Raw genomic sequence first — 114091 nt, 5'->3', positions numbered from 1 at the left:
TAATCTGTCTCACCGTAATCTGCCGCTCTCGTTTTACCGCTTTGATTTATTCTGGTTGCGTAGATAACCCTGCCCATAGAGCAAAAGACCTCTTCATTTAGTTCTCTCTCAGAACAACCCACCGGACAAGCCGGTTAAGGGTCATGATACCATCCCATGGCAGGGTAAAGTCATGCATGGTGCCGGGGATGACAATCCGGTCTGCACCCCGTGAAGTGACCTGCCGGGCAAATGACTCCCTCTTTGCTGGATCAGGGATCCCGATTGAGATCGCCTGGATCTTATGGTTCACGAGAGGGATAATCTCGTCCACCGAATTGATCTCTTTTGTAAAAATGCATTTTCCCTGGATCGGCTCTTCGAGACGGATCTCCTGATTGAGAAGAATGGTCCAGCCCAGGTCCTTTGGGGAAATGCAGTTTGCATTGTCCGAAAGGAGATACGTGGCCCGGGCATTGATGATCATTGCAGACAGGCCGGTCGGGATCTCCTGGACGCGGAGCGCTGGAGGCAATCGTTCGAATGCTTCGCCCAGCCATGATGCGATCTCCTCCACCGGATACCGGCTTTTCTCCAGGAACAGGACGTGTGGGGAAGAACAGGCCATCTGGTTGAACACAGCCACATCCCGGACGAACAGGTCGAGGGATTTCCTAAAGCCCTCCGATTCGATGTACTCCCGGTCGAATACGGCAAAAGAATATTTCGGGCCAAAGATAATAGTCTCGCAGTGATCCCGTGAGGGCAGCCTCGCTATCGCGCGGACTGCCTCGCTTCCCCCAAAGATGATCCGGCAGTCTGCAGTAAGGGAGAACTTTTCACTTGCATCCGCTGATTTGCCCTCGAAGGTCACAAGGGCGATTGCCCCGAGGATGCTTTTTCCCGTATAGGTCCTGCCCTCGTAGTCCACGGAAATTGCGGGCAGTTCATTGAGGAGAGAAAGGATCAGCGGGACATATTCTTTGGGCATCTTCGCTATGCTGCCGTTCTTTGAAAGGACTGCCTGGGTGATGGAAAAGAATCCCAGCGTCGGCATATTTGCCGCGATCCAGTGGCACACGATCCCCCGGGGCTGTGCCATCATCTGGAAATGGGATCCGGTTGCGCAGAACCCGTCCAGATACCTCTTATCGGTATAGTTAACCTGGCAGATCCGGTCGAGATTCTCGCGGCGCAGCCACAACGAAATATAGCTGACCCCGGGAATAGTGTTGATCTCAGGATTTTTCAGGATGTTTTTCCCCAGATGATCGAGAATTTTTATGATCGCATCAATCGGCAGCGCAGCCAGGGTCTCCCTGCCTTTGGTGACATCCTGTACGATCTCATCAAAATCCTTACAGGATCGTGTCTCAAATTTGCCGCCGGCAAGGTAAGAGGTGATCATTTCAGCGCGACTCCCGGAACGTATCGCCGCACCCGCGCACCTCGGCTTTCTCCACCCGTGAGACAAACCGGAAATATCTGCCTTTGCGCCCGCACGGGCAGTCGTCTACCCCGACAAGCATGCCGAGATCCTCGGTCAGGACCGCCTGATCGTAATAACTGTCTGCAAGAATACTCATTACCTCGATCAGCCCGGTGTTTCCGGGACTGCAGGGTTCAAGCGTGAACGGATCCCGGATGATGACCTGCGAAAATGCGGGCACATGCTTGTTGCCGCACGCGCAATCGACAAAAATGATGCCGGTCTGCTCGGCCATCCCGTAAAAATCCAGGATATTTTCCGTTTCGGTACCAAATAGTTCCGCAATCGTCCCGGAAAATGTTTCCTTTGAGACGGCGAGGTCTTTCATTTTCTTCCACCCGCCCCCGTGGAACAGCGTGAACTTGTCAAAGGAGAACCGGATCCCCTCTTTTTTGAGCTGCTCGTAAAAAACAGTCCAGATAATATACGTGAACCCGAACGCATACACCTCTTTATGCGAATAATTCTCGATAATATCCCGGATGACCGGCATGTTCAGGGTCAGCCGCCCCTCTTCTTCCCTGAGCAGGTAAAAGGTTTTTTTCGCATAGATACTCAGGCCCCGGACCCCGGCAGTGCGTGCTGAAAAGGCCATCTCCGGCTTGTTGATCCCTTCGTGATCGACGACAAGGAAGATCTTCCGGTTTTTCCCCAGGTAGTCCGAGAGGATGGCCTTGAGGGCCTTTATCTGGTTTAAGGTGGTGGATTTGTCCAGCGGGATCCTGCTGGGAGAAGCGCCGGTTGTTCCGCTGGACTGGAGGACTTTTGCGACTGCGTTTTCCGGGCAGGTCCGGAGATCGAAATGCTTGAACATCTGGACCGGGATAAAAGGCACGTCTTCCGGTTGCCGGAGAGCATCGATATCGATCTGCAATTTTGAAAAATAATGTTCAATGTGCCGGTTATTGCCCCGGGCGTCCTTCAGCTGCTCCCTGAATATCGGCATGAGATCCTCGTTTTTCTGCCGGTCATCCAGGGTGTACGGATCAAGGGCGAGGAGCGCATCCCTTGCCCCGGTCTCCTGAGGCCCGGCATGGCAGCAGTTTTCACTCATTTCTCATGTGCTCCTTTTAGTTCCTGCCGTTCAGAACGCAGGGATGCGGCAATGGCCTGTTTATCCACTTTATCGGATGCATTGAGCGGGAATTCCTTTATAAAGTATAGTGATCTTGGGACCTTGTACGACGGAAGGTGCTGCCTGCACTGCGTGAGAATCTTTTCTTTTAATGACACTTCCGGGACATCGCCCGGCTGGACAACGGCAACTACAGCCTCACCCATGATGTCGTCCGGCAGGCCCAGTACCACGCAGCCGCTGACGCAGTCGAGGGAGCAGATGAACTCTTCGATCTCGTTGGGGGATATGCGGTACCCTCCGGATTTAATGATGTTCTTTGCCCGGCCGATGATAAAGATATACCCGTCGTCATCCACTGTGGCGAGGTCCCCGGTAAAGAGCCTGCCGTCTTTTATAACGCCCTGTGTCCCTTCAGGATCCCCGTAGTACCCTTTCATGATATTGCTGCCGCGTGCGGTGATCTCGCCGGTCTCTCCGGGTTTTACCGGGTCTCCATTTTCGTTGAACACTTCGAGAATAACGCCGGGAATGCCCTTTCCGATGGAGCCCAGCCTGGCAAGCACCAGCGCCGGCGGGAGGTAGGACATCCGGGCCGTTGCCTCCGTCGCCCCGTACATCACAAAGAACTGTTTCTCCGGGAACGCTTCTGCAATCTGTCGGATGTACTTGTTGGGCAGCTGCCCGCCAGCCTGCTGCATATAACGGAGGGTCGGGAGTTTCTCCCTGAGAAACGGGGTCTTATTGACCAGGATCTGGTAGGTACTGGGGACTCCGGCAAAACCGGTGCAGGAAAAAGTGTTGATGTCCCGGAGAGCCCCTGCGAGAAAAATATTGGTGGAGAGGACAATGCTCCCGCTGGCCCGGAGATGGGTATGCAGCAGGGATGCCCCGTAGCAGTAAAAGAACGGGAGGGTGGCGCAGATCCGGTCCTCCTTCGTGAGGCCGAGGTACTGTACGATCGATTCCGTATTGGCGCACAGGTTCCGGTGGGTCAGCATGACCCCTTTCTTTGCCCCGGTGCTCCCGGAGGTGAAGATGACAACGGCAACATCATCGTCATTGACCGCAGGACTTTCGTATTTTTTTGCCGGGGTGGGAGCCGGGAGGTGATCCTTGGTGAAGACTGAACCGGCGTCCGGGATCTTTGACCGGTATTTTTTCTGGACAAACACTGCCCCGATACGGCACTCGCGAAAGATGGATGCCAGCTGTTCGTCCGCGATCTGCGTCTCAACCAGCAGGGCCGTATTCCCGCTCTTTATGATGGCAAGATAAGCGATGATGAAAAAAGGGGTGTTCTCAGAGAGTAAAAGACACTCTTTTCCCCGGCCCAGGGATTCCGCCAGATCACCGGCGAGAGCATCAACCTGTGAGATGAGATCCCTGTAGGTGAGGGCGCCATCCCGGGACAGGATAGACTCTTTATCCTGATCCTGAAGGTTTTCAAAGAGATAATCGACGAAATTCATAACCGGTTACGTGAGATATTTATGAAGAATTTCCCTGACCTTCCCGTAATTTTCCATTGCGATGATATCGTCCATGTCGATCTCGATGCCAAATCTCTCCTCAAACATGGCCACCATCTGGAGATGTTTTAAGGAGTCCCACTGCGCGCAGGAGTTATACGCCAGCGTATCGGTAACTTCCTCCACCGGGATTCCCAGAACCTCGCAAAAAATATTTTTTATTGTATTCTCATCGAACGATGCCATGTCAAGCCTCTCGTATAATGACGCAAAATGCCAGTGCCATTCCTGAACTGTGCGACAAACTAAGAGTTATACGCAATTTTTCGCTGCAATCGGTATTAATCCTGACGCAGGGGACACCACGTTCGTTGTTTATAATCTCGATCGCCGGGTAGAAGATATGGGTGATATTCAGGCTGGAGAGAGCTTTTATCACGGCCTCTTTTCCTGCGAACCGTGCGGCGAGATGCGGTGCCGGGGCATCTTTTGACAGGCAGTACTGCAGCTCTTCTCGCGTGAAATTCTTTTCAAGAAATGCAGTCAGTGCCCGGTCACGGTGGTTTTCGAACCGCCGGACCTCTTCTAAATCTGTTCCAATGCCAATGTCCTGCATGGATTTCCTGACCTCAGATTCCCGTATCCGGATAAGGAGCGAATCCTGCTTTTTTGAAAAAATGCGGCATTAATGTCACATCCCCCGGATTACCTTCCTGAACCGTTTCCGATCAATTGCATAATTATCTTTGACGACTTTATTGTCCTCCATATCCCGGGTGACCTTGGATCCGATGGTAATATAGCTGTTGTTCCCGATTCCGATCTGATGGTCAAGGGTAACATTCGGGCCTAGCCATGTGTCGTTACCGACAAGAACGCATTCTCCTATGGTTACTCCGGCGCATATCAGGCACCGTTTTCCGATCGTGGTTCCCTGTCCGATAGCGTTGAGATTGTCCAGTTTTGCCTGTTCCCCGATCTCGGTGTACCCCTTGAAGATCGCGCGGTCGATCCGGTTGTTTGCATGAATGTCCACTTCGCGATGAAGGCGCACTCCTCCAGAAGGGCGAATCACGGGAAAATTCATCGCACCACGGGGTGGTAAAGGGAAGCTTCCGATGATGCTGTTGGATCGTACGATGGATCCTTCATCGATAATGGTCTGTTCACTGATGACCACATTTTTTTCGATCACAACATCTCTTCCAAGAGAGACACTGTGCACAGAAATGACTGCGCTTGGATGGATTTTTGCCGAAGGGGATATCTGGTTGGGAAATGGCTGGAGGACGAATTCAGGATACTGCACCAGTACAGACTGGAGAGCGTAAAATGCATTTCGGGGATCCGGATCCGACGCAGTACTGACATTTTGAGGGATCTTAGAAACCAATTCCGGTATCGTAATTACACAGGAAATGGAAGGATTGTCCACAATTTTTTTTATATCGGCCTCCCGGGTTGCATATACTAACTGCTGCGGGTAATGCGAGAACAGGCTTCCCAGCGATGAAAACTGGCCATCACGGATAATTCTCGTTGTTTCCGGCAGGAAATCTGCAAATCTCATAAGAATTCACCAGTCATCATAGCTCTCACGAAATTTTTCCGAAGTGAAGAATCTAAAAAAAAAAAGATCCTCTTACGGCCCTTTTAGCTCGCGGGTTACGATTGTGTAATCCGGAATAACCATGCCATCAGACAGCGATATGCCATCGCTTATGGAACAGCGCCTTCCAATCTTTACGCGATCACCAATCTTTGTATAACCTCCGATCATCGTTTCATCCATTACCGTCACATCACGCCCGATTTTTATTCCATGACCTACCTGGACTGCAGTCATGATATCGGATGAATCACCTATTTCGGTATATTCCGAAAAAGAGCTTTTATCGACACAGGCACGGGGGCCGATACGAACATTGTCGTGAATGATAACCCCGCCCAGGTGGGCAACCGGAATGATCTCCCCTGCAAGCCTTCTTAATTCAAATCCTTCAGATCCGATAACAGCTCCCTCACCGATAGTTACATGGTTCCCGATAATGGTATTTTTTTCAACGACCACCTTTTTTTCAATAACGCACGAGTCGCCGATAATTACCCGGTCATAGTCAATTATTGCAGTCGGGTGAATCACATTTCCCGTTCCAAGGGATCCGGCCTTTACCCGTTGACACAGACGGGTTTTTGGGGCAAGGTAATTAAAAAATTTCAAGCCGGTTTTCATAGTGTATTGCATGACTGAGGTATGCATGAGCCAGGAATCTGCCACGTCGGCACTTTTTAATTTATAGAAAATTTTTTGCAGGATCATGAGAATAATACCGTTGTTGTCTTCGTGTTCAGCCTGATATCGATATAACCTTTTCCCGGGTTTGATTCTGTATTTACTGTTATTTGTCTGTTGTCAGGATTGTGCATCCTCAATGTTAATGGAGGCAAAGAACCGTCAGGAATACTATCAGTAGAAATAGTGAGCCTGTCGTTCTCATTTTTACAGGTTATCCTGATCTCTCTCCGGGCCCGGAACCACCCCGCCACCTCCCCCGCAATCGTCACCCACGCGCCGTCAGCCTTCGCGCGTTTCACCAGCGCCGCGTACATCCCGGACCAGTCCCGGGGCGGCGTCAGGTTCTCGTAGTGCCAGAGAATCGTCACCGCCCCGCCATATTTTCGGGCATAATCAAAGATGCGGTCGCAGTACATGCGTGCTGTATGTTCATCGAGGTGCAGGCACGGCGTTTTTATCCAGCCGCTGTCCGTGGGTGCCCAGCAGAATTTCCCAAAGAGTCCGAGGTCCTGAATGTGGAGGGGAAGTTCCAGCAGGTTCTCTGCCTCACGCGGCCGGTAAACCTGCAGTGTCCCGGCCCGGAACCCGGCATCGTCATTGTACCCGAATGTCGTGTCGTAAGAATATCCCGCTTCATCAAGCTTTTTCCAGCTGTTCTCGTCAAAGAGAAGCCAGTGCGTCCGGTTGCCGGGCATCTTACCCTCAAGGTCAAGTGCCGCTATTTCCAGTTTCCCGAGTTCGGCATCCGTCCAGTTGTCGATGCCGTGGACGCCCGTTTCCCAACCGTCCTTTTTCAGGTCGTGAATCAGATCCGCCTTTTCCTTGATGTCATACCCGACTGCCCGGTACGGGTGCGCCCGCATGCCCGGGTCGTCTTTCTTCGGGATAAAGAAGAACGTGGAGCGCACACCCAGCTGATCTTCAAAAGTTTTCCAGCGGCCAAAGAGCGACCAGGGATCGTTTCCAACCCCGATGCGGGCAAGCCCGAGCCGGAATCCTTCAGGAACATCGCCATGCGCCACGCACTGGTATGCGGCGTATCCTGCGGTGACCCACCGGCATTCTTTCACTGAAGTGAGATCCACATCATGGGTGAGGGCCACCATGTAGGAATACCCCCACGGGACGGGCGGGATCTCCACGAGCACGGTATATTTTTTCAGTTCCTGCCGGAGCGCGTCGATCTGGATATCGCATAATGGTTCATGCAGGTGCGTCTGGCCGGTATTAAGCACATCGCTGATTTTTTTGAAAAAATCATTGGACGTAAGATCGATGAGATTACCGGTCCATTCCCGTACATCGGCTTTTCGCGCAATGACCACATCGTACTGCCGGCCCGGCTCGTACCACTCCCACGGCACCTTGAGGAGCTGGAAGGTCTCCTCCACAGCATAGCGGTCAGGATAGCGGACACCGATGCTCATGGCGCTCCTAGATTACTCCCATCTCGGATAACCGGGCCGGCAAATACTTCTTTGTCACAAAGTCGAGCCCCCGCGCCGCAAACGCCTGCTGTTCCGACTTGAGCCCCAGTTCGAGCTGCAGGTTGATCTGCTTCTTCCAGTACCCGGTCGCAAACCGGGGGTCGGTCAGCTCGGCATTCAGCGCTTCGACATCCTTATCAGACAGTTTGTCCGAAGGCAGGTTGTAGTCCCGGATATCGCTGGGCTGCAACCCGAGGAACTGCGCCTTCGGGGTCGCGAGCAACTCGGACATATGCGCGCTCTTTATCGCCCCGTAGGCAACGGACGCGTAGATCCGGTACGACCACGGGTCGCCATCGGTAAAGACGAGGATCGGCAGGTTCCAGGTAAAGCTTATCCGGTTGAGCAGCCTGCGCGTCGACCGGGCCGGCTGGCCCTTGAGGTGGAGGAGGATCGCGTTATGCTCCTCGTCAAACCCGTTCTCAATAAGCCGGTCGTACATACCGCCCGTTTCCATGGCGATGACAAATTTCGCATCGTGATCGACCAGCTCAAGGTTCTCAACATTGTTCGGGATAGAATACCCGGCAGATCCCACGTCGTCCTGGCAATGGATCAGCTTGAGGCCCCGCCGGGTCGGCTCCCGGATCCGCATCGGGCCATAGATGCTCGCACCGTTTTCTTCGGGCCGGAGATGGAAGCCTTCGCGCGGCACATCGGAGATGATCTCGAGATCCTCGACAAGGAAGTTGCTCTCGTCCTGCGCGCCAAATTTCGCGCGTTTCCATCCTTCAGAGATGTAATACATTTCTCTCAACGTTGAGGAACGGTTCTCGTTGAGCTGCTGCTTGACAAAACCGATCACGTAGGCCATCTTTAAGAGATGCGTCGCGCTCTTTGCCGTCGCGGCAGTACGCAGGCTCTCCTTGTCCCCGTACTTCCAGACTTCACTCGCATCGTCGTACTCGATGTTGTACTTTGTACGGGTGGGAAGCGAGATCGACGGGATATCCCCGGCCTTCATCTGGTCGTACCAGGCTGACGCAATCATCATGAGCGCCTTCATCGACCGTGCATCGAGTTCCTCTTTAGACATCGAGATCCACCACCATCTTCTTGTTGTCCTCTATCCCCCGGATATCAAGCATGCCGCCTCCTTTGCCGGTATAGGTGACACGCCACACGGTCTGCTTTTTGATCGCCATCTTCCAGACTTTCGTAAACTGCCCGTCCATCTCGGTCGAGAATGCGGGAGGCATATCGGCATCGGCCGCGTTGTCCGCAGAAATGTCGTAGACCGAGATCTCGACATCGCTCCCGGTGTAGTTGTTCGCTTCGATCGTGACCTTACCGTCCCGGGTCCATTTCTTTGCGATCAGCTTGCGCATCAGCCGGCCCTCTATTGGTGAGGTATCGACAACCGGCTTTTCCACGATCTCGCTCACCTTTGCCGCAATCTCGGGTATGACCGCGCATACCGCCCGCGCCCGGTCCTCGGCAAGCTTATTCCGGTCCCGGCGCGAGAGGAAGGTCTTGAGCTCGCGGCCGAGCTCTTGCAGGGCGAGCACGATCTCTTTTTCTATCTCCGGGATGCTCGCAATTGCATCCTTGCTCTCGCTCGTGAATGGTACGTTCGTGGACGCGACGTGGACAAGGATCAACACCGGCCCCAGCGGGAGGCCCTGCTGTGAGATGTTGTACGACTTCCAGTTGACGTTTGCCACGCACTCGGTGACCGCGCAGGCGCCCTGCTGGTACATGAGCGGGACGCGGTTCGCGAACCTGAGAATCGTTGCGTTTCCCTCGGGCGCAAGCCTGCCGCCGTACCCGATCGCCGCCTCGACCACGAACGGGTGGCCGGAGTACACCGAGCTCGGTCGTGTCCGTGCCGCAACAAAATCCATCTGGAACTCCTTGTCGAGCCCGCGCCGGATCAGGTCTTCACCGATGGGCGAGAGGCACTGGGTGGTCGGCGGGGCGGGCACGGCCACCGCCTGCATCGCGGCGAGCAGGTTTTTGAGTTCCTCCGCAGAGAGCCCTTTTACTTTTGCGGTCTGCTTAAGACCGGATTTATCGCACATCTCCTGTGCGGTCTTTTTCCCGACCCGGGAGAAACCGTTCACCAGAAAATCAACCAGTTTCTCATCGCTTGCCGCGGCCATCCGTTTGAGCTGCCCGAACTCGATGCCATGCGGGTGCGGCTGGATCGCTACCGGGCAGGCGATCACTTCCTGGCTCACACGCTCGAACGTGAACGCCTCGTCGTCCAGCTCGACCCGGAACCGGGCGTGGGGATTGACCACCGAGGTGTACCTGAGGTATTCGAGCAGCTTCTTCTTTGCCGACATCGTGCTCTTAAACTCGATCTGGACCCGGGTGCCGTGGATCCGGTCCCATTCGAAAGGCTGCCGGGAGATGATATCGGGCTCGTTTGTCTCAATCTTGATCTGGATCTCGAACTTGTGCGCCGGTTCCTTTGCCCCGGTGCGCGAGATGACGACCGTGGGAAGGCCGCTGGTCAGCTGCGCGTAGAGTACCGCGGCTGAGATCCCGATCCCCTGCTGGCCCCGGGTCTGGCGGATCTGGTGGAACCGGGAGCCGTACAACAGCTTCCCGAAGACAAAGGGGACCTGCGCGGGGACGATACCGGGGCCGTTGTCCTCGACAATGATCCGGAATATCTCGGGACCGGTCTTCCTGATGCTGATGTAAATGTCGGGAAGCACCTGCGCTTCCTCGCAGGCGTCAAGGGCGTTGTCCACGGCCTCCTTGATCGTAGTGATAACGCCCCGGGTCGGGGAATCGAATCCCAGCAGGTGTTTGTTCTTCTCGAAAAATTCCGCGACACTGATGCTGCGCTGCTGCTTGGCGAGTTCCTCAGCGAGCACCATACGCTTTCACCTCAGCGATCGCTGCGGCCGGGACAAGTGCTTTCTGTTCGCCCGAGTGAAGGTTCTTGAGCGTGACCTGTCCGGCATCGGCCTCTCGTTTGCCGATCACGACTGCAAAGTCCGCAGACTTTGACGCGTGTGCCATCTGCGCCCCAAGCCCGCGTTCCATGAGGTCCATCTCCGCCCGGATCCCTTCGGCACGGAATGCACGGGCTACGGCGAGCGCGAAGCTGCGTCCCTCGTTTGTGTATACAATCCCCGCGATGGTATCTTTTGCCGGCTGCACATCGCCAAGCGAGACCATGACACGGTCAAAACCGATGGCAAACCCACAGGAAGCGACATCGTCGCCACCGAACAGGTGCGCGAGCCGGTACGCTCCCCCTCCCACGATCTGGTTTTCCGCGCCAAGGTTCTGGGCAAAGCCTTCAAAGACCATGCCGGTGTAGTAGTCAAGCCCCCGCGCGATGCCGAAGTTGAGGGAATATAAGACGCCGGACTCGTCGAGGATACCGGTCATCTGCTCTACGCGTTCTTTTTCCGGTATTGTCCCGGCGATCTCAAATGCCTCGCCAGGCGTACGGCATTCCGCGAGCGCAGAGAGCGACCCCGCGAGATCCTCTTTTCCCATATCCGCAAGAGTGGTTTCGAGACCTTCGAAATCCTTCTTGTCAAGGTGCGCCATCACCCGGCGCTGAGCGACCATTTCGAGATCCTTTAAGAGATTTTTCATGAATGCGAGATGGCCCACCCTGAGGTCCCATGTGACGCCCGTTGCGTTGAGTGCATCGGCGGCAAGCATGATCACCTCGGCATCGGCAATCGCGGTATCGGCACCGATCAGTTCGGCGCCGAACTGCCAGAACTGCCGGTACCGCCCTTTCTGGGGGCGCTCGTACCGGAAGCAGTCAGCAAAGTAGCACCAGCGCAGGGGTTTTGGCGCGACTTTTGCCTCGTTGATGTACATCCGGATCACGGCCGCCGTGATCTCCGGGCGCAGGGCCATGCTCCGGCCGCCTTTGTCCTCAAAAACGTACATCTCCTGCATGATACCTTCACCCGACCGGAGCGTGAAGAGCTCAGTGTCTTCAAATTCAGGTGTGCATACTTCCCGGTATCCAAAGCGACGCCCGGCCTCGCGCATCTTTGCCTCGACGCTGCGCCGCGCTTCCATCTCATCGGGAAGGAAATCCCGTGTTCCGCGTGGTTTCTGGATCATGCCTGGTAAAATCCCTTATCTTGTATTCCCTGCATCAGGCATTATTTTTTGTTCGTCTGCGGGCGTTTTGCGCTGCCTGTCAGCCGCGTAAGTATGCTTTCTGATCCCGTCCAGATCTTCTCCCGCTTCATGCGTCCCTGCAGGTACAGTGCGGCAAGGATCAGGCCGAGCCCCAGCAGTTCAAACGTGTCGCCGGCGATTGTGCAGAGCAGCCCGAATGTGCCGAGGGCTCCGTACAACACGCCCCAGTACGCCGCTTTCCGGTACCCTGAAAGACCGGTTAAAAAAAAGATCCGCGCATCGCGCAGCCAGAGAAAGATCACGGCCGCCGCGCCAAAATATCCGACATAGAGCAGGTACGACATGGCAATGAACTAACTTATAATACGCCTCCCCATATCTGTATTATCACATTATGCGTGTAAACCCGGTGCTATCAGTACTCCTTGAACGGTACAAAAACGGCGAGATCGCTCTCGACGATGCCGCACAGGAAATTGAAGGACTCCGCCTGGAGCGGGTCGGGGACTTTGCCTGCCTCGATCTCGGGCGGGCCGTGCGGTGCGGGATGCCGGAGGTGGTCCTTGCCGAGGGAAAGGACCCGGAACATCTTGCGGAGATCGCCGTCCGGCACGCGGAGACGGCCGGCCGCTGCGTCGTCACGCGCGTGACCCCGGAGCAGGCGGCAGCGGTGCAGGCCCTGTGCACAGGAAAAGGAGTTAAGATGGAGTACCGTACGCAGGCTAAGGTGCTCGTTCTTTCAACCAGCGCCGCACCGGAACCAACCGGCGGAGTTATTGCAGTCATCACCGCAGGGACTTCGGATATACGCGTCGCGGAGGAAGCAAAAGTCATCGCTGAAGAGATGGGCTGCGTAGTCAGGACCGCGTATGACGTGGGAGCGGCCGGCATCCACCGCCTGTTCCCGGCGCTCAGGCCGCTTCTCGATGCCGATGTCTTTGTTGTCTGCGCGGGACGCGAGGGCACGCTGCCTGCCGTGGTCGCCGGTCTCGTGGACAAACCGGTTCTCGGCGTTCCGGTCAGCACTGGTTATGGATATATGGGGGAGGGGCGGGCGGCCCTTGCAAGCATGCTCCAGTCGTGCTCGGTCATTGCCGTCGTCAATATCGATGCAGGATTTACGGCCGGGGCCTTTGCCGCCCGGATCGCTAACTCGGGGGGAAAATCGTGAAACGGGGTTTTTATGTCGGCAGGTTCCAGCCATACCACAACGGGCACCAGGCCGTCCTTGAAGAGCTTTCACAGACGTGCGACGAGATCATCATTGGTGTCGGGAGCGCGCAGCTCTCCCATGCGACCGAGAACCCGTATACTGCGGGCGAGCGCGTGCTGATGATCACCCGGGCACTCACTTCCCTCCGGTGTCCGTATTATGTAATCCCCATCGAGGATGTTCAGCGCAATGCACTCTGGGCGGCGCATGTGATGTCGATGACGCCGCCGTTTGACACCTGCTACTCGTCGAACCCGCTCGTGGTCCGGCTGTTCCATGAAGCCGGGATGGAGGTGCAGTCCCCTGCCATGTACGAGCGCGACCGGCACAGCGGCACGGAGATCCGGCGCCGCATGCTTGGCGGCGATCCATGGGAACACCTTGTCCCGCCTGCTGTCGTGACCGTGATCCGCGAGATTGACGGGGTAGAGAGGCTTCGCCAGATCGCCCGCGATGACCAGTGATAATGAACTCTTCGATCATGACCCGATGATTAAGATGCATGCTATTCCTGCAATTCTGTAGTTCCGGAGTGCTCCATGCTGAAATTTTTAAAATCGCTTCTGGGCCCTGCGCCCGACAAAAAGATAACCCTGACCTTTGAGGAGGTTCCCTCATGGCTGGATGAGCAGGAGAAGGCGGCGCGCGAAACCCTCCATGATGAGGTGGAGGAACCGATGGGGGATATCCGGAATGCAACTGCGAACCTCCAGCTGATGGTCAATAACCTCAAAGATGCCGATCAGGATCCCGATACTCACCCGAAGATCAAAAGCATAGCAAAAAATTCCCTGCCCCTCTTCATCAGGGCAATGAATGCATCGCTTGCAAAGGAACTCCCCGGCGAGCCGGAAGCGTTTTACACCGTTGCGGTCGAATGCGTCAAAGGCTGCCTGAATGCAATCCGCGGCCAGGGGCGTTACCTGATGGTCGCCTTCCCGGAGGAGATGAAGGTAACGAAGACCGGCATCGACGAGATCGGCCGCGAGATCAACGTGATGACAAAGGCTATCGGCCGGTTCAAGGAAAAATCCGCCCGTACCGGGGCAGCACGCACTGCATATACCGCGCTGAGCGACGCCCGCAGGGATCTGGAACGATCGGTCGGAAAAGAGGAACGGATCAAAGCGCGTATCGCGGAGATCACCGGGCGCCTGGACATCATCTCCGCGGAGACTGCCCGCCTCTCGGCAGATCCGTCCTTACAACTGCTCGATGCAGAGCGTGGCCGGTGTGCAGACCTGATCCGGCAGCGGGACGATCACCTGCGGCACTATGCGTCTCTTTCCATGACAGCTTCCCATGTCTTCAGGAAAGCAGAAAAGATCGCCACCCGCAAACACCTGTCAAAAGAACTGCATATCCTCAAAGATGCCATGGATATCCTGTCCGATCATGAAGTTGCCAGTGCAGAACCGGTTGCCTGCGCACTTGGTGCAGCGTGTCCCGTGGTGGAGAAAATGATCGACGAGGGCGACATTACCCTCAAAAACAAGGAAGAGCGTGCGGTCTTTTCCGACAGCCGGAAATTCTGTGACGAGGTGAGTGGGGTATGTCGCCGGCACCGCGAGCTTGAAGTCAGGTGCCGCGAAGCGGAGGAAGGACTCGTGAGCCATCCGGTCCTTTCACAGCTGCGATCGCTGGAGCGCGAGAAAGAGCAGCTGAAGACCATGCAGGTTCATGAAGAAGAGGAACACCGGGAACTCATGGCCTGGAGAACAAAAATCCTGGCGTCGGCTCCGCTCTTACAAGAGGAACTGGCAAAAAAAATAAAAGAGATGACAGGGGAGACGGTGCAACTACAGATGGAAGAACCGGTGCGAGGGTAAAGCGCCGGTATGATCCTCTGCGATTGTTCGTTTTTCTCTTTTTATGTGAACAAGTCTTCGACATCCTCAATGATGGATTCAGGAAGTCCTCTTAATGTCATCGCCGATCTTCCAACGTGGGTTGCCGACACCCGATGGATGCTGGACCGGTGTCCAGCTCTCGTGGCGGGAAATCCCGACATTTTCCCTCACTTAAAATCCTCCGTTTCGGCAAAATCCCCAAGTTCGCACTGGTTGGGCGGGAAGGCGTCCGACCATCCATAGCATTCGTGGAGCATTTGTGCGATGACATCGCTGAAGGTCATGTTGCCACGCTTGAGCGCGAGCAAAGCCTCATACACCTCGGGATCAATCCGTATAGATCGCCCCTCGCCTGCACGAGGCATAATTACCACTCTGTGGTAACCCCATATAAATTTATCCTAAAAATCGCAGCCTGATTTTTTCAAATAATCTTTAGAAAATGCTAAAAAAACCAGTGTTCTGGTCGCACAACGGGGCCCGCGCCAAATTATCCGGCATATCTCCAGGGAATTATGGGGTGTCAACGCACCGGGTTTCAGCGGCAACCCGGAGATAGGTGAAGGTTGTGCGATCAGCATAGGCAAATTCCGGCATCTTTCCATGACAGCCGCCCAGCCTGAAAAGTGTCGGCATATCCAGCGGAATGCGTGCCACTTCGATCTCCTCTCCGGGAAACAGGATGTCCTTCTCCCGTACAAACCGGAGGGCGTGCTCCCGGATCCCATCCATGGTTTTACGGCAGCAGATATGGGTATGCTGGTGCCCGCAGACCATATGGGCAAGGCCGCGTTTTTCGAGTGCGTCAAACGCCATCGGTGCAGTGTAATGGTACCCGGTAAAGGAGTCGCCTGCAGTATGGGACAGCCGCTGCCAGCACTTGAGACGGAGTGTCTGGGTGCCGAGATCGAGCGGTCCCCCGTGGACGAAGAGCACCGGGCCATCCACCCACTCCATCGGCATATCAGAAAAAATGTCAAGAAGCGGAGAACCGCGCAGCTGTTCGTGCCGGTAGGTACTCATCTCGTCACTTCCCGAGACCGGGACACTGTTGAGGAATGCATGATCGTGATTGCCGACTACAGATACCAGCCGGAACTCCTTTGCAAGATCATGGATGAGCGCAAGAGTTGGTTGTGGACAGTTGCCCCGGTGCAGGAGATCCCCGAGGTTGACGAGGGTATCAACCGGGCCGAAGCGGGTGGGAAATAACGGGTTACGGATATACGCTGCGAGGAGGCCGAGGGCGTCAGCATCGGCGTGAACATCGGAAAAAATGACAGTGCCCATAATTCAGTGAATGGATATTGATCGTTTATTCTCATATAAACCCGTGATGCCCCGGGTTAGATCCATGTGCATTTGGGAAAAAGTCAGAAGGATATGTTCATGTCCGATTTCCGCACATGTACTATTCATCAGATTAAAGCCCACCGGTGCGCCTCGCGCATACCTGTTCCAAGGAGATACCCATGGAGAAATTCCTCAAAGATTACATTGAACGGATGAGGCCGGTCTTTGGCCGGTTACCGGAAAAGACCGCACACGTTATTGCATCGGCATTTTTCTCGTTCAAGTTCGAGTTATACCCGAAAACCACCCGTGAATGTTCGACGGCCCTGTCGCAATTACCGGAGGGTAACGGGAACGATGCCCTGAAAAAAGCGCTTACGATTGCAGATGCTTATGCAAAGGCGTTTGAGAACGCGCAGGTCAGGCCGGACGTGGTGCCCGCGTTTACCGACGCCGAGCAGGCATTCCTTGCCGTAAATCTCTCTCCTGAACTGAATGAAGACCCCTCCACGCTCGAACTTGACAACTCCCTTCTCCTGCTCTATGCGGTAGCGGTGATCGCTTCTCCTGATGATGAACAGGCGCTGGATGAACACCGGAAGTATGTCATAAAAATGCTTGACACCTATAAGCGGGCGCTGGGTATTCCATAAATATGATGGAGGGATGTCCCCGCGGCGGATCAATGATCCCTTCATCAGTGCGAAAAAATTTTCTTGCCCCCCGTGCCCCGGAGGAACCCTGAGGCGAATGAACCCCTCACACTTTTTTACCGGTTTTCAGAAATCCGGTGTGAAATCAGCCGGATTATCAGTTCTTCCCAAGAAACCCAAAATAAAAAAAGGGTAAAGTGCCAATCTGGCCCCTAACCTCTGGTTCTGACAATCGTCCGCCCCCCCTTCGCGCCAGCCCTGCCCCCGTGGGGGGCGGGGGCGCATGCGATTCCTCTGTATTACCTAAAATCCGGTCCAGGTAATACCGTACTATCGCAACCGGGGCGCCATAGCGGCGGGGCGAAGCCCCTGGAGCGTCAGTGTTTTCCGGTCATTGACAGATGTACTTTTTCACCTTACATTTCAGGCCTGCAGATTTTCTTATTTTTTCCATCGTAAATCCATCCTGGATTCAGGGGCTCAAAATAGTACATTACCCTAGAAAAAATAGTTACGATCCTATAGACTTACGGTGCAGGGAAAATTGCGTTATGAGCCTGATATATCCCGTAAGCACCAGGCATAATTCTCAATTACATCTCTCAAATGAAAAAAAGTTACAGGCTGTCCAGGCTGACCGCATTGAAATCCTGCGCCACATCCCTGATATCCTTGACGCCAAACGCTGTCTGCACGGTGGCGAGCTCAAGATCGTTTGCCGCATCGCAGACATAATCGAGGATATCGATTGAAAGTTCCTTTTTGATCTTGCTCTTTTTGAGCTGGTCAAGCAGGGATGCCATCTTTTCCGGGGGCTCCATGCGGAGCTTCGCAAGGCTCATGACGCACATGTAGATGCGTGTCAGGTTCCTGTCGGTTCCGGTAATGGTGTCGAAGAAGTTCCGGATCACCTGTGCCTGGTATATTTCTCCACCCATGGATTCACCTCCTGTACCTGCTTGTGGGTATTTTCCCTATACACAGCGTCATATTATAAGGTTTGTGGTAAAAGGGGCCGAATCTGGGCCAAAATTGCGAAAAAAGGATGATTTACGGGCAGGAGCGGCGCCAACGTCTGACAGGGGGATGACGGGCGTCACACAACGCCCTCCCATGCTGCCTACTTCGCCGCACTTACGATCTTGATAATGTCCCCATTCTTAAGGACATGGTTTTCCTTGATCCGCATCTTGGTGCGGGCATCGATGGCATACAGGAACCCCTTGCCGATATCGGTGTGCACCTGGAACGCAAGATCGTGCGGGGTCGAGCCCTGCTTCATCAGGAATGCATCCGGCAGCACATCGCCCTGCTTGTTGCAGAACTTGTTCTCGTCTTCCACCGGGTACACGACAATCCGGTCGAGCAGTTCGAAGACCGCACGGTTTATGGCGTCCTGGACGCCGGTCCCGTTGTTCTTTTTCATGACCTCTGCAATTTTTACAAGACCTGCTTTCTGGGGCGCTGAAAGCGTGACCCCGTCAGCGACTTTGAACTCCTTGTCGCCCGGCAGGTATGTTATCACTTTCGCGGCCGCGGCATTCCTCAACGCAAGTTCCGATGCAGCGCTGGCAAACGCAACGTTCTGTGCGGCAAGTTTCTCCCGCAGGGCTTCAGGAGTCTCGTCGATCTTGTTCCCGACAACAAGCATCGGCTTTGAGATCTTTACTATTTCGGCACAGAACGGCACAAGGTCTTCCATCGGGGCATGGACGAGATCGAGTTTGAGCAGCAACTCCACCTCACGCACTTCATCAGGTGTTATCCCGAGGCCCGTGAAGACCTCGGCGATTCCCTGGTGGATGGAGAACGACTTAACCGATGCCTGGCGGGAGAGGCGGGACCAGTGCTTGTCGAGGATCCCGTAGACCCACATTGTCATTTCGTAGGTAAGGAACTTCACATCCTCTGCCGGGTCGTGGTTTCCTGCCCCTACAGGGTTGCCTTCGCTGTCAGTTCCGCCACTTGCATCGACTACGTGGAGAATGGCGTCAGCCTGCCGGAGGTTGTCAAGGAACTGGTTCCCGAGGCCCTTGCCCTTGTGTGCATCGGGAACAAGCCCTGCTACATCGATGAGGTTGACAGCAACGAACCGGACCCCGTCAACGCAGTGGCCGCAGGTGAGATTAAGGCCGTGGCAGGGGCAGGTCGTCCGCACGTAAGCGACGCCGAAATTGGGGTTGACAGTCGTAAATGGGTAGTTGGCGATCTCTGCATTCGCCATGGTGGCCGCCTTGAAAAAGGTCGACTTTCCGCAGTTTGGTTTACCTGCAAGCGCGAGGGTGATCATGGTATTTTCCTCATTTTTTGATTTTTTGGTATCTGCGGATGGCTGTACCGGATCCGTCAGGTTGATCTGAAATTGTCGTAACTAAAATCTGACAAAGTTTTTCATGGCTGCTTATTAAAAGGTACTTATGTCCTTTATCGCAAAAACCTGCTACTATTTCGATAAACCGGGCCCGGTAAACACAAAGGATGCAGCACACTTCGCCATCGAACGGGCGAAGGAACTCCGGCTCAAGACTATCATTGTCGCAAGCAGTTCGGGGGGGACCGCGCAGGTCTTCTTTGACGCAATGAAGGGTACCGGCCTCTCCCTTGTGGTCGTTACCCACGTGATGGGATTTGCAAAAGCCGGCGAGTGGGAGTTTTCGGAGCAAACTGCACAGGTCCTCCGGAACCAGGGCGCGAAGATCGTAACCGGTACCCATGCGCTCTCCGGTCTCGAACGTGCCCTTTCAAAATCCCCGAAAGTAGGCGGAGCATCCCGGACCGAGGCGATTGCCGAAGCACTCCGCCGCGTAATCGCGGTCGGCCTCAAGGTCGCGGTTGAATGCGTGCTTATCGCCGCCGACCAGGGCGCAGTCGGGATTGACGAAGAGGTTATTGCGGTCGGCGGGACGGCGAGCGGTGCAGATACCGTCTGCGTTATCCGCCCGGCCTACACGGCCAGCTTCTTTGATCTCCAGGTACGGGAAATCGTAGCCATGCCCCGGGTCAGGTGATCATGGTCCTTAAGGAATTGCAGGAAGCTCTCCGCGCCATCGGGCAGGTACCGGTACTCTGGATTCCCGGTATTGTCGCGGGGGCGCTTTGCGCGGTACTCTGGATCCTGTTAAACCTCACCGGTTCCTTCTTTACCGGCCGGCTCGTGCTTATCTCCGGTCTCGTGATGGTACTCTTTGTTGCCGGCACATTCGGTCTCATAAGGAAAAACGAGACCGGCGCTGTCACGATGGTGCGCGAGGGGGTGCATTACTACTTCCGGGTGCTGCTTCCCTGGCTTGTGATCCTCTTCGTGTTCGTGCTCGTCTTTGTTACGATCACGATCATAACAATGCTTTCCACAGGAGGTTCTTTTGACTACGAGGCCATGGGACTGCTTGCCGTTGTTGTCATGATCCCCACATTGTTTTTGACATTTTTCTGCGATACGGCCGCAGTCTTCGAGGACCTCCGGGTCTTTGTATCCCTCCGTCGCAGCATTGCTGTTGTTTCCGGCCATGCACGGGAGGTGCTGGGCTTTTTTGTTGTCTGCTTCGTGCTCTCCTTTGCCGACCTGTTCGTGTTCGCCCTCATCTGGGAGGGTCTTCTCTTTGACAAACTCGCGCCGCTTGCCAGCTACAACCAGACCCAGTTTGCTGCCATTACCCCGCAGCAGCTGGTAACCCTTATCGGCCCGGACGGGATGTGGGTTACTGCCGGGGTCATCTTTCTCGGGGTCGTACTTCTCGTGCCGCTCCTGCTTGCATACAAGGCCTGTTTCTACCGGGGCCTGATCGGGAGACCGGCAGCGACTATCCAGCAGATGGCCGGGGAGTTCGACAGCAAGGGTCGCTGGTATAAGTACTGATGCAGGAACTGCGGGGGAGCCCGGGCACCGGGGGGAGTTTTTCGTATCCGCGGAACCCTTAGGGGAAAGACTGTAAATAGCTTGGGATGGATATCGTCCCCTGAACGAAGTATCCGGTCAATAGTTTTCCCCTTGGCCAGACCGGCGGATGACGATTATGGCAGTGCGAAAATTTTTCAGATTTCCCGGCGTTTGTACAGGAACTACCAGATACCGGGTAGTACCGGTTTTTGGCCTTTTTTTCCTGATCCTCCTTCTTGTTCCTGCTGTTGTGGCCACCCCGCCAACCTTCACCGGCATAGTACCGGCATCCGGTTCCACGGCCGGAGGCACCAGTGTGATCATCACCGGGACAGCCTTTACCGGCGCAACCGGAGTAACCTTTGGTGGCATCCCGGCAGCCGATGTCACGGTTGTCGATGATACTTCAATTGCTGCGACCACCCCGGCATATGCATCGGCCGGACGCGTTAACGTCGTCATCACGACACCCAACGGTACGGTCACCGCGTTTGGAGCATACGCCATCTACCCGGCCCCGGCCGCACCGCTCCCGGCAAACAACCCGGGTATCGTGGCGCCGATCGCATCGCGGAGCTACACGATGGGCTTTCCGGGCCTTTCCTATAATGTTACCGGGAATAACACGCTCGTTATTAACAAAAGCGCTGCACAGGCAGCCGGTGCAACCGTAACAATGTACCCGGACCGCGTTGAAGTCTACCAGCACAACCCGTCAGGAATACTCATCACCTTCTGGGGCAACGATTTCACGGGCGATGAGGGAAATCTCACCGGCCCGGTCTCACATGCCGTGTTCCTGACCGACCCGCTGAATGCCACACTGGCGTCCGGCAATGTTACCGGGTCAGTTCAGGCAACCCTGCCTGCTCTCACCCGGCCGGTCTCTATCGGCGTTGCCATCCCGGGAAACCTGAGCACGGATACTCTTTACCGGTTCGAAAAGATTTTTGCCAGTAACTATCTCCAGATAAACGGTGTTGCCTATACAATCAGCGTGAAAAAAGTCAATCTTGCCAACGCCCCGGCGAACATAACCTTCACCATCCCTGCATCCTGGGTGGACCAGCGCGGCGGGAACGAGGCAGTGAGGATCACCCGCATCAGCGATGAGACCGGTATGCCGGAAATGATTAACACGACGTATGAAGGTCTTGACGCCCAGGGAAATATGATCTTTTGCGGGGACTCGCCCGGCGGCACGTCACTGTTCGGCCTGCTCACGTTGATTCACCCCTTTGCGGTAAATGCCCATCACCACTTTTTCTCGTACCGTTTCTGACAAGCACACTATGTTCTCTCCCCGGGCCGCCGCAGAACGTTCAAGGGTTTGGCAAAAACATGCCCTTTGGGAAAGAACGAGTCATGATATCGGGTAATTTCAACAGACCCCGACCGGGTGAGATATAGTTGGATGTTGAAGTGAAAGAAAACCCTGTTTTGGGGATATTTCCTGATAACGGACTCACGTATGTGCGACGGGGGCGGCGGTATCCGGCGATGCACCAGAGAGAATGTCCGAATAAAATAAGGAATACGAGCAGAGCCGGTTGTTGCATCACTGCTGTCCGGCTTTTCAAGGTATGCTGCAGGTGCTTTCCATCGGTGTCCTGACGATCCTGCGATCCGTTTTTCAGGTCCGTCTTGTGAAAAACTGTTCCCGTCCTGCCACACTACCACACCACGCCGTGTACCATAAACGCCCAGTACAGCGCGACTGCAAAGACCCCTCCTCCCAGCGTCGCAAGGAAATTAGTTCCCGCGTTGCCCAGGAATCCTTTGTTCTCCAGAAGCGCGCCGACAAGACTGTCGAGGTTGGTGCCGACAAATCCCGTGATCGTGCAGATGACCAGCATCCACGGCGAAATGACCTGTAACCCCAGTGCGACAAGCGACACGACAAAACTTCCGCCCAGAGCCACCAGTTCGCCTGTCATCGTGACACCGCCGTTCGTCCCTATCGGCACTTTGCGCAGCGTCGTGATCATGTAGGGAATTCCGCCGGTCACGCCGATCTCGCTTGCCATCGTATCGGCAGCCGCTGTGGCTACGCACCCGACATACATCACGATAAAGACCGGCTGGACAAACACGCCATAGAGGATTGCTGCCGCGCACGCGACAATCCCGTTCGCAAAGACATTCCTGTACCCCCGCGCCCCGCTTTTTCCCTGCTCGACGCCGATCCGTTTCTTGTACTCGAACTTGTAGCGGGTGCAGACCGAGCCGAGGATAAAGAACGCAAGCATGACCAGGAACCACGTGGCATCGGCAAAGACAAGGAGGATGATACCGACAAGCGCCGTCGAGAAGAGTCCCGAGAGATCGGCGGTCTTGAACCGGTATGCGAAATACCCGAAGACAAAGGCGATGAAGACCGCGATGATAACAATCTCGATATTCGCGGTATAATTGAGTTCCTTTATCAGGTACATCGTCATTGCGATACCGATCCCTTCTAGAACCAGCGAATCCTCGAATTTCAGGAGGATTACTTTCAGGAGCACCGCGGCGATGATACCAAAGATCACCATCAGGAGCGCGTGTTCATGGAGGTACACCATGACAAGCATCCCCGCCCATGCCGTCGAGATGACGTAGTAAAAGTAGGTGTTGAGATCATCGGTTCCCGACTGGAAGACCAGCTCGCCAAGGGACATCATTGCGAGTGTCGCTGCAAGGACCACGAACGGGAGGAGATTGACGGCATAGAGGGCAGAAAGGATGCAGAATACGTAAGCCAGGTACTTCGTGTCGAAGAAACGCCAGAGGATAAGGGAGAACAGGATAATGACAAGCGCCATCAGCCATTGGGGCTGTATATACGGGCCGGCAAGGATGGCACCCCCGGCGAGCGCTGCTACGTACCCCAGTCCCCGCTGTTTTGCCATTATTCAGACATTTGTTTTCAGATGTCAAGAGTCTTGTCGTTTTTTTCGTTTGCGTCGTCCCGGTTTTTCCCGGGCTGTTTTCGAATCCGGGACGATCACTATATTTTATAAAACGACCTATCCCGTACGGAATGGTTTCCTCTGACAAGCTGCCTAAAAACTATGATTTTGCCGAGGTGGAGGAGCGCTGGCGGAAGAGCTGGCGCGACGAGGACCACTATTTTGATCACAACTCGGAAAAACCGCAGTTCGTGATCGATACGCCCCCTCCTTATCCCACGGGAAATTTCCATATCGGTAACGCACTGAACTGGTGTTATATCGACTTCTTTGCACGCTATAAGCGGATGAAAGGCTACAACGTAATGTTCCCGCAGGGCTGGGACTGCCATGGCCTTCCCACCGAAGTAAAAGTCGAGGAACTCAACCATATCACCAAAAACGATGTCTCGCGCGAGGAGTTCCGGCGGATGTGCCGCGAGCTCACGGAGAAGAACATCGAACAGATGCGCCTGACGCTTCGTCGCATGGCCTTCTCCACTGACTGGTCAAACGAGTACATTACGATGACGCCGAAGTACTACGCAAAGACCCAGCTCTCGTTTCTGAGGATGCTTGCGTCCGGCTATATCTACCAGGACGAGCACCCGGTAAATTACTGTACCCGGTGCGAGACGGCGATTGCGTTTGCGGAGGTTTCCTATGAAGACCGTGAGACGCAGCTGAACTATTTTGATTTCGATGGCGTCGAAATTGCGACCACCCGCCCCGAGCTCCTTGCGGCCTGTGTCGCGGTGGCGGTGCACCCGGCCGATGACCGGTACCATCGCCTCAAAGGAAAGACCCTCTCTGTTCCGCTCTTTGGCCACCAGGTCTCGGTCGTACAGGATGAGGCAGTCGACCCGAAGTTCGGGTCCGGCGCGGTCATGATCTGTACGTTCGGGGACAAGCAGGATGTCCACTGGTGGAAGCAGCACAACCTCCCGCTCAGGAAGGCCATTGACCGCCGGGGAATGATGACAGGTATTTCCGGAAAGTATACCGGGCTTTCCACATCCGAATGCAGGAAGGCGATCCTTGCCGATATGCAGGCGGCCGGTATCCTCAAAAAACAGGAAAAACTCGAACAGCGCGTTGGCACCTGCTGGCGGTGCAAGACGCCGATCGAGATCCTTTCCGGCCGGCAGTGGTTCATCCGGATCAAACAGAAGGAGATCCGGGATGCCGCCCACCAGATCACGTGGTACCCGGAGCACATGCTCCTGCGGATGGAGAACTGGATCGACCAGATGGAGTGGGACTGGTGCATCTCCCGGCAGCGGATCTTTGCGACCCCGATCCCGGTCTGGTTCTGCAAAAAGTGCGGCGGGATGGTGGTGCCGGACGAAAAGGACCTTCCCTGCGATCCCACCCTTACGCAGCCGAAACATCCCTGCCCCAAATGCGGGGACCATGAATTTACCGGTGAAGAGGACGTGCTCGATACCTGGATGGACTCGTCCATCTCGGTCTTAAACGTGACCGGCTGGGACGGTTCAGGAAAGCCGAAGATCTTCCCGGCGCAGATACGCCCCCAGGGCCACGATATTATCCGGACCTGGGCGTTCTACTCGATCCTGCGCTCGGTCGCACTGACGGGAAGCAAGCCCTGGGACCAGATCCTCGTGAACGGCATGGTGCTCGGCGAGGACGGCTTCAAGATGAGCAAGAGCCGGGGCAATGTTATCGTGCCCGAAGAACTGGTGGGACGGTACGGCGCAGATGCGCTCCGGCAGTGGGCAGCAACCGGTGCGGCCCTTGGTTCCGATATCATGTTCTCCTGGAACGACGTGATTGCCGCGTCCCGGTTCCAGACCAAGCTGTGGAACATCGCCAAGTTCGCGCTCATCCAGCTCGAAAAGGAGGGCATCGGTGAGAACGCACCGGTGACGGCACTTGCCGACCGGTGGCTGCTCGCCCGGCTCTCCGACACGGTAGAAACCGTCAGCGCGAGGATGGAGAACTACGAGTTCGATGAAGCCTTAAAAGCCATCCGGGAATTTGCCTGGGACGTGCTTGCCGACAACTACATCGAGCTCGCGAAGGGCCGGCTCTATACCGAAGGCGCGTCGAGAAAGAGCGCCTGCCGCGTGCTCTATGCCGCGTACGATGCGCTCTGCCGGATGCTCGCGCCGTTTATCCCGTACTTTGCCGAGGAGTGCTACTCGTATCTCGACAAGGGGAGCGTCCACAAGCAGCCCTGGGTCTCGTTTACCTTTGACGACCCGGCAGCCCGGACCGAAGGCGACCTGCTCGTTAAGGTCGTCGCCGAAGTGCGAAAGTACAAGCACGACAACGGTCTTGCCTTAAATGCCCCGCTCGGGAAGGTCACGGTCTATGCCCCGCATACCGCAAATGACGAAGGGGACACGGCCCGGACCCTGAACGCGGACGTCCACTGGCGGACCGACAAGGCCCATCTCGACAAGGTTGTCTCCGGCATCGACTTCAACCGCTCCGTTGTCGGCCCGACATTCAGGAAAGATGCGGGCACGTTCATGGAAGCGGTAAAAGCGCTCCCGGCCGAAGAACTGGCGCACCCGCTAAAAACGATCAAGGTGAACGGGAAGGATCTCGCTATTCCCGAAAATGCGTTTGCGCCGAAGTACTCCTATGTGGAAGAGGGTGCGAAGGTCGATGTGATCACGATCGGCGATGTGATCGTGACGATTGCGACAAAGGAATAACTTTTTTTTTAAAAGAATTCGTTGCTGATTGTTAGAATTGTAAAATAAAATTTGGGTGTAATTTCCTTATCCGCACACCTATACTCAGGGTTCAAGTCTCAAATCTCATTTTTCAAAGAGTGCGAGCCAAAGATATTCTCCAAGACAGCATTTTATGTCGAAATCCCCGCTGGGACGTCACACTTTTCAAGTCCAAATCATTTACAAATGAGATTCTTCCAATTTCTGGTTGGAACGTATGTCTAATTGATCATTTATTCTAATTCGTGAATCCCGCCCAAAATTAATTTCATCCAACGTAGACTTAATAGCGCAATTTTTTAAATTTTCGATGCCATCATCGATTGCCGTGTCCAGTATTTGTTTAAATTCGTCATCAATTTTAGTTAAATCTAGTATGTATTCAGCAAACAGTTCTGCAAACGATTCATAAAAATCACCACGATCATTGGTAAATTTTTTTGTTGAGTAATTTGATTCTAAAGGAGCCATCGCTTTTTCAGAGGTACAATAGTCAATAAAATGACCATACTCATGAAGGATTGTTTTCATTATTTCAGTCTTGGAAGCCATTGTGTAATGTGCGTATACAAAAACAGCATATCTACCATTTATTTGCCGCTGATATGGCCAATGGCATCCAATTGATGTGTAGTCCTCTCCATCTTTGTAACTAATTTTACTTCGAACGAGGAATGGCAGCCCTTTCTTTTTCACTATTGCTTCTGTTTTCTTTTCAATCGATCTAATACGAGCATTTTTTCGAAAATCTGGAGTGAAAAAAGAAACAAATCTCCAAAATGTGAATTTTGGGTACTTGCGCACATTTTGAAGGTATAAACTTAATTCACTAATCATTTGAGGTAATTTAAACTTTTTATAAAACATAGTCTTTTCGCAACCGTTCTATCCCATCGTACACATTTATCCAAAATTGTTTTGTTACATCACCTTCAGGGCAGATATCATCAGGATCCAACGCCGTATTAAGGTTCAGGAATGAGTTTTCATCTTCACGAGACCACCACAACGATTCCATCGATTTACGATACATCCCCCTCATCGCTTTCTCTCGGAGTCACTCGGGCGCCCCTTCGGGGATGGCGGGATTTTTTCGGGGCTGCTGTCCCTATCATATCCTCGGTTTTTTTCTGTTTCTTTACGAGTCAATTTGTTCTGTCATCTATCCGGATTGTGAGGTAAAAAGGAGAGATTAATCGACGATTAAAAATAACCCCTCGTCATTATATGAAACGGAACATTTTTCAAAATGATACCCATTTAGTTGATTATTCAGTTTGCGAAGTGTTTTAGGTGAATTAGGTTGATCTCTTGATCTGTTCATTGATTCGCCGGGATTTAGTAGGGGAAACTGAATAGCTAAACCTTCATTTGTATCAAATGGAGGACCATTTGTATTTTGAGAATAAGAATAGGTAATGTCGATATTTTGGAGTGTACTATTCCCATTATTTGAAACAACGAAAGTCACATTTACATAAGATTCATTAATGGGTTGAATAGTCTTTGTCACATTGAAAACAGAAGTATCACAAGTCTCTGTCTTACTCAAACACCCCATAACGGCAATAGACACTATGAGAACCAAAATAATTACAATCCACATGAACTTGGCTCTGTGCTCCATAACGCAATGATAAATTCGTAGCCATTAATCCTTTCTTATATGCTACAGAGATGCTTTTTACTCCGATAAGGTTTTAATTTAATCTCTGAATCTTGGAATCTAGGGGTCGATCTCATTATCTTCAAGTTACAGATGGTCTGCAACTACTTGCAACGGGCAAGTCCTCCCCGCCTCAGGGCCACTCGCGGGGCAAGTGAGTATCTGGGCACATCCCTGATCTGCCTCGGGGGCGCCCAGTCGGGGGCGGCGGAACTCCTCATTCATGGGGTGGGGGTATGGGCATCAGCCCCCTTCATCATAATCAGCCGCTGGAAACTGATCGACTAAATTCGGCCTGTTCATAAGAGTGGTGATGGTATGCGGGGTCGGTGGGTGGGAATGACGTGAGTAAGATTATCAATAATGTGATCTAGCGGGTGTTGATCGCACTTTTTACAGCCCTCATGTACATTACCAAATCACCCTACACATTATTTTTTATGGAGGTATTTATTGTCGTAATTAGTTTGATTTTTTTTGCAATTGTGTTGTTAGAATCAATTTTGAGTACTACATCACATAAACGTTGGATTTCATCATATTCTTCACTTTGATTTAAAATCCAACATAAATTCAATATACTGTCTATTTTTTTGGGATTCTGCGAAATAATCCTATTAAAAATTACTTTTGCTTCGGTGATTTCTCCAAGTTGACCTAGTACAACTCCTTTGTTGTTCCATGCATTTTCATCGCTTGTGAAAAATATTAACCCATCATTGATTACCTTAATGGCTTCATGATGATAGCCTAAAAATTCATAATTAAATCCACTATCAAAATAATTTTTTGCAATAATACTACCCTCTTTTTGATCATCAGTCAATAGTTGTTGAAGTGATTGATACCGCTTAAGGTCAGAGCGCAACAAGGAAGTAAAATTCCATTTAATAATATTGTTTTGTTTTGGGTTGGATAGGTCTCCCTGATACGTAAGGCCATCTCCGATATTAGTTGCGGACTTTAATACTGCTTGGGCTCTCTCTAGTGGAGTTAATTGAGGAAGATCTTTTTTTGTAACCTTATTACTTTTCATTAACAGTTCTTCAATTAAATTTGAAGTTTTTATTAATGAAATTGATTTTTCCAAAACCAAATTTTTGTATTTTTTAACATCTTGGTTATTGGGATCAATTTTTAATGCATTATCAAAAGATTTAACGCCCTCATCAAAATTTAATAGTAAAACCAATGATTTTCCTCGTAAATACCAAGTATCGGCATTTTGGGGATTGAGTGCGAGTGCATTTTCAAATGCTATTACAGCATTTTCAAAATTATTAGTGTGGTAAAACTCTTTACCTTTGTTGTTCCATGCATTGACATGCCTTGGGTTTATCTCAAGAGCTTTATCGAAGCATTCAATTGCTTCTTGAGACCTGCCAAGTGTGCTGAGAGTTATTCCTTTATTGTACCATATCGATGCATTTGCATTATTTGGGTCGATTGACAACGCTTTATTAAACGCATCCAGAGAATCCTGAATTAGGCCAAGTTTGCTGAGGGCGATTCCTTTATTGTACCATACCGATGCATTATTTGGGTCAATTGATAACGCTTTGTCAAAAGCTTGCAGTGCTTCCTGATTTTTACCCAGATTGCTGAAGTCAACGCCTCTATTAAACCAAATTTCGGCGGTTGTCAAAACAAGTCCCCATCTTTTTTGTGTCTCATTTTTCAATACTCGGTTATACCAAATAAGTTTGTTCCTTCTTTCGGAAAAGTCCGGCAATGTAACTAAGGATTTCAAAAAAATGTTATGTTCCGAGCTGAGGATTCCGGGAAAAGATCGGCATCAGTAACTGATGCTCTCCAGAAAAAACCGGATCTGTTGCCGGGCATTCGCTCAAAAGTGTGGTGCAGGTACTGAGTATTCCAGAAAAACGAGCTGCTTGCCTTGAGTATTTTAAAGAGTCCGTCCGGCCCGGATCCGAAAAGGTGGGCACCCGCTCCTTTCACTTCACAATCCCATCAACCGAATACGATTGAGCATTCGGATCCCGGTAAGTGCGTAGCGCAAAACCCGACGAGGCGTTTTGCGCGTAGAGCATCGCATCGTTTCAGCGGCCTGGGAAAACTTCTGTGAAATGATTTCTTTCTTATTTTAAAATTGATTTGTTTGTTTATCCAGTCGCGTACAGCAGATTATTTTTTCTCGCCTCCCCCTAGGAAATCTCCCCCAGGAAAGGCAAATCCCCGGCACTTATCAGTTTTCGCCATCCAAATGCTGCTAATTGTTACCTCACGATCTCCGACGGAAAAATACCATAAATGACCTGAATTATTACCGCGTTTTGGGGAATTATTACCTTCCGATCCGAGAAAACAGGGAATCGGAGCCCGTACAGGGCGTATTTTTGAAGTACTTATCCATCCAAAAAACTGGTGTCTGGCGAATGCCGTTCAAAGCGGCATTTGTTCCCGTAAGGGAACAGGAGTTTACAGCTGGGGGTGACCGCTCCGGCATCCTCTGTTCTCATGATCAGACTTGAGTTAATCCGGGCTCAGAATAAGCCCGGATTGCCCATTCTAGGATCCAATCGGAGCCCGATACGGGCTCCGTTTTAAAATAAGCCTAAATCAGCCTTATTTTTGCAATCGGACGAATTAAAAAGTTCGCATAAACGCGTTTTACGGGCCGATCTCATGCTAAACGGGTGTTTGATGGATCCCGGAAAAAGAGGCCGAAAAAAGGCCGTTATAGCCCGCTTATGGGCATTATATGGGCCTCAATTTGGGCGTATTTTGGCAAATAAATCGACATATGGGCTCTTTTTCATTTCCGGTGGTATCAGACGGTTTTACGGGCGTATTTTTGGGGGATATCAGGATCTTTTCCGGTTCTCCCGTTTTTTCTTTGTATCCGTGCCCGGGTCCTGGGCTGTAGTATCTTCCAGAATTTTCCGGATCCCTCGCTTTAATACCGGTAAATCCTGCAGTATGGTCTCATACACCGCTTCGTAATCCACGCCAAAATAGTGGTGGATGATTTTGTCACGCATGCCAGCCGTTGCTTTCCACGGAATATCCGGGGCATCTTTACGCAACTGCGGCGAGACATTTTTTGCAGCCTCACCAATAATGGAGAGCATCCGTTCAATCCCCGCGCGTTCGAGCGGATGGTTTTTGAGATCCTCGGCAGAAGAGATTTTTTTTGCAAACTCTTCGATATGGGAAATTGCATCAAGGATATGGTGGAGGTACGCCGGATCTTCTGGTCTCATCCATAGATCACCACTTCGTCCCGGTGGATTGAGGAGGAAAGGTATGGACTGATCGATTTTTCCGTGACGAGATCGACCGGCACCTTGACGGCTTTTGCTATTTCATCCTCGATCTGGATAAGCTGGATAAGGCTTTTTGGCCGGGCAAACCGGACAAGGATATCGATATCGCTTTTTTTGCCGGCTTCTCCCCGGGCGTATGAACCAAAGATGGCGATCCGCTCAGCACCGTACTTTTTCAGTATCGTAACGATGCGATCCCGGATTTCTTTTTTAATCCCGCATGCCGCCATACATTGAACCCTGCCTTTTTGGTTATGTGTAATTGTTTTAGTATTATTATCGGCCCATCATCAGTCTTTTGCCAGCCCCTCTTGATCTGTTGACAGGTCACCCCTCATCCATCACCATGATCGATCACCCCGACCTCAAAAAAATTTTGTCGTCCCTCCTCCCCCACTTCACGCTCCGCAAAAAATCGATCGGACTGATCAATTTCAAAATTGGTCGGGGCGACCCGGTTACCGGACACTTCCAATAGAGATCGAGTCACGATCCGATGGGTGAAGAATCAAGTTCCTCCCCGAGTGTCTCCCTGACTCTGGTCTAGTTTTGCAAATCCCGGATAATTTTCGTAAGGGCGGTTTGCAGCGGGGGAAGATCCTGTTCGACAGTGGTCCACAACCGCTGGATATGCACATCAAAATAGGCATGAATTAACTTATCACGGGTTCCGGCGATTGTTCGCCATGGGACCCCGGGATATTCTTTCTGGACAGATTCCGGGACATGTTTTGCCGCTTCTCCAAGGATTTCAAGTGCACGGATGACGGCAAATATTTTTTCTTCGTTGTTCACGAAGTCCGCGGGGTCCATTCCCTGAGTGAATGACCGGGCTTTTTCCACGGCATGGAGCATATCCTGAAGGTATACAAGGGGGTCCCGGGGGGCAGTCATAACGGGACCGCCTCGCTCAGGATCCGCTGCCGCAGGGCAGGCTTGACCGCGCTTTTCTCGACAAGGTCAATGGGAATGCCCAGGTAGTCCGATAGCTCCTGTTCGAGAGTGACAAAATCAAAGAGCGAGACCTTTCGGGACGAGTCGAACTCAACCAGGATGTCCAGATCGCTCAGTACGGTCTGTTCACCACGGACCCATGAACCGAACACCTCTATCGACACGACACCGTATGCGCGCTGGATCTCCGGCAATTTCCTGCGAAGATGCTTCTTTACCTCCTCAAGTGATCGCTTCATTCGTGGTGGATGAATGTTTTTTGTCATGATGGTTTTTCCCTTTCCGGGCGCACCTTGGTATCAGTCCTGCAGGATTTCCGGCAGGGATCCCCCTTTTTGCTCAGATTCCCTGTACTTAAGATAGTCAGGGGATCTTATAAACACGAGGTGACTATGGACTTGTCGATTACCTTGTTGCAGGGTGCCCGATACATCTCTATTAATCTCTATTCAGTGCTTTTTTCATTCAGGAGTTTTTGGCAATTGCAGGAATCCTCAAAAGAACCTTTTTTGCTCCCGATACTTTTCCCCTCTTTTCTTTTTCATCTATGAAAAAAGTTTTAAAAGCGATGAAATGATTGCCCGGTTGCCCCAGTTACAAGTCCCTTGCCCGAGCAGAGGCCCCGACGAGGCGCCCGAGCGACCCCCGAAGGGGTGGGTGCACTCGCCGATCAATAAGATGTAAAAGAAAAAATCTTGGGTATGTCCCAACTCCGGCTATTTCCTCTTCTGTTTCCTTCCGTGTGCCACCATCTGCCGGATCGCATCGGCAACAAACCCGGCCAGTTCCTCTTTTTCCATTAAAGCATCGACCACAACAAACCGGCCCGGTTCGGCACGGGCAAATGCGAGATACCTGTCCTGGACTTTTTCAAGGATTTCGCGCCGCTCGAAGTGTTCCCGCCCGCTCTTTTCCGCAAGCCGCTCAAGGGCGTCATCCACCGGGATAGCAAGGAGGAATGTCTTGTCCGGTACAATCGACCAGCCGTTGTGCATCGCCCGGAGCCATCCCTCCGGTTCCGGGATGACGCCTTCGAGCGTGACTGACTGGTAGGCGAACCGGCTGTCCGAGTACCTGTCGGAGATTACCAGTTTATTGTCCCTGAGCGCCGGGCGCACAACGGTCGCAAGGTGGGCGGCGTGGTCGGCGACAAAGAGCGTTGCTTCCGTGATGGGATCGATCTGCTCGGCGATTGCCCGCCGTACCGATTCACCCACCCACGTTGCCCCGGGCTCCCGGGTGAAGACCGGCTCGAGGTCGGCCAGTTTTTCTCTGAGCGCCATAAGCAGCGTGCTCTTTCCTGTCCCGTCGATGCCTTCCAGTGTTACGAGCAACAGTATCCCCTCCGGATCCATTCGACCGGCACGGCACCTTTGTGGAGTGCCGTCGCGATGATGGCGCCATCGAACCCGGCATCCTTAAGGGTTTCGAGATCCGCAACAGATGCAACACCCCCGCCGTAGAGCAGCCGCCCGTCGTAGGCGGCCCGCCACGCTTCGAGCGAGCCTGACCCTGACCCGATCCCCTCAAGGGTTCCCACAAATCCAAGGTTGAGGAGGATGCATCCGTCAAAATCCCATTCACCGGCAGAACGGAGAACGGCCTCGGGGTTGGCTCCCGAGGGGATCACCTTTCCGTGTATCACGTCAACGCTCAGGTACCCCCCGTGGTACCGGGAGAGATCGTCCCCCCCGGTCTCGGTTCCTATGATGTTTTCGATATGCAGCCCGGCAAGCATATCGGTCGGAGACCGTATTCCCCGGTCGACATAGCAGCGCTCCACGAGGCCGGCGCAGGTCCGGATAATCGCATCGTGGGAACCGGTGCCTTCGATACGGTCGAGGTCTGCGATGTAGATATATTTTGGTGCAATGGCCTGGATAAAACCGACCGGTTCTGCCGTCGGAGAAATCCCCCAGTCGAGCGGCTTGTAGGTTTCCCGCAGCCCGGATTTTCCGTGTACGACCATATTGCGCCGCAAATCCAACGCAAGCACCAGTTCCATCGGTAACGCAACCACTATTAGGATAAAAGATCATTAAAGTTTATGCAATTGTTGGTCAGCCCCAGCTCTATTTCCGAGGCTCAGTGCTCCGTTGCTGCCGATATCATTGACGTTAAAAAACCGTCCGAGGGTTCGCTTGGTGCCAATTTTCCCTGGGTGATCCGGGAGATTAAGGCATTTGCGAAAAAACCCGTGAGCGCAGCGATCGGGGACTTCCCGTACAAGCCGGGCGGCGCCGCCCTTGCTGCATACGGGGCTGCCTGTGCCGGGGCTGATTATATCAAGATCGGACTTGCCTTTCCCGGGAAAGACCATGCCCGCGAAGTGATCGCCGCAGTCACAAAGGCAGTCAAGGACGAATTCCCCGGGAAGTTTGTCGTCATTGCCGGGTACTCTGATTACGAGCGGATGGGTTCGATCTCCCCTTTCGACATCTCTCCCGTTGCTGCCGCATGCGGGGCTGACTACGCGATGGTCGATACGGGGATTAAGGACGGGCGGAGTACGTTCTCCTTCATGGACGAGGCAGCCCTTGCACAGTTCACCGCTGGCAACCGGAAACTCGGTCTTGGCACGGCCCTTGCCGGCTCGCTCAAATTCGACGACATCGATGCATTGAAACGCATCAACCCGGAGATTATCGGGGTCCGCGGGATGGTCTGCGGGGGCGACCGTAACGCAACTATCCGTGAGGATCTCGTAAAGACCGCACTTGCCAGAATCCGGTAAGAGATCAGGTAAATTATCAGGTGTGCTATGTATCTCAAAAAACTGGATGTTCCCCTCTCTCTCACGTTTGACGACGTGCTGCTGGAACCGCAGGAATCCTGGATCGAGCCAGCCGAGACCGATACCCGGACCCGGTTCACCAAAAACATCGGGCTCAATATTCCCCTTGTTTCGTCCGCGATGGACACGGTCACCGAGTCCATGATGGCGATCGCCCTTGCGCGCGAAGGCGGGATCGGTGTGATCCACCGGAACATGACAGCCGAACACGAGCTCCAGGAGGTCAATTTCGTCAAGCAGGCAGAGGAGCTCATCGAGCGCGACGTCCTGTATGTCGAGGACACGGCCACGGTTTCCGATGCCGAGAAACTGATGAACCAGTACAGTATCGGTGGCGTGCCTGTGGTCGGGAAGGGTAAAATTATCGGGATCGTTTCCCGGCGCGACGTGCGGGCCATCGTCTCCCGGCGTGGTGAGGAAAGCATCAAGGCCATCATGACAAAAAAGCCGATCACGGCCGATGAGGACATCACGCCCGAAAAGGCGCTCGAAGTCATGTACACCAACAAGGTCGAACGCCTGCCGGTGGCTGATAAATGCGGGAGGCTGATCGGTATCATTACGATGCAGGATATCCTTGAAAAGCGCCAGTACCCGCGTGCGACCCGGGACTGGAAAGGCAACCTGCAGGTGGCGGCAGCAGTCGGGCCATTCGACTTTACCCGGGCGACCCTCCTCGATGAGCGTGGCGTTGACGCACTGGTTGTCGACTGTGCCCACGGCCACAATATGAAGGTGGTCGAGGCAGTTAAAAACATCAAGGGCTGCGTAAAAGCGGACGTGATCGCCGGAAACATTGCGACCAGGAAAGCGGCAGAGGCCCTCGTGGATGCAAATGTGGATGGCATCAAGGTGGGCATCGGCCCGGGCTCCATCTGCACGACCCGGATTGTCGCGGGTACGGGCGTCCCGCAGATCACCGCGATTGCGCAGGTCGCCGATATTGCATCCCGGGCAGATATTCCGATCATTGCCGATGGCGGTGTCCGGTACTCAGGTGACGTCGCAAAGGCGATCGCCGCCGGTGCCGACACCGTGATGATGGGGAGCATGTTTGCCGGGACCGATGAGGCGCCGGGAAAGGTGATCACGATCAAGGGCCGGCGCTACAAGCAGTACCGGGGCATGGGGTCGCTTGGTGTCATGAGCTCGGGCCAGTCCAGCGACCGGTACTTCCAGAAGAAGGGGATCGGGAGCACGAAGTTTGTGCCGGAGGGCGTGGAAGGAGTCACACCGTATGTCGGGCACGTGGGCGAGGTGATCTACCAGCTCGTGGGCGGCCTGAAGTCAGCGATGGGCTACACGGGTGCCCCCACGATCGCGGATATGCACAAGAAGGCCCGGTTTGTCCGGATTACAAACGCCGGCATGACCGAAAGCCACCCGCACAATATCCTGATCACCGATGAAGCGCCGAACTACCGGCTCTTTGAATAAGTCTTTTCTTTTTTGCCATCCGGGACCTGGTGAACCGGGACGAGGTGAACAAACCGTTCATCACGTACCTGAAAAATAACCGTCACAAACCCGTTTTTTTATACGGGTCCGGGCGTTTTTTGCCAACAAAAAAAAGGTCTTACAGGATTTCTTATGCGACCAGCTGTTTTGCCCGGAACCGGTTCCGGACCTTTTCGGAAAAGTATTTCCCGACCGCGCTTGAACTCATGAGATCAGCGTAAACTTTTGAAGGGACACCCGAGTACTGGTAAACAAGTCCTGAATGAAATTCGATCTCCAGATTTTTCATGGCGTCATCATATCCTACGGAGCGAAGAATACAGGATTTAACGGACTGTCTTTCCAAAAGTATCACCGTTATCTTATAGGTGCTCCGGACGGTTAATGGTTTTTATAAAACAAGGAAAATGCGATATTGCAGAGGATGTTAAAATCGGCCAGCGGGAGTGGTCCCGGTGACACGGCGGCCGGCAACCGGTTTTCTCCTTAATAGAAATTTCCCGTAAGACAAAAGGGTGGAATGGGAATGATCCCCCTCACGTCATTGTTTCAGGAGGGAGTCTGCCCCCATTCTATCAGGTTATCCGATCTTTCCTCAAAGTCCGGATCAAAATCCGCGAACTATATGTGGAACCTCTCATATTCCTCATTGTATGAAACCCGGACTTCCCTTCCACCTCTGCCTGATCCTTCTCTTCGCCATCGGCACCTGCGGGTGCATGTCGTCATCCCCGCAGAGCAGCCCTGCCGGTACTGCCGTCACCGCTTCACCCGTTCCCGGCGTCGCGGGCAGTACCGCGACGGGAATCCCGGTGGGCCGGGGCCAGTTCGTCTTTAACGATTCGCTCGGGAACGCAGACCGCCCGATCACCGTGTATACTTACCGCCCGGCCTCCTGGACGCAGTCAGGGCCGATCCTGATCGTGATGCCGGGCGCAGGCCGGACCGGTGAGTCTCCCCGGGACACCTGGATCCCGTACGCTGACGAGTACTCCAGCATTGTTCTCGTTCCCGAATTCTCGCAGCAGTACTATCCCGGGGACATGTGGTACCCGCTGGGGTACACCTACGGCGACACGAACTGGGAGCCCAGGGCAAACTGGACGTTTACGGCCATCGAGCACCTTTTCGATTATGTCCGCACCGGGACCGGGGCCACCCGGCAGTCCTATCTTCTTGACGGGCACAGCGCCGGCGGCCAGTTTGTCCACCGGCTGGCGACCTTCCTCCCCAACGCGCGGTACAGCCGGGCAGTCGCCGCAAACGCCGGGGTGTACGTGATGCCGGACTATTCGATCCCGTACCCGTTCGGGCTCAAAGACTCCCCGCTCCCGCAGAGCGAGCTCGCGACAGTGTTTTCCCGGAAACTCATTATCATGTCGGGCGGCAGCGATACCAACCCCAACGATACCAGCCTTGCCAGTTTCCCTCTCGCCGAGGCAGAGGGCAGCACCCGGTTTGCCCGGGCACAGGCTTACTATGCACGTGCACAGGCACAGGCAGCTGCACTCGGCGTCCCGCTCAATTGGGAGTACCATGTCGTCCCGGGCATCGGGCACGATGAGGCTGGCATGGCCGGGCCCTCCGCCGCGCTGCTCTTCAATGCGAGCTGAGGGGAGTCCGGGCAGTCACGTATGAATTTCAGGTTCCGGGTGGTCTTAGTGACTTCGCGTCTTCGGAGTGATGCGGCCGGGCATGAGAAAAAATCAAAACACTGACCCGGTAATCCCCAGTTTGTAAAGCAGGTATACGATAACAATGAGAAGCAACCCGAAACAGATGATGAAAATGTCCCTGTTTCGTTGCGATGTAGTGTCCAGCCACCGTACAATCCAGACCATAATTTCTCTCATGCGATCAATTCAAATTTTAATTAAATAACTCTTGCTCTGCATCGCCTTCCACCCGCCACGTCCCACCAGGTACGCGCCCGGTTGATCACCTGCGAAACGTATCAGGATCCAAAAAACATTTTTTTTTATTTTTTGTTTAATACATAATATCCCGCAACGAGAAAGACCAGCGAAATCAACCAGTACATGGGCAGATATTCCGAATGCGCGATTGAATTTATCATGGATATTGTCGATGGCGACAGCGACCCCAGACTTATCAAAGAGGCCATTAACGATATTGCAATAAGAGCCACCCCGATAAGAAAAATAAGAGATCCGCCGATCAGATTTCGTTTTCTGGACCCCTTCTTTTTTTCCCAAGATTCTTCCCTTTCTTCGACCCGTTTTATAATAGACATATGACAGTGCCTTCTCTACCGGTGATATCATAAGTCTGGCGATTTTATTCTCTCCATCTCTGAAAGGAGGTTAGATCATCTATTTTGTTGGTGTTGTCGGCACGATTGAAACATGTATAATAGAAACGTAATAAGGAAAAGATGATTGACCCACGGGTGCGGTATAGGGCATGCTCACGGTAAATCCGGTTGTACCGGATGCCGGTACGATTATCGAATCATAGAGCGAAGAACCCTCGGTATCGACGTCGATACTTACGTTTAGGTTGTATTCCGACCTTGAATCAACGTTTCCAAAAATATGTAATGTTCCGGTTTTGTATTGGTTGGAGTAATTACCATCCACTCCCTGATAAGCAGGAACATCATTCATCGAATCAGCGACAAAATTTGAACCCGTACCTGAGATTTTCAAGAAAGTTGCCAGCGTTGTTTCGTCCGGCTGGTCGATTGTCGGTGTTGCGGTGACTGTCGGTACCGGTATCGCTTCTGTTACAGGAGGCTGGAGCGACACTGTTGGCGCCGTTGTGGAGTTTTTCTGATGTACCGCGTTATACATCCGGCATTGAGGACTGCCCCGAGACACATAACCAGAACAAAGAACGACCACCTTAACGACATTGTTTACACTACAATTCGTATTGAAATTTTATTATAATATATTGTTCCTAAAAAAAAGTCCCCGCCACGTATCACTCTTTGAAAAGTCCCGAAGGCCCGCCATCCTGTCAGAACCTCCCTGCAGGCCCTGGTGCATATGCGGGAGATCGCGTATGTTGCGGCTGGTGATATATGCCGGCTGGCAAACTACAGGAGAGAGAAAACCGGTATTAACAACATTTATCCTCTCGCTCTTCAAATTGCCCACTATGAAATCCCTGTTCCTTATTCTGCTCATAATACTGGTCATTGCATGCACGGGGTGCCTGCAAACAACAACGCCAGCATCAGAACTAACAGCCGTTCCCCCCGTCACCACACCGATGACCCCGGTAATGACGCCCAACTCCACCACACAGATGCAGATCAATATGAGCGCATGGCAGACCGGGCCAAATGTGTACGTACAGTACAATGGCGGGGCAAATGCCGCGGATCTGACCTCCCTCAATATCCGCATCATCAGCTATAGCGGAAATGTGGAAAGCCGGACGATCAATGCACCGGTACCCAACACCACCTGGCAGTTTACTTATGCCACCAGCAATTCTGCAAACCGGGTGAATATCGTAGGTACATTTTCAAACGGAAGACAACAAACCGTACTCTTCAAGTACTTGTGATCGTGAGGAAAGGATTTTGTTAAGGGAAAACACCAGATGTTGAACCGGTACCATGAATAGTGATCCGGACGGTTGAACGGGACGTTCAAGGAGAGGACAAAAGTGGTGCGGAGCCTTGATAGTGGACTTGGCGCGGCAGGAATGCAGACGTATTACTACATCCGACCTCATAAGGGAATCGGCGAAATGGTTCCGGCACAGATGGCAAACGTTCCATTGGATTTTACTGATAATCGCTGGATGACGATGATCGGGATGGCCAGTTCAAAATAAATTATTTAAAAATAATCATACCTTTTTTTAATCCATGTTTTATATATCGCTCCCTCTCTAAAATAGGAACAATGTACGAAGCAAGAGAGCGATATTGAATATTCTCGTTAATCCACCCACCAAGACTTCCCGGGGGAACATCACGTCTATTACATCTGGATGTTCCAATTTTCACCGTTTTTCCTTTAAAATGAGATAATAACCGCTCGTACTGAGCTTTTGTAACATACGATTCATGACCATTGCCATAATAAATGTGCGTTCCCTCCGATACAGATCCCTCAAATTCAAATTCGCTCCGTCCTGCGGAGGTAGATAACCGGATTCTCATAATATATGCTCCCCAGAAATCTATTATACAAATATTAATAAAAACCATCCTATGCCAGAAACCGAAATGGATTATCTCGGGACGGGTTTTAAAATCATAAATTTTCCTACATGGGCTATCAGAAATTCTGATGGTGTTGAAGAACCTCAAATAACTGAGGAAGCGTCAGCATATGTTCAAGAGCGTATGAATTTTTTAAGATTCGAACGCGGGAAATTTATTTCTGGATGTACTGAAATTGACAATGTATTAGGTGAAGCAATATCAGCTTTTTTCTTTAGAGAACATAGGGATGAATATAAGAGAGGACAGTTTCACGATTTTATTATTGATACTACAATTTTTTCATTCTCTCAAAGAAAAAATGTTATTCAGCAAATTATGAAAAAATACCCCCGTGAATTCCCGTTATTGGATAGTCATATTCGACAGATAATGTTTGAACAAATAGATTACGTTATTAAAATGCGGAATGCCTTTGCACACGGGAAAATTATTATTAATTATAGAGAGCGAACAAATACACTTTCATATTTTAATTCATCGAAGAATCGAATTGAGGAGTTACCTCTTAATTCAGAATTATTTTCGACCTTATCGACAATCACTGATGATCTATCTTCTCAGATTATTGAAAACTGTATATTTGGTGAAGTTGTTTAATAAAAGTCACTAAGACGCACCAGAACCCCCTAGCACAAATGGCAAATATCCCTCTGGATCTAACCGGTAATCGATGAATGACAATGATTGGGTTGGCGAGTGCGGGAAAATAATATTTTAAATTTGATCAATCGGTTCCCAGATCCTTAATATCCCCTCACTAATACCCGCTGATATGAATAATGCAATTAAATAAGCAATTAAAAATGAGATAAAAGCAGGAATAGAAGTATTTGGGGAAATAAGGGCAATAAACGATTCGAAAGTTTTTGGAGATTCATTCCATAGGTAAAAAACATACCTCATGAAAAAATAAAATAATGTAGCTTCGATTAACGCAAAATAAAACGATAACATTCTCTCCTTTATTGTGTTATATGCTGCTTTTTTGGCTTCTGGTGTTACATAAAAGAGGTCTATGGACTTAAATTTGAGCAGTCCGTGTTTAGTGGGATTCGATATAATTCTCAAAGAGACCAGAAAGGAGATGATCATAGGTAGAGATATTATGAAAGCTCCCGTTAATTGTTCAGGAGTTGGTTCCAGAATATAAATTACCGAGATATAGACAGGTAATGTGAGCTTAAGGTAACACCAATATACTTTTAAAAATCTCTCGCGTTGGGTTTCCCCAAAAACAGGGTCGTCTTTTTTATTTTTATGATATACACCTAATCGTGTAATGTTTTCAGATACAAAAAATAATGAGTTGTAGAACAAATATGATAATAACAAGGCTATTAAAACAAATGCCAAATACCAAAAAAAGACATACGAAGTAAAATTATATATCTCGATAATAATGTTGGCGATATAAGCTGCTGATAGCGAAATAATTGCATACGCTAAAATGATATTTACTATAAATTGAATTGGTAACGACAAAAACAAAATTGCCGTAATTATTGTATGGATAGTTTGGAACATGCCTACCACCCATTTGTAGTATTACTTATAAATCTAGTTTCATAAAAACCAAGAGTGTTATCACTACACCAATGAAGGAATGAGCTAATGCAAAGTAGATTCCTGTTGGTACTAAGGCAATTTGAATAATTATTCTGATTAGAGGTATTTTTGATTTTAGCCATGTTGCACCTGAGGGAGTTGGTTGTTCGGAAGTCATCACCCACGCTCCCTGAGAGCGGACAGTTCCCTTCAACGCACCAGAACCCCCCTACCGGATTTCTTTATATCGTAAGCACTAACATTAAGTAAATATGGAGGATCTCGCAGAGATAGCCCGGCTCCTGGATATCCTCGGGAACCGGAACCGCCGGCGAATCATTGGCCTGCTCCGGCAGAAACCGTGCTTTGTCACCGAGATATCGGAGACGCTGATGATCTCGCCGAAAGCCGTCATCGAGCATCTCCAGCTCATGGAGCGGGAGGAGATCCTGTCCTGCCAGATGGATGACCGCCGGCGCAAGTACTACTACCTCGCAAACGATATCCTCGTGGACGTCAGCCTGAGAAGCCTGCAGAGCGCCATAACCGGGCAGGAAGATGCGGCGGCAGGGAATGCGGCCGGGGAGCGGACCCGGCAGGCAGTCGTCATGCTCGCAAAGATGGTCCAGGCCCACGACCAGCTGGTCGCGCACCTCGAACAGCTCAACCATGATATCGAGACGAAACTTGCCGATCTTGCCCGTAACCATAATGATTTATTCAGGAGCGAGCGAGAGTTATCTGTAGCAATTGCCCTGTCCCACGAACCGCTGACCCCCGCCGAACTCGCGGAGGCAACCGGGTGCCCTGAGGAAGAACTCGGGCCGATCCTGGCAACGTTCGAGAAAAAGGGGATTGTGTCGAGAACAAAGAACCGGATCACACTCAGAGGAGTCCATGCAGACGAATCCCAACAACCCCTACGATGAAGTGTTTGGCAACCTCTCAAAGATAGTCGAGGAGATCGTGCGGAACATGCCTGAGGCCGAGCACGCCCGCATTATCGGGTACACCATCGTGACCCGGCATGCATCCGGCGAACCCGGGATCTACCCCGGCGGGGCGAACAGCGGGGACGACGACCTCCCGTACGAGGTGCAGGAGACCGATACCCAGATCTTCATCACCGCCGCGATCCCGCCCGAGGCAGAGCACGCCCCCTACGCGGATATCCAGACAAACGTCGTCCGGATCTGTGTTGACGATCATTTCACCACCATCATGCTCGACAAGCCCATCGATATCATCCACAGCACGTACCGGGTGCACCGCGGCGTCATGGACATCACGCTCAGGAAAATCCCCGACTATAAATAATTCCCAGATCTTTTTTTTAGTCCTTTTTTCTTATCGCACCTGCCCTGCGGTCGGCCTGAGAAGCCGGGGGCAAAAAGAATGCAGGGGTCCTGGGGAAACGAACCTGAAACGGTTACATTTCAGCAACCAGAAAAACCGGTAAAAATATGCGAGGTCCCACCCCATCAGGCACCTCCGGGGCATAACAGGGCAGTGTTTTTTTGTTTTTTTGTCACTGATCCGCCGCGGGGGCGTCCCTTCGGGGGCGGCGGCACTCATCGTAGCTGGTAAAAAATGTAGCGATCTCCTCCTCGTATCTGGATGATCTTTTTAATAAACGGACCGTTATCCGAGAACTGGAATGATACAGACAGGAACGCAAAAAGCAGGCAGCCCGGAGAAGTCCCGGGAGAGATTATATGAGGATTTCTCCTGAACCCGGTTTATGCCTTTGCCGGGATATCGCCGGGCACCCACGCGCTGATCGATTTTTTGTCGGCACGGTACTCGCGGAACTGCCGGAGCGAAACCGTGAGGTCCCGGGTGAACGCGAAGTACCCGATCTGCGTGTTCCGGCAGAGGTTCATCGCCATGTCCATGAGACCCCGGGGATCGGGCCGGGCCTCTCCCAGCCATATGTGGAAGATGTTCCCGCCATCCACGATCGGGAAGAAGACGTGCTCGATCTCCATGCGCCTGGTGAGCGGGACATCCGCGCCCGGTGCGACGTGCGTGCCGTTCGTGTAGTAGATCGGGAGATCGCGGGTCTTTCCCAGGTTTTCGAGCGCGTAGTCGAGGTCTCCCTTGATCACTTTTGCGGCAAAATCATGGTAGCGTTTATCGATGAGGTCGGCGACCGCGAAGCGCTGCCCGGTCGTCTCTGCCGGGGTGCGGGCGAGCGCGATGGTCATGTTGTTCTTTTCCGAGAGTGTCCGGGCATAGAGTTCCATCTCGGTCATTGCCCGGATGGCAAGCCTGAACGCGGCCTTCGACTCGTGCGTCTGCTGGCCGGTGTGGTGCTGGACCATTTCGTTGACACCCACCACGCCGATCGTGTACACGAGGCCTTCGAGATCGACTGCAATTGCCCCGCGTTCGCCGGTGTTCGGGTCCTTTGGCCGCTGCATCGCAAACGGCATACGCCCGCTTGCCCGGATATTGTCCATCCACCGGCGCTTGATCCTGAAGAGCTCGACTGCCACGTCCATGAGCGACCGGAGTTCGGCAAAGAGCCGCTCGTCGCTCCCCTCTGCCTTGTAGGCCGCACGCGGGCAGTTGACCGAGACCACCTGCCACGAACCCATCGAGAAGTGCCTGCCTTCATCGAAGACCAGTTTTTTGTCAAACTCCGAGTCCTTGTCGGCGACTGCGGAGAACTGGTAGGCGCAGCACTGGTAGCAGGAGATGCCCTTGCCGGCGCCCCGGTAAGCGGGGAGCTGGTTGTCGTAGTATGGCGTCCCGAACTTGGAGGCAAGCTCGAAGGTCATGAGGTACAGGTCGCGGAAGGTCGGGAGGTCCGGGTGGGCCCGGTTGAACTCCTCGCGCTCCTGCATGAAGTCCGGCTCGATGCTGATCTCGGGTTTCGGGAAGTTGAACGGCTTGCCCCAGTAATCGCCCTCGATCATCACGTCCATGAGCGCCTTGAAGAGCAGCCGGACCTCGCGCTCGAACTCGCCGTACGTCCGGCGCGGGGCCTGCGTCCCGTCCCAGACTTTCCCTTTATAGACGCAGGGCTTGTCCTGCCAGAGCGCCGGGACACCGGGGGAGAGCTGGACCGAGGAGAAGACGAGCTGGCCGCCCCGTGCGACCATCATCTGCGTCATCTCGTAGACAAACATCTGCATGTTCTGCTTGATCTCGTCGTAGTTCATGCCCTCCATATACGGCGCAAGAAACGTGAGGAAGTTGTAGTACCCCTGCCCGCCGGCAAAATTTGTCTGGGCACTCCCGAGGGCTTTTACCGCGTGGAGGATGGCGACTTCCGCCCGTTTTGCCGGGCCGGCGACCGATGCCTTCGTCCCGTTCCCGTCCGGCATAAGACCATAGTAGAAGAAGTACCGGAGGTCCCAGTCCTGGCAGAAGGGACGCGTCCCGAAATATTCGAGGTCGTGGATATGCATTTCGCCAAAGAGGTGGTGGTCGGCGAGCTCCGGGGGAAGCTGGAGCAGGTACTGCTCTTTTGAGATCTTGTCCGCCTTTTTCTTGTGGCTTGTCTCGGCATTCTCCTGCAGGTTGGCGTTGTCGTGCGCCTCGAAGCCCTTCCCCACATCGATCTGGTGCGCATCGTAGACCGGCGTCCCGACCCGGGTGCAGACGTTCCGGTACTGCACCATGCCCTTTTCGAGGAGCGTGATGTTCATGATCTCCCGGATGAGCGGGCCCGAGAGCGATTTTAACCCGAGGGAAAGGATGCGCTGCTCGACCTGCCGTGCGATCTCCTGGGCTGTCGCGTCGTCTGCCGCCTCGTACCCGTAGAACGTCTCAACGAGTTTCGTCTCTTTTTTTATCTGTTCGGCAATACGGTTCCGGTCCCACTCGATAATGTGGCCGTCGGTAGTCCGGACAAAGGGAAGCGCAGGGGAAAAACTGCCGTCAAATGTCAGTTGCCGGGTTTCCTGCCGCGCCACCATCAGTCACCCGCGAGTATCGACGTGAGTTTTTTCTCGTCCAGCATGCCGCCCGGGAACAGGTCCTGCGTCGTGTAGAAATCCTCGCCCCGCTGGAGGACAGGCGCCTCATTGACAAAGACGCCGTTCACCCTGAGTTCGGTGAGGGCCTCCGCAGTCGACAGGTCGCGCTCGGAAAATGCATATCCGCCTTTTTTTAAGGAATTCTTGAGCATTACGCAATGCGGACAGGTTTCCAGGGTATATACGATCAACTGAACGGATTCCGGCATAAAAAGCACCCTCTGCTATCTAGCACTACGCATTTTGGGGATAAAAAAATCGTGGTTTAGTACTTCTGCATAGCGTCTGTACCGGGCACTTTTAGAGCGATCACCATTTGTAGGTGAATGGACAATGAGTACCCTGATGGTCAGGGCTTTTGTGGCATTCGAATTATCCCCTGAAATGAGGCAGCAGCTGGCAGCGGCGCAGGCAGTGCTGCGCGGATGTTCGGCCCGGCTCACTTTTGTCGATCCCGCGATAATCCACATCACGGTAAAGTTCCTCGGAGAAATCGACGAAAAGAAGATTCCGCAGGTTGTTGCAGCGCTCAAATCCGTAACCGCTGCGCCGTTTCCGGTGACGGGGGGAAGTATCACCGTGAACAACCCCCGGAGCCCACGCACGGTCTGGTGCGCAATCGAGGACGCCGGGAAGGGCCGTGACGTGTTTAGTGCAGTGGAAACCGTGCTTGCGCCGCTCGGGTTTCCCCGCGAGACGAGGAGTTTTACCTCCCACGCGACGCTTGCCCGGGTAAAGGAAGCCGATCCCTCGCTCTTCCGGTGCCTTGAGGAATTAAAAAATACGCCCTGCGGCAGCTGCACGGTTTCGGGCCTCAAACTCAAGAAGAGCACGCTTACGCCCCGGGGGCCGGTGTACGAGGACCTTTGCGAGGTGAAATGGTGAGCGGGACAAGCGAAGGAACCGGCAGGCCGGCGCTTGAGGAAAAAATCCTCGCCGAACAGCTCAGGCCGTCTTCTGAGGAGCGAAAGTATATCCACGGTGTGGCCGAACGGCTTCTTGCCGCGATTGCGGAGAGCGGGAAGGCGGAAGGGATGGTGGTCGGTTCCATAGCACGGGACACATGGGTGAAAGGCGACCGCGACCTCGATGTCTTCATGCTCTTTTCTCCCGACCTGCCCCGGGAGGTACTCGAAGCCGAGGGCCTGGCGCTTGCCCGTTCAGTCGCGCGAAAGTTCACGGATACTTTCTGCGAGAAGTATGCCGAGCACCCGTATATCAACGCAACCATTGAATCGATAGATGTGGACCTGGTGCCCTGCTACAACGTCGCAAGCGCCGCAAGTATCCAGAGTGCTGTCGACCGGACGCCGTTTCACACCCGGTACATCACGGAGAAGATCAACGGTCTTGTGGATGACGTTCTCCTGGCAAAGCAGTTCGCAAAAGCCGGGGGAATCTACGGTTCCGACCAGATGACCGAGGGGTTCTCCGGCTATCTCTGCGAACTTCTGGTGCTCCACTACGGCGGGTTTACCCCGCTCCTTCGTGCCGCGTCCGCATGGGGCCCGCACCTGAAGATCGATATCGAACACCATGCGGCAAAGGAGTTTGACGAGCCGCTGATCGTCATCGACCCGGTCGACCCCCGGCGGAACGTGGCGGCAGCGGTCTCCCTCGACCGGATGGCAGAGTTTGTCGAGCTGGCCCGCGGCTACCTTGATACGCCGTCGGAAGCGTTTTTTGTACAGCCACCGTTGCGGGGTATCAGCAGGGACGAGCTCGCGGCAATCCTTTCCCGGCGCGGCACCGCCCTCTGCGCGGTCACGTTTGCCACCCCGCCGTTCATTGAGGAGATCGTCGTGCCCCAGCTCAAGCGGAGCACGGGCGCGATCTGCGACCTGCTCGGGCGCAACGGTTTTGTCGTCCACCACGCCCACTACCGGATGGACACGGAGCGCTGCATGCTGCTCTTCGAACTGCTTACCGATGATCTCCCGCCCATCCGGCGCCACGAAGGCCCCCCGGTCTGGAACCGGACGAACGCCGAAAAATTCCTGGAGAAATACCAGGGCGCCCTCCTGCCCGGGCCGTTTATCGAGAACGGGCGGTACGTAATGGAGGTTCCCCGGGAATTCGGACATGCGGCCGACCTCCTCTCATCCCCCGCGCTCCTGAACGTGGGTGTCGGACGGCATATACGGATATCTCTTGGGAAAGACTGGTGCGTGTTTGAGGGGGCCGACTGCTGGCAGGAAGAGTTTGCAGCATTTATTGCCGGGTTCTTTTCCCGTTGTTCGCCGCTGGTGAGGATCAGGCGGGGACGGCAGGGGCAGTAATTTTTTTTGCTCTTTGGTAAATCTATTGAGCTGATCGTACGAACGCTCTTTTAGGTCTCCGGCATTTTTTCCTTCGCCCCCGCACGCGTGTGGCATCCCGCTTCGCGAAAGCACTGTATTACCCGTACTCAGGCATGCCCCCATGACAGGGAATACGAAAAGCATCGCATGTGCGCCCCGTCCCCCCGGGACGCATTGGCGCGAAGAGGGGGGCTCGCACAAATTAAAACGGGTTTTCTGCAGAGCAATTTTTTTAGTTTTCCGGTAGATTGACAGAAAAATTGCGGTAAATATTTTTGTTTACAAAAACCCGGTACCGCACCGGATCAGGCAGGATCAAAAGGAATTATAAGAGAACCTCTTTGTGGAGACTTTTTCGGGAGTGCACTATGAGGGGCTGGAACCCCCGCAGTGCCGGCATCCCGGTCATACCCCCCTGGTCGGAACCAGGAAAAACGCCCGTAAAACCGCCCGATTGCGATCCCCGAAAATCCGACCGTTTAAACGCCCCTGTTTGCCAAAACAAACTAAAATTGAGCCCCATATAATGCCCTTTACTGCCCTTTATCCGCGTTTTGGCGGCCTCTTTTTTTCGGATCGTGCAAGTGGCAATTTCACCTGCGATCTGCCAAAAGAACCGCATTAGCAGGTCCTTTTTAATTTGTCCGTTTTCAAAAATAAGCCCTATTTGAGGTTATTTTTAAACGGAGCCCGATACGGGCTTCTTTTCAGTTGGGTTGAGGGCAATCGGAGCTTAAATTGAGCCCGGATTGGGGGGTGGTGTAATAGTACGATATTGGCCGGGGTTTTTAGATCCCTATGGATCCCCGTTCCCCGGTCCTGACCCGGATCGCGTCCTCGACCGGGAGCACGAAGATCAGGCCGTCGCCAATCTTACCGGTATACGCAGCCTTCCTGATGATCTCGATCACTTTCTCCGCCACATCGTCGGCAACGACAATCTCCAGTTCGCGCTTGGGGATCAGGTCGACGATGTATTCGGCGCCGCGGTACTGCTGCTTGATGCCCTTCTGGACTCCTCTTCCCTCGACATCGAATATCGTCATCGCTCCGAATCCTGCTGCATCCAGTGCGCCCTTGATGTCCTCGAACTTCTCGGGCCGTATCATTGCCTTGATCATTTTCATGGTATTCACATCTTGTCCCGGATCGCAAAAAGGCAGTGCTGCGCGTGTCGTTCCGGGAAATTTCTGGTAATATAGTATGAGGAAGGCCTCATTTAAAAACAATTCTTGAAAAATACCAGGTACAGGGGAGATCCGGTATTATATGACGGGAAGCGTTGGAAAAAGGTTTTACCGGAAATTTTTCCCGATCTTGCCCGTGGCCAGTTTCTCGATTGCAGGAATATCCACGCGTTTTTCGGTCACCAGTTTGTGGTTGCGGATGGCGCTTTCGATAAATCCTTTGCCGGTATCGTTCCTGATGATAAGCGTGGTAAATCCCGAAGGGCTTCCGACCGCACCGGCAGAAAAATCCGCACGGAGCGATGAGAAGTCCGTGCAGATCCGGCAGCCCGGCCGGATGGTGTCCTCAAGATCGGCAAGCGGAACGGAGAGGTGGGTCTCGTCCTGCTTTAAGATATCCAGCTTGCCTTTCACGTCGAGTTTTTTTATCTCGTGCGGTGCGATCCTGTACTTCTTCTCCAGCTTGCCATGTACGAGCGCAGCATAATCGAAGGTCTCCGTACAGAAGAGGCCGACCACGAGCCGGATCGCCTTTGCGTACGGGCGCAGGAGATCATTATCGCTTGAACGGATACGGGCGGCAGCCTGCACGGCGCAGGGCACGCCAATCACCGCGATCTTCGTGTACTTTCGCGTGATCGCGGCATCCTTGAGCGCTGCAAGGAGCGGCACCCACCAGCTGTACCGGCTGCCGGCCTCCCGGATAAGGACATCGGATTTTGTTATGACCGCCGATGTCGGTTTCAGGGTCCAGGGATCCTCGGTAACGGTAACCACGGCATCGATGAGGCCCTCGTCAAGGGCATTTGCAAGGATTGCCGTAACCGCCCCGCCGCTCTGGCGGTGCGGGATCTCAAAGGCCGCTTTTGCCGAGAGGAGTTCGAGATATGTGCCGAGCGTCTCTTTCGGCTGGTCGCCGGTCCGGGGACAGACCGCATAGCACGCGCCGCAGGGGACACCGTCGGTCGCCTGCTTGCAGTAGCCGTTGCTTCCCGGGCTTACCACCATCTCCCCTTCCGCAAAGGAGAGGGCATCGGCAGGGCAGACCGCGACACACGCGCCGCATCCCGAGCATTTCTTTGTGTCCCAGACCTCGCTTTTCAAATCGAGATAACTTTTTTCTGCCATCGCCATCACTCCGGTGTATACTTGCTTGCAAACGGCCGTGCGCTCGCTGCCGCGATCCGGGAGTATTTTGCCGAGAGGAGCGGGGTCGGATCGATCCCGAACGCTTTTGCAAAGTCCTCGATGATGGGTTTTACCATCGCCATCTGTTCGGCAGTCGCCGGCAGCTGCTTTGCGCCGACCCCGAGGTTTTTATTTTCCACTTCCCCGCGGACAAAGATCTCCCCGCCGTGGATGCCGCTCCCGACACCGCGCTCGGCAACTGGAACCTGGCCGTTCATGCCAAGGACGATGAGGAGGCCCCCTGCCATGTACTCGCCGAGAAATGCACGGGCGGAACCGCCGACCACAAGGATCGGGCGTTTCTCCATGTACTGTTTCATGTGGATGCCGCCCCGGTACCCGATGTTGTCCCTGACATAGACCCGGCCGCCCCGCATGCTGTGGGCGGTCGCGTCCCCGGCGCTCCCGAAAATAATCACTTTCCCCTGGTTCATCGTGTTGCCCGGCGCATGGTCGGCGTTCCCGTGGACGATGAGCGTCGGGCCGCTCATGAACATCGCCAGATCGCCGCCCGGGACGCCGTTGACCGTAATCGTCACGTCATCCCCCCTGAGCCCGTCCCCGATGAACCGCTGGCCGAGCACGTTGTCGATTACGATCTCTTTTGCGCCGTCACCGATGGCTTTCCTGATCTGCTGGTTGAGCGGGGTATAGTGCAGGTCTTTTGCATCGATTCGAACTGCTGCCATCTTCACGCCCCCACGGTCTTGACGTCCAGCACACGGAGCAGGCCTTCGTCCAGCATGTAACCCCGGAGCCGGTCGCGGTTGCCCCGCAGGCTTTCGATGCTGTTGATGCCGGCCGCCCCCATGAGCTCTGCGATCTCGTCGGTCCACGCATGAATCAGGTTTGCGACCTGCACGGCATTTGTCTCAGGGTCGAGCCTTTTGGTGAGTTCCGGTTTCTGGGTCGCAATCCCCCACGCGCAGGTACCCCGGTTGCAGGTGCCGCAGACCCGGCAACCCATTGCAACAAGGGCGGACGTCCCGATGTAGACCGCGTCGGCGCCGAGGCAGATGATCTTTGCGATATCGGCACTCTGCCGGATCCCGCCGCTTGCGATGATCGAGACTTCGTTTCGTATGCCCTGCTTGCGGAGCTTTTCATCGACACTTGCGACTGCTGCTTCGACCGGGATGCCCACGTGGTCGCGGAAGACCCGGGGTGCAGCCCCCGTGCCGCCACGGAACCCGTCAATGACCACAGCGTCTGCGCCCGAGCGTGCGATGCCGGCCGCGATTGCGGCTGAGTTGTGCACCGCGGCGATCTTCACAAAAACCGGTTTCTTCCACTCGGTCGCTTCTTTCAGGCTGTGCACGAGCTGCTTTAAGTCCTCGATACTGTAGATATCGTGGTGCGGCGCCGGACTGATCGCATCGCTGCCCTCGGGGATCATCCGGGTGCAGGATACGTCTGCGCAGACTTTCTCGCCCGGCAAATGTCCGCCGATCCCGGGTTTTGCGCCCTGCCCGATCTTGATCTCGATTGCGGCCCCGCGTTCAAGGTAATTGATGTCGACCCCGAACCGGCCCGATGCGACCTGTACTATCATGTGGCTCTGGTAGGGATAGAGCGACTCGTGGAGCCCGCCTTCTCCCGTGCCCATGAACGTCCCCATCTTTGTGGCGGCCTTTGCGAGGGCGGTCTGGGCATTGAGGCTGATCGCACCATAACTCATGTGGCCGATCATGATCGGTGTCTCGAGCTTGAGGTTCGGGGCGAGTTTTGTGAGAAGCTCGGTGTCGCCGTCGGGGTGCTCCCGGACAGAAAGTGCCGCAGGCTTTTTCCCGATATAGGTCCGCAGCTCCATGGGCTCGCGGAGCGGGTCGATCGAGGGGTTCGTGACCTGGCAGGCGTCAAGGACGAGCCGGTCGAAGATCATCGGGTAGGGGAGGACGTTTCCCATCCCGGCAACAATGATCTTGCCGGTTTTTGCCTGGTTAAAAACCGCCTCGCGGATCTCGCGGGTCCAGACCGGGTGGCTCCGGTAGTCCGTGGGTTTCTCATAAATGCTGATCGCGTCGCGGGGACAGAATGCAACGCAGCGGTGGCAGGCCACGCAGTTCCGTGAGTTGACAACGATCCTGTCTCCCTCTTTCCTGAACACGCCGTACGAACAGTTCTCGACACAACGGCCGCAGTTCATGCACCGCTCGGTATCGAGTTCCACCTTGAACCTGAGCGGGGTGCTGCCGATGCTCATGCGACGACCCTCCCGATCACGGGCTCACCGGCCTTGGGCATGCAGACCCCTTCGATCTCCGGTTCGATGCGCCGGATCGCCGCCTCTTCGCTCGAGAGGTAGAGCCTGTCCCCGTATTCACCGGTCACAAGCGGGCGCAGTTTGATCCGGTCGGTGAATCCCATGAGCATATCGGGAGTTGCGACACAGATCGCAAACGGGCCGTTCATGAGCGCCGGGCCGTAGGTGAGCCGGAGCGCCCGGTTGAGTTCCTGCTCTTTTTCGGGCATCGCGTCGATCTCGTCCCAGAACGGCGGGGCAAGGGCACGCACCGCCATCTTCTCCGAGAGGCCGTGCCTGCGGACCAGCAGGTCGATGAGGTACGCCACGACTTCTGTATCGGTGAACATCGTGCATTCGTACCCGTAGCTCTCGATATAGCGCCGGTTGGTCCCGTACGACGTGATCTCCCCGTTGTGGACGACACTCCAGTCGAGGAGGTTGAAGGGGTGCGCCCCGCCCCACCAGCCGGATGTATTCGTAGGGTACCGGTTGTGGGCGAGCCAGAGGTATCCTTTGTAGTCCTGGATCCGGTACAGGTTGGCGACCTGCTCAGGCCATCCCGAAGCCTTAAAGACGCCCATGTTTTTTCCCGAAGAGATGATGAGGCTGCCGTTGCGTGAGGTATTTACCCGCATGACAAGATCGGTGATCATATCATCGGCGGTTGTGCGGGGTTCCTGTGCCTGGCTGACATCCGGCGTATAAAAAAATCTCCAGGGTGTGTGGACTTTTTTTATGCCGGCTTCGTAGGTGGGTATTGGTTCATCGTGGAGGATCGTGCCATGCGATTCAAGTTCTTTTACGAGCACCGGTTTGTTTTCCTGAACGTTATCAAAGAAAACATGGAGGGCATAGGCGTCCCTGAATTCCGGGTAAATACCGTAGGCGGCATAACCGGCGCCTTCGCCATTTCCCCGCTCGTCCATCATCGCGAGTGATTCGCGTATCCTGCTGCCGTCCATGCACTGGCGGCGTTTGTCAATGACACCAATAATTCCGCACATTTTTTATCACAATCGGGATGCCTGCTTAGGTTTTGTTTGTCTGTCCCCGGCCAGCCGGGCGCCAGCGGGAAATTGAAACGTATAGTACTGACACGTTCACTGCATTGAATGTAAGCATTCTCCTCATGAGGTTAGTTCAGAAGATATAAATGTAATTGGTTGGAAACCTAGTTCCATTATGTCAGCAGACGTGGCAAAGTTGCTCAAGAAGATTGAGGCTGATAACGTAAAGTTTATCCGGCTCCAGTTCACCGACGTGCCCGGGATGCCCAAGAATGCCGCGATCCCGGCTGCCCAGGCTGAGAAATCCTTGACCGAAGGTACCTGGTTCGATGGATCCTCCATTGAAGGGTTTACCCGGATCGAAGAGTCGGATATGCTCCTGAAGGCAGACCCGGCATCGTATACGATCCTGCCCTGGCGGCCCCAGGAAGGGAAGGTTGCACGGTTTATGAGCGATGTGTACACCTACGGGAACAAGCCCTTTGAAGGTGACCCCCGGTACGTGTTAAAGAAGGTCATGGCCGAAGCGGCAAAGATGGGATATACCTTCAACACCGGCCCCGAACTCGAATTTTTCCTGTTCAACCTCGTTGACGGCAAGCCGACCACGCAATTCGTGGACCAGGGCTGTTATTTCGATCTGGCACCCCAGGACAGGGCAGAAGACGTGCGCCGTGAGATTGTGCTCTCTCTTGCCAGTATGGGTTTTGAGATCGAGATGTCCCACCACGAGGTGGCTGCAAGCCAGCACGAGATCGATTTCAAGTACGCAGATGCGGTCACGACCGCAGACAGGGTCATGACGTTCAAGTTTGCGACAAAAGCCATTGCGCTCAAGTACGGCCTGCACGCATCGTTCATGGCAAAGCCGCTCGCCGGTATCAACGGGAGCGGCATGCACACGCACGGGTCGCTCGCAAAGAACGGCAAGAACGCATTTTTCGATGCAAATGCTCCCGACGGCCTTTCCGACGTTGCACTCTACTATATCGGCGGTCTCTTGAAGCATGCAAAAGCAATTACCCGGGTCGCGAACCCGACGATCAACTCCTACAAGCGTCTCGTCCCCGGTTACGAGGCTCCCTGCTACATCTCGTGGAGCACCACGAACCGGTCCGCCCTGATCCGGGTGCCGGCTGCCCGCGGGAACAGCACCCGTGCCGAGTTCCGCAGCCCGGACCCGATGTGCAACCCGTATCTTACGTTCGCCTGCATGCTTGCCGCAGGTCTTGACGGTGTGAAAAACAAGATCATGCCACCTGATGCGACCAATGCAAACATCTACCACCTGAGCGCAAAAGAGCGCAAGAAGATGAAGATCGATATGCTGCCCGGCAGCCTTGCCGAGTCCCATCAGTACCTGCTCAAAGACCAGGTGCTCTGCGATGCGCTTGGTCCGCACATTGTCGAAACATTATCTACCATCGCAGAAGCGGAGACCGATGCATTCCGTCTTGCGGTTCACCCGTGGGAACTGGACCGGTACCTCGCTACCTATTAATCTTAAAAATTTTTCCCGCGTGTCGGGACAGGCTGGACTTTTTATCCGGTAACTGCCCGTCGGTCGTCTGGATTAAGGAAAGGTACAGGAAGGGAGCGGCAGGGCCTGCACGCCACGTGCGGTACCGGAACTGTTGCATGCCGGGATCCGTATATGTGAGCCCGGCACAGACTCAAACCCGTCTTTTTTTGGATCCGGTCGGCCCCCATTCAGTTTAGAGGAGATAATCATGGTTCTGGATACCGGTGTTACAACATGGCTCATGGTCTCGGCACTTCTTGTCATGCTGATGACCCCGGGCGTTGGGTTTTTCTATGGCGGACTTGTACGGAAGAAGAATTTCATTTCGATGATTGCACTCTCGTTTCTGGTGCTCGCGCTCACGAGCATCCAGTGGATCCTGGTCGGGTACTCGCTTGCCTTTGGATCTGATATCGGGGGATTTATCGGCAGCCTCCAGTACCTGGGGCTTGCAGGGGTGAGTGCCAGTGCAACGGGCACGGCAGCCTACCCCCCGCTGATTTACGTGGCCTTCCAGCTCTTCTTTGCCTCAGTTACGCTTACTATCGTGACGTCTGCAGTCGCCGAGAGGGTCAAGCTGACGTCGTTTATCGTGTTTGCACTCATCTGGCTGACGGTCGTCTACTGCCCCCTTGCCCACTGGGCGTGGGGTGGCGGCTGGGCGCAGCAGATGGGCCTCATTGACTTTGCCGGCGGGACGGTTGTCGAGATCTGCTCGGGCTTTGCCGCACTTGCGCTGGCGCTTGTGATCGGGAAACGGGCCGGCTTTGGTGAATACTCTTTGGAGCCGCATAATATCCCGATTGCCCTTCTTGGTGCGGCCCTGCTCTGGTTTGGCTGGTTCGGGTTCAACGCGGGGAGTGCTCTCGCAGTGAACGCGAGCGCTGTGACTGCATTTATCAATACAAATACTGCCGCTGCTGCCGGTGCCCTTGCATGGATGTTTGCCAGTTGGTACAAGGGAAAGCCCAGTTCACTGGGTATGGTGAGTGGGGCGATCGCCGGGATGGTGGCAATCACGCCGGCCGCCGGTTTTGTAACGCCGATGGTGGCTATTCTTATCGGAGCGGTCGCCGGTGTACTCTGCTTTGGCATGATGCTCCTGCGGATCAGCAAACAGCTCGATGAGAGCCTGGACGCGTGGGCAATCCACGGCATGGGAGGGGTCTGGGGGACGCTTGCCACCGGTCTTTTTGCTGCGGCAGCGGTTGCCGGGTTCTCCGGGTTTTTCGAAGGCAATGTCCACCAGCTGGTGGCAAATACCGTAGGTGCCCTTGCGGCAGTGATCTATGCCTTTGTCGCGACGTACATTCTTGCGGTTATTATCGATCGCACCATCAGCCTGCGGGTTACGCCCGATGAAGAATATGTCGGGCTCGACATTTGCCACCACGGTGAGCGGGCATAAAGTATCCGGCTATCATAACTTTTTTATTCGTTTTTTTGACTGGAATTGTTCTGTGGTTCCCCCTTTCATGGGGAATGCAATCAAATTTTGGGAGAAGGATTACCCCCCCTTTGATTTTTTCCTGACTGATTTTGATTGCCCTCCTGTTTTTCATTCTCCCCGATATTGATAAAATAGTAATATTTATAAGTGTAGGAATAGAATTTCCTTCCTACAATTTCAATGAACTATTGATCGCTTCAGGATCTGAAATGCCGATGATGCAGAAATGCCAGCTTACAAAACGAGGGGCCGGACTTTCTATCCGGAATTGCCTTCCGGCCTTTGTGCATTTTTCGGAGATCCGGATGAATGATCCCAGCCCCCGCCTGTATAACTAACGTATTATACAGGTCTCGGCATAAAAACAGCATTGATCAGAACAGGTGAATTGAATGGTTATGGATTCTGGTGCTATTGCATGGGTTCTCGCCTCAACGGCCCTCGTCATGATTATGACGCCGGGAGTCGGGTTCTTCTATGGCGGTCTTGTACGGAAGAAAAACTTCATCGACATGATCACGTTGTCATTCGTGGCCTTTGCGCTCGTGAGCATCCAATGGGTGCTGATAGGATATTCTCTTGCATTCGGCCCGGATGTCGGCGGATTTATCGGCAACCTGAGCAACCTGGGCTTAACCGGTGTGAGTATGAGCGATCCCGGCCCGTACAGCACACTTATTCCGGGAATGTTGTACATGGTGTTCCAGCTCGTGTTTGCAACCGTTACCATGGCAATCGTCACGTCCGGTTTTGCAGAGCGTATCAAGTTCAGTGCATACCTCGTCTTCGCACTGCTCTGGACCACGATTGTCTATGACCCCCTCGCGCACTGGGTGTGGGGCGGCGGCTGGACATCGCAGTTCGGCTCGATCGATTTTGCGGGTGGCACAGTCGTGCACATCAGTTCGGGGTTTGCAGCTCTTGCGCTGGCGCTCGTGATCGGCAAACGTGTCGGGTACGGTAAGTACGCGATGGAACCGGCCAACATCCCGTGGTCGATCCTTGGTGCCGTACTTCTCTGGTTCGGCTGGTTCGGGTTCAATGCAGGAAGTGCAGTCGCAGCAAACGGTCTTGCAGTCAACGCCTTTGTCACGACGAATACAGCAACCGCCGTGGCGGCAATGGCATGGCTCCTTGTTTCGTGGGCACACGGCGGTAAGCCAAGCTCGCTTGGGTTTATCAGTGGTGCAGTAGCGGGACTTGTTGCCATCACTCCAGCTGCCGGGTATGTGACCCCGATGGCATCGATTGCGATCGGTGCAGTGGCCGGTGTTATGTGCTACGGTATTATGCTCTGGAGGCAGGGCAGGGGCATTGATGAAAGTCTCGATGCATGGGCAGTCCACGGTATGGGCGGTCTCTGGGGAGCGCTTGCCACGGGTATCTTTGCATCCGCGGCGGTCAACGGCGCCTCAGGCCTGATTGAGGGGAACGTCCACCAGTTCATTGCCCAGATTGTCGGGGCAGGATCGGCGGTTATCTACGCGTTCGTGGTTACCTATGTCCTGGCCATCATCGTGGACAAAACCATGGGGCTGCGCGTGACCGAGGAAGAGGAATATGTTGGGCTCGATATCTCCCAGCACGGGGAGCGGGCATCAGGATAATTGAGGTGATTACCATGAAAATGATAGTTGCAGTCATCAAACCCGAACGATTCGAATTCGTAAAAAAAGCGCTTGAAGACAAAGGGTATGTGAGCATGACGATTTCCGAGGTCAAAGGCCGGGGCGAGCAGAAGGGCATATCCCTTGAGTACCGCGGCGGCAAGATGACCGTTGACCTCCTGCCCAAAGTTAAACTCGAGATCGTTGTCCGCGATAAGGATGTCGATGATGTGATTGCGACCCTGACCGGGGCTGCACGGACAGGAAAAATCGGCGATGGAAAGATTTTCATCCTGCCGGTCGAGAAATCCATACGGATCAGGACCGGTGATGTGGAGTCATAAAAAAGCAACCGCAAACCTACCGTCAAAAAGATGCAGCAATCTCAGTTCAGGCTGGCGGGATCCCCTCCGCATCCTGTTTTAAAAAAAAAAAATTCAATCAGCTGCACCTCGTCCGGCCAATAATTTTTGGCCGGATTTTTTTTATTCTGCGTCCAGAAGTGCACGCAGTTTCTTTTCGATGTGCGGCGAGATATGAAAATGACCGGGCAGGGTAAAAGTACCTGTGTCGTATTTTAACGCATCCTCCATGTCCTCTTCCGATATTCCGTACTTCTGGTGATCGACGATTTCGTGGAAAAAGATCCTTCCTCCGCCGGGAATGATCCTGCACAGGCAGGGCTCTTCCGCCGGTCTGGCCTGGATATAAAAGAACGATGAACCTATCATCGATTTACGGTAGTTCTGGATCTGTTCAAGGATCGCCCCGTATTCCGGCTCGGATCCATCCGGCATGGCATACCGCGGCAGCGGTTTCCGGTCGCTCTTTGCGCTTTCTGGTGTCATCGATTTTTACCCCCTCCTCTTTTCTCCTGGTCATAACGAACCGGAGATATGGTGGAAATATATTTCTTTCATATTTATACTTAGTTCAGCCTCGAATATGATGGGGTCCATCGTTGTGCCCCATGCAGATTGTTATTTACCCTGTCGCTGAAAACTTTAATAAGACATCATGATCCCGTGGCTGAATTCCAATTTTAAAAATTTTAAACCCACGGCAGCCATAGCGCTCAACGCTACGCGGCATATGAATACAATCGAGCGTAAAAAATTGTTTTCTCCCGATATCGAGCCCATGCGGACTGCCGAGGGCCGCTGGTTCGAGGCGATCGTGTACGAAATGTTTCTGGAGATCTCGCAGAAATCCGACTGCATCAGGTACATCGCGCGCAAGGGAGCCGATGCACCGCGTGCCGGTGCGCAGGCGCACCTGGGCCAGAACGGAATTTTTTATTCGAAGTACGGGGACATCACCTTCCGCGGGAACGGGCAGGACCTTGCAGAGTTTGACCTTATCCTTGTGGACGCACAGGATCATGTCGTATTCGGCGAAGTGGTGACGTCCCCGGCCGACTTAAAGGAATTTGAGGTCGAGATTGCGTTCAAGAAAAGGCTGCTCGGGTACCTGTACGGACAGGAGCATGTCTCCTTCCTTCTCATCTCCTCCTTTGATATCTCCAACTATTCTGTCGTAAAAAGGCTCGCAAAGGACCCGGATAATGCGATCATCCACACCAGTTCCTGTGAGCAGATCAAGGCGCTTGTCAAGCATTACCGTCCCCGTATCCTGTACACAAAACCCACGAATCATCCAAAACTTATCCGTGCTACCGATATCCCGCTCAAGCACCCGGTTGACTACCGGAACTATCATGACGAATTCAGGAACCGGATCTTTTCCGACATTACCCATGGCCGGGGCAGAAAGAACATGGTGCCTGCAACCGACACGGAAGCGCTCGTAAAAAAGATCCTTTTCGGGGCGCTCTATCCCCATGCGATTAAAGCAGTCTGCGAACAGTATGGCCTCGTGGTCAAGGGGAAACGTGTCGAATACGCTGAATTTTTTCGGTATTTTTCAAAGGCGATTATCGCGACCGATCTCCCCGGCTTCGAGCTGATCATTTACCTCAGGTCACGGGAGAAAAAGGAATATCTCAAGATGGTGCAGACAAAGGAGGGTCACTTCCGGTTCGAGCGTCCGACACCGTCCCGGGTGGGATTTTTTTTATGGATTGAGTCGCTCCAGCCAACGCTCGGGACAAAGATCTCTCTTGAGATCCTCAGGACGTTCACGGTCAGGGAACCGGCAAAAAAATAATGTCACCCTGGGGCGCCCGGTATTTTTTCCCTGCGCGTCCTTCAGGGTGGTACAGGCATTTACAGGAGGTCAGTCCAGCAGTGTGGCCATCGCCTCGTCGTACCTGGCTTCCATGACATACGGGATGCCAGAGATATCAGATGCTTCCCGTGTGAGTGCCATCAGGTCGCCGCGTGACAGGGACGGGAGCCGGAAGTTGCGGCTGCCGGCCATGAGCTGCTGGAGACCGGTCCTGAATTTCTGCGTGTACGTATAGATGCCCACGGCCCCCAGGGGGATCTCCTTTATCCGCGAGCCGTATTTTTCCTTAAGTTCCTCGTAACAGACAAAAATCTCATCAACCGTGCTGCCATATTTGGAGACGGACTTGGGCAGGTCGCCGGCCTGCAGCCATTTTTCGATGTTTTTCCCTACCATGCCGGGGATCATAAGGCCCCTGCCCATGCAGACAGCCTTGAAGTACGGGCTCCCCATCGCAAGCGCCTTGAAGACAACGGGCTCATCGGAGAACCCGCCGGCCATGGCGAGGTCAGGCACCCGCATCCCTTTCTTTTCCAGTTTCCGGGCGAAATCACAGGCAAGCGACTGGAGATAAAATGTCGGTATGCCCCATTCGTTCATCATCGGCCACGGACTCATGCCGGTCCCGCCGGGAGCGCCGTCAATGGTGAGGAGGTCTATTTTGGCCTCGGAACCGTAGCGAAGCGCCATCGCAAGCTCGACCATGGAGTACGCGCCCGTCTTTAAGGTGATGCGCGAAAACCCGATGTCACGGAGCCGGTCGATCTCTTCCATGAATCCTTCCTTTGTGACAAAGCCGAGGCGCGAATGGCGTTCAAACTCTTTTAACGCCCCGGCCTTAAATGCATCCTGGCTCTTCTTCTGTTCAGGATCGGGAAGCACGATATAGCCCCGCTTTTTTAATTCGATGGCCCGTTCGGGCGAGGTGACTTTGATCTCGCCCCCGATACATTTTGCTCCCTGGCCCCACTTGAGCTCGATGGTGTCCAAGTTGTGTTTGGAAGAAACATACTCCGCAGTCCCCAGCCGCGTGTCCTCGACATTCATCTGGACGAGGATTTCCCCGTAGCCCTCGTTGAATTTACGGTAAATCGCTATCCGCCAATCCATCTCGGGGGATTCACTGATCTTACCTTTGGCATCCAGTTTCAGCCCCGGGTCGACGCCGCAGACGTTCTCCCCGCAGACGAGCGTGATGCCGGAGATGGCCGCACCGATCGCAAAGTGCTCCCAGTTGACCCGCGCGATCTCCGTTGAGCCGAGGGCACCGGTAAAGATCGGGAGGCGCATCTTCACTTTCCTGTCCCAGCCGTACCCGGTTTCGGTATCCACGGATGAAAAGACAGCTGTATCCGGATTGGCATCGGTTCCCTCGGGCAACCCTTTTGCGCCGACAGCATATCCCTGTATGTTGAGATGGGAATAGTCAACAGGATAATTCTTGTCGGCTCCCGCAGTAATTCCACCAAACGGGCCGGGATAAAGGACTTCCCTGCCCCTGAATGACGAAAGCCAGATCTCGCAACTGCCTTTACATCCGTCCAGGCAGCGGGTACAGATGCCGGAACACGGAACAACACTCCGCGACCGGTTGGCGGTACCTGTTGCTTCATTTGCATTGGGTTGTCTCAGATTCATGTATACCACACGTCCACGTGCAGAAGATATTGTTTTTGAGGATTTGCGTGCGCCAAAGAGGATACAGGAACTCCCGGCCCCGTGCATTGTGAAAGATTGTATCTCAGACAAAGGAGGATTTTCTACGGTAAGTTATAAAAGGTTGCATATCCGTAAGCGGATCCCGCATATCTGAAAAATATGGTTCAGTAGTAATCCTCAATGGGATTTGTAAGAACGCTCTTTTAGATCTCTGTCAATTTTTCCCTTCGCCCCCGCCGCTCAGGTACCCCCCCATGAGCGATAGTGCTGTATTACCGGTTCCCAGAAATGGAGAGATTTTCTATGCGGGTAATACCCTGGCATAACTACTAGCGCCCCGTCCCCCCTTTGGGGACTGGTGGCGCAAGAGGGGGGGGCCTTGTTTTTCAAAAAGGTTTTCTACAGAGCCGTTAATTTTAAAAGATCATTGCGCACGTGTTTCCAGCTGGCCCTTGGTCCGGGCGATCCGGCGTTATTTTTTAGAGAACCGGTGCACCGGTCGCAAAATACAACACCAGCAGGATCAACGGCTGGTGGATGAGGTAGATAACGAGCGAGTGCCTGCCTAAAAATGACAAGGGAGCGTTTATCAGATCAGGGAGTTTTGGGCGTGTCCACCGCCGCACTCCCGCGGGATAGGCAAACTCCCCGAATGCAAGCCCGATCAGCACAAGCCCCATCCACGGGAAGATTGGGGTGTAATCGACGCTTTGGAACGTGAGCGGGTGGATGCCAAAGACCAAAAAGGCCATCGGGCCTGGGATGGTGGCAAGGATCCACCCGATGACAATAAAGACGATCCCGATCACCGCGTTCCATATTCGGAACCGGAAAAAGAGCGGCGACAGCATTACCGCAACTCCGATGAGGTGAAGGATGCCGAAGATGACATACCCTTCCTGCAGGTACCACCAGGTCCCGACCGTAACCAAAAGACCGCAGCAGAAGATCCCGGCGCCCCGGAACAGGAATTTCTGTACCATTGCCCGCCCTTGGAGACGGGATGAGGCGCGGGCATGGCTGATCGAGAGCGATATCCCGACAATAAGAAGGAAGAGCGAGGCTGTGGCGTAGGCAAAAAACCTCCAGAAGCCGTTCTCGACATCGAACGGCATAATCCGGAAAAAGGTGAGATCGAAGATGGTATGAAAAAGGATCATCATCAGGATGGCAATACCCCTGAGGATATCGATCTCGGGGTACCGTGCCGTGCCGCTCATGAGTACTGGTACAATCGATGCCGGGCTCTGATATGTGTTTGGAAAGATCGAAGTGTAAGGGTTAAAGCATGAAAAGAGTGCGAGGGATGGGATTCGAACCCAAGAACTCCTGCGAGACCAGACCCTGAACCTGGCGCCGTTGACCTGGCTTGGCTACCCTCGCACCACTTATGAGTTCTGCGCGTGGTGCTTTAAGTGGGATACACAATCAATTTCGTTCAGCCCTCCCTGTTTCCTCATATTCGGTTAGAGAGTGGTCATATCCCAGGTGTTCAAGTTCCTTGCGGATATCGATATAGAGTGGTACTGTATCTCGCTTTTGCAATTTCCTAATACCTATTAGAGCCTTATGAAATGCAAATTTTTCATAGAATCCGACAGCCTCGGGCTTCGCATCAACAGTAATTATCCGACAACCAATATAATGAGAAAATTCTATCCAAATTGTGTAAATTTTTTTGAGCATACTGCGGCCAATATGCCGGTTTTCATAATCTTGATGTGTGGCCAGACGGGCAATTTTGAGGGCAGGATAGTTTGAATATTGGAAGGTGGGTTCCCCATCTCCATCAACAATTTCTTTCTTCTTGATAACATCCGTTACAAGCGTGAAATATCCAACGAGTCTTCCATTATATATGACCAACCGTGTGCTGGCAGTTTTATCCCTTTGACTATCCAAGGCATTTTCGATTAAAAAGCCCCGTAGTTCGTTGTTTTTGCATTTAAACGTAGGAAGAAGAGATCGGTGTTCGTCTGTTAACACTAAAAATTGAAGCTCCTCAATGCCAATCGGCGTCATTCAAACGCGTGGTTTCTTGGCAATTTCAGCTGCTTCTCTAATCAGTTGTCGACCCGCGGTTGTGTATTGCGGGTTGTCTATATATTTTTGAAATCGGATGGACTCAGCGCGGTTCAACTCTAGTCCGAGCTCTATAGGTTTTGCCATAATTTCCCCCCCCTCCCCTTGGAAACGATTCAACTTTTTCCGGACTGCACAGACATTATAGCAAATGAGACCACTGGGCCAAAGTAAAATGTGACAATCTATTAGGATCCTCACTGTGTCTCATGATTATATGCAATTTCTCCATATATTACAATAAAAATCTTTCTAAATTACCAAATGAAGTTTCGTGTTTCTGTCTCTAAAAATGCGAGGGATGGGATTCGAACCCAAGAACTCCTGCGAGACCAGGCCCTGAACCTGGCGCCGTTGACCTGGCTTGGCTACCCTCGCGCCTGTATAGATTATGTTCCCGGTTTAATAAAGGTGAGGGGGAATGGCAAGGGGGGTTATGCCTTCTTCCCGTTGCTGGTCTCGTTCTGGTACTTCTTCATTTCGTGTTCACGCAGTTCGTTTCTCCGGATTTTACCGGAAATGGTCTTGGGCAGCGAGTCCACGAACTCAATGGCACGCGGGTACTTGTACGGTGCGGTGACCTTTTTTACATGGTTCTGGATCTCCCGTACGAGCGCTTCAGACGGGGCAAAACCCGGTTTCAGGATGATAAAGGCCTTGACAATAAGCCCGCGGATCTCGTCGGGAGAGCCGACCACCGCGGCTTCCTGCACCGCCGGGTGCTCGATTAAAGCGCTTTCCACTTCAAAGGGCCCGATCCGGTACCCTGATGCCTTGATAACATCGTCGTCACGGCCGATGAACCAGAGATAACCGTCCTCGTCGCGGTATGCCTTGTCGCCGGTATAGTACCAGTCGCCGATAAAGGACTTCCTGTTTTCCTCGGGGTTGTTCAGGTATTCACGGAACATTCCGACCGGCCGCGGGTTGACCCTGATTGCGATCTTTCCTTCCTGATGGACACCGACTTCCTTCCCGTTGTCATCATGCAGCTCGATGTGCCACCCGGGGGAGGGTTTCCCCATGGACCCGAACTTGGGGGTCATGCCGGGAAACGTGCCCACGCAGAGCACGGTCTCGGTCTGGCCGTACCCCTCGTAGATGGTCAGGCCGGTTGCGTCTTTCCATGCCTTGATCACTTCGGGATTGAGTGGTTCTCCCGCACTCACGCAGTGCCGGAGCTCGGTAAAGTCGAACTTGTCGAGGTCGGCAAGGATCAGCATCCGGTAGATGGTTGGCGGGCAGCAGAATGTGGTGATGCCGTACTTCTCGATCAGCGGGAGGAGCTCGGTTGCATTGAATTTCCCGCGGATATCATAGACAAAGATCGCGGCCCCCTCGATCCACTGTCCGTAGAACTTGCCCCATGCGCTCTTGGCCCACCCAGTGTCGGAGTTCGTGAAGTGAAGGTCGTTTGAATGGACATCGTGCCAGAACCGGACCGTGACGATATGCCCAAGTGGGTAACTCTGGTCATGGAGTACCATCTTGGGCTCCCCGGTGGTACCGGAAGTAAAGAAGATCACGAGCGGGTCGGTGCTCCGGGTCTTTTTCGCCCCCGGTATCTTTACGATCTTTGCAGAGACCGGCGCCGGGTAGTCCATCTCAACCGGGTAACTGATCCAGCCGTCGCGTTTGCCGTCGATCAGCATCTTGCAGGAGAGCGAGGGGCAATCCTTTGCGATTGCATCGATCTTGTCGGCATGCTCCATGCTCGTGATCACCATCTTGATATCGGCGAGGTTGATCCGGTATTTCAGGTCTTTTGGGGTGAGCATGGTGGGGGCCGGGCAGTATACTGCACCACGCTTGATCAGGGCAATAGTAAACGTCCACCATTCCGGCACCCGCGGGAGCATGATCAGGACCCGCTCCCCCTTGTTGAGCCCGTACTTGATCAACATGTTCACGATCTGGTTGGACATCCGCTTCAGGTCCCAGAACGTGAATTTCTTCTCCTCGCCTTTTTGGTTCACCCAGATCATTGCGAGTTTGTTCCGGTCGTGGTCCGCCCATACATCGATCACATCAAACCCGAAATTAAAGTATTCCGGGACATCGATCCGGAAATTGTGGATGGTTTCTTCGTAATCGCCGACATTGTGGTGGCCGGGGGGATATACCGGGCTGACGAACGGGAGAATCGGCGTACCTGCCAAAGGTGCACCACCGGTACCGGCACCTGACACTGCACTGGTACCCGCGATCCGGTCTGAACAGGCTTCGCCGATCCAGTCCGAACGCGAGATCTTTCGTTGTTCGCATGCCTTGTCGATACGGGTAGTCAGGGCATCGTCCATGGATATTGAATACCGCACCATGCCCGATCTGTTTGTTGGTGCACTTTATCAGGTTTTTGTTTTTTTAGTGCACCAAATATGTTTGACACATGATGGGAAACGGGAATTTCAGCCCCTTCCTATCTCCTGAATGTAGTGAGAATATAGTGGTGCACCACCAGGTAACTGACCCTCCCCCCCTTCTCCGGACAAAAGACCATCGGGGCAACTATCCATTCCACAGGAAATCAACAGGAATTCTGCAACGGCCCGGATAAATGCCTGTAAATTTTTCAAGAGGGAAATTTTCCTGAGCGAATGTATCATGGCCCGGGAATTGTCGGCAGATCAGGGCAGGATCCAGGTAATGCCTAGGGTTTCCGGCATGGTTCCTTTAAAAGACCTGTTATTACCTGAACAGGTCGTCGTCTTCGTGAAGTCACGCTCTTTTTCTGTGGTTAAGCAGGGCCAGAAAGACAATCACGGCAAAAATCGCAATAACCGGTACTATCACGGGAAGGGAAGCCCCCGTGGCCGGTGTTTTCACCGGTCCACCGACCGGGGATAGCGCCGGTGTCGCAATCGGCGTTGAATTAGCCACCGGCACTGTAGTTATCGTCACTGTTGTCATCGGCACAGAGAGGACACCGGGCCTGGGGGACGTTGCTATCGGTGTCGGAACCCGGGTCGGTACACCCAGCGCAACACTGACTTCCTGGCCGGGCGCCGCCGGGTTCTGGGCCGCAACAGAGAATGACCGTGCTGCCGTGGCCTGTGATGTCCGGAATGCGACAATGCCAATACCGTTCGAATCCGTTGTTACCTGGGCATAGTAACTGGTATTCGGGACAGTGGAGGAAGATGGGGCGACATCGTCAAGGATCGTGCGCCCGCCGCCACCGTAGTACTGATAGGATCCGATAGCATAAGGCCCGCCAGGCGGATCCTGTACGATATTTAACTGGTTGGATTCGATAACCGGCGGCTGGTCTCCCGGCTCCCCACTAAAGGAAAACGTCCCTTTCAGCCAGACATAGTAGGCGGTGTACGGTGTTCCTGCGATCGTGACTGTGAATGTCTGGCTCCGGGTAATGGTGCCCTGGCTCTGGGCACCTGCCAGCGGCATGAAAACGGGAATGAGAAGTACGATAAGGAGAATCAATCCTGTACAGGCATATTTTCCTGACATACGGAGCCCTCGAAAGTGAGCTGTACTCAGGGGAGAGTAAAGCCGGTTCTGGATAAAAGCCTATGCCCCCTCATATCGTGAGGTGAAGAGGTGTTGCAAAGAACCCGGTCTGGCTTTAATCCGACACAATTTTGTGGAGCGGTAAGGCTGACTGCATGGCAGGACCCCGATCCGGAAATTGTTTCCCTTGCGTTGGAGATGAATTGTTATCTCAACTTCATTGGCTATCATGGAAAACACACGCGCAGGAGAACAGAACGTGCGAAGGAGCATTCCCATCCTTCTGCCAAGGCTGCCCCCCGTCCTGCCCATTTTATCCGGAATTACCCGAACTCCCGGTATTTCCGCAATTCCCGCTCGCGCAGCTCGGCTCTCCGGATTTTGCCGGAATGCGTTTTGGGCAGTTCAGGAACAAATTCAATAGCACGGGGGTATTTGTATGGCGCTGTGGTGCGCTTCACGTAGGACTTGATCTCTTTTACCAGCATCTCTGAAGGTTCGAATCCCACGTTTAAGACCACAAACGCCTTGACAATCAGGCCCCTGATGCGATCCGGTACGCCCACAACAGCAGCTTCCTGCACAGCCGGGTGCTCGAGCAGTGCGCTTTCCACCTCAAAGGGCCCGATCCGGTAGCCGGACGACTTGATCACATCATCGTCCCGGCCCACGAACCAGAAGAACCCCTCTTCATCCCGGTATACCTTGTCTCCCGTATAGTACCATCCGTTCACAAACGACTTTTTATTCTCCTCCGGGTTGTCGAGATATTCTACGAAAAGGCCCGGGGGTGGCGGGGTGCAGGAGATTGCGATCCTGCCCTCCTCGCGGACACCGACCGGCCGACCAGCCTCATCATGGATCTCCACGTTCCAGCCGGGCGAGGGTTTTCCCATGGAACCGGGCCTTACCTCAAGGCACGGGAACTCGGCCACGCAGCAGCAGGTCTCGCTCTGGCCGTACCCCTCCCGGATGGCGAGGCCGGTCCCTTCCTTCCAGACCCGGATCACCTCGGGATTGAGCGGCTCTCCGGCACTCGTGCAATGCCGGAGGGACGAGAGATCAAACTTGTCGAGATCGGCAAGGATCAGCATGCGATAAATCGTCGGCGGAGCGCAGAACGTCGTAATCTGGTACTTCTCCAGCAGGGGCAGGATCTCTGTTGCGTTGAACTTCCCGGTAAAGTTATAGACGAAGATACAGGCACCTTCGATCCACTGGCCGAAGATCTTGCCCCACCCGCACTTGGCCCAGCCGGTATCTGTGACCGTGAAGTGGAGGTCGTTGTGCCGGAGGTCCTGCCAGAAGCGGGCGGTGACAATCTGGCCGAGCGGGTGGCCGTGGTTGTGGAGCACCATCTTAGGCTCTCCCACGGTGCCGGAGGTGAAATAGATCAGCATCGGGTCGGTGCTTTTTGCCCTCTGGTCATCAGGGATGCTTGGGGTATGGCGCGAGACCGGTGCCGGGTACAGGAGCTCGTAAGGCCAGCTTGCCCAACCCTTGCGCTCGCCATCGACAAGGAACCGGCAGGCGAGGGTGGGGCATTCGTTGCAGATCTCCTCGACTTTCCCCGCATTTTCGAGATCGGTGATCACCATGCGGAACTTCCCTTTGTTCACCCGGTATTTGATATCCCGTGGGGTGAGCATGGTTGGGCAGGGGCAGACGACCGCACCCAGCTTGATGAGCGCAACAACAAAGATCCACCATTCCGGGATCCTTGGGACCATGATCAGGACCCGGTCGCCCTTGTTGATCCAGTATTTTAAGAGGACGTTTGCGGCCTGGTTGGAGAGACTGGACATATCGAGAAAACTAAACTTCTTCTCGTTGCCGTTCTGGTCAGCCCAGATCATCGCGAGCTTGTTCCGGTCCTTCTTTGCCCAGGCATCGACTACATCAAAACCGAAATTAAAGTACTCGGGAACATCGATTGAGAATGCCGCTTTTGCCCGGTCGTAATCTTCCATGTTGTGCTGGTCTTCGCCCATAAAATCAGCCTGAATACCTCCTGAATATTGATGGTATTTCCATTTCAATCTGTCTTTTATCCCTTCATCGCCTCTTTTTACGATAAAACCGGTTTTACCGTTCCTGCAGATGTTCTTCCGTCAGAAGTTGGGGAAGGGACATAAAGATTCTCCATTAGTATTATGATTCGACACACTGCATAGTATACAGGATGGCTGACAAACGGTACGATTCATTGAAAATTGAGAATGTCGTGGCTTCAGGAGTCATCGCCGAGTCCATAGATCTCAACATGGTATCCAGCAAGATCAAAAGCTGCGAACTCAACACCAAGAGGTTCCCGGGTGCGGTGTACCGTATCGAGAACCCGAAGATTGCATCCCTGATTTTTTCTTCGGGCAAAGTTGTGCTCACCGGTATCCGGGACGACAAGGCGTTAAAAGACGGCCTTGCGATCATCATCAAGTCCCTCAAAGAGGCCGGTGTCGAAACGCTGGACAAACCCCGGGTCGCAATCACCAACATCGTCTGCTCTTACGATATCGGCAAGTACATCAATCTCAACAAGGTCGTTGTCACCCTCAACCTCGAAAATATCGAGTACGAACCCGAGCAGTTCCCTGGTCTCGTGTACCGGATCAAGGACCCGAAGATTGTCGCACTCCTCTTCTCTTCCGGAAAGATCATCCTGACCGGCGGGAAAAACCTTGAAGATATCAAGAAAGGCCTCGACTTCCTCGAACAGAAACTCGAAAGCATTATGTAAATACCGGTGCCGGTATCGTACCTGCACAACGATCTTTTTTCACGGATCTTTTTTTAAAACTCCCTTACCGGCGGCAATAAAAAATTCGTTATACCTGTCAACCGTTTGCGGGACGCTTTTTTTGTGCCTCTCAAAAAGAGCCGGATCTTTTGCCTCACTCCGATACATGCACCCCTCAGGAAGAGACCCTGAAGAAAACCGACTGCGTAATCCCATCTTACCGGCATACCATTTCCTGTCAGGATGAGGGTAGCCTGATTGACTCATTCCACGGATCCATTCTCCGACGGTAAGTTTCCGGGCCGGATCCGGGTCCGGGAAGTTCCCGTGGAAATGGCGCCAATCCTCTCCATGATTATTGTTTTAATCCGATATTTTTTGAAACGGACCGTTTTAACCGGGAAAAAACCGTGCACTTTAGCGGCTTTCCTTTGAACGTGAAAAAATGAGAGTCCAGCAGGTCATCCGGCACATCGGGTATGCCCAAAAGGGCAGTATGGCCAAAAAATAAAGGGGGTTCCTGAACGGGAAAAAACGGCCGGTTTTTTTCCTGAAAATGCATGGGATCTGCCACCATTTTGCTGCCTGCAGGTCATGAGGAGCATCCGGATAGCGGGATGAGGTGGTTTTGATGGTTTTTCCCATTCGGTGGGAAGTCAGGATTCCCTGCGGGTGATGTTTTACCGGGACGGTTATTCGTTTTTCACCTTACCGGATCCCTTTTCCCGTCCGGTGTCCTCCGGTTCTTGCCCTTTTCCTGCACCCTATCCCGGTACGTGGGTAGGATTGTCCTACGCCCAGTACCGGTGTGTCTGGATGAAGTTCCGTTCTGCCTTGAGGATCTCGCGGTAAAAGGCATCGCCGTCCGCGAGCGTCGCGAGGATACGGGAGGCATTCTCGGGTCCCACCCCCCGGGCGGAGAGCGCAATAACGGCTTTTTTCCCGCTGGAAAGAACGATGTTGGCATTCCTGAGGAGACGCTGCTCGACAGCCCGCTCCTCTTCATTTTTCTTCTTCTTTGAAACGATTGCGTACGCCTCTGCCTCATACGGTTTGAGCGCGGCGATGAGACGGGCACCGCACTTCGGGCACTGGGGGGAGTCCGGTACCCGCGAGACGACCGTGTGGCTCTTCCAGTCCCGGCAGTTCATGCAGGCAAGCACGACATCGTCCTGTTCAAGCCGGCGTTTGAGCGTGGCAAGGACGGCCTGGTCTGCGGTCGGTGGCGGGATCTGGTCGCGGGAGGAAAGGATACCGTCCGCGCCGATGATCGAGTGGGGGCCGATGGCGACCCCGATGATGCCCTCTTTTACCTCGCTGACCACCTGCGCGGCAGCGTCCACGTCCATGTAACCGGACAACAGCTCGCGGTACGCCTCCTGCTGGACAACCGTGTTGTCGAAATAGTCGAGCAGGCGATGGATGCTGATCTTCTCGTAGTCCGCATCCGGATCGATCGCCCCGAATTTTTTTGCAATCTGCACCAGTTTCCATTTGAAAAGCGCCGTACGCTTGAGAGCGAGCCTGAGGATACCGGGCATGTGGGTGGGCTCCAGCGAGAGGAGAAAGTCGCGGACGTCTGCAGCCCGGATTGCCGAGGGCAGGCGCAGCAGGATCCGGTATGCGTCCAGCTCAATCCCCACAGTCGTCCCGTATCGCGCGGATATCAGGATCGAGAGCACGCGGCCCAGTGCCTCGTTTGCCTTGTGGCCGGCGCAGACATTGCAGACAACGCCATCATCGATGTTCTCGAGCGTGATGAGCCGGTCGGTCGGGATTTTGCACCGGTTCTTCTCCATCTCCGAGAGAATATGGGCAGCAAACGCGATGCTCTCTTTTTCTTTTGTATACTGCCCGGTGGTGCGCTCGCGCCGGATCGCCCCTGCTTCCCGTGCGACGGCAAACGGGACCGGGATCTGTTCGCCTTCCCATGATGGCAGTTCGCCGATCGCTTTTTTCGCCGGTTCGACCGTGAGCCGGCCTTCGTTTATCTCCAGTACCCGCCAGAGCTGGCCCTTGGTGATGAAGACCGCGCCGGTATGCACCCAGCCGACCACGAACGATTCGTCCAGCGTACCCACGGTCCGGCGCGAAACCATATCGAAGATCGGGATCTTGCGCTCGTCATGGATCATCGAGAGGTTGCCTGAAAGGTAGCGGCGTGCACGGGCTGTCGTGACGATCCGGCTGCCATCGATCCGGATAAGCCGATGCTCCTCGAGCTGGGCGCAGACCTCGTCAAGGAGCGTACCGCACCCGGCGAAGATAGCGGATCTCGTTACAATCTCCCGGATCCGGGAGCGTTCGATCTCGCCGTACTCCACGGCGATAGCGGCGATCTGGTTGGCGAGCACGTCACCGGCATTCGTTTCCGGCACTACCGGCTCGATCTCGTTTGCCTGCGCCCTTCTGGCGATCACGAGGGACTCCAGCAGGTCGTCAAAGCCGGTGGCAAGGATCGTGCCGCGCGAAATGGTGTTGAGCTGGTGGCCGGCGCGGCCGACCCGCTGCACCAGCCGGGCGACCTCGCGGGGGGAGCCGAACTGGATGACGTGGTCCACCCTGCCGATATCGATCCCAAGTTCCATGGACGAGGTGCAGATGAGAGTGCGGATCTCGCCTTTCTTGAACCGCTCCTCGGCATCGATCCGGATCTCCTTTGAGAGCGAACCGTGGTGTACCTCCACGTCTCCCCGGTGGAACAGGGCATGGCCGAGCGCTTCAGCTGTCACCCGGGTATTGACAAAAACGAGCGTTGAGCCCTCCGTATTGAGCGCCCCTTCGAGCGCGTGGACCTGGTGCTTAAAGTCGTCCCCGACAAAATTGACCGTGATGTCCAGCTGTTTTGCCACCGGTACCTGAACAATTTCGCATGGTCGCTCGCCGCAGAGGAACCGGGCTATCGTCTCCGGGTTCCCGACCGTGGCAGAAAGACCGATGCGCTGGAATTCACCGGCATAGGCGACAATTCGTTCGAGAGCGACCGTGAGCTGCGCCCCCCTCTTGCTTGCGGCCATCTCGTGGATCTCGTCGACGATCACGAACCGCACATGTTCGAGGTGCTTTTTTAGGCGCTTTCCCATGAAGAGCGCCTGCAGGGTTTCGGGCGTCGTGATAAGCAGGTCGGGCGGGTGGAGCGCCTGTTTCCTGCGCTCTCCCATCGGAGTGTCCCCGTGCCGGACGCCGACCGTAAGGCCCAGCTCCCGGCACCACCACTCCATCCTTGCAAGGATGTCCCGGTTAAGGGAGCGTAAGGGAGTAACGTAAATTGCCCTGAATCCTCCCCCGGCAGGCATCTTCAGGAGCGCATCGAAGACCGGGAACATTGCGCTCTCGGTCTTGCCGGTCCCGGTGGGGGCGATCAGGACGAGGTTTTTCTTTTCCAGGATGAGGGGGATCGCCTGCTCCTGTGCGGGCGAAAGCCGGGTAAAACCCCGCTTCCTGATGCACTCCCTGACATGGTTATCGAGCAGCTCAAGCACCATGGAGATATGCCCCCGGGTCCTCGTCTGCATCTTCGTCGAGCAGCATCGAAAGCGGGCCGATATACGTCCCGTCGGCAAGTATGATCTCCGCATCGTCCTGCTTCATGCACCGCGAGATCGGCGAGAACGGGTCGCGGGCGATCTTTACGATATCGTAACCGGCGATCTCGTTAAACGCGGGCACGAAAAGGGCCCGGGCAGGGGCCGTACCGGCATTCATGAGGCCGAGCGCTTTTACATCGATTGTCGCCCGCAGGTAGGCCGGCGACTGGAGGGAACAGCCCACCTCGTCGTGCAGGCTGACCTGCGGGTGGTGGTGACCGGTCACAATAAGGTGACCGCCAAGGTCAGGCGCCGGGTACGTGTGGCCGTGGAGGTACGCGACGCCATCGATGACCTCTCCCTCCTTTGGCCGGATCTCGGCCTCCTCAAGGAACCGTTCGATGCCGATGTCGTGGTTTCCCGGGAAGACAAGGATCGGGATGCGGCGCCGGATCGTATCGAGGACACCCGGGATCTCTCTCCACTCCTGCCGGGTGAGCGACGGGATGCTGTGCTTGACGTCACCCAGGAGGATAAGCCGGTCCGGATCTGTCGCATCGATGGTCTTCATGAGCCGGTCGAGGCGTTCGGTGCTGTGGCTTTTGAAATGCATTCCATGCGCGGCGAGATCGGCCTCGATCCCGAAATGGAGGTCGGCAACGATGAGCAGGCGCTCGGTGTTCTCGATGACAAGCGCCGGGCCGTCCCTGATAAACTCCAGTTTCATAATGGTTTTACGTATCCTTTCTGGGGCTGGTAACAATCGTCGTTTGTCACCAGGGTCCCGATCGCGGCAAGCACCGCATCCTTGGTAAATCCCCCCGCTTCCCCGGCATCGATTACGTCCTGCACGGCCACGCCCCGCGGGCCGCTTTTTGCGCGGATAATCTCCATGACGATTGCGCTGATGTCCTCCTCGGCGACCGGGGGTGCCGCAGGAGCAGTTCGGGCACTGTCAAGCGCACCTCCGACCATTGAAACCATCTCGCGGAGCCGTTCCCGGGTGAGCCCATAGTGCCGGATGGTACGGTCCGCCCGCGCATCGCCGGTGCATTCTTCGAGCGAGGCAAGCAGCAGTTCAAGCCGGGCGAGCGTCATATCCGCAGTCAAAGCGATCCACCGGTCGCGGACAGCCCTGTCGATCACGTGGATATATTCAGGCCTGACCGAGACCGCCCGGCTCCCGTTCTTTGTATACAGCTGCGCAGTTCCTGTGACCGCTATAAAAGAGGGTACCGGGATCGCACGGATCTGTTCCGCGACAGCTCCCATTCGGCCTCCTGCCACGATATCGAATGCACCGGTCGGGTCGGCAAGCCGGCAGTGCAGCACATCGGCGATCTCGGTAACTTCGGTGAGAGCCCCGCAAAGGTACAGCAACCGGCACCACGCCCCGCCCGGGGTCACGATCCAGCCCGGGCTTCCTGGATCGTCCGCTGGCACGGTAAGCGTCGCGCCGGAAAAATCTCCGGCAAAAACACGGGTTGCACCTTCCATGATCGTGATCAGTACTTACAAAAGAGAGGTATTCAAGGTATAGGCGTTGATAAACGGCCGGGGACAGAGAGGGCGGGCACGCAGGTGGAAGGGAAATTGTTGACAAAAAAAGATCTCAAAAACGGATTGGATCAGGGATGTTTCAGATTCGGGTTCAGTGCCGATGCGTTTGCATACGCCGCATCCGCTTCCGCGTTTTGTCCCAGTGCCTTCAGGGCATTTGCCTTGTTGTACCAGGCAATGGATCGCAGGGTCGTCAGGTTCCCGGGTGCGTCGATCGCGACGTCCGCTGCTGCAATCGCGTCATTGTACCGGCCCAGTTCCACAAGGATTCCCGCGCGGTTCGACTGGATGACGGGTATCAGCGAACTCACATTTTGTGCGAGGGCGAGATCGGCGTCCTGGAGTGCCTCGTTATAGTTCCCGGCATATGCGAGATCAACGCTCATGCAATAATACGCACCCGCGGATGTAAAGGAATTCGAGGTATTCCTGACTGGTGCAGGAGAAAGAGGCCCCTGTTTCATGAGGACGAGACCGGCAGCAGCTGCGACAATGCAGACGACAATTACAACACCGATCGCAATAACGGTTTTTCGCGAAACCCTCTTTTTCTCCGGTCCAATTTTCCGGCCTTTGGTTTTGTTCTGACTCATCTGTTAAAAAAGGGAGAGTTGGATGATTAATACTTCCGCCTTATCACGGCTACGAGCGCCGCGATACCAATGCCCAGGAAGATAATTTCAGGAGGCAATGGGGAAAAGGTTGTCTTTTTCGGGATGATGGTTGCCGTCGGCTGCCCGGTCGCCTGCTGTGTCGGGCTTGTCGTTCCTGTCGTCGCGGTCATGGTCGCGGCCGGCGCGGTTCCCGATTGCAGCACGGTCGGGGAGGAAGTGATTACATCAGCAATAAACGTGACCGTTTTGTCCCCGCTGGTAACGTTTCCGATGGCCGTGGCATCGCTGTAACTGCTCATCATGCCGTTGAGGTCCTGCGTAGCCACAAAAGTATAGGTCCCGGTCGAATAGACTCTGCCGCCATCCGTGCTTATCGCATACCGGTCCCATGAAGGACCGTCCTGCCAGATGTAGGGGGATGACCTGATTATCGGAGCATTGTTAAACGCGATGATCCGGGTGGCTGGATCCCCCACGTTCCCCGTGAAGATCTGGGGAATGTTCATCCCGGAGGGGGATGTGAGGGTCACCGCAAAAAACCCGTCTGTCGGGTTGTAATTGGGGCGCAGTGTATAATTGAGCGCAGTATACACGTTTGTATCGATCCGGTAGGTAATGTTCGCGGACATCGGGACCGATTGGCCGGTGATATCGGTATTCGTGTCCACATCCCAGATCGAGAGCTTGATCTGGGGTTGGTACAGGACAAAGACCGGAATATCCGGTTTGGCGTCGTGGGTATACCAGGTGCCGGTATACCCGGAAAAAACAGCGGGATCCAGATAAAATGACCTTCCATTCCCGGGAACCGTCACCGATATTGATGGATCGCCGCTCATATCTGCACCTGGCGGCCACCAGGCAATAACCGTATGCCCGTTCAGGCCCAGTGAGATGTCCAGATTTTGTTCTCCGATGAAAACCGGTGCGCCCGCAGCGACTTTGGCCAGGCTTGCATGGGCAGGGATCAGGATAAGAAACATAAGCAAGAGAAAAACAAGAGGAATCCGGCGCGCTAACATGAAAAGTAATTTCAAAACTCTTATGATAAAGATTATGACATTCTAGTGATTGCAAAAAGGATTTCCGGGCCCGGGGACCGTACCCGGGTATATCAGATCTTTTGGGCAGGAAAAAACAACATAGTCCAAGGACAATCTAGTCAGTACAAGCAGGATGATTGCGCATGGATGAGACCCACACTATCTGGATCGAGAAATACCGGCCGACAAGACTGGCAGATATTGTCGGGCAGGACGAGATAGTCGAGCGGCTCTCTTCTTACGTAAAGTCCGGCAACCTCCCCCATCTCCTTTTCACGGGAAGTGCCGGTGTGGGAAAGACAACCGCCGCTGTCACCCTCGCCCGGGAGTTCTTTGGCGAATCATGGCGGATGAACTTCCGGGAGCTCAATGCATCCGACGAGCGCGGGATCGACGTGGTGCGCAACCAGATCAAGGAGTTTGCCCGGACCCGGCCCGCCGGGGAGGAAGCGTTCAAAATCCTGTTCCTTGACGAAGCCGATGCACTCACGACCGATGCGCAGGCCGCGCTGCGCCGGACGATGGAGAGCTATGCAAAGACCTGCCGGTTCATCCTCTCGTGCAATTATTCCTCGAAGATCATTGACCCCATCCAGAGCCGGTGCGCGATCTACCGGTTCCGGCCGCTCGCGGCACAGGCTGTAAAAGAGGAGATTGGCCGGATCGCGGAAAAGGAGGGCCTGACCATTACTCCCGCTGCTATGGATGCGATGGTCTATATCGCGCAGGGGGACATGCGCAAGGCGATCAATGCCCTGCAGGGTGCCGCGATCATCAGCACCACAATCGAAGCCCCGATGGTCTATGCGATCACTTCAAACGCCCGGCCCGACGAGATCGAGGATCTCCTTAAACTGGCGCTTGCCGGTGATTTTGACGGTGCCGAATCCCTGCTTGCGCACCTGCTCCACGAGCGGGGGATCGCCCCGAACGAATTGATCAACCAGTGTTACCGGGCGCTCGTAAAGCGCGGGATGGACCGGACGCTTAAGGTGGAACTGATCGATGCCCTCGGCGAGACCGATTTCCGGCTCTCTGAGGGTGCCAGCAGCGACATCCAGATGGAGGCGCTGATTGCCCGGTTCGTGCTTGCGAGCACGAAGAATCGGTGAGGCAGAAATGGAGAAGGTACCCGAACTGCACCAGGGAGACCGTACCGAGGACTGGGGCCGTTTCCTCAAAAGCCGGTACAAGAAAGAGCTCGGCGAGATCTCGCGCCTGTACCCGCACAAGCGCTCGTTGTTTGTCGACTACCGGCAGATCGAGCGCTTCGGGAAGGCAGGTATCACCCTTGCCGACGAACTGCTGGAGAACCCCGGCAAGGTGCTCGAGGATGTCTGGGACGCGATCAAAAACAACCAGCTGATCCGGACCAAGGACGGCAAAGAGCCAAAGGGCGTCAATATCCGGTTCACGAACCTCCCCAAAAAAACCGCCATCCGCGAGATCCGTTCCGACGACATCAACATGTTCGTCTCGGTCGAGGGTATCCTGCGGAAAACCACCGAGGTGCGCCCCCGGATCGTGGAGGCGGTCTTCAAGTGCCCGGCCGGCCACTTCACCAGAAAGATCCAGAAATACGGCAAATTCATTGAGCCCGAGGGCTGCGCAACGGATGGCTGCACGTTCAAAAAACTGGAGCTGGTGCCAAAGCGCTCCACTTTTGTCGATTCCCAGAAACTCAGGGTCCAGGAATCCCCCGAGGGGCTGCGGGGCGGCGAACAACCGCAGACGCTCGATATCGATGTGACCGATGACCTCTCGGGCATGGTCGCACCGGGAGACCGCGTCGTAATCAACGGCATCCTCCGCTCCATGCAGCGGGTTGTCAAGGGTGAAAAGCACACGGTCTTCGATATCTTTCTGGAGTGCAACTCGATCGAGATCGCGGAAAAGGAGTTCGAGGAGGTCGAGATCGACGAGAAGGCGGAGGATGAGATCAAAAAACTGTCCTGTGATCCGATGATCTACCGGATGGTCACCCACTCGATCGCCCCTACGATCTACGGGAACGAGGATGTCAAGGAGGCGATCACTCTCCAGCTTTTCGGGGGGATCGCAAAGGAGATGCCGGACGGGACTCATCTGCGGGGCGACATCCATGTGCTCCTGATCGGCGATCCCGGTATCGCAAAAAGCCAGCTGCTGCGCTATGTCGTGAAGTGCTCGCCGCGTGCGATCTATACGAGCGGCCAGTCATCGACCTCTGCCGGTCTCACGGCGACAGCCGTCAAGGATGAGTTCGGGGAAGGGCGCTGGACGCTTGAGGCGGGAGCCCTCGTGCTCGCTGACATGGGTGTCGCAGCAGTCGATGAGATGGACAAGATGCAGAAAGAGGATCGTTCGGCCCTGCACGAGGCGATGGAGCAGCAGTCCATCAGCGTCGCAAAGGCCGGCATCACCGCGACGCTCAAGTCCCGGTGCGCCCTTCTCGGGGCTGCAAACCCGAAGTACGGGCGCTTCGACATGTATGGCGATATTGCCGACCAGATCAACATGCCCCCGTCGCTTCTCTCGCGTTTTGATCTTATCTTTATCATGACCGACCAGCCGGAGCAGAAACGGGATCTCGCGATAGCAGAGCACATCCTCAAGGCGCACGGTATCGGGGAGTTGATCGCCCAGCACAGGAAGACCCCGATTCCCGGTGTAACACAGGAGTTCATCGACCAGCAGCTCAAGCCGGTTATGCCGGATATCGAGCCCGGGCTTTTCCGGAAGTACGTCGCATACTCCAAGCGCACCTGCTTCCCCATCCTGTCAGCGGAGGCAAAGGAGGCGCTTGTCGGTTACTACCTCAAGCTCCGGGGGATCGCGGAGCCCAATAAGCCGGTGCCGGTGACTGCCCGGCAACTGGAAGCACTTGTCAGGCTTGCCGAGGCGAGCGCCCGGATCCGGCTTTCGGATAAGATCGAAGCGGGTGATGCGGAGCGTGTGATCCATATCGTGGATGCCTGCCTGCGCCAGATCGCCTATGATGCAAAGACCGGCAACTTCGATATCGACAAGGTGGCGACCGGAATCTCCAAGGAGAAGCGCGATATCGTCCGGGTGATCAAGGACGCGATCCGGGACATTGGCGGTGAGGGGCGGCGGGCGGCCATCGAGCAGGTGATCGAGGCAGCCGCCTCGAAGGGATTTGCGCACGATAAGGTGCGGGAAGGTATCGACATGCTCCTGCGGCATGGCGAGGCCATGGAACCAAAGCAGGGGATCATCCAGCTGATCTGAAAGGTGAACAGGATGAAACCGGGGAACACATTCAGAGAGGAAAGCGATCGCGAACGGGCCATTTTCGAGGCCGGGATCAAACTCGGGGCGCTCTATCACCAGTGGGTCGGGACCCCGGTTTCGCAGGAATCGGCAGCGAGCGTGGAAACGGCCATCGAGAAAGCCGTGATCCTCCAGCCCTTTGTCGAGGAAATTACGGTGAGGCTCGACCGTTTTGCAATGAAAAAGAATGTATTCGGGTACAGCGAACTCTCCGGTCTGATGTTTGATGCGGAGATCGTGACAAGGGTAGGGTTCTCGTACTGCCGGGCCGCCCTTGCACCTGATAACGGGTACCCGCTCATGAGGATTCTGGAGTGCCATGAGATCGCGTCTCTTTCCGATCACTGACGATCATATCCATTTCGATCCGGTGAACGGGCGCGGGGTAGAAGCGGCAAAGGATTTCCTGCATGCGGGCGGGACCCATATCTTCCTTGTTGCAAAACCTTCGTGGTCGCTTGGGATCGCACCGGTCTGTGGCGCCGACTATGCGAAGGTCTTTGACGAGACCCTCCGTATTGCCGGGCTGATCCGGGAGACCGGTCTTGTCGTATTTCCCATTCTCGGGGTACACCCTGCCGAGATAAGCCGGCTCGCCGAACGTATGTCCCTTGCCGAGGCCACCGAAGTGATGAAAGGCGGGCTTGACTGCGCGGTGGGCTACATACGGGACGGCCGTGCCATCGCGCTCAAGAGCGGGCGGCCGCATTACGAAGCAAGTCCCGAGGTTCTGGCAGCATCGAACGACGTGCTTTCCCATGCGCTCGAACTTGCTGCCGGGTACCGGTGCGCCCTCCAGATCCACGCGGAGAGCGGGCCGTGCGCCGATGTCGTCGACATGGCCGAAGCGGCAGGCATGCCGGTCGGGCGCGTGGTAAAGCACTACGGTTCTCCCGATACCCCGCTCCACCCCTCGCTCGTCGCCCGGCACGAAGCGGTGCCGGTCCTTGCGCATGAGCGCCGGCCGTTTACCATGGAAAGCGATTTCATGGACGAGAACTCGCGGCCCGGTGCGGTGACCGGCCCCAAATCCGTTCCGCGGATCACCAAAAAACTCATTGAATCCGGTACGATCACTGAAGAGGACTGCTACCGGATCCATGGCGAAACCGTCGAAAAGGTCTACGGTGTCCGTATCACGCTTTAGACCTTGTGGATCCTTCCTATCTTTTATCTGGTGGCCCCGCGAAAGATCTGATCAATGTTTCTTAAAGTCCACCGTTCACCGTCAATTGGTGACGTGGTCGCGGTCTGCGACCGCGAACTGCTTAACACTACCATTATTCACGGCGACCTCAAAGTCGCCATATCCGAAGGATTCTATGGTACCACTCTCGTGGACGAGACAGCGGTCATGGAAGCCCTGCGTGCCGGTGGCAATATCAACCTCATGGGGGAGCGGAGTGTCGCCGTGGCTGTCAGGATGGGACTTATCTCCCGTGCGGACTGCATCATGATCGGCACCGTACCCCATGCCCAGATCTACCAGTTATGACGACGATTAAGGACCGGTTCTGCCCGAAATGCGGCAGGCCTTCGGATACGGACGGGCTCTGCAACAGCTGCCGGGCGGCCGATACGCCATGGGCCGTGTGCGATACGCGGGTGACAAGCACCCATTGCCCCGGCTGCGGCGCAACCAAGCTGGTGAACACATGGACGGATACGAACCGCGAACGGGCCGAACTTGCGCCGGACCTGGCCCGGAGCGCGGTACATTTTCATCCTGACGTGAAGAAGCGTTCGATTGCCGTGGACGTACGCGACATCAGCCCCAACCGGTCCCGGGCCCGCCTTTCGATCACCGGTTCTCTCTACGGTCTTCCCGTAGAGAAGACCTGTACGGTAGAACTGGCCTGGCACAAGGAGCAGTGCGACCGGTGCAACCGGCTCACCGGCAGCTATTACGAGGGGATAGTACAGGTACGTGCGGATGAGCGCGACCTGAGCCCGTTCGAGATGCAGAGAGCTGCAGCCATTGCGACCCAGATCGAGGACACTCTCCAGGCCGGCGGCGAACGCCTCTCGTTCATATCAGACATGACCGAAAACCGGGACGGCCTCGACATCACGGTCGGCTCCCAGCATATCGGCCTTCTGATCGTGCAGGGCATCACGGCGCAGCTGGGTGGGCGGTACACGACCCACCCGAAGCTTGTCGGGGAAAAGAACGGCAGGCAGCTCTTCAGGATTACCTATCTTGTCCGGCTGCCGCGGTACCAGCGGCATGATGTGGTAAAACTCGGCCGGACCTACGCGGAGATAGAGCAGGTCGACTCGCGGCATGTCCGGGTCTTCGACTTGTCCGAAGGACGGAGCAGGGCGGTAAATGAAGAAGAGATCGTACGGTGGATCGGCAATGCGCGGAATGCAGAAACGGCGCTTGTCGCATATGTCTCGGGCGGGATGATGGGGCTGCTCGATCCGGAGACCGGCGCAACAAAAGAAATGCAGAAAAAACCGTGGCAGGCAGCAAACGCCGGAGAGAACGTACAGGTACTCCGCGACGGGGATACCCTTGTCGTGATGAGATAACGGGATACCATGCGGGCGCGGGCAGTACCAACGGATCAGCTGGCAGCGGTCCGCGATGCAGACTGGGTGGATCCGGCCCGGCATCCCTGGGTTGAAGGGGAGACTGCATGGGTGCCGGTGAAGGAGGGATTTCCCTGCGAGCGCGAGCTCCCGGACCGGCACCTGTATGCCGGGAGGGGTTTTTTTATGCTTGGCGATGTGGCCGTCATCCACGGAACCCGGCCCGCTGCACACGAGGTTGACGCGATCGTCAGCTTCCGGCACCCGCGCGGCGTGCTCTGGATCGAATCGCTCACTGAGGTGACCCGGACGCCGGTAACGGAGATCCTTTTTGGGGATGCTGGCGTGGTCTGCCACCGGGAGAACGGGTATACCTACCACCTCGACCCGCAAAAGGTGATGTTTGCGCAGGGCAACCGTCTGGAGAAGCAGCGGATGGCCCGCCTTATCCGCGATGGCCCGAAAGAAGCGCGGGTGGCAGACATGTTCGCCGGTATCGGCTATTTTACGGTGCCTATGGCAGGCAGCGGGGCACGGGTCCACGCGATGGAGATCAACCCGGTTGCCTTCGAGTACCTGAAACAGAATATCAAAGAGAACGGGCTGTGTGCCCGGGTCGGGGCAGCCTGCGGGGATTGCCGTACCCTGCTCACCGGCACCTACGACCGGGTCGTGATGGGGCATTTCGATGCATTAAATTTCCTGCCCGCGGTCTTCCCCCACGTACAGGCAGGGAGCGTCGTCCACGTCCATAGTGTCGGTGATGTAGCGGAGGCGATCCGGGGCTGCGCGGAAGGGGCAGGTTTTTCTGCCTCCATCCAGGTACATAAGGTAAAGAAATTCCGCCCGCACACGTGGCATGTGGTGCAGGATGTGATACTCGCATGACCGTACAGACCCTTGCCGGAAAAGAGATCGCGATAGGAGTGACCGGCAGCATTGCAGCGGTCGAGACGGTCAGGCTGATCCACGCGCTGCGCAGGAAAGGCGCCCGTGTCCAGCCGGTCATGAGCACCGCAGCACAGGGAATCATCCACCCTGACGCGCTCACCTACGCGAGCGGGAGACAGGCCATCACCCGGATCTCGGGTTTTGTTGAACACGTGACCTACTGCGGCGACGGCGGGAGCGCGTCGCTCCTGCTTATTGCACCCTGCACGGCAAACACAATAGGAAAGATTGCGTGCGGGATCGACGACACCCCGGTCACGACTTTTGCGACAACTGCTCTCGGGAGCGGGATGCCGGTACTTATTGTGCCTGCGATGCACCACAGCATGTTCCGTCATCCGGCAGTTGTCCGGAATATCAGGACCCTCGAATCGTGGGGGGTCGGGTTTGCCGGCCCGAGGATTGAGGAGGGGAAAGCAAAGTTCGCCGATATCGACGAGATCGTCCTCCGCTGCGAACGTGCGGTTCTTAATAAACCGCTCGCCGGAAAAAGGGTGCTTGTCACGAGCGGGGCCTGCCGCGAACCGGTAGACGACGTGCGGGTGCTCACCACCCGTTCGAGCGGGAGGATGGGTGGCGAACTGGCACTTGAAGCATACCGGCTCGGCGCCGATGTCACGGTTGTCCACAACGATATCCTGCCTTGCGTGCAGAATGTGCCGGTCGAGACCGCGGGCGGGATGCTTGATGCGGTCAGGAAGTACCTGAAAAAAGGGAGCCCCGACCTGTATATCAGCGCGGCTGCCATCTCGGATTTTGCCCCAAAAAAGGTTCGCGGGAAGATTGCAAGCGGGAAACCGGTCACAATTGATCTTTCCCCGCTTCCGAAACTGATCGATCATGTCCTTGAGCATTCCAAAACCCGGGTCATAGCTTTTAAAATCGGGAGAACGCCCCTGCCGGGGGCTGAGGCGCTGCTCGCCCGCGGCGCATGGATGGTGGTGACCAACACCCCGGAGAGTATGGGTACGGCCACCGGCTCCTACCGCATCCTGACCAGGAGAACAAAGACCGGCAGACCCGTTACCGGGACAAAAGAGGAAATTGCTGCCCGTATCTGGCAGGAGATCCTTTCGGATATGAACAAAACCGGAGGCTCCTGACCGGTATCACCGCCGCATACTCCCGTGAGCACAACTCCTAAAAAAGCCGGACTCCAACAGTATATATCCAGTTCCAGACTCCCATGAAACCTGCATCCGTGACAGCATTCTGTCCCGGCCACATCTCCGGGTATTTCCGGAGGGTCGACGGGCGCAATCCGGCAACAACAGGGAGCATCGGCGCCGGTATCGTGATAAGCGAAGGGGTGACTGCAACCGTGAGACCTGCCGGCCAGTCCTCGGTGACAATACAGGTGCTGTCACCGGCAGGGGGGCCTGCGGAAACCTTCCCTGCTGCCCCGCCCCTTTCTTCTGCGCTTGACAGGCTGGGTGTCACCGTCTCTGTAGAAACAGTCTGCCGGCTCCCCATCAGTGCCGGATTCGGCCTCTCGGCAGCGGCGCTGCTTGCCACGCTTACCGCCGCGAACCGGCTTCTCGATCTTGGACTACCGGCCGACGAGATCGCCGGGCTTGCGCACGAGACCGAAGTGATCTTCCGCACCGGCCTTGGGGATGTCGCCGCGTGCCAGGGTGGCGGCCGTGTCCTGAGGACCGGCCCCGGCATCCACGGCACGATCCTCCGCAGGTTCGACCTTGGTGCGCCGGTCTGTGCCATCAGTTTCGGCCCGATCCATACCCCGGACGTGCTCGGCTCTCCCGCGCAGATGGCGCGGGTGGCAGCGGCATTTCCCGCACGGCAACCGGAAACATACGCAGACTTTTTTGCCTGCTGCCGGGAATTCTCGGCTGCAAGCGGGCTTGAGACCCCTGCGGTGCAGCGGGTGCTTGCCGAATGCGACCGGCAGGGTGTTCCCGCGGCCATGACGATGCTTGGCGAAGGTGTATTTGCTTATGGCGACCGTGCCTGTGAGGTGCTCCGTCCGTTTGGTCAGGTATACGAGATGGGTGTGGCTGATGCCGGCGTACGCATCGTGGGGGTTTTTGCATGATCCCGACGGATCACCCCCGGTACCGGTCGCTCGTCACCCGCGAGCACCTCGCAGACTGCGCACGAAAGGGAATCGTCTCCTGGGAAGGCCTGATCTCCAACGGGCGCGGCGAGGCGTTCGATTACCTTCTCGGGGAAAAGACCAGCGAGAGCGCCCGTCGGGCCGGGAGGACTGCCGCCGCACTGCTCCGCACCGCCCGCCGCCCGGTCATATCGGTGAACGGCAACACTGCCGCGCTTGCAGCGCGTGAGATCGCGCTCCTCCAGAAGACGAGCGGTGCGCTTGTCGAGGTCAATCTCTTCCACCGGACTCCTGAACGCGTGCGGCAGATCGAGACCCTGCTTTGCGATGCGGGGGCTGATGTTTTCTCGGGCGAAGCCGAGCGCCTGCTCCCGCTCTCCCACGACCGGGCCTTCTGCCGGCGCGAGGGGATGTATGCGGCAGACGTGGTGCTCGTCCCGCTCGAAGACGGCGACCGGTGCGGGGTGCTTGTCGGTATGGGGAAAAAAGTGATCGCGATCGATCTCAATCCTCTCTCCCGCACCGCAAAGACGGCGACCCTGACGGTCGTGGATGAAGTGACCCGGGCCCTGCCGGTGATCGCCGGCGCATGTACATCGCTCACTGATGAAGAGTGCCGCGATCTCGTCGCGGCGCTGGATAACCCTGCGTTCCTTAAGGAAGCACGGGATGAGATTGCAGCGAGGCTCTGTCATGCTCTGGACTGAACGCTACCGCCCTGTGCGGCTTGAGGATATCAGGGGGCAGGACCGGGTTACCGGGCTCCTTCTTTCCTGCGCGGCCTCCGGCATGAGTCCTCACCTGATGCTCGCCGGCCCGCACGGTACCGGCAAGAGCGCGGCCATCCGGTGTTTTGCAGAGCGGCTGTATGGCGGGAACTGGGAGGCGAACACATCGATCTTCCAGACCGCCGACCTTTTTTCGCAGGGAAAAAAACTGCTCGAGGAGGATGAGCGGTATACCCACCTGTACCAGAAGGGCCAGAGCCTGATCGTGAATTTCAAGTACATCCTGAAATGGTACGCCTCGATGCGCCCCCTCGATGCGGATTTCAAGCTGATGGTTTTTGAGGATGCGCATGCCCTCACCCGCGAGGCGCAGCAGGGATTGCGCAGGATCATGGAACAGTACAGCAGTACCTGCCGTTTTGTTTTCTCTACGACGAACCAGAGCACGATCATTCCCGCGATCAGCTCGCGCTGTCTTCCGCTTTTCTTTGGGCCGATTCGATCCGATGTGCTGATCGCGCAGCTCAGGATGATCCGTGAACGGGAACAGCAGGACGCGCGTTTCAGCTGCACAAACGATGACCTGGAACTGATCGCCGAGGCTGCGCAGGGAGACATGCGCAGGGCCATCCTGATGCTCCAGGTTGCGTTCCAGGCAGGTTCATGCAGCAACCTCGCCGAGTTGTCGGAATCGGAGACCGGCACGGTCGCCGCCTCGGCGATCGGCCTGATCAAGTCGGGCGACCTGCGGGGGGGAATCCGCCAGCTTGAGTCGCTGATGATCGATTACGGGCTCTCGGGCCGGGATGTCCTCTCGGAGATCCGGACTATCGCCCACCGTGAGTACAATCATCCGCTGCTTGCGACAGCACTTGCAGAGGCAGATGCCCGCCTCGGCCACGCAAACAGCGAGTATATCCAGATCGACGCCTTCGCGACCTGTATCAGGGAGATATTTTCATGAGCACGGTAAAGCAGAAGAAGATCCAGCAGCACTACGATGAAATTGCCGGTATGTACGATCTTCACTACGATCATCCCCGGGGCAGGTGTTATCATACCCATCTCAGCCGCCACGTGATGGAATCTCTTCCCCGGGGAGGGGATCTCCTCGATATCGGCTGCGGCACCGGGCTCTTTGTCGAAAAATACCTCCGCAATGGAGGGGCCGCCGTGGGTCTTGATCTGAGCCGGAATATGATCAAGCGTGCACGCCGCCGGTGTGCGTGCTGTGATTTCACCCTGGGGACCGGCGAATCCATCCCGTTTCGTGATAACTCATTCGACGCGATCTCCAGCATCCTTGTCTTCAGTTACCTGCGGGACCCCGGGGCCATGCTCCGCGAAGCATACCGGGTGCTGCGTCCGGGAGGGGCTATCTCGATCTGCACGCTGGGGAAAAAACTGCTCACCTCCGGCATCCCGGCCATCTACCAGATCAGCGAGAAGATCCGGGTCAGGCATGTCGTGATGAAGGATTTCGGCGAGCATTATTACGATGAAGAGGAGATGTATACCCTCTTTGGTGATGCCGGTTTTTGTGATGTCCGGGTCAGCTGGTGTTCGTTTGCGCATATCGATATGATCGACCCGCTCTTCCATCTCGCGCAAAGGGTGGAACCCTTTGTCGAGCGCCGGCTTCCCCAGCTGGCGTATAACATCTGCGTGGATGCAAGGAAACCTCAGGTGTGATGGCATTTTTTGTGAGGAAGGCGGAGCATGCCGTCCCCAACATTTATCAGTCGCACGGCAGAATTAGATAAGGAGTTTTAACATATGGGTAAGACAGGTACAACCCTCTGGTCACAGGTCAAAGGCGTCAAGGGCCAGATCCGGCTCGTTCCGAAAAAAGAAGGCGAACGCAAGAGCCCGGGACCCAACCAGAGATTCAGGTCCAGCGTCAACTTAAAGAAAATCGATCAGGCCGCAGCCGAAGAGCAGCGCGGTGGCCGGGGTGGCGCACGGCGCGGTGGAAGCCGGGGCCGTGGCGGAAGACGCGGTGGCGACCGGTCCGGCGGCTCGGGCCTGAACGAATCTACCGCAAGCCCGCTCATCCGCAGGCGCATGCGCCGCGCGAAAGTCTCCATGCTTGGCGCGAAGGCAAAGGCAGCCCGGTAATCCAGACGGCTGACGTGTGATCAGTGAATAGTAACCGGGGCAGTCGTCCTGCCCCGCAGGCAATTTTTTGACCCGTTTTCCGGAGCACATGCTGCGAACCGTTTTCTCATTCTGCCCGTTTCAATCATAATTATCATTTATCTCCAGCGACTATGGTGTGTATGGATCTTCCAACCGCAGTGAAAAGTTACCAGTTCGGTGAACGGGCCAAGTCCGAACTGATCGTTGTCTCCCAGCTCTGCCAGGCCCTGACCGGTTTTGCCGACACCCAGAAGAGCGGCGGCAAAAAAATGCTTCTCCTCCTCATGGAGCAGGTCAGGAGTGAAGTGGCCTTTGCTGTACAGAGCACAGGAGATAAGGAGTTCGAGAGGGCAATAAATTCCTTAAACGAAGCGATCTCCCTCGTGGAGAGCGATCAGCCCGAGCAGGCTGTAATGAATCTTTCCGCGGCCATCAGCGCATCTACCACCCCTGCGCAGAATGCATGGCAGGTACTCTCGGATCATGGACTTCTCTGATTTTCTGGAATTTCTCTCGCGCCGGTCATCGGTGCGGGAGTACGAGGAAACACCGCTTGCGGACCCGGAGATCGAGTACATCATCTCCTGTGCCAGCACGGCACCGAGCGCCGGCAACCTCGAGGCATGGGATGTTGTTGTCGTGACCGATGCCGACACCCGGCTTGCACTTGCCGATGCGTCGTTCGGGCAGCCGCATGTCGGGAAAGCGCCGGCCCTGTTTGTAGTCTGTGCCAACTATGTGCGCTCCATGTCGCAGTACGGCGAACGGGGCATCCTCTACGCGGTGCAGGATGCGACAATCGCCTGCACCTATATGATGCTTGCCGCCCATGCCCATGATCTCTCCACCTGCTGGACCGGGGCATTTGACGAGGATGAGGTGCGGGAAATCCTCGGGCTGCCCCCGCACATTCGGCCGCTTGCCATCCTCGCGGCAGGGCACGGCCATCCGCAGCTCCGTCTCGCGGAGCGCATGAATACCGGTGAGCATGTCCACCGCGACGAATGGTAAACCGGGCGGGAACTCTGCAAGGGAGATGAAAATATGCCGGACTATCTGGTGACACTGGAATCAGCGTGGTACATCAAGGAAGCAAAGTCGCTTGACGATGCAATCGGGATCGCGATCAGCGAAGCGGGAAAACGGCTCAACCCCTCGGCAAAATTTGTCGAAGTCGAGGCGGGCATGCTCGCCTGCCCGTTCTGCGACCAGTCGCTTTCAAGCGCTATTGTTGTCGCGGACACCGCGCTTGTCGGTCTCGTGCTCGAGATGAAAGTATTCAGGGCCGAGTCAAAGGAGCATGCCGGCCGGATCGCAAAATCGGTGATAGGAAAAGCCCTCCGGGAGATCCCCTTGAAACTGCTGGATGTGCAGGAACTATGATCCATGTCGTCGGGCATACGGCGGTGGATCACATCTCCCGCGTGCATCATCTCCCTCAAAAAAACCACTCGACCCATATCACCGACCGACAGGTCTTTTTTGGCGGGGGAGCGGCCAATATTGCAGCAGGGATTGCGGCTCTGGGTGAGACGGTTACGCTCCATTCCTGTGTTGGCGACGACTTTGCCGGCAGCGATTATGAGTGCTGGATGGACAAATTAGGCATCCGGCGGCAGTTTTTCGTGGTGCCGGGCACCCATACGCCGACTGCATTCATGTTTACGGAAGACGCCGGCGACCAGATGACCTTCTTTGAATGGGGCGCTTCAAAAGCGTTCGCGACGGCAGCGGCCCCGGCGCTGCCTCTCGTCCACATGGCGACGGCCGATCCCGACTTCAACTGCCGGGTGGCGGAAAAAAGCGAGTTCGTCTCCTTTGACCCGGGGCAGGACGTGTTCTGGTACACAAAAGAACAGCTCGAATCCATCATATCCCATACCGACATCCTGTTCGCAAACCAGCACGAGGTGCAGCAGATGTGTACGACCCTCGGGGTGACACGGGAGGCGCTCACGAAAGAGGTCACAATGGCGATCTTCACGATGAGCGGCGACGGGAGTACGTTGTATATGAACGGCAACGAGCATTTTATTCCGGCGGTGCCGGTCACGCTCTGCGATCCGACCGGCGCCGGTGACGCATACCGGGCCGGTTTCCTCTCCGCGTACGTCCGGGGCTACGCGCCACTCGCCTGCTGCCGGATCGGGACGGTCACGGCCTCGTTCGTCGTGGAGCATGCCGGCTGCCAGACGCACCTGCCCGGATGGGCGCAGATGCTCGAACGGTACCGTGCAAATTTCGGCACACTCGAACCGCTGCCGTCGAGGGGGTAACACGATGAGCTGGGCAGGGGCCGACCGGTACGAACTGATCCTCGGGGGTTTTGCCTGATGGCGATCGCGGGCGACGTCAAGCTTGGGCAGCTCACCAGGTATCTCTTCACCGCGCCCTCGTGGCCGGTCTCGCTCCTGATCCTCATTGTTCTCGGCCTCGTCATCGATGGTGCGAGCGCCCGGGCCTGGGTGTACCTCCCGTTTTCGGGCACGCTGGCTTTCACTATCCCGGCGATTGCCGGGTTCCTCTTCACCAAACCGATCATCGAGTACTCCGGCAAGACGATGACCTGGAACCGTTCGGCGCTCCTTGCCCTTGCCTGCACGGTCTTTGCCGTTATTATCACGTTCGCTTCGCTCGCCGGGGGAATCAGGTATCTCCCGCTCTTTTACGGGATCTCGCTTGGTTTTGTGTTTGGCCTGCGTCTTTTCGTGCTCGTTGCGATCTCGGATTATCGCCTGCCCCGGATGATCCTGCCGGCCGTTACCCAGAGCGGTGTTGGCGTCATTGCCGGGTTTTTCCTCTTCTCTCCGGGATGGGCGGTCTTTGCTGTCGTTCTCCATGTCGTTTTCGGCGTCGGCTTTGCGATCCTCATCTGGCTCATCGAGCGCCCGCTCTACCGTGCGTTCCATATCCGGGGGCTCGCGTTTGTCAATGCATTTATCGCTAACATGACTGACGGTTCAAAGGGTATGGAGAACTTCTTCCGCGAGATCGGCGAGGAGATCTTTGTCCCTCAGGTCTGTCTCTTTTTTTTGCGGGCTTCAGGAAAACCTGTGCTCTTTACCGTCCCCAACCTCCACCCCGGCCCGATGGGCGAGATCGGGGGCGGCAACCTGCCCCGGGTCATCCATGACCACATGGCGGAGGAGACGATGGTGCCCCACGGGTGCGCCTCGCACGACTTCAACCTGGTTTCCGAGAGCGAGATCGAAAAAGTGATCGATGCGATCGAGCGTTCGAAAAAGGATCGCACCTATGCCCCGGGTGCAACCCGTTCCGCCCGGCTCTCGTGCGGTTCCGTGCTGATCCTCTACCAGCGCTTTGGCGATGCCGTCCTGATGGTGACGACCCGGTCGCCGCAGATGACCGAGGACCTCGATTACTCGATCGGCATGGCGATCATGGCAGAAGGCCACCGCTGGTTCCCGCATGTAGCGTTTATCGATGCCCATAACTGCATGACCGATCTCTCGTCCGCTGTGCTCCCGGCGACCCTGACGGCGACCGAGTACCAGCGCGGCGCGATCCAGGCAATGCAGTCCTGTCACACCGCCGACCTCCACCCGTTCTCGGTCGGCTATGCCCGGCAGCACCTGCCCTACTCCCGCGAGCAGGGCTTTGGCGATCTGGGCGTGCAGGTGATGGTTGTGGAAACCGCCGGCCAGAAAACCGCCTACGTGCTGTTCGATGGTAACAATATGGCCGCGGGTGTCCGCGAGATCCTGCTTGGGAAGATCCTTGCCCTTGTCGATGCGGCAGAAGTGATGACCACCGACTCGCATGTGGTCAACACGATCACCGGGAAGAACCCGGTCGGCATGGAAACCCCGGTCGAAGCATTCCTTCCCGCGGTCCTGCAAACCGTGCAGGCAGCGATCGACGATCTCGAACCGGCGGAGTGCGCGGCGACCACTGCGCAGTGCGAGCACGTGGTGGTTTTTGGCTCCAACCGGATTTCCCAGCTCGCAAGCACCGTGAACGCGATGCTGATCTTTGTCGCGCCGCTCTCGCTTGCGATGCTGCTTTTGGCGTTTTTGCTCTCGCTTCTGGCGTATCTTTTGATGGTGTGAGGGAGGAGACCGGGATTTCCCTATCCTATCAGGGGTATCCCTGATCGTGAGATGGGGGGGGGCGACATCCCCAATCCACCTGATCCGGACTACGCTCATCCGGGCCCGAATTGAGCCCGGAATCGCCATTTCGGGATCCAATCGGAGCCCAATACGGGTTCCGTTTTAAAATAAGCCCAAATAGGCCTTATTTTGGCAATCGGGCGAATTAAAAAGTTCGCATAAACGCCTTTTACAGGTCGATCTCCTGCTAAACAGGCATTTGATGGATCCCGGAAAAAGAGGCCAAAAAAAGGCCGTTATAGCCCAATTATGGGCATTATATGGGCCTCAATTTGGGCGTATTTTGGCAAATAAAGCGATATATTTGACCGGATTTATTTTGTGTGGAATCGGACAGTTTTACGGGCGTATTTTGAGGAGCAATCTTAAGATATATTATATAGCAAGTCCCCCCCGCATCAGGGCCTCTCGCGGGGTACGGCAGGTCAAGTGCGGTTTTTGTAGCGCGTTATCGTCATTGATCCGCCGGGGGGCATCAGCCCCCCTCATCAGAATCTGCCAAAGCCAAAAGCAACTTGCCCGGCTAACTGGCTGAGGATTTTGGAAAAAAAACGACCGGGTTGCCGGACTTTTTGAAAAAAATCCGGAGACGTTGTTGAACATTTCAAAAAAAATCCGACAAGGTTGGCGAACTTTCCGGAAAAAATCCGGTAAGGTTATCGAGCTTTTGCAAAAAAGTCCGGCAAGGTTGGTGAACTTTCCAAAAAAAGTCCGGTGAAGTTGACGGATTTTTCTTGAAAAAACCGGTGTCCGGATGTGCATTGTATCGTCTGAACTCCTTGGAGACCCTGCCGGACTTTTCAAAAAATGGCCGGCAAGGTTGGCGAACTTTCCGGAAAAAATCCGGTAAGGTTATCGAGTTTTTGCAAAAAAGTCCGGCAAGGTTAGTGAACTTTCCGAAAAATGCCTGGTGAGGTTATCGAACTTTTATAAAAAAATCCGGCAGGTTTAGTGACAATTCCGGAAAAAGTTCAGCTCAGCAGCTGACCATTTACAAAAAAGATCGGGTCATGAGCTGGCAATTCCGGAAAAAATCCCGTTCGTGGAGGTACCCACCATGATAAACAGGCAGGAGCCGGTCCCAGAAACTCTCCCAAAATATTCCCTCTATACATAATCCCGCACGATTAATCATCGCTTTTCCCAATCCGGGTCGTTCTACCGCAAGATATAAAGGAACGGGATGCATAATTACGAATATAGAGAGGAGGAGCAAAAATCGGAGAAACAATAACCGTGTAAAGGCAGTTTGTACCGCAGGCGAACGAGGGTAGGAAAAGGTGATCAAAGTTCATCCATCCGTACACATACCTGCCCGCTGGATTGGTGTTGATCTCAACACGACCGGCCACGCGGCAGTCGCCGCCGACCCGGGCAGCGGGAAAATCCTGAAACTGGGGAAAAACACGCACTATGTCCGCAGCAACTCCACCAAAAACTGCACCAGACTCTACAAGGAAGGAAAACTCTGGAAACTAAAAAAAAGCAAGAGCCGTGAGCGCAGGGCGTTCAAGGCAGCCATACATAAAATCTCCCGGCAGATCGTATCCTTCGCGGAATCGCTCGGCTCGGGCATCAAGTTTGAAAAGCTCTTCTCCAGCCGTTACTCGCATTCCCACGATGCTGCGGGTTTTATCGAGTTCTCGTTCGGGAACGGATCGTTCTTCTCGCTCCAGCGGCTGGTGGAGAAACTGGCATTCAAGCGGGGCATCCCCGTCATCTACGTCAACCCGGCCTACACCTCCAAACGGTGCAGCCGGTGCGGGAGTATCGGGAGGAGGAGCCGGAAACGGTTCGAGTGCCCGCACTGCGGTTTTGTCGCACACGCCGACGTGAATGCCGCGTTCAACATCGCGCTTGCGTCCCACCGGTCTGCCACCATGAATTTCTGCGAGGAAGAACGTGCAGAACGGGTCCGTCTCTCAAAAAAAGAGATGCGCCGTCGCGCACGCGAAGAGCTGTTTATCCCGCATCCCGGCGTCCCGGGTATCGCGGCACAGGTCACGTGCGGGAATTTGCTTGCCGTGCTGGAATGAGCGTGGCGAAAAACAACTCCCCCGAATCTCTTTTTTTTGGGAATTTCCGGGGATCATGCGCCAGACCGGCGATTCAGGCAATCCACCGGCATATGGCGGTTCCCCCCAAAGAATGTGAACGGGATCCGGAAAATCTCAATCGTCCTTTCATATCAATCCCGGCAATCAGGAAAAAATCGTTATCGTACCTGCCGATCTCCTGAGAATTGATCCGGTGTCCTTTTCATGATATAAAATAATTCTGTTTAAACAATACATGGACGATCCCCTATTTTGAGATGTGAAAATTAATACGGGATCTTCACGGTAGCAATACAAAAATCAGACAGAAGATATATATATATTTTGACATAAACTTTAAAAGTTTATTCACAGGCAAGAATTGAAAACTATTTGTTCTGGTGTTCGCGGGAGATCCCGGTGGGAAAGACAGGATGTACTCGATTCTTTATGTCGACGATGACCAGAATTTACTGGCAGTAAATAAAATATTGCTGGAAAAAACCGGGGCATTTTCCGTTACCACCCTCCCCTCGGCAAAAGAATCCCTTGATCGGATATCTTCAGAACGTTTTGACGCAATTCTCTCCGATTACCAGATGCCGGAGATGGATGGCATTGCATTTTTAAAATGCGTTCGTGCACGGCACGGCAGCCTGCCGTTTATCCTCTTTACCGGAAAAGGTCGCGAGGAGATCGCGATTGAAGCGCTCAACAACGGGGCCGATTTTTACATCCAGAAGGGCCCGGATATGAAGGGAATGCTTGCGGAGCTCAAGCACAAACTCTGCCACGCCATCGAACGCCGGCAAACCGAGACCGCCTTAAGGGAATCCCGGCAGAACCAGAACGATATCATCAATTTTCTCCCGGATGCGACCTTTGTTATTGACACCAGCGGCAAGATTGTTGCCTGGAACAAAGCCATAGAGGAGATGACAGGCACCTCAGGGGCCGACATGATCGGTAAAGGGGATTATCAGTACGCGCTCCCGTTTTTTGGCGAGCGACGGCCGCTTCTCATTGATTTTGTCCATGAGGAGCAGCTTCCGACAGGATCTGATTATCTCTACATCGAACGACGTGGAAGAAATCTTCATGCAGAAGTCATTGCCCGACGCCTGGATGGGTGTGAGGGTGCCTATCTCTGGCTTACTGCCGGGCCTCTCTATGATCTTGAAGGACATCTGACCGGGGCCATTGAATCGATCCGTGATATGTCTGAAATCCTGAAAATACGTCATGACCTGGCAAGATCCCGGGAAATGAATCAGGAATTTGCCAACATGATGCCGGTTGCCGTCTATGAAATGGATCTTTCGGGGAACCTGACATTTACCAATTCCGTTGCTTTGGAATGGTTTGGAGTCACCCGGGAAGATTTCGAGAAGAAAATCTGCATCTATGACTATATCGTCCCACATGACAGGGAACGGGCAGCACGGGATATTCACCGGGTTCTTGGCGGGGTAAAAAGTGTCGGTCAGGAATACCTGCTCCAGAGAAAAGACCGGAGCACGTACCTTGGGCTTATCTATGCATCAGGAATCATGGACCCTGAAAGCGGGAAGTGTCTCGGCCTGCGGGGGGTTATCATCGATATGACCGAGAGGAAAAAGATTGCGCAGGCGCTTCATGAAAGTGAAGAGCGCCTGGCGCTTGCGGTGAAAGCGGGGGATATCGGGACATGGGATATTAACCTTCCCTGCCCGAGGATCGTGGGACTGGAGGACTGGTATTCCCGCATGCTCGGGTACGACACAGGCTCTGCTTCGTTAACCCTTGAATCCGGATCGAGTCTCCTGCATAAAGATGATCTTTCTCTTGTCCACGCGGCGTTCCGGGAACACGTTAACCGCAAAACACCACTTTTTGAGACGGAAGCTCGCGTGCTCTGCAGGGACAAAACCTGGAAATGGGTCCTTGTCCGGGGCAAAGTGATCGAATGGGATGCCGGGGGCAACCCGGCCCGCATCACCGGGACGGTCAACGACATCACCGGTGTCAGGAACGCCCGGAACTTCCTTTAATCGCCAGTGCATGCGGTAATTATAATCCGGGTACACCGTGAGTCAGCGGTCGACCGGGAGGCCTATTTGCAGGAATGAGAAAGCATTTCCTCTCTCCATGTAAAAAATGTCACCATATGACCGAACACAAGGGCCTGCTCTACAAATTTGCCTTATTCAAGCAGCGGTACACCCGGGGAACCTCGTGGACCCAGATCCTCCTCAATTTTGGTATCATCACGGCAAACGCCAAGCTCTTCGAGGACTTCTTTTACATCCATTTCGGCCTGACCCTCCCCATGGTTCTGGCCCTCGCGGTTCCCTGTTATATTCTCATCTGCTATATCATCGGTCACTATGATGAGAAGGTCGGGTTCTGGCAGATAGAAAACAACCTCAGCTACCGGTTCACCCCGTATTCCGAGGAGATGCTCAACAATATCCGGGAGATAAAGAAAAAACTGGACAAGGAACCATAATCGCAATTCCGCCTGCCCTGCCCGTGGGTAAACAGGTTTTACCGGAAACGCTCTCACCCGGAAAAGGCAGCCCTTTCCGGTAAAACCCCGCCGTGCTGCTCCCGCGGGAAACCATTATCGACCGGACAACCGCTCCCGCTCCCCCCTCATGAACGAATGTTAACAAACCCGGGAGGAACCGGCCGATCCTCTTATAGGCCGGGTATTTCATACAGTTCAGGGAGACGTTTGCAAACATCGGGCAGGCATACCCGGGCATCCGGGCGAAAGGGACATCATTGCCTGCTGCCCGTACTCACTGTTCAGGCACCGCAGCTCCATGAATAAATTCCCGGAAACCTAAACGAGGCAGATGATGCAGCTGACCGATGCAATCCTTAAAAAAATTGCCGTGTTCCAGAGAAACGAGATCACCGAGCACTACATCTATACCAGGATCGCCGGGGTGACCGCGGATCCCCACAACCGGGAGGTTCTCTATAGGATCGCAGCCGAGGAGCTGACGCACTATACTATCTGGAAACAGTACACGGCAAAAGAGATCGGGCCCAGCATGCTTCGGGTCTGGTTCTATTACCTTATTGCCCGTCTTCTCGGGATGACCTTTGCCATAAAACTGATGGAAGGCGTGGAACAGGGTGCACAGGCCGGCGATGAGGCACTCCTTGCGGCGGTTCCCGAGATGCCGGCCATGCTTGCAAACGAAGCAAAGCACGAGTGGGAACTTATCGCCCTTATCGATGAAGAACGGCTGAAGTATGTCGGTTCCGTGGTACTCGGCCTCAACGACGCCCTCGTAGAGTTCACCGGCACCCTTGCCGGCCTGACCTTCGCGATCCAGAACTCGCAGATCATTGCTGTGGCCGGCCTGATCACCGGGGTTGCCGCATCGCTCTCGATGGCCGCATCCGAGTACCTCTCGCAGCGGTCCGAGGAGACGAATGGCACGAGCCCCAAAAAGGCCGCACTGTATACCGGAGCCACGTATATTGTGACCGTTGCCCTGCTCATACTGCCGTTTCTTATCCTCAGAAACCCGTACCTTGCACTTGTTTTTACCCTTATCGGCGCGGTTCTGGTCATCTTTGTCTTTACGTTCTATATTTCCGTCGCAAAGGATCTTCCCTTCTGGAAACGGTTTGCCGAGATGGCAGCCATCAGTCTGGGTATAGCGGCCGTATCCTTTGTGATAGGGCTTTTGATCCGCGTAATGCTGAATGTAAACGTATGAAGGTTCAATACCTGATTTTTTAGCCTTTTTATATATCGGCCAATGACGTTTTTTTAAAAATCCCCGTGTTCCGGTATCGGCGTGGTGCGGCAGGACTTGTTCCGGGAGCCCGCAGTAAAAAAGAGATGCACTTTTTACCGATCACGACATTTATGAGAATATCCCGGCGTATGCCAGCGGTATCCCCCATGAACCTCCCCGCCTGTCCCAGAATTGCGCTCACCGTCAGGGTGAAGATCCTCGTTCTCTTCCTGGCCCTGTCCCTTGCCGCCCTTGCAATCACCGGTTATTTTGCGTTTTCCGCGATCACCGATGTGGGATCCTATGCACAGGGGAGCAGCCAGGCGCTGGGTGCAGGAGTGGTCAATGACAGTTCCACTGCCCTGCTCTCCCTTGGGGAGCAGTACCTTGTCCGCGTCGCATCCGACCAGGCAAATTTCACGGATGTGCTTTTTGAGGATACCGATACCGAGATGAACATTCTTGCAGCCCAGACTGCCCAGTTCCAGCGCAATGCCCCGGTCATCTCTTCCACTCCGGCCTATCCGGAGAACGACCCGCCGCCAAATCCCCTGTCAGGTGCGGTGCTCTATTTTGCGCCCGGATCGACGGCGACATCCGATTCACAAGAGGCACGTACCCTTACCGGCCTCGCTGGTGCCCTTAAGGCCGTGTACACTTCGGATGATGATATGACAAGCATTTATATCGCCACCGATTCCGGGATGTTCCTGATCTACCCGGGAAAGGGAACCCTTCCCCGGGATTACGATCCACGGACACGCCAATGGTATGTGCAGGCAGCAGCGCAGGAAACCCAGGTCTGGTCGGATGCACCGTACGTCGATGCGGACAACAACGGGCTGATCATGACCTGCTCGCAGGCTGTTTTGAGCCCGGCCTATGGTCACTGGGTGATCGGGTCCGATGTGTCGACAAAAACGATTAACGAGGATTTCATCGGCCAGGCGCTCGGCGGAGAGGGATATGCGGTTCTTCTTAACCAGAACGGCAACGTCATCAGCGATCCCGGGATGTCTGCGGGAAACGTGCGGTGGAACGAACCGTTCGGCCCGGAGAATGCTTTTTCGAGCAAAGATCCGGGCCTCATTGCCGTAGCGACAAATATGACTGCCGGCAGGACCGGTATAGAAACGGTCCGGTTTAACGGGACTGAGACATACGTTGCCTATGCGCCGGTCAGTTCGATGAACTGGAGCCTTGCAATATCATTACCGGTCAGCGAGATCAACGGGCCGGTTGAAAAATTTACCGGCAAGATTGCGGACGCTACACAGGACACCGGGATACATATCACTGCCCAGACCGACCGGCTAAAGACGGTATTCTCTGTCCTTTTTGTTGCAATCCTCCTGTTCGTGCTCCTGGTGTCCGTTCTTCTCAGCCGCGTGATCACTCGTCCGGTTGCGACTCTTAAAGAGGGGGCGATGGCCCTGGGTGACGGGAACCTGGATTACCGGGTGGAGATCCGGTCGGGAGACGAGTTCGAGGATCTTGCCCGTTCGTTTAATACCATGGCAGGGGCCCTCAGGGAAAATATTGAGAATCTCAAAAGGACGACTGCTGAAAAAGAACGGTACGCAAAGGAACTGGAGATCGCCCGGAGCATCCAGACCAGTTTCCTGCCCGAAAAAATGCCGGAGATCCCCGGCTTTGATATCTCGGCAGTGATGATTCCGGCAATGGAAGTCGGCGGGGATTTTTACGATTTTGTCCCGGTGCGTGACGGCAGGTGGGCTTTTGTGATCGCAGATGTTTCCGGTAAGGGGGTGAGCGCGGCACTGTTCATGGCGATGTCGCGGACGCTGATACGGGCAGGTCTCGAGAGTGCAACTGACATATCGGCAGCACTCAGCACGGCAAATCTCATGATTGCCCGGAATTCTCCATCCAGCATGTTTGTCACGGTGTTTTCTGCGGTTCTAGATCCCGTGAGCCTTACTCTTGCCTGTACAAATGCCGGCCACAACCCACCCTTCGTAGTGCGGGGGGACAGCGGTGAGGCAGTATTTCTGCAGGAGCACGGGATCGCGATGGGTATCATCCCGGACATGAAGGGTACCCCGGAATACGTGCAGCTGAAACCCGGCGACCTGTTCATCATGTACACAGACGGGGTAACGGAAGCCTTCGACGCCCGGTACACTGCATTCGGGGAAGACCGGCTGGTGCAGGCCGCCAAAAAATCCCGTGCCCTGTCAGCCGGCGAGGTCCGGGATCGGATCATTGCCGAAATCCGGGAGTTTACCGGCCCCGTTCCCCAGTCGGATGATATTACGCTCGTGGTGATCCGGGTGCTGCCCCGGACCTGATCCGGATCGACGCGGGCATACCGGGGCCCTGTTGATACGGATACGCCCGGCAGGAAGGAACGTTGTTATCAGGGTTGGAAGAGAAATCCGGCAACTCCCGATAATGGCCCAAAAATGGTAAAAAGGCAGATTCCCACGTATTCCTGTTGCCCGGAGCACAGGGAAGGACTTCCTCCCGGCGATTGCACAGGCACGTGGGATAGTTCTGGCTTACTCTTCTGGTGCAGGAGTTTCTTCTTCCTCTTCAGTGGGTGGCGTGGTCCAGACCTTCCAGCAGAACGCGGCAATACACCCGAAGACAAAGACCGCCAGCAGAATGGCACTGATGATATTTTCGGCAAAATCCAATCTGACCGGTATATTCATGCCCATCAGGTTGTTGAACATCCCGATAAACAGTGCCACTATTAAAAACAGGATGAATCCAACAATGAGTCCAAGGAATACTGCAGCCGCAAGCCGTAAAACACTGGGCGTAGTGGTTTTTCCGTTCATAAAATGCATGGTAAATGTGCCGATATAAATCCTTGTAATAAATCCCTCCGGCGAAAAATAAGCCCTGCCCCGAATGCCTGCAGAGGGATGCTCATGTTTATATCACGGCATGTGTAAAATTCTTACCATAGGGGACGCCATGAAAAAAAATATCTTTTATCTGATCATCGGGTTTGTCGCGCTTGCCCTTTTTGCAATCTTGTGGTATTCGGTTGAAACCTTTACTCCGGTTCTTTTTATGATCGCATTTGTGGTCGGAGTTGTGCTTCTTTACCTGGTATATCGCAGGGTCGAAGATTTTATCGAGGATGAACGGAGCGCACGGATCACCGAAAAGGCGGCCATGCGGACCCTTCAGGTTTTCTGGGTGTGTTTCTGTGCCTTTTCAATAATGGCAGTGATGAACCTGCTTTATATGCCCCGCTTTACCCGCGAATTCTGGCTGGATCGCCGGACCCAGCCCGTGCCCCTGGAACTTATGTCGCTGAAAACGATTGGGTACGTCCAGTTGGGGTTTCTTTGTCTGATGATCTTCCTGTATGTCGGGTTCAGGTTTTATTATGCCAAAAAATTCGGGGAATGGGAATCCGATGAAGAATAAGATTAAGGTATACCGGGCGATGCAGGATCTTACGCAGGAAGATCTTGCAAAGGCGATTGGTGTAACAAGGCAGACTATCCTTGCCATAGAGAAAGGAAAGTATGTCCCCTCCCTGGATCTTGCATTCAGGATTTCTCGCCACTTTAAGGTGAACATCGAAGAGGTGTTCTCCTATGAAGAGGGAGTGCGGACCGTAGATATCGACTGATGCACCATGAGCGTGCCGTCTTCCCGCCAACATTTTTTTGGCGTCCTGAACAGGACATTTTTATATGTTCATGAGGGGCAATGTCAGAAAAATACCCCGCGATGAGGCTCTTTTCCGCTGACTTGATGCCATACTCCTCGTTTTATCCCCTGCGAAGGATGTGCCGGACATGTCCGGGTCTGCCCGTACATATGCCCGGGTTGTGGTGATCACCACACCAGATATTTCTTGGATCAGGGCAGAAAGAATCGCATTCCTCACTAATACTAAAGTTTATATTACAAAATGTCTAATTTAAATTACATTGTTGTTTTTGTGGGATTGGATCCCCCGAAAATCATCTTTGCCAGGTTTCATCATGAAGGCCCCGGTACTTTACTATGCGGTGCTCGCCGTGTTCTGCATCCTGACGTTGTCAATCGGCACCGTCAGCCATCTGATATAACCACATGCTGTTGCGCGCTTTCCTGTCAGACCTCCTTGCGTATCTCACCCGCCCGTGCTTTTTTATCCCTGATCCGGATATCGCCCGATTGGTTTTTGAGAAATCTTTTTATAACGTGCAGTATCAATTAAATAACAATAAGTAAAATATAAGTTACATTCAGGTTTCATTTATGTCCGGCTATGGCACAATCTATAATGTACGTATGGTATAATCATGGGTGTGCTCTTTCGGCAGTCATGTTATGTTTCTGTTATACGTAAAAACTGGAGTGATTTATGAAGATTTACACTGCTTTCATGGGAATATTGATGATTTGTCTGATGGTGGGCGCTGCGAGTGCTGCGGCCACGACCAGTAGTACTTCCGGAACAAGTTCTGTAAGTGCATCGACAACAACGCTGACTCCTGAACAGGCCCTTTCTACCGTTTCAGTCACTTCCGTCACGGTTGATCCGCAGGAATTCTTTCCCTATGAACAGGGAACCATCACGGTCCAGGTGACAAACAGCGGAACCCAGGAGGTTGCATTCAAGGATGCGGACATCCTCAATTCGAACGTCTATCTCACTGATGAAATCCACAACCCGTACCAGTCCATGATCTATCTCGGGCCCGGGAACACGATGACGTTCACCTTCCACGTTGTTGCAAAACCCCCTGCGGGGATATATTACCCTCTCTTTACCCTCGCATCCCGAGATGCAGGAAGCATCGACTATCCCATCGAAGTCCAGATCGATTCAACACCGGTCCAGGAAGTGATTTCCCAGAAACCGGATAATTTTGCTATCAACAACACGGATACTGTCAACCTGACGATCACCAATCCCCGGGTCGGAGCCATCAGCAATGTCATTATCACGCCCCAGGCATCGGGCGTCGGGATCAGCCCCCTCCAGTCTTTCATCGCCTCGATACCAGGCGGCAGCTCCGTGAATGTCCCGTTTGCTATTACCCCCTACCAGGCCGGGAATATTAGTTTCAGCATCCAGTACAGCAACGGGCAGAACACCCAGAACCCGCATTCGGATACTGTCGTACTTCCCCTTACTATTGGTTCGAGCAAAACTGCAGCATCCACCGTTGTAAACGATCTGGCGCTTACCGTCCTTGACGGGGCATACCAGCTGACGGGCGACGTGACGAACACGGGAATCACGGATGCAAACGGGATGGTTGTCTCCCTCGGGGCACCGGCAACACCTGTCGAACCCTATTCCAGTTATGCTGTGGGGTCCCTCACATCCAACGACTTCTCCAGTTTCACGCTCACCTTTACCAGTCCGGATCTGTCGGCCATCCCGATCAAGACCACATGGAAGGATGGCAATGGTAATACATTGAGCAACGTGCAGACCTTCGATCTGCGATCTCTCGCATCTTCGGGAACAGCCGGCACGCGCAGCGGTTCGGGAGGGTCCGGCACTCTGGGTGGAACGGGGGCGGCTTCGGCAGCTGGAGCAGGTGGCGCTTATCGTGGAGGAGGCGGTGGCGGCCTGTTCAGTTTCGGTGGCAGCAGGGGCGGCGGCCTGAGTTCATTCTACCCGGTAATAATCGGGATGATTGTCGTTATCGCGGCAATAATACTCTATGTGAAGAGGAAATGGATCCTTGCGAAATTCAGGAAACAGTGATCTGGTGATCATCCATGAGCGATATGCCACTTATCCGGCTTACTGAGGTCACGAAGACGTACCATCTGGAGAGTGGCGACTTTACTGCGCTCGATCACGTATCTCTCGATATTGCGGAGGGAGAATTTGTGGCGATCATGGGGCCGTCCGGTTCGGGCAAATCAACGATGATGAACCAGCTGGGCATTCTCGACGTCCCGACCTCGGGGGAACTCTATATCGCCGGCAGAAATGTGGCAATGATGTCAAGTCTCGAACGGACCCATATGCGCCGGGATATCATCGGGTACGTCTTCCAGAAATTTTATCTCATCCCCCTTCTTTCCGCATTCGAGAACGTGGAGTACCCGCTCATCCTCAAGTACAAAAAGCGGGACACGACAGGACGGGCTGCTGACTACCTCCGTGCGGTGGGCATCGATCCCGATATGGGCGCCCACCGGCCCAACCAGCTTTCCGGGGGACAGCAGCAGCGTGTCGCCATTGCACGGGCACTGGTCAACGATCCAAAAATCCTTCTCTGCGATGAACCTACCGGTAATCTCGACAGCAAGACCGGTCTCCAGATCATGCAGATTCTCTGCGATTTGCACCAGAAGGGAAAGACGGTTATCATCGTGACGCATGATCCCAAGATTGCCGAGTACGCCCAGCGCACGATCCGGCTTGCGGACGGGAGGATCGTGGAATCATGAAGGATATCTTCTTCGATCTCTCGGTCAGGAGCGTCCGGCTGAATTTCCTGCGATCACTTCTGGCCTCCATCGGGATCGTGATCGGGGTCGTTGCCATCTCATCGATGGGAATGCTGGGGACCAATATGCAGCTCTCGGTAAAGGACCAGCTCTCGGCAAATGTCAATACCGTTATGCTCACCTCCGATGTAGTAAAAATAAGTACCGGTCTGGGGGCTGCCACCCAGTCAAGCACCATTGATTCGAGCACACTCAACGATATCAAAGGATCTGCAGGACAGAACGATGTGGTGCCTATCCACCATACGAGTACGCAGTTTTCTGTCGGAGACCAGAATGGCCGCGGCACAATTTACGGACTTGATCCTGCAGACGTCCCGAAATTCCTCACGATAGCTCAAGGGTCAAATATCCGTGGCAGCGATGTGCTTGTCGGTGCAACCATCGCAAGTAACTTCAACCTCGTTCCCGGGAGTACGATAAAAATCGGGCAAAACTGTGCAACCGTCACTCGACCGGTTGTGAGGGTTGCCGGTATTCTTGCGGCCCGGGGCATTGCGGCCGACGGAGTCAATGTGGATAATGGAATGGTTGTTGACGATACCTGGTATACCGATCATTTCGGCGGTTTGGATCAGTACGACCAGGTGAACGTGATCGTGCAGGATGTCGATACCATCAACCAGACTGAAGCCGCTATCAATGCGAAGGTGAACCGGAACAGCGACGTGGTGCGGATATCCGATGCCAGTTCCCGGCTATCCACCATCACCGCCACGCTTGGCACGATTACTACCTTCATCATGGCAATCGGCGGGATATCGCTGGTCGTTGCTGCAGTGAGCATCTTTAACGTCATGATGATGTCGGTAAAGGAACGGGTGCAGGAGATCGGTATCCTGCTCTCGATCGGGACGGAGAAGGGCGAAGTGCGCCGGATGTTCCTGTACGAGGCGCTTATCCTCGGTATCATCGGCGCGGTGGTGGGTGGAATCATGAGTTTTGTCATAGGGTACTCGGTCGTGAACGCCATGATCGGTACCACGCAGTACTTCTTCCAGCCGGCAAGCCTGATCTATATCCCGTATGGTATGGTCATCGGTGTCGTGGTCTGCGTGGCATCCGGGATGTACCCTGCGTGGGCGGCCTCGAACATGGACCCGATCGATGCACTGAGGAGCGAATAGTTCATCTTTTTTATTTTCGGGATGCGTGAGCGTAAACCGGTAGTTGTTGCATCTTTTTGCAGGGTGGCGCCGGCACAATGCAGTCCTGTATTATTCCTGCGTGTGTTTGTGCGTGCGGGGGATCAGGAATTGCATCCCCTCCGGCGCACACTGTGAGCCCGCACGGATAACTTTGCAGTGGGTGCCACAAAAACAGGGGGGACAGATGTTGCCGGTATAAATCGGCCGCCCGCGAAAACGACGGGATATCACGATAAGATTGGACGGGCAATTTTTCAATACGTAGGGAAACCCTCAGACTCATGAAGATGCAATGCGTGGAGACTTTACCATGAGGCTGCCAGGATCAGGCTGTTCGCCGGATTGCCCTGGACCACGACACGTAATTTCCCATGACCAGGTTCGGTTCCACCGGTGTGCCGCACCCTGCCGGCAGATCATGGACGTGCCTGAATATCGTTTCGATGATATTCGAAATGAGGATCATGTCCTTGATATCGGGGCAAATGTCGGCGCATTCTGCCTCCGTGCCGCCCGATTCTCCCGGCACGTGGTCGCAGTTGAGCCGGTGACAACCGATATTCTGGAAGAGAACGTGGCTCTTAACCACGCGGGCGTGCTGGTCATCAGAGGAGCGCTCGGGACCGGTGAGCCGGTCGAGATAGTGTGGGACGAATGCCGCGTGATGTCACCTACGTACTCCCTTAAAAAGATCATCGGAATGGCCGGGGGGTGTGATTTTCTGAAATGCGATTGTGAAGGGGCGGAATGGCTGATTCAGCCCCGGGATCTCGACGGGATCCGGAGGATAGAGATGGAACTGCACATCCCGCCCATCAGCGGGCCTCCCAACCCTGCCCTGCTGGAGTACATAGGGAACCGGTACACGTTCTCTCTCGATCGATCACCGGTAAATTCCGCCCTTGGCGTAATGGGAATCCTGCACGCAACACTAAAGTAATTCAGCGGGATCGACCGTGTTTATGGCGGTGAAAACAGGTATTTTCCATTTGCAGCCTTCATGCCAACTGGCACGGCGCTTTGTCCGGGAAAGAGCTGCCGGCACAACGAGTATTGCCCGGGGATGTCCGGAATATGAAAAAAGCAGGATATGATCCCGGTTCTCAATCTTCGATCTGTATCGTGGTGAGTTTCACCGATTCGACCCCTTTCTGGGACATCAGCCGTTCAGCAAGTGCCTTGATCTGTGAGCCGTCGCCGTGTACGAGAATCACTTCCAGGCATCTGGTGTGGGTCACATGGGAGTGGAGTGATGCCTTGATGATCTCGTGATACTCGTGCTGGACGTCGGTAATGGTGGTAAGAAGACCGCGCTGATCGTGATCATAAACCATTGTAATAACACCCTCGCGTTCGCCCTTGACATCTGCCATCCATTTGTAGTAGGTGATGTAGGTTCTGATGGCATCGCGGATGCCTTCAGATCGGGAGGAGTATCCCCGGGCGTTAATAATTTCATCAAACCGGTCGAGCAGGTTTTTGGGAAGTGAGATCCCGATGCGGGAGAGATCATTGTCAAGGGTCATAAGATCAGTCATGTGAATATCATTGTTGCTTGCTTTTTAAGGTTTTGAAAAACCGGGCAGTCCGGTAATACTTTGTAAGATCTTAAGGATGGCATAATCCATAATTTTCCTCTTGAATCCCGTATCTGTGAAGTGATTTCATCAGATCCGGGATTATTTCATACGTTAATCTTCATCAGAGAGTTTACTTTTTTTATTTAATAATATCAAAAATAAACTATTTTAACAAAACTTATATGATTGAGCGTTCTAATTCTGAAATGATCAACATGGGTTCAGCACATGATATTATGCAGATCTTTGCGTACAAAGAGATACGTACACATTTCAAGGAATGCGATGGCTGGGAATGCCGGCAGGTTCCGTCACCCTGCGTACGTGATATCACCTGCGTCCTTTCCCGGGAGGTACGGGGCAGGAAAGAGGCCATGGCCCTTGCGGTCTCCTATGATGAAGATCCATCCATGCTGGCGCTTGAGGCAGTGGCGGCCTCCTTAACCAGAAAGATTCTGAATGGGCAGTACCTGATCGTCCCGAAAGCAGCAAACGTTTCGGCCATCCCAAAGGCGGTTCACATTATCTCCATGGAGTCTTTCGGATTTGTGGATGGGCGCCTGGTCTGGCTTGCCAGGAAGAAGAACGCAAAACGCTACCCACAACCCGAAGAGGCCGTCGAGATGTCAGCTGTTTCTGCGGCCTGCGAAACTCACATGGCATGAAAAAGGGAAGAGTCCGCAAAAAAGAAGCCTGCCCGACAATTTTCCTTTCAGGTATTTTTAAGGAAACTACCGGCTGCTTAATTCCGGAAAAACAGTTGATTTTTTTTCATGGGTCGTGAAAATGACTTTTGATCACCCATGATAGTATGTCCGGGATCAAAACGTTTCAACCGGACCAACGATCACTGTAAAAAAAATACCGCCGGATTGTGTGTTTCCCGGCAGATATTGGCACCGGGCCGCAATGGAGGATGATATGACGAAGCTCATGGGTCGTACGTGCGGTTGGCCGGTGCCGTTGACTTTTTCTAATAAACAAATCTGCTGTCCCAAGCGAGATTTCAATATGTCTTATCTGTGTGTGTGCATGTGTCCTTTTGGCGTGCTTCCCAAAGGGACAACTCTTTGTTGATCATATAACATTATAATTGTTTTCTTTTAACTTTAAAATAAGGTTAAGTAAAAGTAATGTATAATCTGTTGAAAAGAAAAGCTCGACAATGGGCCGGGATTATGGACAGATATTGAAATCCTGATATCGGTGATATACCGAAAAATCATCCACCACCCTTCCCCTACTAAAAATACTCACAGGGATATGGCATTAAACGGTAAAACCAGGAAGAGCGGGGCTGGATGGCCATATCCGTCTGGTGCCACACGCGGAGGGGTTTTAATCTTGCAAAATTCTTGTCGTAAACAAAATACGGGTATTTCCCTCAAAAGTACGCCCATCCGTTCAATCTTTTTGATTAATGCTACGTTAGCCTTCGGGGAATCCGGTCCTCATATATTATCTCTACTCAAAGAACGGTACAGGTCGAATCAAATGCATAGGTCCTCAAGGCCCTGAAATCCTTGTCTAAAAAAAGGTTAATCGACAGCGATCATGACTTCGCTGGACTTGATCACAGCATACGCCTGCTTACCTACAGCAAGCCCGAGCGATGCAACCGATTTCTTCGTGATGATGGACGTAACTTCCTGTCCTCCCGGAAGCTCGATGACAACTTCTGAATTGACGCTTCCTGGTGTGATCGCTTTTACGGTGCCTTTCAGAATATTCCGTGCACTGATCTTCATAGTTCTCACTATAGGGAACTGGCGAGGGTAAGAATAAGTACTTTACGATACGCCCAACAAAAAGTATTGAAGGCACTCGCTGAAATGTAAGGGACACCCGGCAAAAGACTGGCTTCACATCCAGGTCCGGGCCGGGAGGCGCACGCGGGTACCTCCGGCTTTTTTTCCGGAAGACATGAAATTCCGTCAAATAAATTAGTACAGATTTTTTTTACATTTGCTCAAATACCTGTATTCTTTTCGCTACAATTGTATGTATTGATCAAATACAATCACAAATACCAATGCTTTTTAACTACTGGATATCACTATATATTATAATCGTAACAACATCGGAAGGTCAAGCCCCCTGATGTTCCTGCTTTTTGGGAAAGTATGGAGAGACCTTGGACAGGAAATCCTATGATACCTGAGTGGATGCAGAAGATCGAAATCGGCCCCTGCGCTTGCTGTACCGTAAGTGTCGGCAAAAAGAAGGGTTTTGTCCAGAAGGCCATCTCTCAACTCTTTACGTTTTTTGAGGAGTGCCTGGTAAATGACAGCATTGCCCAACGCAAAGGCCTGCTGCAGAGCCTGGACCCCCGCATAAAACTGGTATCGATGGTTGTCCTCATCTTTGCCGTGGCAATGACTCACGACATCCGGCTCCTTGCAATCGTGTATGTTCTGACTCTCATCTTTGCATACCTGAGTAAGGTCGAAATAGGTTTCTTCCTTAAGCGCGTCTGGGTTTTTATACCGATATTTGCGGGGATCATCATGATCCCTATTCTTTTCAACGTTTTTACGCCAGGTGATACGCTCATAACAATTGCAACGCTAGGTTCCAACGCGCACCTTGGCCCGTTTGCGCTGCCGTCGGTCATCACCATTACCGCTCAGGGAGTGATGGTTGCGCTGACCTTCGTATTGCGCGTGGCTACCTGCGTCTCAGCGGCAGTTCTCCTGTTTCTCACGACGCCCCGGGACCTGATCTTCAAATCCCTTCGCTCGCTCAAAGTACCCAAGGTCTATGTCCTTACGATGGACATGTGCTACCGGTATATTTTCCTCTTTGCCGATACGGTCAGGGGTTTTTACACGGCAAAAAAAAGCAGGTCCATCAAACCTTTACCTATGATCGAGGAACAGAAATGGGTGGGAAATCGTATCGGCTATACCCTTATAAAAGCACTCAGCATGAGCGAGAAGGTGCATCAGGCCATGATATCGCGGGGATTCAACGGGGATATCAAAATTATGCACCGCTATTCCATACATCGGCGGGATTACGTGGCCTGCGTGAGTGTGTTTGCACTTAGCATATTCCTGATACTTGTATCCCAGAACCTGGTACGGATATAACAAGTATAGACGAGGCACACAATGGAGACAATATTCGATCTGTACGATGTATCCTATACATACATACAACGATTTGAAGCACTCAAGAATGTGACGCTGTCATTCAAAGCCGGGGAGCAGACCGCTATTCTTGGAGCCAACGGAAGCGGCAAATCTACACTCCTTTCAATCCTGAATGCACTGAGTTACCCTACATCGGGAGAGTTTTATGCGTTTGGAATCCCGATAAAAGAAGAAGTATTCGATACTCTCGAAGACAACGAATATGCCCGGTTCTTCAGGAAAAAAGTGGGTTTCCTGTTCCAGAACCCGGACATCCAGCTCTTCTCTTCAACGGTCTTTGACGAAATTGCCTTTGGTCCGCTCCAGCTTGACCTGCCTCCTGATGAAGTTCAGAAGCGCACGGAAGAGGTTATCGCGATGCTGGGGATCGAAAACCTCCGGACCCGGGCGCCCCACATGTTGAGCGGCGGCGAAAAAAAGAAGGTCTGTATTGCATCGATACTTTCGACGAATCCCGATGTCCTGCTTCTTGACGAACCCACAGGTGGTCTCGACCCAAGAAGCCAGATCTGGCTGATTGAGCTTATCCAGGATCTCGCCAGGTGTGGTAAGACCATTATTACGGCCACGCATGACCTCGACATTGTCGAACAGATCAGCACCCGTGCCATTGTGGTCGGGGAAGACCATACGATAAAAGTGGATTCTGACTGCGCTAGCGTCATGAGCAACCAAGACTTGCTGATGTCTGCCAACCTTATCCACCGGCACATGCACCGTCACGGCAAAGTTCTCCATGAGCACCTTCATGCCCACACGCAGGAGCATGATCATGTGCATGGGTTTTCGGTAGTTGAGTAGTTTTAGTACCGTTCCCACTCTCTCTTTTACACCGGTTCCTTGCTTACGTCTCCACCATCCAGATATATTGGTATAAAAAAATTCTAATTTTGTATGAACTTGTAAAGATTATTTAATCACAAATCACAAAAAATATATTAACTCTTTTGCAAACATCCTACTGTATTCCGGTTAAACGGGTATGGGGCTCGCAGAATCGTTATTCGGCAAATGCCAAAACGGCTCTCCGGCTTGAAATGTATGATGTAACATTTGGAGGAAAACGAATGACTAAGCGATTAACGATTGCACTGATTGCACTTGTCGCGTTGGTTCTCGTTGCAGTACTGCCGGTATCGGCAACCTATGCTGACGTAAACAACACGATCAACGCGGGCGCAACAGTGTATATTGGCGAACAGCAACTGAACGTAACGCCCGCTGATCAGGCATATATAACTTCGAGGGGCGCATCTTATCCCCCGAAGCAGATTGGATGGTGGGCATCTGCAGCGAATGTTGCAACCACATCCCCTTCCGCGATCTTTACCCTGAATGGTACGGGTATTGATAACTCTGTGTACATTTCATCTGCTGCATTTGGCACATCGGTCGCCAGCGGCAATGCAAACTGGTACGTTGTTAACCAAACAGGTCAATACGGAGCCGGTTTCGGCGACACTTCCTTTGGCCCGTTCTTCATCGTTGCAGACCCGAGCATCGTTGTCGATGTCTGGGATCTTTCTACCGGAACAACGGTCACCAATGGAAAAGCGATTCAGGGAGATTATCTGGCGCTCCGTATCAACACGAACCTCCAGTCGGCAATCAACAGTCCAGTCCTTCGTACGAATGATATATCAGCAGATGCCCCGGTCAGCACCGGTAACATGGATATCAATCTGGTCGGTCCCACCGGGAGCACGTTCCAATCACTGTATACCGGCAACGCTACGGTGCCGATCGCGTCCCTTGTACAGCAGAATGTAACCTCCGCTGTCTGGTTCTGGGGTACTACTGACGGGCAGACCCCCGGTACTTCCAATACCGCACTTGCGGCCAACTGGTCGACCGGTGCACTCCTCCCAAGCGGCCAGAGCGCCTACCCGGCCGGTGTGTACACGATTGATGTCCAGTCCGACCTTAACGGAATGTACGATAACTACCTGAACGGTGGCGCAACCTACACCGGCAAGACGGACAGCCAGCCCGCAACGGTCACCATCTCATCCAACACCGTGGCGCTCGCAGCGAACGTGAACTCAGTTGTCCGCAGCAAACCGTTCTCGGTCACGATCACGGGCAAGCCCTACCAAGTCTACCACCTGTGGATTAAGGGCACCAGCTCCATGGATGGCAGCTACAACAACCAGCCGCCGTACATCACCCCGAATCAGGCAGGAGTCCAGTTTGACCCAATTACTACGAACAGTGCACCCGCCGCGCTCGTTCCGTACAACCCGTTCGCAGACAACGGTGGCTACATCTTCCAGAGCGGTATATCCATCTGGAGCAACGTCGCTCACGGTAGCGATATGTCCTCCGCCGGTCCCAACTCTGCCGCAGTCGGCAACGGTACCTTCGAGTATGCCAACGTGTCCCTCGACCAGACCGGCACGAGAACCGTTCAGTTCTCGACGACCAACTGGACCAAGGCACAGCAGTACACCATCCGTACCGAGCAGGACTTCGG

At 54.3% G+C, this 114091-nt stretch carries 109 protein-coding genes and 2 tRNA genes; 57 read left to right on the top strand and 54 right to left on the bottom strand.

All coding sequences use genetic code 11. The features are described from left to right. Positions 1–97: 97 nt before the first annotated feature. The 12 genes from ACLQMU_RS04460 to ACLQMU_RS04405 form a co-directional block, all read right to left on the bottom strand. Positions 98–1387: an acyl-CoA reductase gene (locus ACLQMU_RS04460; protein ID WP_422149187.1), complete on the bottom strand. Its 1290-nt coding sequence runs from the start codon at positions 1385–1387 to the stop codon at positions 98–100. 1 nt (position 1388) lies between these two features. Then, positions 1389–2522, bottom strand: coding sequence for a LuxE/PaaK family acyltransferase (locus ACLQMU_RS04455; protein ID WP_422149188.1), 1134 nt, complete (start codon positions 2520–2522; stop codon positions 1389–1391). After that, positions 2519–4015 (bottom strand): class I adenylate-forming enzyme family protein, encoded by a 1497-nt coding sequence (locus ACLQMU_RS04450; protein WP_443673569.1) that lies wholly within the window; start codon positions 4013–4015, stop codon positions 2519–2521. Before ACLQMU_RS04450 ends, ACLQMU_RS04455 begins: the two co-directional genes overlap by 4 nt. Before the next feature lie 6 nt (positions 4016–4021). Further along, entirely contained in the window at positions 4022–4261 is a 240-nt protein-coding gene (locus ACLQMU_RS04445; RefSeq protein ID WP_443673568.1) for an acyl carrier protein, read from the bottom strand. Position 4262: 1 nt separating this feature from the next. Continuing rightward, the gene (locus ACLQMU_RS04440; protein WP_443673567.1) at positions 4263–4631 is read right to left on the bottom strand and encodes a holo-ACP synthase; all 369 of its coding nucleotides are present in this window, start codon (positions 4629–4631) and stop codon (positions 4263–4265) included. Between the two features lie 75 nt (positions 4632–4706). After that, positions 4707–5585, bottom strand: coding sequence for a hypothetical protein (locus ACLQMU_RS04435; protein WP_443673566.1), 879 nt, complete (start codon positions 5583–5585; stop codon positions 4707–4709). A gap of 72 nt (positions 5586–5657) precedes the next feature. Then, the gene (locus ACLQMU_RS04430) at positions 5658–6248 is read right to left on the bottom strand and encodes a DapH/DapD/GlmU-related protein (RefSeq protein WP_443673571.1); all 591 of its coding nucleotides are present in this window, start codon (positions 6246–6248) and stop codon (positions 5658–5660) included. An 83-nt stretch (positions 6249–6331) separates the two neighbouring features. Then, positions 6332–7738: a polysaccharide deacetylase family protein gene (locus ACLQMU_RS04425; RefSeq protein ID WP_443673565.1), complete on the bottom strand. Its 1407-nt coding sequence runs from the start codon at positions 7736–7738 to the stop codon at positions 6332–6334. A 7-nt stretch (positions 7739–7745) separates the two neighbouring features. After that, the gene (locus ACLQMU_RS04420; RefSeq protein ID WP_443673564.1) at positions 7746–8834 is read right to left on the bottom strand and encodes a DNA topoisomerase IV subunit A; all 1089 of its coding nucleotides are present in this window, start codon (positions 8832–8834) and stop codon (positions 7746–7748) included. Then, positions 8827–10629: a DNA topoisomerase VI subunit B gene (locus tag ACLQMU_RS04415; RefSeq protein ID WP_422148949.1), complete on the bottom strand. Its 1803-nt coding sequence runs from the start codon at positions 10627–10629 to the stop codon at positions 8827–8829. Before ACLQMU_RS04415 ends, ACLQMU_RS04420 begins: the two co-directional genes overlap by 8 nt. Continuing rightward, positions 10616–11848 carry a histidine--tRNA ligase gene (hisS, locus tag ACLQMU_RS04410; RefSeq protein WP_424039695.1) on the bottom strand — a complete coding sequence of 411 codons (1233 nt, stop codon included), beginning with the start codon at positions 11846–11848 and terminating at the stop codon, positions 10616–10618. Before hisS ends, ACLQMU_RS04415 begins: the two co-directional genes overlap by 14 nt. A 41-nt stretch (positions 11849–11889) precedes the next feature. Further along, positions 11890–12213: an ABC transporter permease gene (locus tag ACLQMU_RS04405; protein ID WP_424039696.1), complete on the bottom strand. Its 324-nt coding sequence runs from the start codon at positions 12211–12213 to the stop codon at positions 11890–11892. A 50-nt stretch (positions 12214–12263) separates the two neighbouring features. On the opposite strand from ACLQMU_RS04405, the gene larB reads away from it, so the two are divergent. From larB to ACLQMU_RS04390, 3 genes are all read left to right on the top strand, one after another. Then, complete coding sequence (gene larB / locus ACLQMU_RS04400) at positions 12264–13040, top strand: nickel pincer cofactor biosynthesis protein LarB (RefSeq protein ID WP_422148946.1); 777 nt, start codon at positions 12264–12266, stop codon at positions 13038–13040. After that, entirely contained in the window at positions 13037–13546 is a 510-nt protein-coding gene (locus tag ACLQMU_RS04395; protein WP_422148945.1) for a nicotinamide-nucleotide adenylyltransferase, read from the top strand. Before larB ends, ACLQMU_RS04395 begins: the two co-directional genes overlap by 4 nt. A 75-nt stretch (positions 13547–13621) precedes the next feature. Further along, on the top strand, positions 13622–14911 hold the full coding sequence (locus tag ACLQMU_RS04390) for a hypothetical protein (RefSeq protein ID WP_422148944.1): 1290 nt from the start codon (positions 13622–13624) through the stop codon (positions 14909–14911). Between the two features lie 188 nt (positions 14912–15099). On the opposite strand, the gene ACLQMU_RS04385 is transcribed toward ACLQMU_RS04390, so the two are convergent. Both ACLQMU_RS04385 and ACLQMU_RS04380 read right to left on the bottom strand, forming a co-directional pair. Then, positions 15100–15297 carry an antitoxin VapB family protein gene (locus tag ACLQMU_RS04385; protein ID WP_422148943.1) on the bottom strand — a complete coding sequence of 66 codons (198 nt, stop codon included), beginning with the start codon at positions 15295–15297 and terminating at the stop codon, positions 15100–15102. A gap of 148 nt (positions 15298–15445) precedes the next feature. Further along, entirely contained in the window at positions 15446–16222 is a 777-nt protein-coding gene (locus ACLQMU_RS04380) for a metallophosphoesterase family protein (protein ID WP_424039699.1), read from the bottom strand. Positions 16223–16404: 182 nt separating this feature from the next. Here ACLQMU_RS04380 and ACLQMU_RS04375 point away from each other — a divergent pair, with 182 nt between their 5' ends. After that, the gene (locus tag ACLQMU_RS04375) at positions 16405–16878 is read left to right on the top strand and encodes a hypothetical protein (protein WP_422149926.1); all 474 of its coding nucleotides are present in this window, start codon (positions 16405–16407) and stop codon (positions 16876–16878) included. Positions 16879–17495: 617 nt separating this feature from the next. Here ACLQMU_RS04375 and ACLQMU_RS04370 read toward each other — a convergent pair. After that, positions 17496–17816: a hypothetical protein gene (locus ACLQMU_RS04370; RefSeq protein ID WP_422149927.1), complete on the bottom strand. Its 321-nt coding sequence runs from the start codon at positions 17814–17816 to the stop codon at positions 17496–17498. A 182-nt stretch (positions 17817–17998) separates the two neighbouring features. Further along, positions 17999–19168, bottom strand: coding sequence for a redox-regulated ATPase YchF (locus ACLQMU_RS04365; RefSeq protein ID WP_424039702.1), 1170 nt, complete (start codon positions 19166–19168; stop codon positions 17999–18001). Between the two features lie 127 nt (positions 19169–19295). Between ACLQMU_RS04365 and ACLQMU_RS04360 the strand changes: the two genes are divergently transcribed. From ACLQMU_RS04360 to ACLQMU_RS04350, 3 genes are all read left to right on the top strand, one after another. Beyond that, entirely contained in the window at positions 19296–19886 is a 591-nt protein-coding gene (locus ACLQMU_RS04360; protein WP_424039704.1) for a pyruvate kinase alpha/beta domain-containing protein, read from the top strand. Between the two features lie 2 nt (positions 19887–19888). Beyond that, positions 19889–20734 carry a DUF7847 domain-containing protein gene (locus ACLQMU_RS04355; RefSeq protein WP_424039705.1) on the top strand — a complete coding sequence of 282 codons (846 nt, stop codon included), beginning with the start codon at positions 19889–19891 and terminating at the stop codon, positions 20732–20734. Positions 20735–20891: 157 nt separating this feature from the next. Continuing rightward, positions 20892–22037, top strand: a complete 1146-nt coding sequence (locus ACLQMU_RS04350) for an IPT/TIG domain-containing protein (RefSeq protein WP_424039707.1) — start codon at positions 20892–20894, stop codon at positions 22035–22037. A gap of 391 nt (positions 22038–22428) precedes the next feature. Here ACLQMU_RS04350 and ACLQMU_RS04345 read toward each other — a convergent pair whose 3' ends face one another. Beyond that, positions 22429–23646 (bottom strand): TIGR00297 family protein, encoded by a 1218-nt coding sequence (locus ACLQMU_RS04345; RefSeq protein WP_422149932.1) that lies wholly within the window; start codon positions 23644–23646, stop codon positions 22429–22431. Positions 23647–23777: 131 nt separating this feature from the next. Here ACLQMU_RS04345 and ACLQMU_RS04340 point away from each other — a divergent pair, with 131 nt between their 5' ends. After that, positions 23778–26372 carry a valine--tRNA ligase gene (locus ACLQMU_RS04340; RefSeq protein ID WP_424039709.1) on the top strand — a complete coding sequence of 865 codons (2595 nt, stop codon included), beginning with the start codon at positions 23778–23780 and terminating at the stop codon, positions 26370–26372. A gap of 201 nt (positions 26373–26573) precedes the next feature. Here the strand turns inward: ACLQMU_RS04340 and ACLQMU_RS04335 are convergent, their stop codons facing one another. The 9 genes from ACLQMU_RS04335 to ACLQMU_RS04295 all read right to left on the bottom strand — a co-directional run bounded on the left by ACLQMU_RS04335 (position 26574) and on the right by ACLQMU_RS04295 (position 34320). After that, complete coding sequence (locus ACLQMU_RS04335; protein ID WP_443673563.1) at positions 26574–27260, bottom strand: hypothetical protein; 687 nt, start codon at positions 27258–27260, stop codon at positions 26574–26576. A gap of 325 nt (positions 27261–27585) precedes the next feature. Further along, positions 27586–27999 carry a hypothetical protein gene (locus ACLQMU_RS04330; protein WP_422149455.1) on the bottom strand — a complete coding sequence of 138 codons (414 nt, stop codon included), beginning with the start codon at positions 27997–27999 and terminating at the stop codon, positions 27586–27588. Between the two features lie 484 nt (positions 28000–28483). Next, positions 28484–29740, bottom strand: a complete 1257-nt coding sequence (locus tag ACLQMU_RS04325; RefSeq protein ID WP_443673562.1) for a tetratricopeptide repeat protein — start codon at positions 29738–29740, stop codon at positions 28484–28486. A gap of 1144 nt (positions 29741–30884) precedes the next feature. Continuing rightward, the gene (locus ACLQMU_RS04320) at positions 30885–31283 is read right to left on the bottom strand and encodes a HepT-like ribonuclease domain-containing protein (protein ID WP_422149037.1); all 399 of its coding nucleotides are present in this window, start codon (positions 31281–31283) and stop codon (positions 30885–30887) included. Next, positions 31280–31576, bottom strand: a complete 297-nt coding sequence (locus ACLQMU_RS04315) for a nucleotidyltransferase family protein (protein ID WP_422149036.1) — start codon at positions 31574–31576, stop codon at positions 31280–31282. Before ACLQMU_RS04315 ends, ACLQMU_RS04320 begins: the two co-directional genes overlap by 4 nt. Before the next feature lie 313 nt (positions 31577–31889). Beyond that, on the bottom strand, positions 31890–32240 hold the full coding sequence (locus tag ACLQMU_RS04310; protein WP_422149035.1) for a HepT-like ribonuclease domain-containing protein: 351 nt from the start codon (positions 32238–32240) through the stop codon (positions 31890–31892). Continuing rightward, the gene (locus tag ACLQMU_RS04305) at positions 32237–32539 is read right to left on the bottom strand and encodes a nucleotidyltransferase family protein (protein ID WP_422149034.1); all 303 of its coding nucleotides are present in this window, start codon (positions 32537–32539) and stop codon (positions 32237–32239) included. Before ACLQMU_RS04305 ends, ACLQMU_RS04310 begins: the two co-directional genes overlap by 4 nt. 477 nt (positions 32540–33016) lie before the next feature. Beyond that, complete coding sequence (gene tmk, locus ACLQMU_RS04300; protein ID WP_422149033.1) at positions 33017–33634, bottom strand: dTMP kinase; 618 nt, start codon at positions 33632–33634, stop codon at positions 33017–33019. Next, positions 33625–34320, bottom strand: coding sequence for a HisA/HisF-related TIM barrel protein (locus ACLQMU_RS04295; protein ID WP_422149032.1), 696 nt, complete (start codon positions 34318–34320; stop codon positions 33625–33627). The genes tmk and ACLQMU_RS04295 overlap by 10 nt, the downstream gene beginning before the upstream one ends. A 27-nt stretch (positions 34321–34347) precedes the next feature. On the opposite strand from ACLQMU_RS04295, the gene ACLQMU_RS04290 reads away from it, so the two are divergent. Beyond that, a complete protein-coding gene (locus ACLQMU_RS04290; protein ID WP_424039634.1) occupies positions 34348–35034 on the top strand; it encodes a (5-formylfuran-3-yl)methyl phosphate synthase in 687 nt (228 codons plus the stop codon). Between the two features lie 27 nt (positions 35035–35061). Beyond that, positions 35062–36531: an IMP dehydrogenase gene (gene guaB / locus ACLQMU_RS04285; RefSeq protein WP_422149030.1), complete on the top strand. Its 1470-nt coding sequence runs from the start codon at positions 35062–35064 to the stop codon at positions 36529–36531. Between the two features lie 151 nt (positions 36532–36682). On the opposite strand, the gene ACLQMU_RS04280 is transcribed toward guaB, so the two are convergent. Beyond that, positions 36683–36907, bottom strand: coding sequence for a KTSC domain-containing protein (locus tag ACLQMU_RS04280; protein ID WP_422150054.1), 225 nt, complete (start codon positions 36905–36907; stop codon positions 36683–36685). A gap of 298 nt (positions 36908–37205) precedes the next feature. Here ACLQMU_RS04280 and ACLQMU_RS04275 point away from each other — a divergent pair, with 298 nt between their 5' ends. Then, complete coding sequence (locus tag ACLQMU_RS04275) at positions 37206–38165, top strand: hypothetical protein (protein WP_422150053.1); 960 nt, start codon at positions 37206–37208, stop codon at positions 38163–38165. 93 nt (positions 38166–38258) lie between these two features. On the opposite strand, the gene ACLQMU_RS04270 is transcribed toward ACLQMU_RS04275, so the two are convergent. Next, entirely contained in the window at positions 38259–38393 is a 135-nt protein-coding gene (locus ACLQMU_RS04270) for a hypothetical protein (protein WP_424040791.1), read from the bottom strand. A 234-nt stretch (positions 38394–38627) separates the two neighbouring features. On the opposite strand from ACLQMU_RS04270, the gene ACLQMU_RS04265 reads away from it, so the two are divergent. Then, the gene (locus tag ACLQMU_RS04265) at positions 38628–38810 is read left to right on the top strand and encodes a hypothetical protein (RefSeq protein ID WP_422150052.1); all 183 of its coding nucleotides are present in this window, start codon (positions 38628–38630) and stop codon (positions 38808–38810) included. A 75-nt stretch (positions 38811–38885) separates the two neighbouring features. Here the strand turns inward: ACLQMU_RS04265 and ACLQMU_RS04260 are convergent, their stop codons facing one another. Continuing rightward, complete coding sequence (locus tag ACLQMU_RS04260; RefSeq protein ID WP_443673561.1) at positions 38886–39365, bottom strand: hypothetical protein; 480 nt, start codon at positions 39363–39365, stop codon at positions 38886–38888. Between the two features lie 310 nt (positions 39366–39675). Here ACLQMU_RS04260 and ACLQMU_RS04255 point away from each other — a divergent pair, with 310 nt between their 5' ends. Both ACLQMU_RS04255 and ACLQMU_RS04250 read left to right on the top strand, forming a co-directional pair. Further along, a complete protein-coding gene (locus ACLQMU_RS04255) occupies positions 39676–40089 on the top strand; it encodes a hypothetical protein (protein WP_422150050.1) in 414 nt (137 codons plus the stop codon). A gap of 655 nt (positions 40090–40744) precedes the next feature. Further along, positions 40745–41356 (top strand): hypothetical protein, encoded by a 612-nt coding sequence (locus tag ACLQMU_RS04250; RefSeq protein ID WP_422150049.1) that lies wholly within the window; start codon positions 40745–40747, stop codon positions 41354–41356. A 117-nt stretch (positions 41357–41473) separates the two neighbouring features. Here ACLQMU_RS04250 and ACLQMU_RS04245 read toward each other — a convergent pair whose 3' ends face one another. Continuing rightward, positions 41474–42112: a hypothetical protein gene (locus ACLQMU_RS04245; protein WP_422150048.1), complete on the bottom strand. Its 639-nt coding sequence runs from the start codon at positions 42110–42112 to the stop codon at positions 41474–41476. Positions 42113–42576: 464 nt separating this feature from the next. Here ACLQMU_RS04245 and ACLQMU_RS04240 point away from each other — a divergent pair, with 464 nt between their 5' ends. Both ACLQMU_RS04240 and ACLQMU_RS04235 read left to right on the top strand, forming a co-directional pair. Further along, positions 42577–43233 (top strand): ArsR family transcriptional regulator, encoded by a 657-nt coding sequence (locus tag ACLQMU_RS04240; protein ID WP_422150047.1) that lies wholly within the window; start codon positions 42577–42579, stop codon positions 43231–43233. Continuing rightward, complete coding sequence (locus tag ACLQMU_RS04235; protein WP_424040080.1) at positions 43202–43621, top strand: hypothetical protein; 420 nt, start codon at positions 43202–43204, stop codon at positions 43619–43621. Before ACLQMU_RS04240 ends, ACLQMU_RS04235 begins: the two co-directional genes overlap by 32 nt. A 422-nt stretch (positions 43622–44043) precedes the next feature. Here the strand turns inward: ACLQMU_RS04235 and nrdD are convergent, their stop codons facing one another. Together nrdD and ACLQMU_RS04225 are read right to left on the bottom strand one after the other, a co-directional pair. Then, the gene (gene nrdD, locus ACLQMU_RS04230; RefSeq protein ID WP_443673560.1) at positions 44044–46230 is read right to left on the bottom strand and encodes an anaerobic ribonucleoside-triphosphate reductase; all 2187 of its coding nucleotides are present in this window, start codon (positions 46228–46230) and stop codon (positions 44044–44046) included. Beyond that, entirely contained in the window at positions 46230–46499 is a 270-nt protein-coding gene (locus ACLQMU_RS04225) for a glutaredoxin family protein (RefSeq protein ID WP_422150515.1), read from the bottom strand. The genes nrdD and ACLQMU_RS04225 overlap by 1 nt, the downstream gene beginning before the upstream one ends. A 124-nt stretch (positions 46500–46623) precedes the next feature. Here ACLQMU_RS04225 and thpR point away from each other — a divergent pair, with 124 nt between their 5' ends. Together thpR and cca are read left to right on the top strand one after the other, a co-directional pair. Then, positions 46624–47175 carry an RNA 2',3'-cyclic phosphodiesterase gene (gene thpR, locus ACLQMU_RS04220; RefSeq protein WP_443673559.1) on the top strand — a complete coding sequence of 184 codons (552 nt, stop codon included), beginning with the start codon at positions 46624–46626 and terminating at the stop codon, positions 47173–47175. Then, a complete protein-coding gene (gene cca / locus ACLQMU_RS04215) occupies positions 47169–48569 on the top strand; it encodes a CCA tRNA nucleotidyltransferase (RefSeq protein ID WP_422150513.1) in 1401 nt (466 codons plus the stop codon). The genes thpR and cca overlap by 7 nt, the downstream gene beginning before the upstream one ends. Positions 48570–49378: 809 nt before the next feature. On the opposite strand, the gene ACLQMU_RS04210 is transcribed toward cca, so the two are convergent. The 5 genes from ACLQMU_RS04210 to ACLQMU_RS04190 all read right to left on the bottom strand — a co-directional run bounded on the left by ACLQMU_RS04210 (position 49379) and on the right by ACLQMU_RS04190 (position 54214). After that, positions 49379–49717, bottom strand: a complete 339-nt coding sequence (locus ACLQMU_RS04210) for a P-II family nitrogen regulator (protein ID WP_422148857.1) — start codon at positions 49715–49717, stop codon at positions 49379–49381. A gap of 168 nt (positions 49718–49885) precedes the next feature. After that, positions 49886–50905, bottom strand: a complete 1020-nt coding sequence (locus tag ACLQMU_RS04205) for a Coenzyme F420 hydrogenase/dehydrogenase, beta subunit C-terminal domain (RefSeq protein WP_424040075.1) — start codon at positions 50903–50905, stop codon at positions 49886–49888. A gap of 5 nt (positions 50906–50910) precedes the next feature. Further along, entirely contained in the window at positions 50911–51654 is a 744-nt protein-coding gene (locus ACLQMU_RS04200; protein WP_422148855.1) for a hypothetical protein, read from the bottom strand. Positions 51655–51656: 2 nt separating this feature from the next. Next, entirely contained in the window at positions 51657–53168 is a 1512-nt protein-coding gene (locus ACLQMU_RS04195) for a glutamate synthase-related protein (RefSeq protein WP_422148854.1), read from the bottom strand. Then, positions 53165–54214 (bottom strand): class II glutamine amidotransferase, encoded by a 1050-nt coding sequence (locus ACLQMU_RS04190; protein ID WP_422148853.1) that lies wholly within the window; start codon positions 54212–54214, stop codon positions 53165–53167. The genes ACLQMU_RS04195 and ACLQMU_RS04190 overlap by 4 nt, the downstream gene beginning before the upstream one ends. A gap of 178 nt (positions 54215–54392) precedes the next feature. Between ACLQMU_RS04190 and ACLQMU_RS04185 the strand changes: the two genes are divergently transcribed. From ACLQMU_RS04185 to ACLQMU_RS04170, 4 genes are all read left to right on the top strand, one after another. Then, positions 54393–55718, top strand: a complete 1326-nt coding sequence (locus ACLQMU_RS04185) for a glutamine synthetase family protein (protein WP_422148852.1) — start codon at positions 54393–54395, stop codon at positions 55716–55718. Positions 55719–55947: 229 nt separating this feature from the next. Continuing rightward, the gene (locus ACLQMU_RS04180; RefSeq protein ID WP_424040073.1) at positions 55948–57147 is read left to right on the top strand and encodes an ammonium transporter; all 1200 of its coding nucleotides are present in this window, start codon (positions 55948–55950) and stop codon (positions 57145–57147) included. 434 nt (positions 57148–57581) lie between these two features. Further along, on the top strand, positions 57582–58796 hold the full coding sequence (locus ACLQMU_RS04175; RefSeq protein ID WP_422149119.1) for an ammonium transporter: 1215 nt from the start codon (positions 57582–57584) through the stop codon (positions 58794–58796). A gap of 14 nt (positions 58797–58810) precedes the next feature. Next, positions 58811–59140: a P-II family nitrogen regulator gene (locus ACLQMU_RS04170; protein WP_422149120.1), complete on the top strand. Its 330-nt coding sequence runs from the start codon at positions 58811–58813 to the stop codon at positions 59138–59140. Positions 59141–59281: 141 nt separating this feature from the next. Here the strand turns inward: ACLQMU_RS04170 and ACLQMU_RS04165 are convergent, their stop codons facing one another. Continuing rightward, positions 59282–59644 carry a hypothetical protein gene (locus tag ACLQMU_RS04165; RefSeq protein WP_422149121.1) on the bottom strand — a complete coding sequence of 121 codons (363 nt, stop codon included), beginning with the start codon at positions 59642–59644 and terminating at the stop codon, positions 59282–59284. Between the two features lie 169 nt (positions 59645–59813). On the opposite strand from ACLQMU_RS04165, the gene ACLQMU_RS04160 reads away from it, so the two are divergent. Then, on the top strand, positions 59814–60962 hold the full coding sequence (locus ACLQMU_RS04160) for a hypothetical protein (protein WP_422149122.1): 1149 nt from the start codon (positions 59814–59816) through the stop codon (positions 60960–60962). Between the two features lie 69 nt (positions 60963–61031). Here ACLQMU_RS04160 and ACLQMU_RS04155 read toward each other — a convergent pair whose 3' ends face one another. From ACLQMU_RS04155 to ACLQMU_RS04120, 8 genes are all read right to left on the bottom strand, one after another. Then, the gene (locus tag ACLQMU_RS04155; protein WP_443673558.1) at positions 61032–62621 is read right to left on the bottom strand and encodes an FMN-binding glutamate synthase family protein; all 1590 of its coding nucleotides are present in this window, start codon (positions 62619–62621) and stop codon (positions 61032–61034) included. Between the two features lie 500 nt (positions 62622–63121). Continuing rightward, positions 63122–63862 carry a heparan-alpha-glucosaminide N-acetyltransferase gene (locus ACLQMU_RS04150; protein ID WP_422149124.1) on the bottom strand — a complete coding sequence of 247 codons (741 nt, stop codon included), beginning with the start codon at positions 63860–63862 and terminating at the stop codon, positions 63122–63124. Between the two features lie 78 nt (positions 63863–63940). Further along, positions 63941–64025: transfer RNA gene (locus tag ACLQMU_RS04145), tRNA-Leu, on the bottom strand. Positions 64026–64070: 45 nt separating this feature from the next. Beyond that, complete coding sequence (locus ACLQMU_RS04140) at positions 64071–64628, bottom strand: GNAT family N-acetyltransferase (protein ID WP_443673557.1); 558 nt, start codon at positions 64626–64628, stop codon at positions 64071–64073. A 389-nt stretch (positions 64629–65017) separates the two neighbouring features. After that, positions 65018–65102: transfer RNA gene (locus ACLQMU_RS04135), tRNA-Leu, on the bottom strand. Between the two features lie 56 nt (positions 65103–65158). Then, on the bottom strand, positions 65159–67045 hold the full coding sequence (locus ACLQMU_RS04130) for an AMP-binding protein (protein ID WP_422149126.1): 1887 nt from the start codon (positions 67043–67045) through the stop codon (positions 65159–65161). Positions 67046–67442: 397 nt separating this feature from the next. Then, a complete protein-coding gene (locus ACLQMU_RS04125; protein ID WP_422149127.1) occupies positions 67443–68129 on the bottom strand; it encodes a hypothetical protein in 687 nt (228 codons plus the stop codon). A 386-nt stretch (positions 68130–68515) separates the two neighbouring features. Continuing rightward, positions 68516–70183: an AMP-binding protein gene (locus ACLQMU_RS04120; RefSeq protein WP_424040386.1), complete on the bottom strand. Its 1668-nt coding sequence runs from the start codon at positions 70181–70183 to the stop codon at positions 68516–68518. A gap of 191 nt (positions 70184–70374) precedes the next feature. On the opposite strand from ACLQMU_RS04120, the gene ACLQMU_RS04115 reads away from it, so the two are divergent. Beyond that, complete coding sequence (locus tag ACLQMU_RS04115; protein WP_422150206.1) at positions 70375–70929, top strand: TATA-box-binding protein; 555 nt, start codon at positions 70375–70377, stop codon at positions 70927–70929. A 791-nt stretch (positions 70930–71720) separates the two neighbouring features. Here the strand turns inward: ACLQMU_RS04115 and ACLQMU_RS04110 are convergent. The 5 genes from ACLQMU_RS04110 to ACLQMU_RS04090 all read right to left on the bottom strand — a co-directional run bounded on the left by ACLQMU_RS04110 (position 71721) and on the right by ACLQMU_RS04090 (position 77652). Beyond that, positions 71721–74444: a DEAD/DEAH box helicase gene (locus ACLQMU_RS04110; protein WP_424040388.1), complete on the bottom strand. Its 2724-nt coding sequence runs from the start codon at positions 74442–74444 to the stop codon at positions 71721–71723. Then, entirely contained in the window at positions 74404–75183 is a 780-nt protein-coding gene (locus ACLQMU_RS04105) for a metallophosphoesterase (protein WP_424040390.1), read from the bottom strand. The genes ACLQMU_RS04110 and ACLQMU_RS04105 overlap by 41 nt, the downstream gene beginning before the upstream one ends. Next, a complete protein-coding gene (locus ACLQMU_RS04100) occupies positions 75180–75953 on the bottom strand; it encodes a hypothetical protein (RefSeq protein ID WP_424040391.1) in 774 nt (257 codons plus the stop codon). Before ACLQMU_RS04100 ends, ACLQMU_RS04105 begins: the two co-directional genes overlap by 4 nt. 131 nt (positions 75954–76084) lie before the next feature. Then, positions 76085–76609 (bottom strand): hypothetical protein, encoded by a 525-nt coding sequence (locus ACLQMU_RS04095; protein WP_424040392.1) that lies wholly within the window; start codon positions 76607–76609, stop codon positions 76085–76087. Between the two features lie 26 nt (positions 76610–76635). Further along, positions 76636–77652, bottom strand: coding sequence for a DUF3821 domain-containing protein (locus tag ACLQMU_RS04090; protein WP_424040394.1), 1017 nt, complete (start codon positions 77650–77652; stop codon positions 76636–76638). 164 nt (positions 77653–77816) lie between these two features. Between ACLQMU_RS04090 and ACLQMU_RS04085 the strand changes: the two genes are divergently transcribed. The 23 genes from ACLQMU_RS04085 (at position 77817) to ACLQMU_RS03975 (ending at position 101594) form a co-directional block, all read left to right on the top strand. Continuing rightward, positions 77817–78785, top strand: a complete 969-nt coding sequence (locus tag ACLQMU_RS04085; protein ID WP_422150200.1) for a replication factor C small subunit — start codon at positions 77817–77819, stop codon at positions 78783–78785. A 7-nt stretch (positions 78786–78792) separates the two neighbouring features. After that, the gene (locus ACLQMU_RS04080) at positions 78793–80904 is read left to right on the top strand and encodes a minichromosome maintenance protein MCM (protein WP_422150199.1); all 2112 of its coding nucleotides are present in this window, start codon (positions 78793–78795) and stop codon (positions 80902–80904) included. 12 nt (positions 80905–80916) lie between these two features. Continuing rightward, entirely contained in the window at positions 80917–81294 is a 378-nt protein-coding gene (locus ACLQMU_RS04075) for a dihydroneopterin aldolase family protein (RefSeq protein ID WP_422150198.1), read from the top strand. Continuing rightward, positions 81266–82093, top strand: coding sequence for a TatD family hydrolase (locus tag ACLQMU_RS04070; RefSeq protein ID WP_422150197.1), 828 nt, complete (start codon positions 81266–81268; stop codon positions 82091–82093). Before ACLQMU_RS04075 ends, ACLQMU_RS04070 begins: the two co-directional genes overlap by 29 nt. 54 nt (positions 82094–82147) lie before the next feature. After that, complete coding sequence (locus tag ACLQMU_RS04065) at positions 82148–82441, top strand: DUF424 domain-containing protein (protein WP_422150196.1); 294 nt, start codon at positions 82148–82150, stop codon at positions 82439–82441. Then, complete coding sequence (locus tag ACLQMU_RS04060) at positions 82438–83481, top strand: 60S ribosomal export protein NMD3 (protein ID WP_422150195.1); 1044 nt, start codon at positions 82438–82440, stop codon at positions 83479–83481. Before ACLQMU_RS04065 ends, ACLQMU_RS04060 begins: the two co-directional genes overlap by 4 nt. A 9-nt stretch (positions 83482–83490) precedes the next feature. Further along, entirely contained in the window at positions 83491–84369 is an 879-nt protein-coding gene (locus ACLQMU_RS04055; protein ID WP_422150194.1) for a class I SAM-dependent methyltransferase, read from the top strand. After that, complete coding sequence (gene coaBC / locus ACLQMU_RS04050) at positions 84366–85535, top strand: bifunctional phosphopantothenoylcysteine decarboxylase/phosphopantothenate--cysteine ligase CoaBC (RefSeq protein WP_443673556.1); 1170 nt, start codon at positions 84366–84368, stop codon at positions 85533–85535. Before ACLQMU_RS04055 ends, coaBC begins: the two co-directional genes overlap by 4 nt. An 83-nt stretch (positions 85536–85618) precedes the next feature. After that, positions 85619–86485 (top strand): pantoate kinase, encoded by an 867-nt coding sequence (locus ACLQMU_RS04045; protein WP_422150192.1) that lies wholly within the window; start codon positions 85619–85621, stop codon positions 86483–86485. Continuing rightward, positions 86482–87213, top strand: a complete 732-nt coding sequence (locus ACLQMU_RS04040; protein ID WP_424040569.1) for a 4-phosphopantoate--beta-alanine ligase — start codon at positions 86482–86484, stop codon at positions 87211–87213. The genes ACLQMU_RS04045 and ACLQMU_RS04040 overlap by 4 nt, the downstream gene beginning before the upstream one ends. Continuing rightward, positions 87176–88198, top strand: coding sequence for an AAA family ATPase (locus tag ACLQMU_RS04035; protein WP_422150190.1), 1023 nt, complete (start codon positions 87176–87178; stop codon positions 88196–88198). The genes ACLQMU_RS04040 and ACLQMU_RS04035 overlap by 38 nt, the downstream gene beginning before the upstream one ends. Beyond that, the gene (locus tag ACLQMU_RS04030; RefSeq protein ID WP_422150189.1) at positions 88195–88926 is read left to right on the top strand and encodes a class I SAM-dependent methyltransferase; all 732 of its coding nucleotides are present in this window, start codon (positions 88195–88197) and stop codon (positions 88924–88926) included. Before ACLQMU_RS04035 ends, ACLQMU_RS04030 begins: the two co-directional genes overlap by 4 nt. An 84-nt stretch (positions 88927–89010) precedes the next feature. Continuing rightward, positions 89011–89352 (top strand): DUF5350 domain-containing protein, encoded by a 342-nt coding sequence (locus tag ACLQMU_RS04025; RefSeq protein WP_422150188.1) that lies wholly within the window; start codon positions 89011–89013, stop codon positions 89350–89352. 161 nt (positions 89353–89513) lie between these two features. Next, a complete protein-coding gene (locus ACLQMU_RS04020) occupies positions 89514–89870 on the top strand; it encodes a hypothetical protein (RefSeq protein WP_422150187.1) in 357 nt (118 codons plus the stop codon). Continuing rightward, on the top strand, positions 89857–90384 hold the full coding sequence (locus ACLQMU_RS04015; RefSeq protein ID WP_422150186.1) for a nitroreductase family protein: 528 nt from the start codon (positions 89857–89859) through the stop codon (positions 90382–90384). The genes ACLQMU_RS04020 and ACLQMU_RS04015 overlap by 14 nt, the downstream gene beginning before the upstream one ends. Before the next feature lie 33 nt (positions 90385–90417). After that, complete coding sequence (locus ACLQMU_RS04010) at positions 90418–90756, top strand: DUF555 domain-containing protein (protein ID WP_422150185.1); 339 nt, start codon at positions 90418–90420, stop codon at positions 90754–90756. Further along, entirely contained in the window at positions 90753–91649 is an 897-nt protein-coding gene (locus ACLQMU_RS04005) for a PfkB family carbohydrate kinase (protein ID WP_424040566.1), read from the top strand. Before ACLQMU_RS04010 ends, ACLQMU_RS04005 begins: the two co-directional genes overlap by 4 nt. A 57-nt stretch (positions 91650–91706) precedes the next feature. Continuing rightward, positions 91707–93443, top strand: coding sequence for a DUF2070 family protein (locus ACLQMU_RS04000; protein ID WP_422150183.1), 1737 nt, complete (start codon positions 91707–91709; stop codon positions 93441–93443). Positions 93444–94786: 1343 nt separating this feature from the next. Next, complete coding sequence (locus ACLQMU_RS03995) at positions 94787–95542, top strand: RNA-guided endonuclease TnpB family protein (RefSeq protein ID WP_422149215.1); 756 nt, start codon at positions 94787–94789, stop codon at positions 95540–95542. A gap of 434 nt (positions 95543–95976) precedes the next feature. After that, positions 95977–97572 carry a PAS domain S-box protein gene (locus ACLQMU_RS03990; RefSeq protein ID WP_422149216.1) on the top strand — a complete coding sequence of 532 codons (1596 nt, stop codon included), beginning with the start codon at positions 95977–95979 and terminating at the stop codon, positions 97570–97572. 116 nt (positions 97573–97688) lie between these two features. Next, complete coding sequence (locus ACLQMU_RS03985; RefSeq protein WP_422149217.1) at positions 97689–98030, top strand: hypothetical protein; 342 nt, start codon at positions 97689–97691, stop codon at positions 98028–98030. 352 nt (positions 98031–98382) lie between these two features. Then, complete coding sequence (locus ACLQMU_RS03980; RefSeq protein WP_422149218.1) at positions 98383–99261, top strand: VIT1/CCC1 transporter family protein; 879 nt, start codon at positions 98383–98385, stop codon at positions 99259–99261. A 170-nt stretch (positions 99262–99431) separates the two neighbouring features. Then, on the top strand, positions 99432–101594 hold the full coding sequence (locus ACLQMU_RS03975; protein WP_422149219.1) for a SpoIIE family protein phosphatase: 2163 nt from the start codon (positions 99432–99434) through the stop codon (positions 101592–101594). 210 nt (positions 101595–101804) lie between these two features. Here the strand turns inward: ACLQMU_RS03975 and ACLQMU_RS03970 are convergent, their stop codons facing one another. Continuing rightward, complete coding sequence (locus tag ACLQMU_RS03970) at positions 101805–102089, bottom strand: hypothetical protein (protein ID WP_422149220.1); 285 nt, start codon at positions 102087–102089, stop codon at positions 101805–101807. A 109-nt stretch (positions 102090–102198) separates the two neighbouring features. Here ACLQMU_RS03970 and ACLQMU_RS03965 point away from each other — a divergent pair, with 109 nt between their 5' ends. From ACLQMU_RS03965 to ACLQMU_RS03940, 6 genes are all read left to right on the top strand, one after another. Continuing rightward, a complete protein-coding gene (locus tag ACLQMU_RS03965; RefSeq protein WP_422149221.1) occupies positions 102199–102690 on the top strand; it encodes a DUF2178 domain-containing protein in 492 nt (163 codons plus the stop codon). Beyond that, positions 102680–102898: a helix-turn-helix transcriptional regulator gene (locus ACLQMU_RS03960; RefSeq protein WP_422149222.1), complete on the top strand. Its 219-nt coding sequence runs from the start codon at positions 102680–102682 to the stop codon at positions 102896–102898. Before ACLQMU_RS03965 ends, ACLQMU_RS03960 begins: the two co-directional genes overlap by 11 nt. A 768-nt stretch (positions 102899–103666) precedes the next feature. Then, positions 103667–104980 carry a hypothetical protein gene (locus ACLQMU_RS03955; protein ID WP_443673555.1) on the top strand — a complete coding sequence of 438 codons (1314 nt, stop codon included), beginning with the start codon at positions 103667–103669 and terminating at the stop codon, positions 104978–104980. Positions 104981–104994: 14 nt separating this feature from the next. Then, complete coding sequence (locus tag ACLQMU_RS03950; protein ID WP_422149474.1) at positions 104995–105675, top strand: ABC transporter ATP-binding protein; 681 nt, start codon at positions 104995–104997, stop codon at positions 105673–105675. Continuing rightward, on the top strand, positions 105672–106862 hold the full coding sequence (locus ACLQMU_RS03945; RefSeq protein WP_422149473.1) for an ABC transporter permease: 1191 nt from the start codon (positions 105672–105674) through the stop codon (positions 106860–106862). The genes ACLQMU_RS03950 and ACLQMU_RS03945 overlap by 4 nt, the downstream gene beginning before the upstream one ends. Before the next feature lie 331 nt (positions 106863–107193). After that, on the top strand, positions 107194–107823 hold the full coding sequence (locus ACLQMU_RS03940) for an FkbM family methyltransferase (RefSeq protein WP_422149472.1): 630 nt from the start codon (positions 107194–107196) through the stop codon (positions 107821–107823). A 163-nt stretch (positions 107824–107986) separates the two neighbouring features. On the opposite strand, the gene nikR is transcribed toward ACLQMU_RS03940, so the two are convergent. Further along, on the bottom strand, positions 107987–108409 hold the full coding sequence (nikR, locus tag ACLQMU_RS03935) for a nickel-responsive transcriptional regulator NikR (protein ID WP_422149475.1): 423 nt from the start codon (positions 108407–108409) through the stop codon (positions 107987–107989). A 260-nt stretch (positions 108410–108669) separates the two neighbouring features. Between nikR and ACLQMU_RS03930 the strand changes: the two genes are divergently transcribed. Further along, the gene (locus tag ACLQMU_RS03930; protein ID WP_422149471.1) at positions 108670–109128 is read left to right on the top strand and encodes a hypothetical protein; all 459 of its coding nucleotides are present in this window, start codon (positions 108670–108672) and stop codon (positions 109126–109128) included. Between the two features lie 873 nt (positions 109129–110001). On the opposite strand, the gene ACLQMU_RS03925 is transcribed toward ACLQMU_RS03930, so the two are convergent. Beyond that, positions 110002–110211: a TOBE domain-containing protein gene (locus tag ACLQMU_RS03925; protein WP_422149470.1), complete on the bottom strand. Its 210-nt coding sequence runs from the start codon at positions 110209–110211 to the stop codon at positions 110002–110004. A gap of 402 nt (positions 110212–110613) precedes the next feature. Here ACLQMU_RS03925 and cbiQ point away from each other — a divergent pair, with 402 nt between their 5' ends. From cbiQ to ACLQMU_RS03910, 3 genes are all read left to right on the top strand, one after another. Beyond that, complete coding sequence (gene cbiQ, locus ACLQMU_RS03920; RefSeq protein WP_443673554.1) at positions 110614–111555, top strand: cobalt ECF transporter T component CbiQ; 942 nt, start codon at positions 110614–110616, stop codon at positions 111553–111555. Positions 111556–111576: 21 nt separating this feature from the next. Further along, a complete protein-coding gene (locus ACLQMU_RS03915) occupies positions 111577–112419 on the top strand; it encodes an energy-coupling factor ABC transporter ATP-binding protein (RefSeq protein ID WP_424039032.1) in 843 nt (280 codons plus the stop codon). A gap of 266 nt (positions 112420–112685) precedes the next feature. Beyond that, the coding region (locus ACLQMU_RS03910) for a DUF3821 domain-containing protein (protein WP_443673553.1) at positions 112686–114091 on the top strand (1406 nt) is incomplete at its 3' end.

Origin of the sequence: Methanoregula sp. (genome assembly GCF_052325125.1) — an archaeon.
Classification (GTDB): domain Archaea; phylum Halobacteriota; class Methanomicrobia; order Methanomicrobiales; family Methanospirillaceae; genus Methanoregula.
Note: the sequence above shows the minus strand (reverse complement) of the source record. Positions and strands in the feature narration are given on the sequence as shown.

What these genes read in the sequence shown, in the direction of transcription:
- ACLQMU_RS04460 (WP_422149187.1), bottom strand. Translation starts at nt 1,387, where the DNA reads ATGATCACCTCTTACCTTGCCGGCGGCAAATTTGAGACACGATCCTGT.
- ACLQMU_RS04455 (WP_422149188.1), bottom strand. Translation starts at nt 2,522, where the DNA reads ATGAGTGAAAACTGCTGCCATGCCGGGCCTCAGGAGACCGGGGCAAGG.
- ACLQMU_RS04450 (WP_443673569.1), bottom strand. Translation starts at nt 4,015, where the DNA reads ATGAATTTCGTCGATTATCTCTTTGAAAACCTTCAGGATCAGGATAAA.
- ACLQMU_RS04445 (WP_443673568.1), bottom strand. Translation starts at nt 4,261, where the DNA reads ATGGCATCGTTCGATGAGAATACAATAAAAAATATTTTTTGCGAGGTT.
- ACLQMU_RS04440 (WP_443673567.1), bottom strand. Translation starts at nt 4,631, where the DNA reads ATGCAGGACATTGGCATTGGAACAGATTTAGAAGAGGTCCGGCGGTTC.
- ACLQMU_RS04435 (WP_443673566.1), bottom strand. Translation starts at nt 5,585, where the DNA reads ATGAGATTTGCAGATTTCCTGCCGGAAACAACGAGAATTATCCGTGAT.
- ACLQMU_RS04430 (WP_443673571.1), bottom strand. Translation starts at nt 6,248, where the DNA reads ATGAAAACCGGCTTGAAATTTTTTAATTACCTTGCCCCAAAAACCCGT.
- ACLQMU_RS04425 (WP_443673565.1), bottom strand. Translation starts at nt 7,738, where the DNA reads ATGAGCATCGGTGTCCGCTATCCTGACCGCTATGCTGTGGAGGAGACC.
- ACLQMU_RS04420 (WP_443673564.1), bottom strand. Translation starts at nt 8,834, where the DNA reads ATGTCTAAAGAGGAACTCGATGCACGGTCGATGAAGGCGCTCATGATG.
- ACLQMU_RS04415 (WP_422148949.1), bottom strand. Translation starts at nt 10,629, where the DNA reads ATGGTGCTCGCTGAGGAACTCGCCAAGCAGCAGCGCAGCATCAGTGTC.
- hisS (WP_424039695.1), bottom strand. Translation starts at nt 11,848, where the DNA reads ATGATCCAGAAACCACGCGGAACACGGGATTTCCTTCCCGATGAGATG.
- ACLQMU_RS04405 (WP_424039696.1), bottom strand. Translation starts at nt 12,213, where the DNA reads ATGTCGTACCTGCTCTATGTCGGATATTTTGGCGCGGCGGCCGTGATC.
- larB (WP_422148946.1), top strand. Translation starts at nt 12,264, where the DNA reads ATGCGTGTAAACCCGGTGCTATCAGTACTCCTTGAACGGTACAAAAAC.
- ACLQMU_RS04390 (WP_422148944.1), top strand. Translation starts at nt 13,622, where the DNA reads ATGCTGAAATTTTTAAAATCGCTTCTGGGCCCTGCGCCCGACAAAAAG.
- ACLQMU_RS04385 (WP_422148943.1), bottom strand. Translation starts at nt 15,297, where the DNA reads ATGCCTCGTGCAGGCGAGGGGCGATCTATACGGATTGATCCCGAGGTG.
- ACLQMU_RS04380 (WP_424039699.1), bottom strand. Translation starts at nt 16,222, where the DNA reads ATGGGCACTGTCATTTTTTCCGATGTTCACGCCGATGCTGACGCCCTC.
- ACLQMU_RS04375 (WP_422149926.1), top strand. Translation starts at nt 16,405, where the DNA reads ATGGAGAAATTCCTCAAAGATTACATTGAACGGATGAGGCCGGTCTTT.
- ACLQMU_RS04370 (WP_422149927.1), bottom strand. Translation starts at nt 17,816, where the DNA reads ATGGGTGGAGAAATATACCAGGCACAGGTGATCCGGAACTTCTTCGAC.
- ACLQMU_RS04365 (WP_424039702.1), bottom strand. Translation starts at nt 19,168, where the DNA reads ATGATCACCCTCGCGCTTGCAGGTAAACCAAACTGCGGAAAGTCGACC.
- ACLQMU_RS04360 (WP_424039704.1), top strand. Translation starts at nt 19,296, where the DNA reads ATGTCCTTTATCGCAAAAACCTGCTACTATTTCGATAAACCGGGCCCG.
- ACLQMU_RS04355 (WP_424039705.1), top strand. Translation starts at nt 19,889, where the DNA reads ATGGTCCTTAAGGAATTGCAGGAAGCTCTCCGCGCCATCGGGCAGGTA.
- ACLQMU_RS04350 (WP_424039707.1), top strand. Translation starts at nt 20,892, where the DNA reads ATGGCAGTGCGAAAATTTTTCAGATTTCCCGGCGTTTGTACAGGAACT.
- ACLQMU_RS04345 (WP_422149932.1), bottom strand. Translation starts at nt 23,646, where the DNA reads ATGGCAAAACAGCGGGGACTGGGGTACGTAGCAGCGCTCGCCGGGGGT.
- ACLQMU_RS04340 (WP_424039709.1), top strand. Translation starts at nt 23,778, where the DNA reads ATGGTTTCCTCTGACAAGCTGCCTAAAAACTATGATTTTGCCGAGGTG.
- ACLQMU_RS04335 (WP_443673563.1), bottom strand. Translation starts at nt 27,260, where the DNA reads ATGTTTTATAAAAAGTTTAAATTACCTCAAATGATTAGTGAATTAAGT.
- ACLQMU_RS04330 (WP_422149455.1), bottom strand. Translation starts at nt 27,999, where the DNA reads ATGTGGATTGTAATTATTTTGGTTCTCATAGTGTCTATTGCCGTTATG.
- ACLQMU_RS04320 (WP_422149037.1), bottom strand. Translation starts at nt 31,283, where the DNA reads ATGAGACCAGAAGATCCGGCGTACCTCCACCATATCCTTGATGCAATT.
- ACLQMU_RS04315 (WP_422149036.1), bottom strand. Translation starts at nt 31,576, where the DNA reads ATGGCGGCATGCGGGATTAAAAAAGAAATCCGGGATCGCATCGTTACG.
- ACLQMU_RS04310 (WP_422149035.1), bottom strand. Translation starts at nt 32,240, where the DNA reads ATGACTGCCCCCCGGGACCCCCTTGTATACCTTCAGGATATGCTCCAT.
- ACLQMU_RS04305 (WP_422149034.1), bottom strand. Translation starts at nt 32,539, where the DNA reads ATGAAGCGATCACTTGAGGAGGTAAAGAAGCATCTTCGCAGGAAATTG.
- ACLQMU_RS04290 (WP_424039634.1), top strand. Translation starts at nt 34,348, where the DNA reads ATGCAATTGTTGGTCAGCCCCAGCTCTATTTCCGAGGCTCAGTGCTCC.
- guaB (WP_422149030.1), top strand. Translation starts at nt 35,062, where the DNA reads ATGTATCTCAAAAAACTGGATGTTCCCCTCTCTCTCACGTTTGACGAC.
- ACLQMU_RS04275 (WP_422150053.1), top strand. Translation starts at nt 37,206, where the DNA reads ATGAAACCCGGACTTCCCTTCCACCTCTGCCTGATCCTTCTCTTCGCC.
- ACLQMU_RS04270 (WP_424040791.1), bottom strand. Translation starts at nt 38,393, where the DNA reads ATGGTCTGGATTGTACGGTGGCTGGACACTACATCGCAACGAAACAGG.
- ACLQMU_RS04265 (WP_422150052.1), top strand. Translation starts at nt 38,628, where the DNA reads ATGGATATTGTCGATGGCGACAGCGACCCCAGACTTATCAAAGAGGCC.
- ACLQMU_RS04260 (WP_443673561.1), bottom strand. Translation starts at nt 39,365, where the DNA reads ATGTATAACGCGGTACATCAGAAAAACTCCACAACGGCGCCAACAGTG.
- ACLQMU_RS04255 (WP_422150050.1), top strand. Translation starts at nt 39,676, where the DNA reads ATGAAATCCCTGTTCCTTATTCTGCTCATAATACTGGTCATTGCATGC.
- ACLQMU_RS04250 (WP_422150049.1), top strand. Translation starts at nt 40,745, where the DNA reads ATGCCAGAAACCGAAATGGATTATCTCGGGACGGGTTTTAAAATCATA.
- ACLQMU_RS04240 (WP_422150047.1), top strand. Translation starts at nt 42,577, where the DNA reads ATGGAGGATCTCGCAGAGATAGCCCGGCTCCTGGATATCCTCGGGAAC.
- ACLQMU_RS04235 (WP_424040080.1), top strand. Translation starts at nt 43,202, where the DNA reads ATGCAGACGAATCCCAACAACCCCTACGATGAAGTGTTTGGCAACCTC.
- nrdD (WP_443673560.1), bottom strand. Translation starts at nt 46,230, where the DNA reads ATGGTGGCGCGGCAGGAAACCCGGCAACTGACATTTGACGGCAGTTTT.
- ACLQMU_RS04225 (WP_422150515.1), bottom strand. Translation starts at nt 46,499, where the DNA reads ATGCCGGAATCCGTTCAGTTGATCGTATATACCCTGGAAACCTGTCCG.
- thpR (WP_443673559.1), top strand. Translation starts at nt 46,624, where the DNA reads ATGAGTACCCTGATGGTCAGGGCTTTTGTGGCATTCGAATTATCCCCT.
- cca (WP_422150513.1), top strand. Translation starts at nt 47,169, where the DNA reads ATGGTGAGCGGGACAAGCGAAGGAACCGGCAGGCCGGCGCTTGAGGAA.
- ACLQMU_RS04210 (WP_422148857.1), bottom strand. Translation starts at nt 49,717, where the DNA reads ATGAAAATGATCAAGGCAATGATACGGCCCGAGAAGTTCGAGGACATC.
- ACLQMU_RS04205 (WP_424040075.1), bottom strand. Translation starts at nt 50,905, where the DNA reads ATGGCAGAAAAAAGTTATCTCGATTTGAAAAGCGAGGTCTGGGACACA.
- ACLQMU_RS04200 (WP_422148855.1), bottom strand. Translation starts at nt 51,654, where the DNA reads ATGGCAGCAGTTCGAATCGATGCAAAAGACCTGCACTATACCCCGCTC.
- ACLQMU_RS04195 (WP_422148854.1), bottom strand. Translation starts at nt 53,168, where the DNA reads ATGAGCATCGGCAGCACCCCGCTCAGGTTCAAGGTGGAACTCGATACC.
- ACLQMU_RS04190 (WP_422148853.1), bottom strand. Translation starts at nt 54,214, where the DNA reads ATGTGCGGAATTATTGGTGTCATTGACAAACGCCGCCAGTGCATGGAC.
- ACLQMU_RS04185 (WP_422148852.1), top strand. Translation starts at nt 54,393, where the DNA reads ATGTCAGCAGACGTGGCAAAGTTGCTCAAGAAGATTGAGGCTGATAAC.
- ACLQMU_RS04180 (WP_424040073.1), top strand. Translation starts at nt 55,948, where the DNA reads ATGGTTCTGGATACCGGTGTTACAACATGGCTCATGGTCTCGGCACTT.
- ACLQMU_RS04175 (WP_422149119.1), top strand. Translation starts at nt 57,582, where the DNA reads ATGGTTATGGATTCTGGTGCTATTGCATGGGTTCTCGCCTCAACGGCC.
- ACLQMU_RS04170 (WP_422149120.1), top strand. Translation starts at nt 58,811, where the DNA reads ATGAAAATGATAGTTGCAGTCATCAAACCCGAACGATTCGAATTCGTA.
- ACLQMU_RS04165 (WP_422149121.1), bottom strand. Translation starts at nt 59,644, where the DNA reads ATGACACCAGAAAGCGCAAAGAGCGACCGGAAACCGCTGCCGCGGTAT.
- ACLQMU_RS04160 (WP_422149122.1), top strand. Translation starts at nt 59,814, where the DNA reads ATGATCCCGTGGCTGAATTCCAATTTTAAAAATTTTAAACCCACGGCA.
- ACLQMU_RS04155 (WP_443673558.1), bottom strand. Translation starts at nt 62,621, where the DNA reads ATGAATCTGAGACAACCCAATGCAAATGAAGCAACAGGTACCGCCAAC.
- ACLQMU_RS04150 (WP_422149124.1), bottom strand. Translation starts at nt 63,862, where the DNA reads ATGAGCGGCACGGCACGGTACCCCGAGATCGATATCCTCAGGGGTATT.
- ACLQMU_RS04130 (WP_422149126.1), bottom strand. Translation starts at nt 67,045, where the DNA reads ATGGTGCGGTATTCAATATCCATGGACGATGCCCTGACTACCCGTATC.
- ACLQMU_RS04125 (WP_422149127.1), bottom strand. Translation starts at nt 68,129, where the DNA reads ATGCCGCTGGCAGGTGCCCAGAGCCAGGGCACCATTACCCGGAGCCAG.
- ACLQMU_RS04120 (WP_424040386.1), bottom strand. Translation starts at nt 70,183, where the DNA reads ATGGGCGAAGACCAGCACAACATGGAAGATTACGACCGGGCAAAAGCG.
- ACLQMU_RS04115 (WP_422150206.1), top strand. Translation starts at nt 70,375, where the DNA reads ATGGCTGACAAACGGTACGATTCATTGAAAATTGAGAATGTCGTGGCT.
- ACLQMU_RS04110 (WP_424040388.1), bottom strand. Translation starts at nt 74,444, where the DNA reads ATGCAGACGAGGACCCGGGGGCATATCTCCATGGTGCTTGAGCTGCTC.
- ACLQMU_RS04105 (WP_424040390.1), bottom strand. Translation starts at nt 75,183, where the DNA reads ATGAAACTGGAGTTTATCAGGGACGGCCCGGCGCTTGTCATCGAGAAC.
- ACLQMU_RS04100 (WP_424040391.1), bottom strand. Translation starts at nt 75,953, where the DNA reads ATGGAAGGTGCAACCCGTGTTTTTGCCGGAGATTTTTCCGGCGCGACG.
- ACLQMU_RS04095 (WP_424040392.1), bottom strand. Translation starts at nt 76,609, where the DNA reads ATGAGTCAGAACAAAACCAAAGGCCGGAAAATTGGACCGGAGAAAAAG.
- ACLQMU_RS04090 (WP_424040394.1), bottom strand. Translation starts at nt 77,652, where the DNA reads ATGTTAGCGCGCCGGATTCCTCTTGTTTTTCTCTTGCTTATGTTTCTT.
- ACLQMU_RS04085 (WP_422150200.1), top strand. Translation starts at nt 77,817, where the DNA reads ATGGATGAGACCCACACTATCTGGATCGAGAAATACCGGCCGACAAGA.
- ACLQMU_RS04080 (WP_422150199.1), top strand. Translation starts at nt 78,793, where the DNA reads ATGGAGAAGGTACCCGAACTGCACCAGGGAGACCGTACCGAGGACTGG.
- ACLQMU_RS04075 (WP_422150198.1), top strand. Translation starts at nt 80,917, where the DNA reads ATGAAACCGGGGAACACATTCAGAGAGGAAAGCGATCGCGAACGGGCC.
- ACLQMU_RS04070 (WP_422150197.1), top strand. Translation starts at nt 81,266, where the DNA reads ATGAGATCGCGTCTCTTTCCGATCACTGACGATCATATCCATTTCGAT.
- ACLQMU_RS04065 (WP_422150196.1), top strand. Translation starts at nt 82,148, where the DNA reads ATGTTTCTTAAAGTCCACCGTTCACCGTCAATTGGTGACGTGGTCGCG.
- ACLQMU_RS04060 (WP_422150195.1), top strand. Translation starts at nt 82,438, where the DNA reads ATGACGACGATTAAGGACCGGTTCTGCCCGAAATGCGGCAGGCCTTCG.
- ACLQMU_RS04055 (WP_422150194.1), top strand. Translation starts at nt 83,491, where the DNA reads ATGCGGGCGCGGGCAGTACCAACGGATCAGCTGGCAGCGGTCCGCGAT.
- coaBC (WP_443673556.1), top strand. Translation starts at nt 84,366, where the DNA reads ATGACCGTACAGACCCTTGCCGGAAAAGAGATCGCGATAGGAGTGACC.
- ACLQMU_RS04045 (WP_422150192.1), top strand. Translation starts at nt 85,619, where the DNA reads ATGAAACCTGCATCCGTGACAGCATTCTGTCCCGGCCACATCTCCGGG.
- ACLQMU_RS04040 (WP_424040569.1), top strand. Translation starts at nt 86,482, where the DNA reads ATGATCCCGACGGATCACCCCCGGTACCGGTCGCTCGTCACCCGCGAG.
- ACLQMU_RS04035 (WP_422150190.1), top strand. Translation starts at nt 87,176, where the DNA reads ATGAGATTGCAGCGAGGCTCTGTCATGCTCTGGACTGAACGCTACCGC.
- ACLQMU_RS04030 (WP_422150189.1), top strand. Translation starts at nt 88,195, where the DNA reads ATGAGCACGGTAAAGCAGAAGAAGATCCAGCAGCACTACGATGAAATT.
- ACLQMU_RS04025 (WP_422150188.1), top strand. Translation starts at nt 89,011, where the DNA reads ATGGGTAAGACAGGTACAACCCTCTGGTCACAGGTCAAAGGCGTCAAG.
- ACLQMU_RS04020 (WP_422150187.1), top strand. Translation starts at nt 89,514, where the DNA reads ATGGATCTTCCAACCGCAGTGAAAAGTTACCAGTTCGGTGAACGGGCC.
- ACLQMU_RS04015 (WP_422150186.1), top strand. Translation starts at nt 89,857, where the DNA reads ATGGACTTCTCTGATTTTCTGGAATTTCTCTCGCGCCGGTCATCGGTG.
- ACLQMU_RS04010 (WP_422150185.1), top strand. Translation starts at nt 90,418, where the DNA reads ATGCCGGACTATCTGGTGACACTGGAATCAGCGTGGTACATCAAGGAA.
- ACLQMU_RS04005 (WP_424040566.1), top strand. Translation starts at nt 90,753, where the DNA reads ATGATCCATGTCGTCGGGCATACGGCGGTGGATCACATCTCCCGCGTG.
- ACLQMU_RS04000 (WP_422150183.1), top strand. Translation starts at nt 91,707, where the DNA reads ATGGCGATCGCGGGCGACGTCAAGCTTGGGCAGCTCACCAGGTATCTC.
- ACLQMU_RS03990 (WP_422149216.1), top strand. Translation starts at nt 95,977, where the DNA reads ATGTACTCGATTCTTTATGTCGACGATGACCAGAATTTACTGGCAGTA.
- ACLQMU_RS03985 (WP_422149217.1), top strand. Translation starts at nt 97,689, where the DNA reads ATGACCGAACACAAGGGCCTGCTCTACAAATTTGCCTTATTCAAGCAG.
- ACLQMU_RS03980 (WP_422149218.1), top strand. Translation starts at nt 98,383, where the DNA reads ATGATGCAGCTGACCGATGCAATCCTTAAAAAAATTGCCGTGTTCCAG.
- ACLQMU_RS03975 (WP_422149219.1), top strand. Translation starts at nt 99,432, where the DNA reads ATGCCAGCGGTATCCCCCATGAACCTCCCCGCCTGTCCCAGAATTGCG.
- ACLQMU_RS03970 (WP_422149220.1), bottom strand. Translation starts at nt 102,089, where the DNA reads ATGAACGGAAAAACCACTACGCCCAGTGTTTTACGGCTTGCGGCTGCA.
- ACLQMU_RS03965 (WP_422149221.1), top strand. Translation starts at nt 102,199, where the DNA reads ATGTGTAAAATTCTTACCATAGGGGACGCCATGAAAAAAAATATCTTT.
- ACLQMU_RS03960 (WP_422149222.1), top strand. Translation starts at nt 102,680, where the DNA reads ATGAAGAATAAGATTAAGGTATACCGGGCGATGCAGGATCTTACGCAG.
- ACLQMU_RS03955 (WP_443673555.1), top strand. Translation starts at nt 103,667, where the DNA reads ATGGTGGGCGCTGCGAGTGCTGCGGCCACGACCAGTAGTACTTCCGGA.
- ACLQMU_RS03950 (WP_422149474.1), top strand. Translation starts at nt 104,995, where the DNA reads ATGAGCGATATGCCACTTATCCGGCTTACTGAGGTCACGAAGACGTAC.
- ACLQMU_RS03945 (WP_422149473.1), top strand. Translation starts at nt 105,672, where the DNA reads ATGAAGGATATCTTCTTCGATCTCTCGGTCAGGAGCGTCCGGCTGAAT.
- ACLQMU_RS03940 (WP_422149472.1), top strand. Translation starts at nt 107,194, where the DNA reads ATGAGGCTGCCAGGATCAGGCTGTTCGCCGGATTGCCCTGGACCACGA.
- nikR (WP_422149475.1), bottom strand. Translation starts at nt 108,409, where the DNA reads ATGACCCTTGACAATGATCTCTCCCGCATCGGGATCTCACTTCCCAAA.
- ACLQMU_RS03930 (WP_422149471.1), top strand. Translation starts at nt 108,670, where the DNA reads ATGATCAACATGGGTTCAGCACATGATATTATGCAGATCTTTGCGTAC.
- ACLQMU_RS03925 (WP_422149470.1), bottom strand. Translation starts at nt 110,211, where the DNA reads ATGAAGATCAGTGCACGGAATATTCTGAAAGGCACCGTAAAAGCGATC.
- cbiQ (WP_443673554.1), top strand. Translation starts at nt 110,614, where the DNA reads ATGATACCTGAGTGGATGCAGAAGATCGAAATCGGCCCCTGCGCTTGC.
- ACLQMU_RS03915 (WP_424039032.1), top strand. Translation starts at nt 111,577, where the DNA reads ATGGAGACAATATTCGATCTGTACGATGTATCCTATACATACATACAA.